A 110855-nucleotide genomic window follows, 5' to 3' on the forward strand; every position below is an offset into this window, starting at 1 on the left:
CGGCCCGGGCGCGCAACGCGGGCGGCTCGGCGAGTGACAGTGCATGGGCGACACGCTGGAAGACGGCTGCGCGAGGCCGGCGCGGACGTCACGCTCGTCGCCGCGTACCGGCGCGTCGTGCCCGAGCCGCGCGTCGGCGCGTGGGAGCGCGTGCATGCGCTGCTCGACGGCGAACCGCATGCGTGGCTCGTCACGAGCTCGGAAGGCGTGCGCAACCTGCACGAACTCGCGCGGGCGCATCTGAACGATGCCGAGATCGCCGCGCTGAAGCATGCGCCGCTCGTCACGCCGCATCCGCGCATCGAGCAGACCGCGCGCGCATTGGGTTTTGATAGGATTACGCTGACCGGCGCGGGCGATGAGCGCATCGTCCGCGCGTTTCGAACGATGGCCGACGAGGCCGTCCAACCGGCGACAGCCGCACCGGTGACTAAACGCATGACAGATACCAACGATTCCAAAAGCGTCGCTTCCCAGCCGGCCGCTGCATCCGCACCGCCGTCCCGTCCCGCCTATATGGCGTCCGAACCGCCCGCGCGCCGCGGCGGCAGCGCGGTGCTGTGGTTCGTCGTCGTCGTGCTCGGCTGCGCGGCGGGCGTCGGCGGCTACGCGCTGAACCGCAAGATCGACCGGCTCGACGGCACGTTCGTCGCGCGCCAGAAGGCGCTCGACGCACAGACGGCCGAAACGCGGATGAAGACCGAGCAGGCGCTGGCGAGCACGCACCAGGTCGACACGCAGCTCGCGCAGCTCGACGGCAAGCTCGCCGACGCGCAGAGCGCGCAGCAGGCGCTGCAGCAGCAATACCAGGACCTGTCGCGCAACCGCGATGCGTGGATGCTCGAGGAAGTCGACCAGATGCTGTCGAGCGCGAGCCAGCAGCTTCAGCTGACAGGCAACACGCAGCTCGCGCTGATCGCGCTGCAGAATGCCGACGCGCGCCTCGCCACCTCGCAGAGCGCGCAGGCCGTCACGGTGCGCAAGGCGCTCGCGCTGGACATCGAGAAGCTGAAGGCCGCGCCGGCGGCCGACCTCACGGGCCTCGCGATCAAGCTCGACGACGCGATCGCGAAGATCGACGCGCTGCCGCTGTCCGGCGAGGCGATCGTCCCGCACGAAGCGCCGAAGGCCGCGCCGGCCGATGCTGCATCGTCGGCCGTGGCCGGCGAGCCGCGCTGGAAGGTGTGGTGGCACGACTTCTCGGCCGGCCTCGGCCAGCAGCTGAAGGGGCTCGTGCAGGTGCGCCGGATCGACAACGCGGACGCGATGCTCGCGTCGCCCGACCAGGGTTACTTCGTGCGCGAGAACGTGAAGCTGCGCCTGCTGACCGCGCGCCTGTCGCTGCTCGCGCGCAACGACGGCGCGATGAAGGCCGACCTGCACGCCGCGCAGGCGTCGCTCGGGAAGTATTTCGACCAGGCATCGAAGGACACGCAGACCGTCGAGGATCTGCTCAAGCAGGTTGACGGCGCATCGCTGACGGTCGCGGTGCCGAACCTGAACACGAGCCTGAACGCCGTTCAGCAGTTCAAGAGCCGGGGGTAACGATGACGCTTCGAGGAATCGTCTGGCTCGCTGTCCTGTTCGCGATCGCCGCTGCGCTCGCCACCGTCGGCCGTTTCGACGCGGGGCAGGTGCTGCTCGTCTATCCGCCGTACCGGATCGACGTGTCGCTGAACCTGTTCGTGATCGCCATCGTCGTGCTGTTCATCGTCGTGTATGCGCTGCTGCGTATCGTGCGCAACATCTGGCGCATGCCGCAGCGGGTCGCCGCGTATCGTGCGCGTTCGCGCAACGAGAAGGCGCAGGCATCGCTGCGCGACGCGATCGCGAACCTGTACGCGGGCCGCTTCTCGCGCGCGGAGAAGGCCGCGCGTGAAGCGCTGTCGGTCGACGCGAACCAGGGCGCGGCGAGTCTCGTCGCGGCGACTGCCGCGCACCGGATGCACGAGTACACGCGTCGCGACGACTGGCTGTCGAAGGTCGACGCACCCGAATGGCAGGACGCACGGCTGCTCGCCGCGGCCGACATGCGCGCGGATGCGCGCGATGCCGACGGCGCGCTCGCCGCGCTGGCCGACCTGCAGGCGGGCGGCAAGCGTATCCATGCGCAGCAGGTTGCGCTGCGCGCGCAGCAGCAGTTGAAGAACTGGGCCGAGGTGCTGAAGCTTGCGAAGGCGCTCGAGAAGCGCGAGGCACTGCATCCGGCCGCGGCCGTGCGGCTGCGCCAGCAGGCTGCGGAAAACCTGCTGCGCGAACGCCGGCACGACCCGGACGCACTGCTCGAGGTGTGGCAGTCGCTGTCGCCGGTCGAGCGCCAGTCGCCGCGTCTCGCCGATCTCGCGGCCGATCTTCTCGTTCCGCTCGAGCGCCGCAACGAAGCGCGTCGCATCGTCGAGGACGCGCTTGCCCACAACTGGGATGCGCGCCTGCTGCGCCGTTACCCGGATACGGCCGGCGCCGATGCGCTGCCGTTGATCCAGAAGGCCGAAGGGTGGAAGAAGGATCACCCGGAGGATGCCGACCTGCTGTTCGCGCTCGGCCGCCTGTGCCAGCAGCAGCAGCTGTGGGGCAAGGCGCAGTCGTTCCTCGAATCGGCGCTGAAGCTCGCCGACAACGAGGCGCTGAAGGTGCGTGCGCATCGTGCGCTCGCGCGCCTGTTCGAGCATCTCGGCGAAACCGACAAGGCCGCGAAGCACTACCGCGAAAGCGCGCTCGCGATCACCGTGGTCTGACGCGGGCGGCGTGGCCGCCTGCCGCAGGCGGCCCGCGCAACCCGCGCAAGAAAGCCCCGAATGCCGGAAGGCCTTCGGGGCTTTTTTTCGTTCAGGGCGGGCCTGGACGACACGTCATGCGCCGAGCTTGCGCAGCAGGTCGTCCTCGCTGGCGACGAACCACACCGATTGCCCGCGATTCGATTCGCGCACGAGTGCGCGGAACGCTTCGCTGCGCGTGAGCCAGCGCTCGATGTCGCCGACCACGCCGAGCCTGACGCCGTAGTTGACGAGCTTCTGCAGGACGGCGCCCGCGAGGCCGCTTTCGAGCCGGTAGAAGTCGTCGTGCAGCGCGTCCGCGGACACCGCGATCCAGTCGGCTTCGTGCTCGTGCGCGAGGGCGACGAGGTCGAGCGCATCGCTTTCCCGCTGCACGACGGGAGCGGAGGGGGCGCGGACCAGCACGCGGCGGCCGGCTGCCTGAACGATTCGGTGGGGCATGTCGATGGTTTCCGTCGACGCGAGAAACGCGAATACGGTGTCGCGTTGCCCGCGGATGAAGTGGGGCTGCTCGGGAAGAAACAGGATCTGCGCGTGCGGCACGAGACGCGTCAGGCGCTCACGTGTGTCTTGCGAGTCGAGCATCACGTCGCGGCCGCCGACGATCGCCAGCGTGGGCACCGACAGCGTGCGCAGCACGTCGTCGGCGAACACCGGAATCGGTTCGATGCGCGGGCGAAACCCGCGGTCGACGGCGTGCATCAGCGCGAGCGTGTCACGCTCGACCGCCGTCGACGCGGGCGGCAGGCGGCCGAGTACGCGCCGTCGCACGCATGCGCGCCCGGCATCGCCGAGCAGCAACAACGGCAGCGCCCACCACAGAAACCGCTTCTGCCGGCCGATGCCGGACGGGCAGAGCAGCGCGAGCCGCGTCACGCGTGCCGGCCGCCGCAACGTGAAGTCGAGCGCCGTTCGCGCCCCGAGCGAGATGCCGACGAACGCGGCACGTGACACCTGCAGGCCGTCCAGCACGTCATCGAGCCACTGCGCATGCGCGTCGCCCGCAAGCGGCAGTCGCGACGGCGCGCTCGGTCCTGCTTCGCCGATCACGTCGATCGCATGGAGCCGGAAGTGTGTCGACCATTGCGTTGCGTAATGCTGCCAGCTCGCCGCCGTCGTCTGCGCGCCGTGGATCAGCACGACCGGCGGCGCGTGCTCGGGGCCGCAGGTGATCACGTGCGTCGCGCCATGGCGCGTCTGCACGGTGACGCGCCGATGTCCGGCCGGCCAGTGCGACAGCGCGGTGTCATAAGCCGCGCGAATGGCACGTGCATGGCGCGGCGACCTGAAGATCACGCTCATGTCCCGCTTTGCTGCAGCAAAGCCTCGAGCGACGACATCAGCACGGCCGTGTCGGCTGGCGTCGCGGCGACGATGATCTTGACCTGGCTCGCGCCGGGATCGAACGTGACGTCGATCCGCACGGGGTCGACGTACGACGTGCGGCCGGACGCCATCGCATGCAGCGATCGCGACAGGTACTGGTGCAGCGACTGCGACGCGTCCGGAATGTCGACGATGCTGGTGACGCGCACCGCACGCGGGACGGGCGCGGCCGGCTCGGTTTGCGCGAACGCGGCGAGGTCGGCGTCGAGGATGCGGTAGGCGCGGCCGACCCGCGTCGCACGCAGCTTGCCCTCGCGGATGAAGCGCAGGACGGTCTTCGGGTGGAGGCGCAGGCGGGCGGCGGACTCGTCGACGGTATGGAACATGATCGGCTCGTGATGCTCAATATGTTCCCTATTGTTCCATGAAATAAGGATAAATAGGGAGTATTGTGGGAATCATGGCATCAGAGCTGGCTGGATACCGAGCCGGCATCGTCCGGTCGGCACGCAGGTGGAAGCAGAAACGCCCCGCTGGCCGGAGTGGTTCCGGCCAGCGGGGCGTTTCCGGGGCGGATCGTCCGCCGGCAGGGGCGCCGATGCGCCCCGCGTCATTTGTCGACCAGCCGCTTCGGCACCGACAGCGCGAGCAGCCCGCCGAGCACGAGGAACCCGGCGAGCATGTACATGCCCGAATCGTTGGCGCCGGTCGCCTGCTTGAGCCAGCCCATCAGGTATGGGCTCAGGAAGCCGGCGAGGTTGCCGATCGAGTTGATCATCGCGATGCCGGCCGCGGCCGCCGTGCCGCCGAGGAACGCGGTCGGCAGGCTCCAGAACAGCGGCAGCGTGGTCAGGATCCCGATCGTCGCGAGCGTGAGGCCGAGCATCGCGAGCGCGGTCTGGTGTGCCCAGACCACCGACAGCACGAGCCCGAGCGCGCCGATCGCGGCCGGAATCGCGACGTGCCAGCGGCGTTCGCGGTGCCGGTCCGCGCTGCGCGCGATCAGGATCATCGCGACCACCGCGGCCGCATACGGAATCGCCGACAGCAGGCCGATCATGAGCGTGTCGGTCACGCCGGTGGCCTTGATGATCGTCGGCAGCCAGAAGCCGACGCCGTAGAGCCCCATCACGAACGAGAAATAGATCAGCGCCATCAGCCACACGCGCGGGCTCGACATCACGGTGCCGAGCGGCAGGTCTTCCTTGGTCGCTTCCTCCGCGTCGACGTTGCGGGTGAGCAGCGCCTTTTCCTCGTCGCTCAGCCACTTCGCCTTCGAGATCCGCTCGTCGAGCGAGAAGAACACGAGCACGCCGGCGAGCACCGACGGGATGCCTTCGAGCAGGAACAGCCATTGCCAGCCGTGCCAGCCGCTCACGCCGTCGAACGCCTTCAGGATGAAGCCCGAGATCGGCCCGCCGATCACGCCGGACAACGCGACCGCCGTCATGAAGAACGTCGTCATCCGGCCGCGACGATGCGCGGGATACCAGTAGGTGAGGTAGAGGATCACGCCGGGGAAGAAGCCGGCCTCGGCGACGCCGAGCAGGAAGCGCATCACGTAGAACATCGCGGGTGTCGTGACGAACATCGTCAGGATCGAGATCACGCCCCACGTCGCCATGATGCGGGCGATCCACACGCGCGCGCCGACCTTGTGCAGGATGATGTTGCTCGGCACTTCGAAGAGGAAATAGCCGAAGAAGAAGATCCCGGCGCCGAGCCCGTAGACGGTGTCGCTGAGATTCAGGTCGCTCGCCATCTGCAGCTTCGCGAAGCCGACGTTCACGCGGTCGAGATACGCGACCACGTAGCACAGCAGCAGGAGCGGCACGAGCCGCCACGACACCTTGCGATAGGTTGCTTCCTCGAATGCGCCGGACGAGCCCGGCAGCGATTGCGTCGATGTTGCCATGTTGTCTCCTGTCCTTGTCATTGGCCGGAGAAGGCGTAGCGTGCCTGTCCGGAGTCGTGCGAAGCCATGCGCGTGTGCCGCGGCGATTGCCGGCCGCGGCACGCTGCGGCAAGGGGGATACGGCTAGATGCAGCGCCCGCCGTCGACTTCGAGACAGACGCCCGTGATGAACTCGGCCTCGTCGGATGCCAGGTACAGCGCGGCGTTCGCGATGTCCTGCGGCGTCGAGAAGCGGCCAAGCGGGATCGTCGCGAGGAAGCGGCTGCGGTTCTCGGGGGTATCCTCGCAGCCCATGAATTCGGTCATCAGCGCGGTTTCGCCGAGCACGGGGTTGATGCAGTTCACGCGGATGCGGTCGGCGCCGAGTTCGGCCGCGAGCGACTTGCTCGCGGTGATCATCGCGCCCTTCGTGCTGTTGTACCAGACGAGGCCCGGCCGCGGCCGCACGCCGGCCGTCGACGCGACGTTCACGAACACGCCGCCGCCCCGCTCGCGGAAGTACGGAACGAAGGTCTGCACGCACCAGAACAGGCTTTTCATGTTGACCGCGTACACGCGGTCGAATTCGGCTTCCGTCACGTCGAGCACCGGCTTGTTGCGGTGCGTGGTGCCCGCGTTGTTCACGACGATCTGCACCGCGTGGAAATCGTCGAGCGTTGCCTGCAGCAGCGCGTGCCAGTCTTCCTGCCGCGACACGTCGCCGGCCACCGCGATTGCCTTGCCGCCCGCGAGCGCGATCTCGCTCGCGACACGCTCGGCTGCTGCCCCATTCAGGTCGTTGACGACGACGTTCGCGCCTTCGCGCGCATACGTCTTCGCGATGCCTTCGCCGAACCCCGAGCCGCCGCCCGTGACGATTGCCGTCTTGCCGCTCAACCGCATGGTGTGTCTCCTGTGCTGGATCTAGTGTCGTCGTGCTTCGGCATGCGGCCGCGTGCTGCCGGCCGCATGCCGCGTCCTGCTTGCCGCGCGTTCAGCCGTGCCGGATCGCGATCGTTTTCAGCGCGGTGAAGCCGTACAGTGCCTCGAAGCCTTTCTCTCGGCCATGCCCCGAATGGCCGACACCGCCGAACGGCAGCTCGACGCCGCCGCCCGCGCCATAGTTGTTGATGAACACCTGGCCCGCCCGCAGGCGCCGCGCGATACGCATCTGGCGTGCGCCGTCGCGCGTCCAGATGCCCGCGACGAGGCCGTACGGCGTGCCGTTCGCCAGCGCCACGGCTTCGTCTTCGTCGACGAAACGCATCGCGGCGAGCACGGGGCCGAACACTTCCTCCTGCGCGAGCCGGTGCGACGGCGGCACGTCGCGCAACAGCGCGGGTGCCTGGTAGAAGCCGCTTTCGGGTGCCTCGGCGACGACCTGCCCATGCGCGGCCATCGGAATGCCGTCGTGCTGCGCGTCGGACAGGAAATCCCACACGCGCTGCTGCTGCTTCGCGTTGATCAGCGGGCCGCAGTCGAGGTCGGCGCGGCTCGGGCCGACGCGCAGCCCGTTGAACGCGGTGGCGAGCCGCTCGACGAGCGGCTCGTACACCGCGCGCTCGATCAGCACGCGGCTGCCGGCCGAGCAGGTCTGCCCGCCGTTCTGCACGATCGCCGACACGAGCACGGGCAGCGCCGCGTCGAGGTCGGCATCGGCGAACACGATCTGCGGCGACTTGCCGCCGAGTTCGAGCGTGACGGGTACGTGGTTCTCGGCCGCCATCTGCGTGACCAGCTTGCCGGTGGCCGGGGAGCCCGTGAACGAGATGTGGTCGATGCCGGGATGGCGCGCGAGCGCGGCGCCGGCCTCATGGCCGTAGCCGGTGACGATGTTGAGCGCGCCGGCCGGCAGCCCGGCCTCGGCGGCCAGCTCGGCGACGCGCAGCAACGACAGGCATGCATCCTCGGCTGGCTTGACGACGCATGCGTTGCCGGCCGCGAGCGCGGCGCCGACGCTGCGCCCGAAAATCTGCATCGGGTAGTTCCACGGCACGATGTGGCCCGTGACGCCGTGCGGCTCGCGCACCGTCAGCACGGTGTAGCCGGCTTGGTAGGGAAGGGTTTCGCCGTGCAGCTTGTCGGCCGCGCCCGCGTAGAACTCGAAGTAGCGCGCGAGCGCGGCGGCATCCGCGCGTGCCTGCTTGAGCGGCTTGCCGGTGTCGCGTGCCTCGATCGTGGCGAGTTCCTCGAGGGAATCGGCCACGCGCGCCGACAGCCGCATCAGCACACGGCCGCGCTCGGCGGCGCTTTTGGCGCCCCATGGGCCCGCGAACGCGTCGCGGGCCGCGGCGACCGCGCGCTCGATGTCGGGCGCCGTGCCGCGGGCAATGGCTGCGAACGGCTGGCCGTCGGACGGATCGACGACCGCGATGGTTTCCAGTTGCGCAGGCAACGTCCATTCGCCTGCGATGAAGTGCTTCGCCTCTTCCATGCGTGCTCCTGTCTTCGCGTCGACCGCCGACGGTGCTCTGGCGCCGACGCCGGTTCCATGCAACGCGGCCGGTGGTTCGACGGCCGGACATCGGGAACGATTATCGCGCCGATCGTCATCCGGACGCCACCGGTCGATTGGCTATAATGGCGCATTCCGTTGGGGGACGCCTGCGGCGATGCATCGGCCGCGGCGCCCTGTCCCGAATTCCCATCGACCTACAGAGAGTGCTCATGAGCTTCAACCATGTTCCGGCCGGCAAGGACCTGCCGCAAGATTTCAACGTGATCATCGAGATTCCCGCGCAAAGCGACCCGGTGAAGTACGAGGCGGACAAGGAACTGGGCCTCCTCGTCGTCGACCGTTTCATCGGCACGGGCATGCGTTATCCGGTGAACTACGGCTACATCCCGCAGACGCTGTCGGGCGACGGCGATCCGGTCGACGTGCTGGTGATCACGCCGTTCCCGCTGCTGGCCGGCTCGATCGTGCGTTCGCGCGTGCTCGGCATGCTGCAGATGACCGACGAGTCGGGCGTCGACGCGAAGCTGGTCGCGGTGCCGCACGACAAGGTCTGCCCGATGACGGCCAACCTGAAGTCGATCGACGACGTGCCCGAGTACCTGAAGGATCAGATCAAGCACTTCTTCGAGCAATACAAGGCGCTCGAGAAGGGCAAGTGGGTGAAGGTCGAAGGCTGGGCCGGCATCGAAGCCGCGCACAAGGAAATCGCCGACGGCGCAGCGAACTACAAGAAGTAAGCGGGCTGGCCGGCCTCGCGGCCGGTTCGTTCGGAACGCAAACCGCGCGTGTCTCGTCAGGAGGCCGCGCGGTTTTGTTTTGTGCGCGGGCCGGCGCCCGGGGTGGTCTTCTTTCGGGCACGCGCGGGGGCCGGCGCAGGCACGGCGGTGGCGTTCGATGCGCTTCTCGCACGATTCGCGCGTGTGGCGCGGCGGGTGGCGGTGACGGGATTCGCCGGGGTTTCGACCGTGTCGGTGGTGGTCCTTGTTGCCGATGCACGGCTGCGCGCCGGCGCGGAAGCAACGTCGGTGCGTGGTTTTGCGGCGGACTTGCCGCCGGCTGCCGGCGCTTTCTGCTTCGATGTGGCTTTTGTGGCTTTCGTGGCCGACTTGCCGCGAGGCGAGCCCTTTTTCACTTCGGCCGCGTCGTCGGTCTTTGCACGCTTCTTGGCAGGCGTGGCCTTGGTTTTCTTGGGCACCTGCGCGGCTTGCCCGCGCTTCACGGTTTTTGCGGGCGTGGACGCGTCCCCGTTATTCCCGGCCTTCGCGGCTTTCTTGACGGGCTTGTCCGTTTCAGCGGCCTGCGTCGCGATGTCGGCCGACTGCGCCTTTGCCTTCTTCCGCCCGCGCTTACCGGCCTTCAGTTCGGCCTTCAACCCGGCCGCATCGACGTTCCCGTCGATCGACATCCCGGCCGGCAACACCGACTCGAGCGTCCGGATCCCGGCCGCCAGTTCGCGTTTCTGCGCGGCCGTGAGCCGCTTCACCCAGTACTCGGCACGCGATGCGATCGACCGGTCGGGCAGCGGAAACGACGCGAGCACCGCGCGCGGCTTGCGCGAGCGCGTGTAGCGCGCGCCCTTGCCGGACGCGTGCTCGTCGAAGCGCGCGGCGACATCGGTCGTGATGCCCGTGTAGACGCTGTCGTCGGCGCATTCGATCAGGTACAGAAACCAGGACATGGCAGGGCGGCGGGATGCGAAGCCGCCAGTGTCTCAGAAAAGGCGCGCGTCAACGCCATCGATCGCCGTGCCCGTCGCGAAAACGGCTCGGTGCCGCGCCGAGTTCGCGCGTGAAGAAGCGCGTGAACGCGCTCGTCGAACGGAAGCCGACGCGCACGCCGATCTCGCCGATCGGCAATTGCGTATTCAGCAGCAGGTCGCGCGCCTCGCCGAGCCGGGCCTGCGCGACGAGCGCATGAAAGCCGACCGCCTCGCGATGCAGCCGCCGGCGCAGCGTCCAGCGCGACATCGCGAAGCGCGTGCACACGTGCTGCATCAGTGTGTCGGTCGGTACATCGGCTTCGTCGGCGGTACGCAGCCAGTCGCGCACGCATTGCTCGACCGACGAGCCGAACGTCGAGCGCACGCGTACACGCTCGCGCGCGGCGTCGGCCGCATGACGCTGGATGCCGGCGAGCGGCGCGTTGTAGCGTTCGAACGGCGTGTCGAAGTGCGCGGAACGCAGCACGATGCGGTTGTGCGCGGCATCGAACGACACCGGTGCGCCGAGCATGTCGCGCAGCGCGGCGGTGGGTGCGAACGCGCGGCCGGCGAAGGCGGCTTCGTCGACGCACACGTGCGGATCGTACAGGCGGGCGAGCGCGGCGAGGATCGCGAGGTTCGCGAACGCGCTGCCCGCATGCCGGCCGTCGCCTTCGTTCACGTATTCGAGCGCGATCGCGTCGCCGTTCTCGTGCGCGAACACCCAGTCGACGTTGCCGATCAGCTCGCGATAGCGCAGGTAGTCGTGCAGCGCGTCGCGCAGCGTCGCCGCGTTGCACGTGATGCCCGCGAGCTCCGGAAACGGCACGAGCCACGGTATGACCTGCGGCGGCGGCCGATGCCACGACAGCGGCCATTCGTTCGTGAGCCGCATCGCGGCGACGTGCCGGTCGCCCGCGATGCGGCGCGTGTCGTCGGCGAGTTCGGCCGGGCCGATGCCGAGCGTGTCATACAACGGCGCGAGATCGATGCCGTTCGCGCGCGCGTCTTCGCACAGCCAGCGGTAGATCCGCACGGATACCGACTTCTGTTGCAACTCCATGTCTGTCCCCCTTCGTCATGCCGTTCGGGTTTGTCCCCGCTGCGAGAGGTCAACGCATGCTCCTGCCGGTCAAGCGTGGTGACCGGTCGATTTTTAGACTCGGACGCTGGAGTGTGGCGACAAGTACAACAGATCGATTCAGGAGGATCAATGAAAACTTCGCTGTTCCGGTGTTCGACGATTGCGTCCGCGTGCGCGCTCACGGTGCTGCTCGCGTCGTGCGGCGGCGACGACATCCACGCGCCGGCCGACCCCGACGCGGCAGCCGACCAGCGCGCGGCCGCGCTCGTCGCGCAACTGACGACCGACGAAAAGCTGCAGCTCGTGCATGGCACCGGCATGCCGGCGCTCGACCTGGGCGGCCCGTTCCCGGCCGACGCGCTCAATGGCGCGAGCTACATCCCGGGCGTGCCGCGGCTCGGCATTCCGGCCGTGAGCAGTGCCGATTCGGCGGGCGGCGTGAACGTGAAGAACGCGCGCGTGACCGCGCTGCCCGCGCCGGTCGCGCTCGCGGCGACGTGGGACCCGGCGCTCGCCGGCACCTACGGCACGCGCATCGCGCTCGAACTGCGCGCGCTCGGTTTCGCGGAAGGGCTCGGCGGCGGCGTGAACCTCGCGCGCGAGCCGCGCAACGGCCGCACGTTCGAATACATGGGCGAGGATCCGGTGCTCGCGGGCACGCTGAGCGCCGCGCGCACGCAGGCGACGCAGGCGCAGAAGGTGATCGCGACGATCAAGCATTTCGCGTTCAACGACCAGGAGACCAACCGGTTGACGATCGATTCGGTCGTCGACGAGCGAACCATGCGCGAGGCCGAACTGCTCGCGTTCGAGATCGGCGTGAAGGACGGCCAGCCGGGCAACGTGATGTGCTCGTACAACAAGCTGAACGGCGTGTACGCGTGCGAGAACCCGTATCTGCTGACCACGGTGCTGAAGAACGAATGGGGCTTCAAGGGCGTCGTGCAGTCCGACTGGGGCGCGACGCATTCGACGGTCGCGGCCGTGCAGGCGGGGCTCGACGAGGAGGAGCCGGGTGCGGCGGACGACAACAACGCGCCGCTCGGCTCGTTCTGAAGCGCGGCGCGATATTTCGGCACGGCGCCGCGCGATAAATTCGGGTCGGGCTTTCTTGCGATACGTGGAAAGAAATTGCAAGTTTGTCCGCCGATAGGCGGGAAGGCCCACACGAGTATCGACCTTCCCCATACACCGCTTGCGCGGCCGGCTGGCACTCGGGGGGCGGGCTATCGTCAGCAGGGCCTTGCGAACACCTGACCGCACGAGATCAGCACCGTGTGAGCCCCTCGATTATCCCCCAACTCATATGGCACGCTCGAATGAAATGCCGAGCGGCATTCGAACGGCGCAAAAATCAAATCAAACGGAGCCCCCACGTTGCCTCCAGCATGGCGTGGTTCCCTGCAGTCGGATCAGCCCTCAGAATGGCCAGCCCCACCTGGCTGATAAAATCGCCGAAAACCGATACCCCGCTATGAATGCGAAACGCCTGAACACCCTTACCTCATTGAGATTCTTTGCGGCCGCAATGATTGTCCTGCTGCATATGGACGGTACATTCTGGCCGACTGTGGGTCTCCAAGGCTTCACGACAGGGGTTTCCTTCTTCTTCGTTCTGTCGGGTTTCATTCTCAGACTGGTCTACGGGGAATTGCACTCGGCGGCCGAAATTCGCAGTTTCTATGTAGCCCGCATCGCCCGCATCTGGCCGATGCATTTGCTGTCTACACTTGTCTTGATGCTCGCTGCTGGCGAGGCGCTCCCATCCTGGAACATTGTTGCCGCCAATTTGCTTCTGGTGCAGAGCTGGGTCCCGCATCCGGACTGGTATTTCTCGATGAATGGTGTCGCCTGGAGCATATCGACCGAGTTCGCGTTCTATGCCGTCTTCCCGATTCTTTCATGGAAACTAGAAAAGACCTGGCGCATTAAGGTCCTCTTCACGGTCGGCGGCATCGTAGCCTGTGCGCTCATCTACCCCTTGATGCGCCCAGAAAATAGCGCAGACGCGCTCCTCGTTCTGGCCGGTCTGCTCTACATCAATCCGATTTCCCGAGTTTTCGAGTTTCTCGTCGGAATCCTTGCCGCCACGGTGTACAAAAAGGTACGGGCGACCGTTTCAGGTGGTCGTGCCGTCTGGACGGCCGCGGAACTTCTCGTATGCGTGATTGTTGCGGCTTGCGTCATGCGGGCTTGGCCGACATATCAAGCCATTGAGCCCTTTTCCCCCCAGCTCGCCGAATGGATTCTACAGAGTGGACAGTTTTGGGCGCTGTCTCTGCTCATCTTCGTATTTGCGATTGGACGTGGAGCACTAAGCTGGTGGCTAAGTTCGCGGCCGTTCGTCTTTCTCGGTGAAATCAGCTTCGCGATGTACATGCTCCATCAAGTCATCATCAAGGCTATGGAAACCCATCTCCGTGACTTCATGCTCGACCAGCCGGCGCTATCAACGGCGGTCTATCTAGTCGTCGTGTTGCTTTCGTCTTCGGCCGCCTTCGTGTTGTTCGAGAAGCCGACGCGCAACTTCATTCTCTCGAAGGCAACCGCCCGGTTTAACTCGGGTTCGTCCACGAAACAGACTGAGCAGCCGACACACTCTTCGCAGAATTGACCTGACCAGAAAGCGAAATCAACTGGCTTTGGCATTTATTAAGCCAAACGATAAAGCTCGCGAGAACCGCCTGCGCTTGCTCCTGTGTGTGCTGTTTGAATGACCACGTGCCGCTGGAAGCACACCAAAGCATCCCGCCGTCAGCACTTTGCGCGATGGTGGCTTGATTCGCCTGGTCCGTGATCGTGCTGGGATAGCTATAAGTATCCCCCAGCGCGCTAGACGAGAACCCCGAAACGATCGCGTTCGCACATGCGATGTTGAGCGCAGCACATTGCGCAGCCTGAGCTGTAGCAATCTGTTGGGCCGACGTGGGAGGAGGCACACGGATAAGCGCACCTTTCACGACCCGCCACTGTCCCTGTTGGCCCACATATGTTTCCCATTCTTGATCGGTAATACCAAGAATGTTCTGTTCTCCCGCCGGTGCGGGACTGTCATCACCGTCATAAATAGCCGTGATGTTCCCGTCCACGTCGTACGCGACTGATTTCTTACCCATGTTAGCTCCCAATGGCAATGAGCGACGCGTTCTCCGCGCCCGACGAATAGTTCTGAGCGTTGAACTGTGATCTCGAAATCGGCGAGAAATTGAACGAAGCGTTGCCGCCCGGCGCACCTCGTGATCCGACCACTGCATACGCGTTATTCGGAAACGCGATCGGGAAGTTGTAGGTCGTGGTCGCACCACCCGCGACGTTCACACTCATCCACTGAATGATCAAGCCGCTCGGAAGCTTTTGATAGCCGTTCGTGGCCAGATTCGAGCCAAACGATGCGGAAAACTGCAGCAATGCCGAACCGCCACAGATGTCCCATTGCCCGGCACGCGACACGAGCTCCAGAGAATCCCCTGGTCGAAGGACGACCGACGAAACCAACCCGCCTGTATAGGACCAGATGGAGTCACCGCCTTGTGTCGCGATGGTTTGGTTCGCGCCGGATTGGTTGACGAACACCATCTTCCCGGACTGCGGGACGCTTGATCCAGCCGGCAAGGTCGTCGTATATGACGCGCTCCCATTTAACTCAACCAACTGACCGGCGGCCGCCGCAGCTAACGTAGCTGCCGACGTGACCAGCAAAAAGCCAGAGAAGTTGCCAAGCGCGCGCTGCAATGTCCCCGAGAACGGGAGTTGCGCACTTCCGCCAGACGCGACCCATTGAGTACCGCCTGCCGACGTGATGAGCAGGCTATCGCCCGGCATCAGGATAATGCTCGTGTTGCCGCCGGCCGCAAGGATCGTGTCGCTTCCTGCGCGCGCAATGGTGACGTTGGCGCCCGTCGATGTGTTGTTGAACAGAAATGCACCGCCTAGCGGCATCGTGGCAGCCGATGGCAACGTAATTGTCGACGCTGCGCCACCCCAGAAATTGATGACCGATCCGGACTGCGAAGCCGTAAGCGTTTGGCTAGTCGTGTAGGCCGAGAACGTTTGGTAATTTCCCAGCGCACGCTGCAGGAATGCTGTCGTCGCGAGCTTATTCGAGTTGTCGAATTGCGGCGACGTCATTCCGAGAACCGTCGTGTAGCTTGCCAAATACCAAGCACCAGTATTGCTGACGAACTGAGCTTGCTCGCCAGGGTTCAGCGCAAACGTGTTTGACACGCCTCCGAACTGGCTGTTGATGTTCTCCGTCCCGCTCCCCTTAACGGTCACGCCGAGCGGAGTGGCAACGGTGATTGTTGCCCCATTGGGAACACCACCGACAGGTGGCAAAGTCAGGGTTGTACCTGCTCCGTATGCCCAAATGAATGCTCCGACGTGCCCGCCGTTCAATGATGCCGTGACGTTGATACCTTGAATGCCCGAAAACGACTCACCGGCTTGCTTCACAAACGCGGTCGTAGCAAGGCGCGTGCTGTTGTCGTACTGCGGAGCGGTTTGTGCGATCGGGCTTCGCGTGTAATGCGCAATAACGGTCCAGTTTGAAGCGTCAGAAACGAGTTCTACCGTTGCGCCGACGTCGAGTGAGAACGAGGCGGACGCCGACGCTTGGTTGTAGATGCTCGCGGTAGGAGTGGAAATCGTCACCCCCGTACCGTTTGACGTGACGTTCGTTACTGTATACGTGAGGTTGCTGGTTGCCGGGGCCGGCAACGTAATCGTAGACGGACCAATACCGCCAGCCTCAACCCACGATCCGGTATCAGACGCGGCAAGTGTCGCCGATCCGTTGATGTATTTTCGGGCCTGGAAATTACCGCTCGCTTGCTGCACAAAAGCGGTCGTCGCAATCTTCGCCGAGTTGTCGAATTGCGGAGGCGTTGTCGCGGTAGGTTGACCGGAAAAGTTCGGATTCTGCATGTTCGTGTGGAACACGCGATGCCAGAACGAACTGCCATCGGAAACTATCCATACCGAATCACCCGGTGTCAGCAACGCCTCGCCGTATTCAAGCCCATCGCCGCTCTGGACTGCCAGCGTTACCGCGCTCGATGCGAGATTTGAAAGGATGAATCCACCCTGGGTTGGTACGTTCCTGCAAGGTGGCAACGTAACCGTGAAACCACCTGCGCCCACAAGATAGATGATCGATCCGGCCTGCGACGCTGCGATCGTTTGATTCGAATTGACAGCAAAAGACCCGCCCGGCGCTATACCTCGGGCATTCACCCATGCAGCCGTCACGAGCTTCGTGCTGTTGTCGAACTGCGGCGGAGTAGTACCCTTCGGAACGCCGGTGAAAGTCGGCGAATCGATCGGAGCCTTCGAGGCGAGCGCGTTCAGAACCGTCGTTGCGAAATTCGGATCATTACCGAGCGCGTCGGCCAGCTCCTTCAAGGTATCGAGCGACTGCGGCGACTGGCCGACGAGCGCGGCGAGCTTTGCCGCAAGGTCCGTCTTCGTCGCGTACTGCGTATGCGGATCGGCCGCGCCAATGTGCTGCGCGAGGCCTGATTGCGACTGCTCGACCTGCGCTTTCAAATAGCGCGTGCGGCCGCCTAGTTGCTTCGCCTGTTTGTTCGAAACGCCGTCCGGGCCTCCTTCGACCGGGTCGGCCATTTCGATTTGGTAGAGGTCTTCCTCCCATTGGGAAGATTCAGAAAGTTTGCCCATTAACTGCTCCCGTGGTTGTACTGTCCGTCGTAGTGGGCGGCACCGTTGTAGCGCACCGGCACGCGACGGTATTCAAGACTGGCGAGTACACAACGCGCCGGCGCAAACGCGGCCAGCGTCGTGCGCAGCAACGTGGCTTGATCGTTGGTGATGGCGCGATCGAGCAAGATCACCCGGTAGGCGGCCCACAACCCGTCGCCGCCATACACCATGACGCCATCGTGGCGACGAGTCCCGTCGTAGTTGAGGCGGCCGATACCCTCGACGAGTTCGACCTCGCCGAAACCCAGGCGTCGGATCACCTCTCTGACCGCCCACGGTGTGCCCTTGTAGCGGTGCAGCTCGATTGCCCCCTTGATCAGGGCGCGCTTGGCTTCATCCGATTCGGCAAGGCTCCAACCGTCCTCGCCCATGACGGAGAACTGGTCGGCGAGGAACGGCAGCGCGGATGCGTCGACGCCGTCGATCAGATAGACCAGGAGTGGCGACAAATCGATGTTGTCGAGCCGCTCGGTCAATTGAGCGAACGCCTTGAAGCGTGTGTCTTTCGCCAGCGCCGGCGGCAAGAGCAGGTCAGCCATTTGCAACCCCGATTGGAATGACGCTGACGCTGGTACACCGCGCCCACTCGCTTCCCGTCAGCACGCGCAGCGCGAGGCCCGGCAGGTCCACGTCGTACACGCCTTGAACCTGTACGGCACGGCTGAGTTGGCGCGGGACGATGTCGCGCCCCAGGCCGGCGGCACGATCGGCGCGGTAGGTTTCCGCGGCGGATCGCGCCTGCGCAATCGCCGTGTCGGCGTCGGCATCCTTGTAAAGCGTCAGGCGGACGTCGATCGCATAGTCGACGGGAGTCGGCGGCCGGACGTCGACATAATCGGTCAGTGGGCGTCGACGCTCGTCGTTGAGGTTGTCCCGCACCAGTTGGAGAATCGCTTCGCTCGGCAGCCCCGTGTCGACGAGCGGATACACCTGGACGCTGCCCGGCGGAACGCCGTTGACCGAAACCAGCCGACCGTCGCGCATATCCATTTCCGGACCAATCACACCGACATCCACGATCGACTGGTGTGCGCTCTTGGCGTGAAACACGTACGCGAGCCGGGAGCCCGCCGTGCTGAACGCTTCCGGCGCCAACCGGATACGCTCGCGCAGCCGGTCGTTGTCTTCCTCCTCGTACCCGTCCGCGCTGATCTTGGTGTTGGCCACCGTCACGTCGACGTCGCCCAGGTCGTCGACGAGCGAGCCGAGCTGGCCCGGCTGCCAGCCGTTACCGAGTGAACCGAGGGTTTCGCAGGTTGCGGCCGCGTCGATCGCCAACTGGCCGGCGACGAGCGTTACGTCGATGTCAGTCGCGAACGAAACGGCGCCGTCGCTCGTCTCGACACGCGTGCCGGCCGCGATCAGCAGATTCGACGGCAGCGCGGCGTCGACCGAAAACCGAAGCGTCGTCTTCGCCGGCTGCGCCGGCAGCCGTGTCACGCCGACCAGCTCGCCAAGGTAGTCGATCATGGGAGCGCGGGCGAACGCGACGAGGTTCTGTTTCGCAGCCTCCTGGACACCGACCCGCACGAGGGTTTCGCGGTACGCAATGATGTCGATCATGACCCGCTCGACCTGCGCGGGATACAGCGTCTTCCCGGTGCGCGCCTCATAGTCGGCGACGATCTCGGCCGTAATGACCTCGGGGTCGCGGGCGATGAAATCCGGTTCGTCCAGCGTCATCGCGGCACCTCCGTTTCACGGATCACACCGTCAGCCAGGCGCCACTGGACCCGGATCGTCTCGCGCGACTCGGTGATCGATGGGATAACGCGCACGACCTCACAGCGCGGCTCCCAGCGGCGGACAGCGTCGACCGATTCGCGCACCACATGCGGCGTGGCGCGGTCGATTGGCATGTCGAGGTACAAATAGAGCCTGGAGCCGAACTCAGGGCGGTGCGGATCGCTGCCCTGGGGCGTTCCGAGAATCAAGCGGATCGCCTGATCGATGTCGTCCACGCCCTCAACCACGCCCTCGCGGTTAAGGGCCGGCTGCCAGTGAACGGAGGTGATGTCGGAGAGCTGGGTCATGCGGCCATGTTGCCGCGCGACCAGTCGGGGGGATATTAAAGCCGGCTAAAAGCTCAGTGGCTGTGGTGGTTCGAGTTGCCGCCGGTGTCCATGATCGTGCCCGTCGCGCTCACGTTACCGTCGACCTTCACGTTGCCCGTCAGCATAGCGCCATCGCCGCCAGAGCCAGCCATACCGCCCTCGTAGGTCAGTTTGCCCTTGACCGTGACGTTACGCGTGAACTCTGCCTCCGGCACATCGACCGTCACCTTGTCGGCCGCGCGCAGCACGATCTCCGACTTCGAGTCGACGATCACGGTCTGCATGCCCGAGCACGTCAGGGTGTGCGTTGCGCGGTCGTACTCAAGCAACGCGCCATCTTTGAAGCGGACGACGAACTTGTTCGAGTCCGTGACCGGCGGGCGATCGGCATCGGAGTAGATGGCGCCCAGAATGACCCCGTCCTCGCAGCGGCTGTCCAGGAGCACGGCAACGTGTTCGCCGTCATCGTAGGTCCAGCATGCCTGATCGGCCAAGGTCTTCGGATACGCGATCGGCAGCCACATGGTGCGCATGTTGCCGAGGTCGGTCAGCCGCACACGCGCGAAGCCGGGCTTCGACGCGCTGACCGTGCCGAACTTGATCGTCGCGCCGAACTCGTCGAGGGTATCGTTCATTTCTTCTTGCCTTTCGCTGCAACGGGCGTTGTTCCGACGACACCGACGTCGCCCTTCGCCGTGACGCCGTAGACCTGCAGCCCTTTCGTGGACTTTTTCGCGGTGCCGCCGCCTTTGCCAGCCTGGACGGCGATCGCCGAGCGCTTCAGCTCGACTTCCGTTTGGTAGCCGCCGCCTCGGTCAAGGCGATGGCGTGCCGACTCGATCAGGTATTTGCCGGACAGCTTGCCGAGTTCGAGCAGCTCGATCGACGCGCCGGCGGCCAGCTTCGTGTCGCCGGTCATCTCGACCGATCCACCTGTTTGCTTGAGGTTCGCCTGGTCAAGCGCCGCACGTGCCTTCGTCTGCAGTGTCGCCTTGGAGCCGGCCCGCGCGGACAGCCGCAGCGTGTCGCCGCTGGTCGACTGACCGGACTGTTTGCGCTTGCCCGCGGCCGCCTCGGACTGACCGACGACACCTACGGAATCGCCTGTCACGCCGTAGACGACGAGCTTCTTCGTCTTCGGGTTGTGATAGCCGACTTTGGCCTGCGCGTAGACGTCTTTGATCTTGTCGCGCAGGCGGATCGTTTTCAGCTCGGCGCGCTTGAACTGCAGGACAGCGTCTGAACCTCGCAGGTCGGCGAGTTCGCTGAAGATGAGCTTGCTGCCCGAAATCTTGAACGCATAACCGTACTCGTGCGCGAGCCGCGTCAGAAACGCAACATCTTGCTCCTGGTACTGCGTGACTCGGTCGATGCGAATATCCCGAATCCGGCCGGTGAGCGTCAGGTGGTTCCGCTTCGCGACACGCGCTGCGATCGTCGCCAGCGTCGTGTGCTCGTACGCCTTGGCCTTGCGGCTTCTAACGGACGCCTTCACGCCCGTGCCGAGCCCGTGGATCGTGACCGTCGAGGCCGGATCGTTGAAGCCGATCTCGTCGATCTCGAAGCGACCGCACGCGAGCAACGGCGCCCCCGTGTAGCCGATCTTCAGCGTCAGCGCGTCGCCTTTGCCCGGATACCACGCGTCGAGCCATCGTCCGTCCGTGTCTTCGAGCACGACCTCGATTTCGTCAGACTGGCCGGAAAGGAAGTCGGTGTACGACACCGACACGACGTAAGGCGCAATGTCGTTGGTGATGTTCTTCTGCTCGTATACGAGCGTGAAGATGGGCTCAGGGACGTCGGCGACCGACGTCGGGGTGGCGATCACCGCATCCACGGCGGAAGCTCCTCATCGACTACGTCGTCGGCGGCCACGACCGGAATTGACAGCACAATGCCGCTCGCGAGCACTGGCGTGATCGGCACGCTGGGGTTCGCGGCAATGATCCGTTCATAGGCAAACGGGTCGCCGTAGTACCGGTAGGCGATCTGATCCCACCGTTCGCCCTCAGTTGTGATGTGGGTCAGAAACATCAAATCCTCCGCGTCACGACTAGCCCGGCCAGTTTGCTCAAACTCGGCGCAGCGGAACTCAGCGCGCCGGTCGCCGTCGAGAGCTGCCCAGCGGCCCGGTCGATCGCGCCGGTAATTGTGCCGATCGTCGCGTTCGCCAGGCCGCCTTGCGCCGAACGCACCGCATCCAGCGCGGTATTGCTGGCGCGCAAGATGCCAGCCGCTTCAGGAATCTGGTCGGTCACCGACGCCAGCGCCGGCGATAGCTTCGACAGCGGCGCGGCCGTTTCCTTGATGTTCGTCAGCACACTCGACGAACGGCTCAAGGCCGAAAGCGGATCGTCTTTCAGCTTCTGGACGGTCTTGACCGCGTCGACGGCGACTCGCATGGCAGATTTCGCCTGGTTCGCCCAGGTCACGGCCTGCTGGATCGTGCCTCGTACGGTGGCTACCGTCGACGAGACGCTGGAGACTGCCTGCGCGGCCGCCGGCGGCACCTTGGGCTGGACGGCTGGCGGCTTGAGCGCGTTCTTCTTGTCGCCCACGAACTCGCGCAGGGTGATCTGCGCATCGAGGGACAACACGGTTCCCGACGTGTCTGTCTGCTTGCTGGTCGATTGAACCTCGGTCAACACGAACCAGCCCTTGTAGTCGCCATTGCCGAACACAAGCGCCATGGCCTGTTTCGCGCTTACCGCCGCGCGCAGCTTCGCCAGCTCGGCTTCCGGGTCGCAGTACCAGTAGTGAAACGACAGCGCGATCCGGATTTCGTCGAGCTTGTCGCCCATGCGTTGCAGCCGCGGTTTGCCTTGCAGCAGCGCGTGCTCGGCGTAGTCGGCGCCAAACGTCGCATCAAACCCATCGAAGTAGCCGATCAGGTCGAATTCGATATCACCAAGAATTGCAAACACGTCAGCTCCTGTATGCGCGGCGCTCGCGCTTCGCGAGCAGCTCGTCGAGCATGCGCTCCAGGTCGCGCAACGACAGGTTGAGCCCTTGCTTGACCTGATCTTTGACGCCGTCCGGCGAGCCGCCCTGGACCGTGATATTTGGCGAGAAGTGGACCACGATCCCAGAGCCGGCTACCGATCCACCGGCCGGCGACCCGCCACGAGCTGCGTTGATGCGCTGCAGGGACGCGGCGGCCGCCGCCTGCGTCGCCATGCCTGCAGCCGCGCGTGCGGCGACCGCCGACGATCGGCCGATGCCGATCGCGGCGCCCTGGGCGATGTTGTCGCCGAAGCCCATGAAGACGCGGGACGGCGACTTGATCCCCAGCGTGTTCGCGAACCACGCCTTCACGTTGCTGCCGAATTCGACCAGCGTGTTTTTCGCGGCGGTGAAGCGATTGCGAATGCCGTTGACCAGGCCGTCGATCAGGTGCGAGCCGAAATCGGTGAAGGTTTTCGGGAGTCCAACGCCGAACCACCCGAGCACGCCCGCGAACGCGCGATAGAACAGGCCCAGCGGCGACCAGTTGATGATCAGGCGCATCACGCTACCGATTCCGCCCGCGAACGCGGTGCGAATCGAGTTCCAGATACCCCCGAAGAACTGCTTGATCGGCGTCCAGTAGCGGTAGATGAGGTATGCGCCGACGGCGATCGCGGTAATGGCGATTCCGATCGGATTGAGCATCAGCGCGCGGCCCAGCCAGAGCACCGTGCGCCCAGCGAGCAGCAGACCTTGAACAAGGCCGCCGCCCAGGACACGACCGAGCATCAGCGCCCCGCGCGCCAGAAAGCCGAAGAACGACAGCGCCTGCGTACCAAGTCCCTTGGTGAGCCACCAGATGGCTTGACCGACCAGCTTCACCGGCCCGACAACCGTCATGACGAGCCCTTGCCCGAACGGGACCAGGGCACGGCCGACCGCCAGCGCGCCGCGTCCGAGCCCTATAAACAGACTCCCGGTACGTCCGACCGCGCCGGCAAGTTTGCCGGCCGCGCCAGCGCCCATGCCGAAAATCTGGAACACGGTGGACAGACGAGAGCCACCACCGGCCAAGAGCGCGCGAAACAGCGTCCACTTCGCCCCGACCGTCGTCAATGCCGTGCTGACCATGTTCAGCGGCGACTTGACGAAGAAATTCAGCCCCCAGCCGGCCGCGAGCGTCGCGACCTTCATGCCGATCACGGCCGTTGCGAAACCGACCACGCCGCGGATCAGGCCGGGGTGGGCGGCCGCGAACTGCCCGGCACGCTGGATCAGCGGCGTGGCCGTGTTCATCAGGTCTGTGAGCGACGGCAGCAGCGCGCGGCCGACCGTGATTGCGGTGTCAGCAATCTGCGTCTGAAAGCGGCCCCACGCGACGGTCGCCAGCTCCGCGCGGCGCGCGTAGTCCTGGTCGATCGTGTTCAGCGCCTGCGCGCTACCCATGTCCTTCTTGTTCTGCTGATACTTGTCCCAGCCCTGGCGCATCGCGAGCAGGTGGTTGATGGTCTGGATGTCCTGGAACACCTCATTCAGGCCGAAGCTCTCCATCAGCTTGCGCTGGGCTTCTTCGTCGCCCTTGGCGCCGGCGGCCTTCCATTGCTTCATGAACGCATCGCCGCGCGACGCGATGAACTTCTGTGCAATCTGCAGCGAACCCTCGTAGCTCGAGTAACCGCCGGCGACGAGGTTGGACATCGACTTTTGATAATCGACACCAGCTTTCTTGTAGGCGTCGATGGTCGCCTTCGCGTTCATGTGCGACAGCCAGTTGCGCAGGTTCGTTACGGCTTCGTCGCCGCTGCCGGCGCCTTCGCGGCCGACTTCGAGGCTCGCGATAATCTGCGTCAGTGCGTCTTGCCCCTTGATGCCCTTGGCCGCGAACGCTGCGGTCATTTCGGGCAGGGCTTTCGCCATATCCTTCAGCTCGAACCGGCCGAGCTTGCCGCCATACGCGGCGCGGTTGAACGCTTCCTTCAGCGCCGCGTCACCCTTGATTCCCAGCGTCTCCGAGAACGAATAGACCATGCCCGCGAGGTCTTTCATGTCGGCGTTCGTCGCCGTCGCCACGCGCCCGAGCAGGTTCGACTTTTGCCCGGCTTCCTTCGCGTCCATGCCGGCCGCGACCAGCGTGCCGACGCCTTCCAGAATGGAGTTATGGCCCTGGCTCGTGGCAACGGCCGCGCGGCGCATCGTCTCGCCGATCCGGAACTCTTCGTCGCGGGTCAGGTTGCCGGTAATTGCAATGTCGCGCAGCCCGGCTTCGAAGTTGGCCGCCTGCTTCACGGCGCCGATGACCGGCGCAGCCGTTGCGACCGCCGTCGCGTACGTGCCGAGCATGTCGGCGCCGATCGCCTGGCGTTGCTCGCGCAATGCGGTGCCGCGTGCCAGCCGGGTCGCAAGGGCCGCTTGCTTCGCCTGGACTTGATCGATGGTGCGGCCCAGGCGGTCGTACTGGCCCCGCAGCTCGGCGATATTGCGCATCGGATGCGCGACCGCCCGCGCCATCGTGTCGCCGAGACGGGTATGCTTCGCGCGCAGCTCGTCGGCGACCCGCCCGAGGCCGTTGAGCGTCGTACGCGTGCCAGATAGCGCGGCGCCGAAGCTACCGAGTAGCGTCGCGCCGATCTTTACGCCAATATAGAATTCGCTTGCCATACCCTTACCGGAAAGTGACGAGGCCGCCCATGAACATCCAGTCCATCGCCGAAGGCATTACGTACACCGCGATCGCGATTGCCGGCGTCGTGCTTGCCGTGTGGCTGTTCATCGAACTGCCCTGGTGGTCCGTGCCGATCGTGTTCGGCATCGTGGCGTTTTTCGGGTTTGCCTTTCTCGGGCCGGCCATCGTGGCCGGCTCGTACCTCATCGCGGCATTGATCAAGGCCATCGTGTGGCTTTGCGGCCGGCTCGGGCGCCGGGCCGCCTGATCTCAGGATTGCTTCGTCGCGTCGATACGCCGCTTGATTTCCCGCTCCGCGGCGTCGATCCAGTGCCAGTAGTCGTCCATGTCCAGTTCAGCGATCTCGGACGGCTGAATCTTCAGCACCAGTAGCAACACCTCATCCAGCGGTCGCAGCGCCGAGTCCAGCGTCTGCGTTTCCTCGCTCGGCGGCTGATCGCTGGGAGCCCGCATCTTCGGCGGTATCCCGTCCCTCAACCATGCGGCGAAAGGCATCCATGAGCCGCTTCGAGTCAGCAAGATCGAGTTCGCCGATATCTTCGACGGTGAGGCCCGTGAGCATGCCGAGCAGGAAATCTTCCTGTTCGCCCGGGTCTTCGCTGTACTTGGCCGCGAGGGCCATTTCCTTGCGCTTGCCGCGACGCAGATCCAGCTCCGTGAGCATCTGGCCGGTAGCGAGTTTGACGGGGAATTTGAGGGGGATTTTCACGACGTGCTCCGTGGTGGTAGAGCACACATTGTCGATTCGCGCGCGCGTTCGCACTTTCAGCGCAGATTAAAAAAGGCCCGCCGAAGCGGGCCAAGACGACAACGACTACGGAGGTGTTGGGTTAGCCGCCGATGTTGGCGCGGAAGTCGGCCAGCATGTCTTCACCGCCGACGCGGAAGATGTTCGCCAGATAATCCAGCTCCAGCACTTCCTCGCCGTCGATGACCTGCTTGATGTAGGTCGCGCCGAACGCGGAGCTGAAGTCCGCGTTCTCGTGTTGCTTGTACGTACCGAGCGGGTTCTTCTTGAACATCACGGTCAGGTACGTCACAAGGCTGACTTCCTGCACGCGGCCCTGTGCGCCGTAAGTCTCAATGCTGGAACGGCATTGCAGTGCGACAGCTTTAAACGGGTTCGCCATCGCCTTCGCCACGTCGGCGTAGAGCGAGTTCCACTTGATCTCGCCTTCGAGCTTGTCCAGGCCGCCCGGCAGCTCGACCTTGCCGATCATGCCGAGCGCCTTGTGCTCGGCCATGATCGCTTGGACGTCCGGCAGCTTGATTTCCTCGGCCTTGCCGAGCATCGAATTGTTGCTCAGATACACGTTGGCGTTCGTGATCCGGTTGATTTTGACGCCACCCGCCATGATCAGTTACCTCCCTTCAGGGTGAGCAAGTACTCATCGGTGATTTCCGTCTCGTACGTCAGGCGTTCGAGCGGCGGCGGCACCGTGTACTTGTAGCTAATGAGCAAGTGTCCGGCGGCCAGTTCCTCTTTCGGGTTGCGGGCCGGATCGAACCACGCCTTGAAACCGAGCAACGCGCCGTCGCCGATCAGCTTCCGGCCAAAGCCGTTTACCGACTCGACGAGCGAGTCGATCAATCCTTGATCGATCGGCATGTCGGTGAATTGCAGGCTGAAGTACCGGATCGACTCGTTGATGACGTCGCCCGTACGCCGTACGTTTTCGAAGTTGCGCATCTTCGTAACGGTCGGCCATGCCGCGGTGCGGTTGCCCCACAGACGAAGGCCCGAGCCGTACGAGCTGAACACAGTCGTGATGCCCTGTTCATTGAGCATGTTCACGTCCGATTGCGGATCGTCGATCATCGCCGACAGCGGCCGCTCGACGCCCGTGACGCCGACGAGCTGTTGATTGGAACTGGACCACCAGTAGCCCTTGTCCAGGTCGACACGAGCGCGAAGGCCCGCTGCACGCGATGAGAGCGGCTCCAGGCGTTCGGCGTTGGTCGCAGTGTCGTAGACCTTCACGTGCGGATAGCAGAGGCGCACGCGGTCGCTGGACGTGTTGAAGTTGATCGTGCCCGCCGGCCCGCGGCCGGCCAGCGCCTGCGCGAGCGTGGTGCCGATCGGCGCGTCGATGTACGCGATCGCGCCGAGCTGGACGGCCATCGCCTCCAGCTCGACCGCAACCGAGTTTTGCGTGCAGTACGCCGGCGCGATCAGAATCTTCGAGAAGTAGCCGTACAGGTTGTACGTATCCTTCAGTGCCTTCATGCCCGTACGCATGCCGGCCGCGTTCACCGCGCCGATGATGTCCGCGGCCGTGACCTTCGTCGGGTCCGCGTAGTCGTACGTCGCTTTGGCGGTCGCAGCACCGGCCGGAATCGTGCCGGTCTTGATCCGCGTGATTACGCCGTTGATGAGGTCGACGGCGTAATCGGTGCCTTCGGCGTACGTCGCGCTGCCCGAATCGTTCTTCAGCACGAGATTCGCCGCGGCCGGGTGCGCCAGTTTGGCGCGGCCAGTCGCTGCGTCAAACGTGATCGGCTCGCTCGCGGCATTGCTTTTGTGGACGTTCGGGTCGAGCACGTTGATCACGATCACCGTGCCGCTGCCGTAGTCGTAGACCGCATCGAGCGCTTGCGGGATCGTGAAGCCCGTGAGCTGCGGCCCGAACTGGGCGGCGTCGACGTCAGACAGCGACTGGACCGGCGTATTGACCGGCCCGATCGGCGCCGTGCCGATCAGGCCGATGACGGCCGATTTCACGACCTTGACGGGCCGCGAGCCGGTTTCCTTTTCAATCGTCTCGACGCCATGCAGATAATTTGCCGCCATCGCTCAGACTCCCTTCACGGCGACCGCGTTTGCGGCGGCCTTCTGTTGGTCTTCCGGCACGCTGGGGCGCGCGGGCTTGGTCGACGGCGCTGCGGCCGGCGTCAGGTAGCCCATCGCGAGCAGCGTCGCCGTGTACTCGTTCCCCTCGGGCAGCTCGACTTCAGCGCCCGTGTGAAGCATCACTTCCTGGACGTTTTCGCCGTCCTGCAGCGTGACGCCGCTGGTCGGTCCGCTGTACTGGTATTTCACGATTCCTCCTCGTAGGTAACTTGCGTCAACAGCGGCCTGTCGTCCGGCTCCGTATCCTCGACAATCACCGCACCCGCCGAAAACTCGATCACGTACTGCCACAAGCCGGCCGACTCCCCCAGAAACTTGTCGCTGACTGCCGCCAGCTTTTTGCAGTCCGGCGGGCGGAAGCCCACCAGGGCGGTGCGAACGTGATCGAGCACATCGATCGCACCGCCGCGGCCGTTGAGCTGGCGCAGCACGATCGCAACGGCGAACTTCACTCGCCGCGGCTGCACCACCATGTCGGTGTCGACGGTCGTGTCGTACTGGCTGCCCGGATAGCTGACCAGCAACGCGCCGATCGCATGGTTGAGCCGGTATTCGTCCGGACGCTCCGGGAAGTACTCCGCCACGAGCGCCGGCAGCTTGACGCGAAGCCTTGCTACGACGGAGTCGACCATTTCAAGCGTCGTCGCCATCAGAAGCGCTCCAACAGGTCCGCGTCGAACTGGCGACGGCGGGCGCGTACCTTCATCTCGCCGGGTTCGGGTGTCGCAGGGCCGCTCGGGTCGCCGATCGTCAGCTTGTTGTCGCGGATCTTTTCGAGCATGTGCATCGATGCCTTGAAGGTCTGCGACACGGTGTCCGGCAGTGCCGCGCCTTCCGGTCGACGGGCATACAGCCAGTGCCGAGCCAGATTGACCGTGACATCCTTGATGACTGTCGGCACCGGCGACAGCGGCAGGTTGTAGCGGCCGCGCAAGTGCGCGTCGACGATTTCCTCCGCCTGGCGCACGGCGCTTTCGACGATGTCGGTATTGATCGTCGTCGGTGCCGGTGCGCCGTAGTCGGTGGTCGTGTCGTTCGTCAGCTCAATGAGCGTCCGTTCCGGCACGGCCAGCTTCAGGTCGGCGAGCGTGCAATAACGCACGTCAAATACCCCGCAGGATGCGGATGACATCGCCGGCGGCCGTCGCCGCATCGAGCGCGTAGCCGTTCGATGCGCCGGTCGCCTTCGGAATGGCCTGACCGGCCGCGTCCGCCTCGACTTCGGCGTGCTGGTCGACCGGCGCACCGGCCATGACCAGGATGACGCCGAGTAGGTTGACCGACGCTTGTTCGCCGGCATCGGCGGTCGCTTCGGCAACGCCGAGCGCCTTCGCGCCGGCTGCGCACACGCCACCATCGAAACCGACGAACTGGAAGCGATTCAGGCCGGCGGCAGCGGTAACGGACGTGGTAAGGATCGGTTGATGCGTTTTCATGAGTCATGTTCCGTTCGGGTGTGTCTCGCCCGAGGGCGAGACGTGGTCAGTACGGGATTCGGAGGCGCGAGCGATCAGCCGTTGATGCCCGAGATCAGGTAGCCGGCGTCCGAGCCGAGCAGGTACGGCCGGAAAATGTCCGTGGCCCGCACCAGTTCGAGCTTGCCGTCTTCGATGCGCGTGTCGACGACCGGATTGCCTTTCTTGCGCAGCGTGTAGCCGTAGGACGGTTCATACGGCGTGCGCTGTTGGCCGCCGCGCTGCAGCGGAACGTAGGCGAGCACGATGTTGGCGCCCCAGATGTCCGTGAAGCGGTCCTTGTCGTCGGCATAGATGGCTTCACCGACCGCGATGTTCTCGACCTCGAAGATTTCCTTCAGCAGGTCGACGGTCACGATGCCCTTCATCGAATACTTGATCTTCTCGATGAGCTGCGGGTGTGCCTTCAGCGTCTTGTAGGCCGACGCGCCGATCACCATCGTGTTCGGCCGGCGGCCGATCTTCGTTCGGATCGCTTCCTTGCCGTCTTCGACGACGCCGACCGGATCGCTGTTGGCTGCGGTGAACTTCTCGGTTGCGCTGAGTTGCTTCTTGTTGCCCGACGCGTAGCTGCTCGGATTCTGCGCGAGGTCCGCGACCATCTTTTCGCGGCGCAACTGGATCGCGTCGGTCGCAGTCTGGACGGCGGCTTGTTCCAGCGGAAACGCCGATTCCTGGTCTTCCCGGTAGTCGATCGGATACTCGAGATCGTGCTCGTCGAGGTTCACGTCGACGCTACCCAGGTCTTCCGGATTCATGCGATTCGACTTCGCGCGCAGCGCACGTTCCGTCTGGTAGAGGCGGAACGATTCCTTGCCGAACTTCGGAATCTTGCCGCCTTCCTTTTCCACTTCGACGATCGGCATCAGGGTCTGGCCGATGAATTCGGCGTTCGTGTAGCCGATCGCGAGATTCGTCAACACGGGGTCGACGATTCGCAGTTTCGAGAGACGTCCCATCATTTCTCCTGGCTCAATGGCCTTTGCAGTGGCTTTCGCCGGTGGTTAGCGGATCACCGCGTTTGCGGCTGCCGCGTAGTCGACGTTGTGCTCGCGCATGTACGCGCGAATGCGGCCGTCCAGCTCGACGCGTTTCGGGTCGACGTTCTCGCCGTACTCGACGGTGTCGGCGCCAGTCGTCGTCACGCCAGCGCGTTCGCGCGTTGCGTGTTCGCTGAAGTCGACGACCTTCGGCAGCTCGCCGAGGAACGAGCGGAAGGCGGTCGCCAGCGGCTGCTTGGCATCACCTTCGCCAAACTCGAACGGCTCGCGCGCGGCGAAATCGAGCACCGCGACGACCGCATCCTTGTGCTTCGGCGCGAGCGTGCCGCCGGCGACGAGCTGCTCGGCATACGACACGTGCTCGCCGTGGCGGCGTTCGTCTGCCGCCTTGCGCTCACGCGCCTGCGAATCGGCAAGCTGCTGCTTGAGCTGGTTGTTTTCGGCCTCCAGGGCGGCCTTTTGCTCGGGGGTCACTGCGGCGTTCTCCTGCTGAGTGGTGGTGGGTTTGGTTGCCGCGCCGCGCTCGGCGAATGCGCTGGTCGGCGCATCGTCTTGCCGCGCGACCTCGCGTATCGACTCGATTTGCCAGTCGGGAATGACCGTGTCGGCCGTGTCCTGGCCGAACTGCGTGAGCAGCCATTCGCGCATGCGGCGCCAGAGGCCTGCGTTCAGCTCTTGGCCCCAGTCGCTGAATTCGACGACGCCTTCGTTGCCGTCGCTGAAATTGACGTCGCGCAGGCCCTTGAGGGCCGGCGGCTGCGCGCCCAGAAAGCCGACGTGGCGCAGGTAGTAGACGCCGGGCGTCGGGTTGTGCGGCGAATCGGGGTGATAGAAGCTGGCGCTGATCTTCTTGAAGCGCCCGGCGCTGACGAGTTCGGCGAATGCCGGATCGACCTGGGCGGGTTCGGCCTGCAGGTTGCCGCCAGCCGCAGAGAGTGATGCGACCCAGCCCCACGCCGGCGCGTTGTCGCGCGGATGGCCGATGACGATCGGCGCTTCGTGGACCTTCGGGTCGTATGCGGCAGCCGTCGCGGCAAGATCCGTTTCGGCGAACTCAAGCACGCGACCGCTCATGTCGGTCTGCGTGCCTGCCCGGAAAATGTGGAGTGGTTTCGCGTTCATGCTGCCCATCATCGGGCGGCGAACGGAACGGGTCTTTTAATCGGCTTTACGATTGAACCGGCGCTGTACGCGCGATGTGGGGAGCGCGGCAGGTTCGAACCAAACTCATAAAGCCTTTATAAAACTTTACGAGGCAGCTTCACGGCGCTTTGGCTATCGTTGCGCGCCTCGGGTGGTCCGGAGGCGCGCAGAGCGCGATCGGCTCGTCGACAGGTTAGCGACGATTCGCTGCGTCCATCAAGTGACGCAGGATGGTGTTGAGCACGGGCTCGACGGCTTCAGGTTGCAGCTCGCCGTCGGCCGTGACCGGCAGCCACGGGCGGGCGGGAATGGTGACCTTCAATCCGCGACCGGCCTGCCCGCCGAACTGGTGAATCGCGGCGTACTCCTTGTTGCTGCCAATGACGGCCGAATTGTCGTCGTGATCAGTCGAGACGCTCGCGGCCATTTGGCCACTGTCCTGCAAGATCAACAGCCCAGCCTTGCGACGCGACGCGGCCGCAGTCAGCTCGCCGTTTTTCTTGTACGCCTTCTTGCCGCCGACGCGCATGTGAATCGTCGCTTCCGACAGTGCCTGCCAGCGCGGCCGCCCCTGCGCGGCGAAGTTGTCCTCGGTGACCGACACCAGCGCCTGGGCGATCTTGCGCATCGCGCCGGCCTTCTGATGGCCGGCCTGTTCGAGCTGGAGCAGGCGCGTGCGCAGGGCCGAGTCGTCGATCTGGAAACTCACGAAATCGCTCACTGCAATTCCCTCCTGGCGATCGTGCCGAGATCACCCGTGTATCGAGACAGGTCAGGCTGCCACGCCGCAGCGCCGGGGTTGTAGCTCCAGCCGACGTCCGGCGACACGACGATTTCGCGGCGCGTGACCGGGTCGACGGTGCGGAACGTCGCGACCTCGCGCATCTCGCCGGTTTTCTCGTTGACCAGCTTGAGCGTCTTGCCGAGGCGGTCGCCGGCCGCCTCGACCTTGATGCCACGCACGACGATCTCATCGTGCGACAACGCAACCACGCGGCACCGGCAGCCCCAGCCATTTGGCGGATAAAACGACTGCCAGAACGGATCGTCGTAACGGAACACCTTGCCGTTCATCGCGCGGTGGCTCGGGCGCGTGCGACTGTCCAGGATCGCGACGTACATCCAATACGGGCGGTCGTCGACGTTCGCCATTTGTTCGGCGTAGCGCCCGGCCATGTAGGCGGTCTGCAGGTTCGTCCGGTAGATCGTCTGCAGGCGCCACGGGCTACCGAGCTGAACCTGGGTGATCTCGCCCGTGTCCTGGTCGACGTGTTCCTGCTTTCCCCACCAGCCCTTGGATTGCAGGACAGGCGTCAGCTCCTTCGTGAACCAGCGCAGCGTCTTACCTTCGCTGATCGCGGTTTCGACCGCATTGCGAATGTCCTGCAGGATGTCCAGGCGCGTGACCTTGGCGACCGTGAACGCCTTCGCCTGAGCGTCCTGCCAAAGCTCCTCCCAATCCCACGTGATCTCATAACCCTTGCTGCGCAAGTACTCGATCGCCTTCTTCGGCGGGAGCTTCATGCAGTAGCCGAGATCGACCGCTTCAGGCATGGAGACGCCCCCAGAGGTTCGCGACGAAGATCGCGCGTGCAAGACGTTCCTGCAACGCGTCTGCGTCGAGGTTCGGATACAGCTCGGCGAGCATGCCGAGCAGCTCGTCGGCGCTCGCGCCATTCGCAATCCGCTTTAAAAGCGGCGCGACCAGCGCCTGGGCGTCGGCATTCAGGTCATGTGCCGACAATGTGTTAAGCGCAGCGTCGAGCGCGTCCTGGTCGGGCGCCTCGAACTCTGCGAAGGATGCGGCGCCCACGGCATCAACGGCGGACACCGGCAGAGGCCGTTCGTCCAGGTCGCCATCCTGCAGGTTGTACGCCCGCTTGAAATACGCCGGCGTGAAGCGCGCGCCAGCTTGCGTCAGCTTCTGGTCGCGGCCGGCCTGAATCTCGTCGACCTGTTCCTGCTCCCACATATCGAAGACAGGCCGGGCGGCGCCGTCGAAGTTCAGGTCACAAATCCAGCGGATCAGCATGTTCATCGCTTCGGCGACGATCGCCTTGTCGCCGTCGCGAATGTCGTCCGTTACCTCAAGCCCGGCCTGCGCGGACGCACGCGTCGACGTCGCCTCGGTGGTCTGGTTCTGGCCCAGCAAGGCAATCGACACCTCGCCGCGGCAGAAGTGCAGCAGGCGCTCGTAGACGTCGGCGCTGCCGCTCTTGCCGGCGGCTTCCTTGATCTCGATGCTGGAATCGTCCGGGACGACGGCGACAGCATCCTGCACCATGTCTTCCAGGCAATCGAGCAGCAGGTTCTTTTCGCCATCGGATGCGCTGCGCGGGTGCTTGCCGACCAGCATCGGCGAACCGTATTTCTCGGTGAACTGCACCCAGAATTTGAGACCGCCTTTCTTGAACGTCGTCGGCCAGAAGCACATCGACAGGTCCGGAAAGCCGTAGGGGTTCAGATATGTCGCCTCCTGGCGCGGGACCAGGAACTTGCGTGCCGGCAGTTCCTCACCCTGAACCCAGTGTTCTTTGCTTCGAAAGCGGAGCTGGTTCTCCGGGTCGTAGACGAACCAGTCGGCCGGCTTGCCGACGACGTCGATCGGCACGATGTATTTGCCGACCTTGCCCCAAGCGATCTCCATAGGCTGGTAGCCGTACAGAACGGCGTCCAGCATTTCGGTCACGATCCGGGACAGGTCGAGGTCCGCGAAGACGTCGGCGATCGACTTCGCGACGCGACTCTTGGCCTGGCCCCGGTCGAGGCCCCATTCAAGCGCCTTCACGGCCGCCTTGCGGCGGCGCACGCAACCGCCGACGTGCGCGTCCGCGCGCAGCTCGCGGTAGACGCGGATGTCCTTGCCGAGTGCTTTGAGTACCGGGTCGGGATTCGGCAGGTACATGCCGAGCGCGAAGAAGTCGATGCTTCGCGCCCGCGTCGCGATCTGCGACGACAGCGACGTGTCCGGCTCGCCGAACGTTACAAACTCGGTGGGGCTGACCCACAAACCCTTGCTCATGCGTAACCCTCTGTCATTCGGACGCTGGAACGGCGCCGCCGCGATTTGGCGGTCACCGGCCCCTTGTTCAGTTCTCGGCTTGCGTAATACGCCAGCGCGACCGCCACGGCGGCGTCGCCGTGGCGCTTGCCGTCGTCCTGGCCGGTCGTGCGCACGTCCGGGATGCGCGGCACGCCCTTGATGACCTGGACGGCGCGCAGGTCCGCGAGCACGTCGGCATCCTTCGGAAGGCCGTCGAGCGTGCCATCTTCGAATGCCGCCTTCACGGGCGGCATGTGCTCGCGGTACCACGACTCCGACAGCATCACTTGCTGGATGCGCGATGCGCCGTAGCGCTGCATCGCGATTTCGGCGAGGTACTGGCCGTTGCCGCGTGCGTCGAAGGCGCCGCCCGTGAAGCGCGGGAGCCGGTCGAGCAGGTAAAAGGCAATCTGTTCCTGCTGCCGGAACGGTACGTTGCGCAGCTCGACGATGAACGGCACGCGACGAATCAGGTTCTGTTGTTCGATCAGCGGCACGTGGACCGTCAGGTCGCCGGTACGGCCGAAGTCCTCGCCGTTGTACGAGCGGGCGTCGGCCGGGAGCGCCGCGAGCAGCGGACCGAGCGTCGCTTCGAGCCAATCGCGGCATTCGGCTGCGCGGATGTGATCGGGAAGCACCTCGAAACCTTGTTTGCAGGCCCAGCGCAGCACCGGCGTATCAGCCGACATGCGCGACTCGATCAGCGCGCGCGACAGCCATGCGCCGCCGCTGTTCTTCGGCACGCAGTCCAGTTCTTCCTCGGCATCCGCGCCGTACGACGCACGAATGTCCTTGACCCACTTGGCTTCGCCCTCGGCCGTCCAGGCTTCGCCCTTGCGCAAACAGATGCGTTGGTAAAGCCCGTCGCGAACCGCATCCTCGAACGTGATGCGATGCAGGCTGTACGGCTTCTTGCCGGTGCGGACGTCCGTGACCAGCTCGTTGAACGCGTTGTCGACGCCGTCGTGCGTCGAAATGATGTGGACCTGCCCGCCCCACATCAGCAGTGCCATCGCCGCCTTCAGCAGCTCGCCGAGCTGCTCGTGGAACGCGGCTTCGTCGATGATCACGCGGCCTTGCTTACCGCGCAGGTTCGACGGGCGCGACGACAGCGCCGTCACGCGAAAGCCCGACGCGAAGCGGATCACGAACGCGAGGATCGACTTGTCGCCGTCCTTGTCCTGAAAGACTTCCTCGGTTTCCTCGATCTCGTCGGCCGCGAGGCTGTAGAACTTGGCCCAGTCGGCGCAGTCCCGGATGAATTCCTGCGCCATGTCCTTGTTGTAACCGACGTACCAAACGTCCATGCCGCGCTGGCTGGCAGCCAGCAACGCGGAATCGGCCGCTTCGCCCCAGGACAGACCGACGCGGCGCGATTTCTCGCAAACCTTGACGGGCGACGTGTCGGCGCACCATTTCTGCTGATACGGCAGCAGGACGGCCGGCGCACGGTCAAGGCGTGTATCTGCGCTCGTCATCCTGCAATCCCGAGAATTTGCCGGCGAATCACGTCGGCCGCGTCATCGGACAGGCCACCGCTCTTGACGACCTTGTCGACGGCAGCGGCGGCCGCTTCCGCACGCGCCTGGACCTCCAGGCGGAATTTCTTCTGGTTCACGCTTGCGCGGGCCAGCGTCGCGATGTTCTTCGCGGCCTTCGACAGCAGCGCAATGCGCTCGCCCGGATCGGCGTCTTCGTCGGTCGCTTCCTGCAGGTTGACGATCGATTCGAACATCTCGGTCTGCACGAGCGCAATGACGGCTTCGGAGCGCGCGTCCTGGTCGTCGGCCGCGCCTTCGGTCAGGATGCGTGCGGCTTCCGTGCTCGCCTTGATGGCGGCGAAGCGGCGCTCGATACGCTGGCCGTACCGGTGGATCGCCGACTTGCTGATCTGGTAGCCCTTGTCACGAAGCGTTTGCTCCAGCTCCTGGTAGCCCGTGAAGTTGCCCTCGACGAGCGCGCTTTCGAGCCATTCTCGCACGGCCTTCGGCAGGCGTTGCACGCCGCTGCTGCGCCCCATGTCACTGGCTCCAGTACTTGGCCGGCCGCGCGATGCCCGGCTCGCAATCGATCGTGTACTCGGCGATGTCGACGCCGTAGCGCGTGAGGTCGCCCCACCAGCGGCCCGACGGTTCCTTGCGCAGCTTCACCAGCACGCGATCGGCGAGGTAGTCCAGTTCCTTGCGCACTTCGAGCGCCGTGATGTCGGCGAAGATCGAGCGCATCGTCATCTGGATCACGTCCTCGACGACTTCCTCGGGCCGCGCGTTGTACAGCGCCAGAATCAGATACCAGCGCAGCGATTCGCGGCGCACCTTGGCGTGGTCGATTCCCAGCGGGTTGGTGGGCGTCATTGATTTCCCCGGAGTTGTAAGTTTTCGAATCTGAGCGCGATCGCGTCGAGCTTGGCTTCGATGACGGTCTGGTTGCGCACGTAGTCCTCGCGGCGTACGTACTGCAGCGGTAGGTCCGCCTGAAATCGCAGAAAGTCACGCTCCAGGCGGGCCGTGTTGTCCGCCTGCCGGCTGATCTGTTCGAGCATGGCTTTGAGCTGGTCTTCCTGTTTCTGATCACGCTCGGCCTGGTGCCGCTCGATCTGCACGATCAACACCTTGCCGGCCGCGATCAGCAAACCGATGAACGTCGCGAGCATCGACACGAGTTGCCAGAATTCCACCTGTAACGTCACTGCTTTTCTCCCTCGATGTAGTCGATCAGCTTGTTCAGTTGCGATTCGATGTCGCGGCTGCGGCGGCTGGCGTCGACGTGGTGGGCGAGGATGTCGTCCTGGCGTACCCCGGAATCAAGGGCGTCATCGGCGCCGGCCGGCGTAGCAGCTCCGGCGGCAGCACCGGTCGCGGGCACACCATTGGCGCCGGCGGCGGCGTTCCACACGCCGACAAAGCCGGCAGTGAACACGCAGCGAGGCAAATCCTGAAGAGGCGCATCCGGCGCCGGGCGATATTGGCTCGTGACACTGGGAATTCTCCGTTTCAGTTCGTCGACTTCGAGCGCGTGCCGGGCTTTCTCAGCGAACAGATCGCCGGCGAGCGCCGCCGCGCGCTGCGTCTCGGCGCGCTCCTTGATGCGCGCTTGTTCGACGGCGTCGCGCGCGCCGTCCGCGTATTGCCGTTCGAGCTTCGCGACCTTCGCGTCGCCGGCGAGCACACCGGCGTGGTAGCCGCCGAAGTACGCGATTGCGCCAGCGGCAATCGCGCCGACAGCCGCGGCACCGACAGCGACCGCCACGCACTGGCCACGTGATAGCAGGACAGGAAAGTTCATGAGCACGCTCCCGGCCCGAACCCGGCCTTGACGTACCGTGGCTCGAACGTGCGCAGGATCACGCGCGGGTAGCCGCGGTTCTCGCGGAATGCGGCCGCGTGTCGGCCGGCGTTGAAGCGCTCGACATGGCCGAACCAACGCTGCCGATCGGCGCCGCCTGCGGCCGCCACGCGCTGATCGCGATAGACCCAGCCCAGGCCGCCGTTATAGGCCGACAGCGCCATCGCCATGCGCTCGCATGCACCGGCCGCCGTGATGCGTTCCCAGAGGTGCCGGTCGTACCGCACGAGCGCACGAATGGACCAGGACGGGTTGAACGGCTGGGCCTCGCCCAGCTCGGCCGGATAGGCGCCCGCGATCCAGTCGACCGTTGACGGCATGAACTGCGCCATGCCACGGGCGCCGACGACGCTGACGGCGTCCGCGCGCCAGCGGCTTTCCTGGTGGATTTGCGCGGCGAACGACGAGACTGGCGCATCGATACCCCAAACGGCGCGCGCGTTGCGCGTCAGCTCGGCGCGGTACGCCAGTGCCTCGGAGGGCACTTGCGCAGCCGCTGGCGCAGCGGCGCCGAGCAGTGCGACGACAAAGGCAATCAGCACGCGCATGATCAGAGGCCCAGCGCGACGCCAACTACCACGCCGAGCACGATCACCGCGCGACGCAGCATGGCCGCGGCGAACACCAGCTCGTACCCGGACACAACGCGAAAGTCGGCGTCGAGGGGCGCTTCGAGCGAGCCGTATCGCCAGTCGTGTTCGAGGTAGCTGTCCGGACGTGCGTACGGGAAAAGCCCGCGATCGAGCCAGTACGCGACGACGGCCGCGAGGCTCACGAGGCTCAGTTTGTAGAGGGCGACGGGCAGTTGCTGCGGCGAGAAAAGCGCGATGGCTGCAACGAGGATGATCGCGGCGACGAGCCAGCTCGTCAGCCGCGGGAAGCGCTTGATGAAGGGCATATGACCTCCCGTAGTGGATATGCCGTCATCTTGGACGGCATGCACGGGTAGGTCTTTTAATCGGCTTTAGGGGCCACTCGCAGACGCGTTCTTACGCTGCAGGCCGTCGCGAAACAGCAGCCCACCAACGTTGACGAGGACGCTCACATCTTCCTCGGTCAGGTGTTCAATTGCGAGGTCAATCCAGCCGGCGAGCAGCGCGATCGCGTCATCCGCGTCTTGCCTGTCGCCAGTCATGTCGAGGATCTTCGCCTGATGCTCGAATGCCGCGATGACTGGGTGGATGCTCATGTCGAACTCCCCAACGAGGAGCATCCAGCATAGGCACGCGCACGGCCGGGAGCAAGGCTAAATCGACAGCCCCGGCAGGTGCGCCGCGTAGCCGGGAAAATTGACGACCCGAGCGATTGCACGTGTCGCGCCGAACTTAATGTTCATTGCAGCACGCTCGGCCGACTCAGGCGGAATCGTCATCTCTTACGACGTGCCGTGAGATCGCGCCAGATACCGGGCTTGCCGTCCGATGTCACAACGCACTCGATGTCGGGCGCTTCGGAATTGTCGATGATGGCGCCGACCGCGTACGTTTTCCCCGCGTACTGGCAACCGCCGAATGCCGACTGGAGCTGGCCGATCGTTTGATGGCTGGTCCAGCCGTAGTAGCCGAGAGTGGCCGCGCTCAGGAGCGCTGCGAACAACGTGACCTTCAACAACGTTCGAGTGGAGGCGAGTTGCGCCTGGACGTGCTGAAGTTGCGGAGTCAGGTCGATGTTCGGATTCTCGCAAACGTTCTCGCGAGCGGGCGTAGGTTGGTCGTTGCTCGGTGCCACAGACTTGATCGCTACGCGGTTCAGCCAGGATGTGAGGTATTGCTCGACATCGACGTAGCGGTCGCTTCGAATGAACTTGATCCGCTTCGCGCCTGCGCGTGCCAAAACGACCCGACAAACTTTCAGGGCGTCACCTTCGGTCGCATCGGCAATCTGGCCGACCAGTTCCATAATCACGCCCTTCTGGTGGTTCGTCACGAACTCAACTTCGGTCTCCTTTACGCCGAACTGGAGGTTCACGACATTGCTGTTCGAGATCGGAACACCGTGGTTGACGATGTCGCGGCCGGCGACGTTCCCGATTGAGTCGGCCCGAATATTCACTGAGCGATCAGCGATGTTCGCTTCTCTCGCCTGTACAGCTTGCCCGACCGGCCTGTTGAACTCCTGTTTCCCGTTAGATTCATTGGTCATTTTCTTTTCTTGCCTTTACCAAAAAAACTGACACCGCTCTGGTCGAGGTTTCCTTCGACCTTCACGGCCTGACCCACTTGGCCGTGGAAAACTTGCTCCTTACGTCCGGCGGGCGGCGATTCAGCGCCAGCCACCAAGGCTCCGATTGCGGCCGCCTTTAGCACAAGTGGAGCTGCGCGGTACCGCTCCAGCAACTCCGTCTCATCGTTCGTCAATCCAGCGACGGAACGAATTCCTGTGATGACGTACTGCACGTCAACGCCTTCCCGTGACACGGCGTAGAGATACGCCGCGTCCGGCGTACTTTCCCCTTTTTCATAGGTTATCTGCGCGCGCTTCGATACGTCGGCCAGCTCAGCAAACTCGGTCTGACTCCTCTTTAGCCGGCTGCGCTCCTCCTTCAGCCGTGCGCCGATCTCGATTTTCTGCACATCAACCCCTTGCATGGTGCAGAATTCTGCACCATAATTAACTCACACCGTCCCACCACGAACGGCAACTTAGTCGGCACTTTGTGCAGTGCCGACGGCCCCTTAACCGGAGCGTCTATGAAACTGCGTACCGCTGCTGAAGCCCGCGCGGAGCTTCAATCAAAAGGTGTCTCGATCACCCAGTGGGCGATCGCGAACAAATTCTCTCCCAACCTCGTCTTCGAGGTCTTGGGTGGCCGGAAAAAGTGCGTTCGCGGCCAAGCGCACGAAATCGCCGTCATGCTGGGCCTCAAGGCTGGTGAAATCTGCGCCGACCCGGCAAAAGCACTCGCTTTGCCTCGACACCGCGTTGCCGCGTGAGAAAGCTCATGCGCTGCGCTTTCGGCTTCCCATTCAATAACCCGGTCATCGGCGAGCCCTCGCTTCGTCCAGCATTTGCACCATCTGCAGGACAACTTCGCCGCCGCGCGCCTGGATCGGATCGGGCAGTTGACGCCGGCCAGCGCCGAAACGGCGCAGCGCCTGCGAAAAACGTACACCGTCGACGCGGCCTTGTTCTTCGAGGTGACTGATAAGTCGAAGCATCGTCTGCCCGACAGCATCCACCCGCGCCGCTAACTCACTGAAATCCGAGTCCGTCATGGAACATTTTTCCCGTAAGAGTAACCGTTTTTCATTCTACGAGTCGCAACGCTGTTGCATAGGCGCAAAACGGGAATTTGTTTGGAATCGGCCGGAAACCATTCTGAATGGGGACTCCAAATGAGCCGCCGGAATTGGAAACGTATTCAGCCGCATAGCCTTCGGCATGCGCTTGAACTCTGTAAAGAGCATGCGCGCGAGCGGCGCAACCTCGGTGTCGAGCGCATTGCCGAACATATGGGGCTTGCTGACCACTGGACCCTCTACAAGTGGTTCCAGTCAGCCCGCATGCCGATCTCGCTACTCCGTCCGTTCGAAGATGCCTGCGGCGCCGACTTCGTCACGCGCTGGGTGGCAGCCAGTGCCGGCCGGCTGATCATCGACATCCCGACCGGCCGCGACGCAACTGCCGAAGACATGCAGGTCCTGCAGCGCACGCTCAACGCGGCGGTCGGGCAACTGCTCGACTTCTACGCTGGCTCGGCCGATGCCGATGAAACGATCTCGACGATCCAGCAAGCGATGGAGGGCCTCGCGTGGCATCGCGGCAACGTCGAGCGCCACGTTCAGCCCGAACTCGACCTGGGGGGCGCCTGAATGACCACCAACGCAACCACGAAGTCCGCCGAGAAGGTGCTGGAGGTTCTCAACGTCCTGCTCGGTCATTTCGCGCACGGTCTGACGCCGGGTGAAGTCGCCAAGGCGACGAACCTGTCGCCGTCGAACATCACGCGCTACGTGGCGACGCTTGAGGCGATGGGTTTCGCAGAAAGGATTCCGGAAACGGGCCGCATTCGGCCGTCCGTGAAGCTGGCGCAGCACGCCGTAGGAATTTTGCGCAGCTTGGACAGTGCCCGAGCCCGCATTGATGAAACCGAAAACCGCTTGAAGAAGTACGTCTAACTGGAGAAGGCTATGGGCCGCAAAACAAGTCAAACAACCGTCGTCGCGGCGGACAACACCCTGGAAGTACTCCCCGCGCTTACCGAAGCGGCGAACGCGCTCGCCGCACGCTCCAGCGAGATTTCGAAGCAGTTCGGCGATGGCCTGCCGTATGAGCGCCATCGTGTCGTGAACGAGGCTCGTTTCTATATGGCGCAGTCAGCCGAAGCCATGCTTGAGGCCGGGAAACGTCTCATCCTTCTGAAGGAAAACGAGCCGCACGGCGAATTCACGGAGATCGTCGAAGATCAGCTCGGGCTGAATGAACGCACCGCGCGTCGAATGATGGCGGCGTCGGTCAAGTTCATGTCACCCGCACTGGAGTCAAAACGGACAGCGCTGTCCGTTTTGGGGAAAACCAAACTCTTCGAGCTAGTTGCAGAGGATGACGACGACCTCGCAGCGCTCGCAGACGGCGGCACTGTAGCAGGCATGACGCTCGACGACATCGATCGTATGACCAGCCGCGAACTCCGCGCCGCACTTCGGGAAGCGCATGAAAACGCGACGGCACAGGCTCGGCTCCTGTCCGACAAGAACGCGAAGATCGACGAGCTGGCCGCGAAAAAGACGCGCGTCAAACGGGTCACGCCCGATCAGGAAGGTGAGGAAATCCGCAAGGAAACCAGCGCGATCGCCTTCGAGGCGGAGTCGGTCATTCGCGGCAATCTGCGTGCCGCGTTCGAAACCCTCGCGCAGCACGCCGAGACGAACGGTGCGCCGCATAACGATTTCATGGCCGGCGTCCTGGGTCAAATCCAGTTGTCGCTCAACCAGCTTCGAAGCGAGTTCGGCGTCAAGGCCGCTGCGGATGGTGACGACGTCCCGCAATGGCTGCGTGATACGGCGGCCGGGACAGCGGCTGACGACTACTCGCGCGCTGCTAACTGACTCGGGGGCTCGCGACGATGAGTGCCGTCTTGAACGAACGCATTGTGGCTGTCGCCCAGGCAGCGCGCGCGGCCGGCCACGGCAAGAAAGGTGCGATCTACGATGCGGCCTGCCGCGAGCTGGGCCTGTCGTTCACCACCCTGATGCGCAAACTGAAGGAAGCCACTGTGACCACGCAACGCAAGCGTCGCGTCGACGCGGGTCAAAGCTCGCTGACGCGTGACGAAGCCATGCTGATTTCCGCGACGCTCATCGAGTCGACCCGGAAGAATGGCAAGCGCCTGTATTCGGTCGGCGACGCGGTCCAGACCCTGCGCGCGAACGGCATGATCCGTGCGGAATTCCTCGACGAGTCCACGGGCGAGCTGCGGCCGCTATCCGATAGCGCGATTCAACGCGCGCTGCGCACGTACGGCGTGCACCCCGACCAGTTGCTTGCACCGGCCCCGGTGACCGAGCTGGCGAGCCTGCATCCGAATCACGTATGGCAGATCGACGCGAGCCTGTGCGTGCTGTACTACCTGAAGCCGACTGCTGACGCCCGTGCCAACGGTCTGCGTGTGATGGATCACGCCGAGTTCTACAAGAACAAGCCGAAGAACCTCGCACGGATCGCAGCCGATCGCGTGTGGAGCTATGAAATCTCCGACCACGCGAGCGACTGGATATACACCGAGTACGTGATGGGCGCGGAGTCGGGCGAAAACCTCTGTTCGACGCTCATTAATGCAATGCAGGAACGTGGTGGTGCCGATCTGCTGCATGGGGTGCCGCGCATTCTGATGCTTGACGCGGGCTCGGCGAACACGGCCTCCATGACCCGCAACCTGTGCCGGTCGCTCGGTATCGAGCTGATCGTGCACAAGGTCGGCAACGCACGCGCCACCGGACAGGTGGAAAACGCACGGAACCTCATCGAGCGCAAGTTCGAACCGGGCCTCAAGTTCCAACCGGTGACCAGCCTCGACGAGCTGAACGCGCTTGCAAAGCGCTGGCGTATGCACTTCAACGCAACCGAAACGCATAGCCGACATGGCGCTACCCGTAGTGAGGCGTGGATGCGCATTACCGCCCAGCAACTGATCAAAGCCCCGTCGCTCGACGTTTGCCGGGAGCTGGCGGTCGCCGCCCCGGAAAGCCGAAAGGTCACGCCGAAGCTGCGCGTGTCGTTCCGTGGCGAGGAATACGACGTGTCGTCGGTGCCGGGCGTTATGGTCGGCGAGAAGCTGATGATCACGCGCAATCCGTGGCGCGACGATGCCGCGCAAGCCGTCCTGACTGGCGAAGACGGACACGAGACGTTCTTCGTTGTCCCGGTCGTGACACGTACCGAATTCGGCTACGCCGAAACCGCCGCGGTGATCGGCGAAACCTACCGCCGTCATGCCGATACGCCGGCACAGCACGCGCTTCGTGAGATCGAGCAGCTCGTCACCGGTACGTCGACGCCGGCCGAGGCGGAAGCGGCTCGTAAGGGCAAGGCGCTGCCGTTCGGCGGCCGTCTCGACCCGTACAAGCACCTCGACGAAGCCGATCTTCCGACGTACCTGCCGCGCCGTGGCACGGAACACGACCTCGTCGCGCCGCGCGTCGAACTGGCGCCGCTCACGCTGATCGAGGCGGCAAAGCAGATCAAGGCGGCTGTCGAAGCTGCCGGCGTCGACTGGAGCGCCGACCGGTTCCGCTGGCTGCAACAGCGCTATCCGGACGGTGTACCGCAAGAGCAGCTCGACGCGATCGTCGCCGAGCTTACCGGCCCGCGTGCGGGTCAACAGCAACCGCTGCAGCTCGTTCGCGCAGCGGCAGGAGGTCAATGATGTTGGTCCTGAAAAGCGTTCTGCAGCGCGCCTCGCTCAAGCAGGCCGAGCTTGCGGAACACCTGAATCTGTCGCAGGCGGCGGTCGCTCAGATCGTGAACCACGGCGTATGGCCGCGCAGCCTCGACGACCTCGATCTGCGGGAGCGAATTCTCGACTACCTGGAGAACAAAGGGGTGTCGGACGCGGGCTCAGGTGTTTTCGATGAAGTGCAAAAGGTGGGTGGCCCGACCGATGTCTTGGCGGATACGACGGGCCACCCGATCTCCCAGCCGAACAGCAATACCGATCTCAACCAGGAGGAATCCATGTTACTGCGCAAACAGGTTCTCGCACCAGCCACCCGCAAGCACTTCGGCCTGTTCCGTGACCCGTTCGCGGATGACATCCAGTCGCACGAAGATATGTTCGTCAGCCCTGACATTCGTTACGTGCGTGAGGCGATGTTCCAGACCGCGAAGCATGGCGGGCTCCTGGCCGTCGTCGCGGAATCGGGCGGCGGCAAGACGACGCTGATGCGCGACCTCGACGACCGCGTGATGCGTGAGAATCAGCCGATCATCGTCATCAAGCCGTACGTGCTGGCGATGGAGGACAACGACCAGAAAGGCAAGACACTGAAGGCGACGCACATCGCGGAAGCGATCATGGCCGCCGTGGCCCCGCTGGAGAAGGTCAAGAGCAGCCCGGAAGCGCGCTTCGCCCAACTGCACAAGGCTTTGAAGGAAAGCCACGCGGCGGGTTACCAGCATTGCCTCGTGATCGATGAGGCTCATGCGCTGCCGATCGCGACCCTCAAGCACCTGAAGCGCTTCTTCGAGCTGGAGATGGGCTTTAAAAAGCTGCTGTCCATCATCCTGATCGGCCAACCCGAGCTGAAGGTCAAACTGTCCGAGCGCAACCAGGACGTACGTGAAGTCGTGCAGCGATGCGAAATGGTCGAACTGGCGCCGCTCGACGGCCCGCGCCTGGACGAATACCTCCGGTTCAAGTTCGGTCGCCTCGACAAGCCGGTCACCGACGTGATCGATGCCAGCGGCGTCGACGCGCTGCGCGCGCGGCTCACGATGACCAGCACGCGACGCGATCGTGCCGAAACGGTGTCTCTGCTGTACCCGCTCGCGATCGGCAACCTCCTGACGGCCGCGATGAATTTGGCCGCTGGCCTGGGCGTGCCGGTCGTCAATGCAGACGTGATCAAGGGAGTCTGACATGGGCGCCATCGTGCAAATGAACCTGCCCGCATCGCGGAGTCCGCTGCCTGACGGCACGCGGGTATTCGACGCAGAGTGCGTCTCGCGTCTCACGCTGCTGAACGCTTGCGCGCGGGCGCTGCGTGGCCTGGGCTACCGGGTGCTGGCCGAGGAGATCGCGCCACGCGATGGCAGCCGGCCGACGATCCATATCGGCCCGTACCTCGCGAAGTCATCCGACGTGCTGCGGGAGCGTGCGGGCGGTGTCTCTATTCAGCGACGTGGCGACCGACAGTTCGCCCACGTCATTTTCATGAGCGTTCGAGTGACGTGGGAGATAGCAGCATGAGCCCGTTCCTTGGCCCGCGCTACGGCGATGTGCAAACGGAGTACTGCACGGCGGACGACCGCATCCGCATGGTGCGCGACTTTGATCGCGTGAAGTGCGAGGCGGCGTTGGAGGTCCCAAACCTCCAGAAAACCGTTCGTCGTGCCGTGCTCGCGCGCCTGAAGAAACTCCGCGCGTTTGACCGCGAGTTCGCGGCCGAATCGACCCGCCTCACGAAAACCGCTTGCACTCGGACGAAGCCATGACCGACGCGATCGTTATCGCCGCGGGAATTGTCTTTCTCGTCTGCCTCTGCCGCAAGGAAATACGTCGCTGGTGGACGAGCTAACCAATCTTCAACCATCTACCGATCAGGAGCACCACATGGAACAGAAACAGATTCCGAACGGTTACTGGCAGGACGCGAAAGGCTGCCTGATTCCCGAAACCATGATCAAGCCGATCGACCGCGAGCGCGATCGCCTCGTTCGCGAGCTGGCGGACGAAGCCAAAACGAGATCGAAGGGACTCGTCGACCTGAAGGCTCGAATCTTCGGCGATATCTCGGCCTTCATCGACCTTTCCGCGGAGGAATACGGCTCGAAGGTCGGTGGCAAGAAAGGCAACGTCACCCTGTACTCGTTCGACGGCCGTTATCGGATCCAGCGCGCCATCCAGGACCGAATCGCGTTCGATGAACGCCTGCAGGCGGCCAAATCCATGATCGACGAATGTCTGCGTGACTGGACCTTGGATGCCCGCCCGGAGATTCAGGCGATCGTGACGCAGGCGTTTGCGACCGACAAGGAAGGCCAGATCAACACCGGTCGCGTGCTCGCGCTGCGTCGCCTGGACATCACCGATCCGCGCTGGCTGGAAGCGATGCGAGCGATCGGCGAAGCCCTGCAGGTGATCGGCAGCAAGTCGTATGTCCGCGTCTACGAGCGTGTCGGCGACACCGATCAATACGTACAGATTCCGCTCGACATCGCGAACGCGTAACCGCGGCGCCGAGTTATTTCGCTGGCCGCGAGCGTTTCGCGGTATCCACCATACGGAGCATTCATGAACAAAGCGGACCTGATCAACCACGTAGCGGCCGAAACGGGCCTGACGAAAGCCGATTCCGGCTTTGCACTGGAGGCAGTCCTGGAGGGCATCACAAAGTCCCTGCGGAAGGGCGACAACGTGACGCTCACGGGCTTCGGCGTGTTCAGTGTTGGCGCCCGTGCGGCTCGCACGGGCCGCAACCCGGCGACCGGCGAGGAAATCAAGATCCCAGCTTCGAAGGCGCCGAAGTTCAAGGCAGGCAAAGGGTTGAAGGACGCCGTCAAGTAATCGTCGAGCTGCGACCGAGGCGCCCAATGTATCGGGCGTCTTCTTGCCGCACCGCGTGACCGCGATGCGGGACCACTACACGAAAGCAACCGAACTTTGTGAGCAAATGAGCGCAATCGAGAAACTCGGCGCCGCTATTGAGGCGGCACTTGATGAAGCCCCTGCATCTGACGTCTTGTCCGTCCTGACTGGCGCGTTCGTCGGTCTTGCTGTCGAACTGGTGCGTCGTCATGGACATGACGTCGCCAAAGAAATCACGGTCAACGGTGGACAGCAACGAGACATCACCATTCATGCTCCGAAGGAGCCGGGCGACGTCGATGTACTCAAAGCGTGAACGCGGGCCAGAGGCCCGGCAAAAGCTCATCCGCCTGATTCACGTCGCAAAGCGCAATCTTGCGATGCCCGACGACAGCTACCGTGCTGTCTTGATGCAGATTGGAAAGAAGGAATCCGCCGCGGACCTGAGCATTCCAGAACTGGAAAGGGTTCTGGAACACATGAAGCGCTGCGGCTTTAAAGTGCGTTCCAAAAAGGGCGCGCGCGGCCAGGCGGACGACGAGCAATCGAAGATGATCCGCGGCCTCTGGCTTGAGCTGGCGGATCGCGGCGTGGTGCAGAACCGGTCTGAGGAAGCGCTTGGCGCTTTCGTAAAGCGCATGACGCACGTCGACGCGCTCGAATGGCTCAGTTCCGCCCAGGCGTCCCGTGTAATCGAGCACCTCAAAAAATGGCGTGACAGGACGACGGAGGCCGTATGAAGGACGAAACGTTCAAAAGCAAGGGGCCGGAACTGCTGGTTGACTTGTCCGTACAGGTCGCCCAGGCCCTGATCGAGCTGGCCGACATCGGCGCCGACCAGGCGAACCAGCTCGGCCGCGAGATCGCCGACCGCATGGCCGGCCACTGGGGCGGCCAGAACATCTACTTTCCAATGGGCGTGTCGTACCGGCTGTCCCAGCGAGATCGACAAATTTTCGACGAATTCCGCGGCGACAACCATGCCGAGCTGGCGCGGAAGTTCGGTGTATCACTCCAGTGGATTTACAAGATCATCAAGGCGGTCCGACGCGAGGAAATCGCCGCCCGCCAACGCGACCTGTTCGCGAGCCCCACTTCTGCCGATTGAGCTTGAGGCGGCTGCCTTGACAGGTAGGTAGCCGCCCCCTCAGACTTCTTTGCAGCCGTCGACGTAGTGCCGCAGGTTCGGTCCGCAAGTGTCGTCGTAAATCCCGCGTCCGCCAGTGGACAACGGTGTTGCCCCCACCACAAGGGCGGGGACAACCGCTACGCGGTTCCACCGTTGACCACTGTCTCCTCGCGAGCTTTGCCTTCGGCCTGACGCGGCCCTCGCGGGCCTTGCCCCAGAGAGATATATTTCTGTTTCAACCTACGCAAGTGGTTTGCAAGCGCCGTTCCGTGTGATCCCGTCCCATCCCGCGTCATACCGGAAATATCGCGCGTTCTCCCTTGGAAATATCTCACCTCTCTTCATCGTTCTTCAACACGAAGCTGCGGGCGGCGCTGCAGGCCGGCAGCGTGTCGGCCGTGCGGCTGAACGACATGGTGCAGCGCAAGCTGCGCACGCTGATCCGCATCGGCGTGATGGATGCGCCGCCGAAGCCGGGCGGCGCGATCGACGAAGCGGCCGGCAACGCCGATGCGCTCGCGATCGCGCGGCAATCCGCGGTGCTGCTGAAGAACGCGGCCGCGCCCGGCGATGCGCAGCCCGTGCTGCCGCTGGCGGCCGGCGCGCTGAAGTCGGTCGTCGTGATCGGCGGGCATGCGGACGCGGGCGTGCTGTCGGGCGGCGGCTCGGGCGCGGTGCCGGCGATCGACGGCAATGCGGTGACGACCTGCCAGCAACCCGCCGACACGCTGTTCGGCGGCTGTGCGACGTGGTACAAGTCCGCGCCGCTCGCGGCGATTCGCGCGAAGGCGCCGAACGCGGCGGTCAGCTACCTCGACGGAACCGACGCGAATGCCGCGGCGAGCGCGGCCGCGCAGGCCGATGTCGCGATCGTGTTCGCGACGCAGTGGCAGACGGAAGGGCTCGACCTCGCGAGCCTGTCGCTGCCCGATGCGAAGGCCGACCCGTACAACCAGCAATACGACCAGAACGCGCTGATTGCGGCGGTCGCGGCGAAGGCGAAGCGCGTGATCGTCGTGCTCGAGAACGGCAGCCCCGTGCTGATGCCGTGGCTCGCGAACGTGCATGGTGTGCTCGAAGCGTGGTATCCCGGCGCGCAGGGCGGCCAGGCGATCGCCGATCTGCTGTTCGGCGATGCGAACCCGTCGGGCCGGCTGCCGCTGACGTTCCCGAAGCAGGAGGCCGACCTGCCGCAGCCGGCGATCGATCCGTCGCGCACGCAGACCGTTTACGCAGAAGGGCTCGCGTACGGCTATCGCTGGTTCGACGCGAAGGCGATCGAGCCGCTGTTCCCGTTCGGCTACGGGCTGTCGTACACGACGTATGCGTTGTCGGCGCTGTCCGCGCGGGCCGATGCGGCAGGCAACGTGACGGTCGGCGTGACGGTGACGAACACCGGCGCGCGGGCCGGTGCGCAGACGGTGCAGATCTACGCGGCACTGCCCGCGTCGCTCGGTGAACCGCCGAAGCGCCTCGTCGGCTGGACCAAGGTCGCGCTGCAGCCGGGCGAGGCGCGTACCGTCAGCGTTGCGGTGCCGGCGCAGCGCTTCGCGGTGTGGGATGCGAATGCGCATGCGTGGCGGATCGCCGCGGGCAGCTACGGGCTGTCGGCGGCGGCTTCGTCACGTGACCCGCAGGCGCAGTCGACGACGGTGACGCTCGCCGCGCACTGAGCCGGGCGGCCACGCGGCACGCGGCGAGGCCGGTCGTGGTCTCGTCGCGTGCCGGCACGTACTGCCACGTTCCGGCGGGTTCCGGCGCGCAGCCGTTACCCGCCACCGCGCCGGAACGGATCGTGTTCGCGCAATTCGTCGACGTACGCGTGGATATGCTCGGTCTCGCGTTCGAGAAAGCGCGCGACGGCGTCCGAGAATGCCGGGTGCGCGAGCCAGTGCGCCGAGTGCGTGACGGTCGGCAGGAAGCCGCGCGCGAGCTTGTGTTCGCCCTGCGCGCCGCCTTCGAACGTGTCGAGTCCGGCCTCGATGCAGAACTCGAGCAACTGGTAGTAGGCCGTTTCGAAATGCAGGCACGGCACGTGCTCGATCGCGCCCCAGTAGCGGCCGTACAGCGTGCCGCCGCCGTGCTCGCCGCGCCGGTACACGGCGAGCGCACTCGCGATCGGTTTCCCGTCGGCTTCCGCGATCACGAGCAGCAGGTTCTCGGGCATCGTCGCGCCGATCGTGCGGAAGAAGTCGAGGTTCAGGTACGGGCTCGAATAGTGCTCGCGGTACGTTTGCCGGTAGCAGCGCGAGAAGAAGCGCCAGTCGGCGTCGGTGATCCGGTCGCCGGTCAGCCGCCGGAACGTCACGCCCGCTTCGTGCACCTTTCGCCGCTCCGCGCGGATGTTCTTGCGCTTCTTCTGCTCGAGCGTGCCGAGGAAATCGTCGAAGTGGCGGTAGCCGTCGTTGATCCAGTGGAACTGCACGCCTTCGCGCAGCATCATGCCCATCGATTCGAGGAGCGCCGCTTCGTCGCCGGTCGGGAACAGCACGTGCAGCGACGACACGTCGCTCTGCTCGGCGAATGCGAGCAGCGTGGCCGCGAGCCGGCGGCGCGCATCGTCGTCGGCCGCAAGCAGGCGCGTGCCCTGCACGGGCGTGAACGGCACCGCGCACAGCAGCTTCGGGTAGTAGGGCAGGTCGTTGCGCTGGTACGCGTCGGCCCAGGCCCAGTCGAACACGTATTCGCCGTACGAATGCTGCTTCGCGTAGACGGGCGCGGCGGCCGCGAGGCGCCCGGTGCGCTCGTCGGTCAGCGTGACGAAATGCGGCGACCAGCCGGTGTCGTCGACCGCGCAGTGCGCGACGTGCAGCGCGTCGAGGAATTCGTGGCGCAGGAAGGGCGTCGGCTGCGCTTCGCGGGCGAGCAGCGCGTTCCATTCGTCGGCCGGCACCTCCGCGGGGGACGACAGGATGCCCGTGCGATAATCGATGCGTTCGTGTTTCAAGCGTGAATCCGTACCATTCTGTGTCGCCGGATGCGAGGGCCTGCGCGGGCTCGCACCGGGACGATTTCGTCAGCCGTTCAGGGCGCGCCGCCGGGCTGCGCCGATCCCGCCATGAAGACCCGACTCGCTCTCGCCCAGATCAACGTCACCGTTGGCGATTTCGCCGGCAACGTCGCGCGGATCGTCGCGGCCGCACGCGCCGCGCACAACGATGGTGCGCAGCTGATGATCGCACCCGAACTTGCGCTGTCCGGCTATCCGCCGGAAGACCTGCTGCTGCGGCCGGCGTTCTACGCGGCGGCAGCGGCCGCGCTCGACGCGCTCGCCGGCGCCTTGAAGGCGTTCGACGGGCTCGCGGTGCTGGTCGGCCATCCGTTGCGCGGCGCGGGCGCGCCGGGCGGCGATCCGCATGCGCCAGCCGTCGATGGTAATGCAAACCGCCCGATCGAGCGCGGCGTGCCGCCCACCGATACCTACAACGCGGTATCGCTGATCGTCGGTGGCGAGATCGTCGGCACCTACCGCAAGCAGGACCTCCCCAACACCGAGGTGTTCGACGAGAAGCGCTACTTCGCGACCGACACCGAGCCGCTCGTGTTCGAGCTGAACGGCGTGAAGTACGGCGTGATCATCTGCGAGGATGCGTGGCATGCATCGGCCGCGCAGATCGCGAAGGCGGCCGGCGCGCAGGTGCTGCTGATCCCGAACGGCTCGCCGTACCACATGAACAAGGAAGCGGTGCGCGTCGACATCCTGCGCGCGCGGATTCGCGAAACCGGGCTGCCGATGGTGTACGTGAACCTCGTCGGCGGCCAGGACGAACTCGTATTCGACGGCGGTTCGTTCGTGCTCGACGCGCAGGGCGCGCTCGTCGCGAGGATGCCGCAGTTCGACGAAGGGCACGCGATCGTCGAATTCGACGGCGCGCGGCCGCTGCCCGGCGCGATCGCGCCCGAGCTGTCGACCGACGCGCAGGTGTACCGCGCCCTCGTGACCGGCGTGCGCGACTACATCGGCAAGAACGGCTTTCCGGGCGTGCTGATCGGGCTGTCGGGCGGTGTCGATTCGGCGCTGGTGCTCGCGGTCGCATGCGATGCGCTCGGGCCCGGGCGCGTGCGCGCGGTGATGATGCCGTCGCGCTTCACGGCCGACATCTCGACCACCGACGCGGCGGACATGGCGCGGCGCGTCGGCGTGCGCTACGACGAGATCGCGATCGCGCCGATGTTCGACGCATTCCGCGCGGCGCTCGCGGGCGAGTTCGCGGGCCGCGCGGAAGACGCGACGGAAGAGAACATCCAGGCGCGTATCCGCGGCACGCTGCTGATGGCGCTGTCGAACAAGTTCGGCTCGATCGTGCTGACGACCGGCAACAAGAGCGAGATGGCGGTCGGCTACTGCACGCTGTACGGCGACATGGCCGGCGGCTTCGCGGTGATCAAGGACATCGCGAAGACGCTCGTGTACCGGCTCTGCCGTTATCGCAACGAAACGGCCGACTATGCACTGCGCGACGTGATCCCCGAGCGGATCCTCACGCGTGCGCCGTCGGCCGAACTGCGCGAGAACCAGACCGACCAGGACAGCCTGCCGCCTTACGACGTACTCGACGCGATCATGCGGATGTACATGGAAGAAGATCGGCCGCTCGCCGAGATCGTCGCGGCCGGTTATGCGCAGGCGGACGTCGAACGCGTGACGCGGCTCATCAAGATCAACGAATACAAGCGCCGCCAGGCGCCGATCGGCATTCGCGTCACGCATCGCGCATTCGGGCGCGACTGGCGCTACCCGATCACGTCACGTTTTACCGAACGCCTGGACTGAGCCGTGCTGGGCCGCATGCGGCTCGCAGGCTTACAATCGGGGTCGCGATTTTTCATCCAAACGAGCATTGGGGGACAACCACCATGAAACGCATCACTGCCATCATCAAGCCGTTCAAGCTGGACGAAGTCCGCGAAGCGCTCGCCGAAGTGGGTCTCACGGGCCTGACCGTGACGGAAGTGAAGGGCTTCGGCCGCCAGAAGGGGCATACCGAGCTGTATCGCGGCGCGGAATACGTCGTCGACTTCCTGCCGAAGATGAAGATCGAGGTCGTCGTCGCGGAAGCGCAGGTCGACCAGGTGATCGACGCGGTGATCGGCGCGGCGCGCACCGGCAAGATCGGCGACGGCAAGATCTTCGTGTCGGATGTCGAGCGCGTGATCCGCATCCGCACCGGCGAAGAGAACGAAGCGGCCGTCTGAGCGCCGTATTCGTCAGCGGGCCGTTTCAGGCCCCGCCAAGAAAAAACGGTGCGGATACCCGTTGGGGTACCGCACCGATACGCGCCTCTCGCAGCAGCGTGGAAAGTGTTGTCGAATCGTTGTTTGACGGCGCCTGATCAGAACAGGTGCTGGATGCCGGCGTAGACGCCGGTCTGGCTGCCGCCCGGATTCGGGTTGCCCGTCGACACGGCCGTACCGGCGCCGTTCGCGTTCAGGCCGAAGTTGGCGTTCTTGCTGTTGCGCACCGTCGCGACCTGCAGGTCGAACAGCGTGCGCTTCGAGATGTTGTACGAGCCGCCGACGGTGTAGATGTTCGCGTTGCCGCCGCCGTGGTTCGCGTTCACGTGATACACGGCCGCGATCAGCGCCGCTGCCGGCGTTGCCTGCCACGTCACGCCGCCCCAGACCTGCTGGGTGCCCGTCACGCCGGCGTTCACCGCCGGGCCGCCGCTGCCGTCCGCGCGCGAGGCCTGGTAAGCGGCCTGAACCTTGAACTGGCCGAGGAACACGTTCACGCCCGCGAAGTATTCGCGCGAGTAGTTGAACACGTCCGAGAAGCGGCCGTTGCTGTCGCGCGTTTCGTCGTAGATGCCGCGCAACTGGAACAGCGAATTCGTATAGGTGACCTGTGCGCCGGCTGCACGGCCCGGTTGGCCGGCCGTCGTGTTGCCGTTGAAGCTGGTCGAGTTCGAGAACGAGAACTGGCCGTAGAAGTCGAGGCCGTAGAACTGCGGCGACTGGTACGACACGTTGTTGCTGGTCTTGTTCCAGTTGCGGCCGCGCACCAGCGAGGCAGTCGACCAGGCCGACTGGCCGAACGGGTCGAAGTCCCACACGCCGTTGGCGATCGCGAGTTCACGACCCAGCAGCAGCGTACCGTAACGGTCGTTCGAGATACCGACGGTCGCGAAACGATCCCAGATCGAGCCGCTGAAGCCGCCCGTCATCGTGTTGAACGCGCCTTCGAGGTGGAACAGGATCTTGTTGCCGCCGCCGATGTCTTCGGTGCCCTTCAAGCCCCACAGGCTGGTGCCCCAGTCGCCGCTTTCCGCGCGCACCTGGTGGCCGTTTTGCAGGCCGTTCAGGTACTCGAGGCCGGCATCCAGGCGACCATACAGCGTGACGCTGCTCTGCGCGTGCGCCGTCACCACCCCAGCAGCCATCAGCGCGGCCGCGACCAAAGCTTTCTTCATCATCTCCTCCATACCCTGTCAAAAAGTCAACCCAGACTGCACGAGATGCCCGGAGCGCGAGCGCCGGGCAAAAGCGGGATAACCAGGGAGACCTCGTGCAGGGCCGGTAAGCGCAGCACGCGGGCAAGCGGACGGAAAACCGTTGAGCGGTCCCGCGCAGCCGGGTCGGCCTGCGGGGTCTCCTTGTAGTGTCGTGAAGCTAAACTACATTTCACGAACTTCGTTTTGCTACTTTGGTTACTAATTTAGCAAAAATACAATTTTGTGGCGATGGAAATCGTTGTTTGACTAACACCTGTCGCCAAATTGCCATGCAACACGGTGGGCAACAGGTGCGCCGAGGGTTTGCAATTAACGGAAAACCCTTGTCCCACAAGGGAGACACGGCTTTCGCAAACAGGGATCAAGGATTGCCACTATTGACGTTGCAGGGGGCGCGGGCGTATGCGCCCGACAGGAGAAATTAGTAAGTATTTCGTAATGAATGGGCGGCCACCGGACGTCGCCGGCCCGTGCCGTCGCGCTGGCACGGCGACGCGCGACGCGGTGCGCCGGCGCGCTCCGGTCAGGCAGGCTCCGGCCTCGCTTCGAGCAACTGCGTGCGAATCCAGCGATGCGCATCGGTGCGCGCGTGCTTCGCGTGCGAGTAGACCTTCACGGTGTAGCGCGGGATCTCGAACGGCGCCGGAAAGATGCGGATCGGCGCCGCGTGCCGGAGCGCCTGCGCGGCGCGGTTCGGCACGGTCATCAGCAGCGCGGATTCGGCAATCACGAACGGTGCGGCCAGCACGGTCGGCAACTGCACGGCGACTTGCCGCGCGAGGCCGAGCCGGTCGAGCACGTGGTCGACGACGCCGCGCGACTCGTTCCACGGCGTGACGACCACGTGGCGTGCCGCCAGGTACTGGTCGAGCGTGAGCCGCCGGCGGATGTCCGGATGCGCGGCGCTCGCGATGACGACGTAGTCGTCGGAGAACCAGTCGAAGTCCTCGATGCCCGGCGCGTCGGCCGCCGATTCCTCGTGGTAGCCGAGCGCGAAATCGATGCGGCCGGCCGCGAGTTCGTCGACGGAAATCTTCCGGTCGGAATGCACGACGCGGATCCGCAACCGCGGCGCGACATGCTGGATGCGCGCGAGAAACGCCGGCAGCACGGCGAAGGCCGTGTAGTCGGTCGCCGCGAACACGAACGTGCGGTCGCTTTGCGCGGGATCGAAGCGGCGCGCGCGGGCGAGCCCCTTCGACATCGCGTCGAGCGCGTCGCCGGCCCAGGTGGCGATGTCGTCGGCGCGCACGGTCGGCTGCATCTCGTTGCCGAGGCGCACGAACAGGGCATCGCCGATCGCGTCGCGCAGCCGCGCGAGCGCGTGGCTCAGCGCGGACGGGCTCAATGCGAGCTCGTGTGCGGCCGCGGCGACGGACCGGTGGCGGTACAGCGCGTCGAACACGAGCAGCAGGTTCAGATCGAGACGGCGCAGATCGGGATGCATCATGTTCAGGTCAGGATGAAAAACCTGCACTTCCTGCAGGCGCTGCGTGAACGTAGCATGACGATCTGATTGGCGCCAGCGCGGCTGCGCGGCGTCGCTTTCCATTTCAAGTTCGGGCCGGAGGAGGGCTCATCCCGTGCAAATCGACATTCGTTCCGCCACCGTCGCCGACGTGCCGCAGATCCTGCGTTTCATTACCGAACTGGCCGTCTACGAGAAGGCCGAGCATGAAGTGGTCGCGACGCCCGCGTCACTCGAGCGCAGCCTGTTCGGCGACGGATCGCCGGCGCGCGCGCTGATCTGCGAGGTCGACGGCGAGCCGGCCGGCTTCGCCGTGTATTTCTTCTCGTATTCGACGTGGCTCGCCCGGCAGGGCCTGTATCTCGAGGACCTGTACGTGTCGCCGCGTTTTCGCGGCGCGGGCGCCGGGCTGCGGCTGCTGAAGGCGCTTGCGCGGATCGCGGTCGAGTCGGGTTGCGGGCGTTTCGAGTGGAGCGTGCTCGACTGGAACGAGCCGGCGATCCGCTTCTACGAGAGCGTCGGCGCGGCGCCGCAGAGCGAATGGGTGCGTTACCGGCTCGCGGGCGACGAACTGCGCGCGTTCGCCGACAGCGCGCCCGTGAGCGCCGCATGAACGCCACATAGACGCCACGTAAACGCAAAACGGGCGCCGTGAGGCGCCCGTTCGAACGTCGTGCGTTTCGTGCGCGTTACTTGAGGCTGCCGGACAGGAACCCGCGCAGGCGTTCGCTCTTCGGGTTGGCAAACACCTCGGACGGCACGCCTTCTTCCTCGACGCGGCCCTGGTGCAGGAACATCACGTGGTTCGACACGTTGCGCGCGAAGCCCATCTCGTGCGTGACGACGATCATCGTGCGGCCTTCCTCGGCGAGCTTCTGCATCACCTTCAGCACTTCACCCACCAGTTCCGGGTCGAGCGCCGACGTCGGTTCGTCGAACAGCATCACGTCCGGATGCATCGCCAGCGCGCGCGCAATCGCGACACGCTGCTGCTGGCCGCCCGACAGGTGCGACGGATACTGCTTCTCGACGCGCGGCGCGAGGCCGACTTTCTCGAGATACGTGCGCGCACGCTCCTCGGCTTCCTTCTTCGGGATGCCGAGCACGTTCACGGGCGCTTCCATCACGTTCTCGATCACGTTCATGTGCGACCAGAGATTGAAGTGCTGGAACACCATCGACAGCTTGGTGCGCACGCGCTGCAGCTGCTTCGTATCGGCCGCGCGCAGCGCGCCCGACTTGTCGAGCGCGGTGCGCACTTCCTCGCCGTCGACGAAGATGCGGCCCGCATTCGGCTGCTCGAGGAAGTTGATGCAGCGGAGCATCGTGCTCTTGCCGGAGCCGGACGAGCCGATCACGCTGATCACGTCGCCCGAGTTCGCCTTCAGCGACACGCCCTTGAGCACCTCGTTGTCGCCGTACCGCTTGTGCAGATCGTCGACGAAAAGCTTCTGAGTCTGGGAATTCATCAATAGTCCTGCGAAAACTTACTTGCCTTGCGGGCGCAGATACGCGAGCCAGCGACGCTCGGCCTGGCGGAACAGCCACACGAGCGTGAACGAGATCGCGAGGTAGAGCAGGGCGGCGATGCCGAACGCATGGAACGACATGTAGGTCGCCGAGTTCACGTCGCGGGCGATCTTCAGGATGTCCGGCACGGTCGCGGTGAAGGCGACGGTGGTCGCGTGCAGCATCAGGATCACTTCGTTGCTGTACAGCGGCAGCGCGCGACGCAGTGCCGACGGCAGGATCACGCGGCGATACATCGTGAACGTGGACATCCCGTAGGCACGCGCGGCTTCGATCTCGCCGTACGACGTCGCCTTGATCGCACCCGCGAAGATCTCGGTGGTGTACGCGCAGGTGTTCAGCGTGAACGCGAGCAGCGTGCAGTGCATCCCGTCGCGGAAGAACGCGTCGAGCATCGGCGTGCCGCGCACGGCCTGCAGGCTGTAGAGGCCCGTGTAGCAGAGCAGCAGCTGCACGTAGAGCGGCGTGCCGCGGAACACGTACGTATAGAGCCACACGGCGCCCGACAGCCACTTCTTCTTCGACACGCGCGCGACCGCGAGCGGCACCGACAGGCAGAAGCCGAGGCCGATCGACACGACCAGCAGCCACAGCGTGATCGCGACGCCGGTGATGCGGTAGCCGTCGGTGTAGAGGTAGTTGCGCCAGTATTCTTGGATGAGGTCGATCATAGGTCAGCCTTGCGGACGCCGGTCGAGTAGCGCTTTTCGAGCCACATCAGCACGAAGTTCGAGATCGTCGTGATCGCGAGGTAGACGGCACCCGCGATCAGCGTGAAGAAGAAGAACCGCAGCGTGCCCTTGCCGGCGTCCTGCGACGCCTTCACGACATCGGCCAGGCCGATGATCGACACGAGCGCGGTCGACTTCACGAGCACCTGCCAGTTGTTGCCGATGCCCGGCAGCGCGAAGCGCATCATCTGCGGGAACATGATCCGCGTGAACACCTGCCAGTTGGTCATCCCGTACGCGCTGCCGGCCTCGAGCTGGCCGCGCGGCACCGACAGGAACGCCCCGCGGAAGGTCTCGGTGAAGTACGCGCCGTAGATGAAGCCGAGCACGAGCACGCCGGCGAGGAACGGGTCGATGTCGATCTGGTCCCAGCCGAGCGCGTCGGTCGCCATGTTCAGCCAGATCTGCAGGCTGTAGAACAGCAGCAGCATCAGCACGAGGTCGGGCACGCCGCGGATCAGCGTGGTGTAGACGGTGCCGACGCCGTTCGTGAAGCGGTTGCGCGACAGCTTCGCGCCCGCGCCGAGCAGACCCAGCAGAAACGACAGCGCGAGCGAAAGCACCGCCAGTTTGACGGTTTGCCAGGTGCCAGCGAGGATCAGCGGGCCGTAACCTTGTAGAAACATATGTGGTCCCTGGGGTGGTCCCTAGTGTGGTCCCGTAGGGCGCACGCGGTGCGCCGCGAAAGACGCGCCCGCCAAGCTGCGCGGAACGCCCCGTGCGTATCATGACCGTCCGCCCCGGCATCGGTGCCGGGCCAGCCCGTCGCGCGAGCGGCGGGCGACGGGGCGGGCGGCGCGTGGTCGACTGCCTGTACTGCCCGGACACGGGGCCGCCCCCGCGTCCGTTGCCTCTTCTTTTCGACGCTCAGCGGGCCGAAGCCGAATAGACGCTGAACGCGAAATACTTGTGCGACAGCCGGTCGTACGTGCCGTCCTTGTGCATGTCGGCCAGCGCCTTGTTGATCTTGAGCTTCAGGTCCGTATCTTCCTTGCGCAGGCCGATCGCGGTGCCGTCGCCGATCGTCTTCGGATCCTTCACTTCCGGCCCGGCGAACGCGAAACCCTTGCCGCGCGGCGTGCGCAGGAAGCCGTAGTCGGCTTGCAGCTCGTCCTGCAGCGTCGCGTCGAGGCGGCCCGAGCCGAGATCGGCATAGACCTGGTCCTGGTTCTGGTAAGGAATGATCGTCACGCCCTGCGGCTCCCAGTACGCCTTCGCGTAGGTTTCCTGCGTCGAGCCCTGCTCGACGCCCACGCGCTTGCCCTTCAGCGATGCGATCGTCGGCAGCAGCGGCGAACCGGCCTTCGCGATCATCCGCGCCGGCGCGTCGTATACCTTGTCGGAGAAGTCGATCTGTTCGCGGCGCTTGTCCGTGACGGTCAGCGACGACACGATGACGTCGTACTTCTTCGCCTTCAGCGCCGGGATGATCCCGTCGAGATCCTGCGCCACCCACACGCATTTCACGTTGATCCGCTTGCAGATTTCCTTGGTGAGATCGACGTCGAACCCGACGATCTCACCGCTCGGCGCGGTCGACTCGAACGGCGGGTAGCTGGCGTCGACGCCGATCCGCACGGTCTTCCACTCCTTCGCGAAGGCGCTGCCCGCCACGAGGGCGAGGGCGGCGCACAGGGCGGCCTTCTTCATTTCGATCCTTCTGTTGCTGACTTTCCGGGGGCGCTCGCGGCCGGTCGAACCGGGCGCCGCGGCGTATTCTAGACGGCCAAAATTCGCCGATCGGCGTTCTGGCGATGGCGGCCGCCGGAACGGCGAACGCCAAAAGGGCGGTATTTTACCCGAACGCGATACCCGGAAACCGGCAATCCGGGCCGACCGATCGATTCCTCGAGGCATTGATCCGGCTGTTGCGATAATCGTCGTATTCTCAGCGGGCATTGGGTCAATTGCATCCGTGGATGCAACGATGCAGTGCGCGAGCGGTGGATTGTGGCGCGATTGGCACACTCATACAGTGTCGGCATACCAGAACAACGCCTCTCACGGAGTGTCCGCCCCATGTTCCAGATCCGCCGCGCCGCCGATCGCGACCAGCGCAGCCATGGCTGGCACGAATTCCTTCACAGCTTTCCTCGCGCGTCCGGCCGGGGCGGGCCGCCGGTCTTCGGCGCGTTGCGCGAACTGAACGAGGAATGCATCGCGCCGACCCGCGGCTACGGGATGCGGCCGTACCGGGACGCGGAAATCGTCACCTACGTGCTCGACGGCGCGCTCGCGCACCGCGACAGCCTCGGCAACGGGGCAATCGTGCGTGCGGGCGGCGTGCAGCGCATGAGTGCCGGCACCGGCGTCATGCTCAGCGAAGCCAACGCGTCGTGCGACCAGCCGTTGCGCCTGCTGCGGATCTGGCTCGCGCCGGCCGGGGCGGCCGGCCGGCCCGGCTACGCGCAGACGCGCTTTGCCGACGACGACAAGCGCGGGCGGCTGCGGCTCGTCGCGGCGCCGGACGGTGGCGGCGGCGCACTGCCGTTGGATGCGGACGCACGCATCTTTGCGGGACTGATCGACGGCGACGAGGCGGCGGCGTTCGACCTGCGGGCCGGGCGCCGTGCCTATGTGCACGTGGTGCGCGGCGACGTCGCGGTGAACGGCCGCGCGCTGGCCGCGGGTGACGGCGCGCGGATCGGCGGCGTGGACGCGGTGGCGTTCGCACGCGGCCGGGCGGCCGAGGTGCTGTTGTTCGACGTTGCCTGAAACGCAAAAGGGGACGCAGGGCGGTGCCCGCGTCCCCTTCGAGGATGCCGCTCCGCGGAGCGGCCCCGCCTGCTTACTGCGTCGGTGCCGACGCGGCCTTGGCCGCGCGATGCTGCTGCCAGCGCTCCTTCATCTTCTCGTGGCGCTGTTCCATCTTCGCGAATTGCTGCTTGAGCGCCGTGCTGACCGTGGTCTTCTGCTGGTCGTTCAGGCCGTTGTAGAACGCGAGCCACGCGGCGGACGTCTGCTCGCGCAGTTGCGCGTTCTGCTGCTCGGCCTGCTGGCGCGCGGCGTGCATCGCGCTCAGGTCGAGGATCGGCTGGTTCTGCTGCGCCTTGAACTGTTCGCGCATCTGCTCGTGGCTCTTGCGCATCGCGTCGTGGTTCTGCTTCATCGTGTTGACGGCGGCCTGCCACTGCTGTTCCTGCGATGCGTTGAGCTTCAGCTGGTCGTGCAGTTTCATGATCACGCCGAACGGGCCGCCGTCGTGCCCGCCGTGCATCTGGTGGGCGCCGGGGCCGCCCGGAGGCGGCATGTCGCCGGGTTGCGCGGCGTGCGCGGTGCCGAATGCGAGAGCGAGCACGGTGGCGGCCGCGATGGCCACGCGGGAAGTCTTCTTATACATTTCAGAAACTCCTTGTATCCAAAGGGTCCGGCGATGCGGTGCCGGGAAAGCCGTGTACCGCATCCGGTAAGACGCAGGTTAGCGATGCAGGCTCCGGCCGGTGTTACGTGGGGCGGCGGCCCGGTTACCGCGCATTACAGTTCCCTTGCGCGGTAACCCGCAGTAACCCTTTCGTCCCTTTGTTTCGTTCTTCGACTCCGCCCTCGCGCGGTAAACTTCGAGCCATGACTACCCAGATCCTCATCGTCGACGACGACCAAGAACTCCGAGACCTGCTGCGCGACTATCTCGTGCGCCAGGGGATGGAAGTGTCCGTGCTGCACGACGCGGCGACGCTCGAGAAACGCCTCGAGCGCGAGCGGCCCGACCTGATCGTGCTGGACCTGATGATGCCGGGCGTCGACGGCCTGACCGCGCTGCGCCAGTTGCGCGCGGCCGGCGACGACATCCCCGTGATCATGCTGACCGCGCGGGCGGACGACGTCGACCGCATCGTCGGGCTCGAGCTCGGCGCGGACGATTACCTCGGCAAGCCGTTCAACCCGCGCGAGCTGCTCGCGCGCGTGCAGGCCGTGCTGCGCCGCCGCCGCGCGACGCCGTCGGCGGCGGCGCCCGAGCAGCGCGAGCCGTTCGGATTCGGCCGCTTCGTGCTCGACTTCCAGGCGCGTACGCTGTCGGTCGACGGCAAGCCGGCCACGCTGTCGAGCAGCGAATTCGCGCTGCTGAAGATCTTCGTGAACCATGCGCTGCGCACGCTCACGCGCGAGCGGCTGCTCGAGCTGCTGCACGGGCCCGAGTACGACGGCACCGACCGCGGCATCGACGTCCAGGTGTGGCGCCTGCGCCGCATTCTCGAAACGGATCCGTCGACGCCGCGCTTCATCCAGACGGTGCGCGGGCGCGGCTACGTGTTCGTGCCCGACGGCGAGGCCCATGCGCAAACCCATTGATTCACTGTTCGGGCGGCTGGCGCTGCTCGTCGTTGGTGTCCTGCTCCTGTCGCACTTCGCGTGGTTTTTCGCGATGCGGCTCGAGCGCAGCCAGATGCAGACGCGCTACGCGGTCGAAGAGGCCGCGTTCCTGGTCGACGCGGTACGCCAGCACGTCGAGCGCACGCCCGACCAGCCGTTGCCGTCGCGTGTGCGGCTCGTGGCGCCGGACAGCGCCGACGTGCCGAACGGCGATCCGTCGAACCTGCCGGCGGCGCTCCGGCGGTTCCGCGACGACGTGAGCGAGCGGATGCCGCCCGGCACGCGCGTCGAGGTTGGCGCACCCGGCCATCCGCCGGTGCTGTGGGTGAAGGAGCCGACCGACCGCAACTGGATCGTGGTGCCGGTGCAGCCGCTGCGGCCGCCGCGCTCGCTCGACCGGATGCTGCTGTGGCTCGGCACGATTTTCTCGGCCGGCGTGATTGCCGCGCTGTTCGCGGCCTGGCAGCTGCAGCAGCCGTTGCGTTCGCTTGCGCGCGCGGTCGCGCGCTTCGGCCGCGGCCAGCCGGTGCCGCCATTGCGCGAGCGCGGTCCGCGCGAGCTGCGCCAGCTTACGCACGGTTTCAACCAGATGGTGGAGCAGGTGTCGCAGGCCGAAAGCGACCGTGCGGTGATGCTGGCGGGCGTGGCGCACGACCTGCGCACGCCGCTAGCGCGGATGCGGCTGCGGGCGGAAATGATGGACGACGTCCGGCTGCGCGACGGCGTCGTGCGCGACGTCGATTCGATGTCGCACATCGTCGACCAGTTTCTGGTGTTTGCCCACGGCGGGTCCGATCGCAGCGAGCCGGTGCCGGTCGATCAGGCGTGCGAGCGGATCGCACGCAGCTATCGCGCGGTCGCGCCGAACGCGCCGACGGTCCAGACCCGGCTCGACGCCGATCCGGGCTTCCGCCTGCCGACGGCGACGCTCGACCGGATCCTGTCGAACCTGCTGGACAACGCGCATGCGTACGGTGCGCCGCCCGTGCTCGTCGAGACGGCACGCACGCCGGCCGGTTATGTGCTGTCGGTCAGCGACAGCGGCGGCGGGATCGCCCCGCGCGATCTCGCGGCGGCGACACGGCCGTTCGTGCGGCTCGATCCCGCACGCGGCGGGAACGGCCACAGCGGGCTCGGGCTCGCGATCGTCGAGCGGCTCGTACTCAGGCTGGGCGGGGCGTGCGACATCGGCAACCGCCCAGAAGGCGGCCTGCGTGTCGCGATGACGTTCCCGTTCGAGGCCGTGCCGAAGGACGAGCCCCACGCACAGGCCGCATGAGCGGCTGCGGCGCCGGCCCGGCCGGGCTGGCGCCGCGTGGCATCATTCGCCGAACAGCGTGCCGAGCGTCTCGGCCGCGTTGCTGTCGATGGTGTTGTAGGTCACGCTGGTGGCCTCGAAGATGTAGACGGTCGTATACCGGCCGAGGCGCTCCAGGATTTCCTCCTGCAGCGATTCAGGCACGACGTTCATGTTCAGGTACCATGCCGTCGACGACAGCCGCGTCTGGAACGACCCGTATTCCTGCATCAATTCGTAGAACGCGTCGGCATCCTGATCGCGGCAGACGATCACCAAGTTTCCTGCCATTCCCTTTCCTCCCGCTCGTCGATCGATCCCCAGGGCCTGCGGACACCGGGAACGCGCATGCGTTGCCATCGGTACGGCCGCAACCGACCCCCAGGGGCCAGCCCCGATCATACCCGCTTAGTCGTATCGGGCCGATGATGCCCGACATGGTTTGCGCGTGCGTGCGGCGGGCGGGTTCCCGGCCGGGCCGGATCACGGCATAATTCGGGCCTGCGTGCCGGCCGAAGGAGTGCGGCCGGGCTGCTTGTACCGCGCACCCGTCATTCGCCCGCGCGCCAGGCACGATCCGTGCGCCGCCTGCGCCGTTCCCGGACGGTTGTACCTGAAATACAGGTTGGTGTAGTGTCGTGCCGTCGCGGGCCGGCTCGTCCGGCGCGCGGCAGCGCGTGCACGCACGGCGCACCGCGCTCGCGCGCGATCGTCAGTCAATCGAATTACCGCACCCGTGCGCTTTGCCATGAATCAACATCGACTGCCGGCTTCGTTCGGCCTTACCGGGGAGGGCGCCTGATGGACGTCGGATTCTTCAATCCGAACCGGACCGCCAACGCGTCCGCATGGCGCGTTCTGCCGAACCGGTGGGATTTCATCGCGTTTCCGCTGATCATCTGCCTGATCGCGATGGCGGTCGTCGGTTTCCACGAAACGATGGCGCCGATCGGCACCCTGCAGACGCAGAAGATCTCGCTCGACCCGTCGAACCTGCCCGAATACGCGTTGCGCACCACGCTGCGGATGCTCGCCGCGATGGTCGCGTCGCTCGCGTTCACGCTCGTCTACGGCACGCTCGCGGCCAAGAGCCGCCGTGCCGGCATGGTGCTGATCCCGATCCTCGACATCCTGCAGTCGGTGCCGGTGCTCGGCTTCATCTCGTTCACCGTCACGTTCTTCCTCGCGCTGTTCCCGAGCCGCGTGCTCGGCGCCGAGCTCGCGGCGATCTTCGCGATCTTCACGAGCCAGGCGTGGAACATGACGTTCAGCTTCTACCAGTCGCTGCGCACGGTGCCGCGCGACCTCGACGAAGTGTCGCGAGGCTTTCACCTGACGTCCTGGCAGCGCTTCTGGAAGCTCGAAGTGCCGTTCTCGATGCCCGGCCTGATCTGGAACATGATGATGTCGATGTCGGGCGGCTGGTTCTTCGTCGTCGCGTCGGAGGCGATCACCGTCGGCAACCAGACCATCACGCTGCCGGGCATCGGCGCGTACCTCGCGCAGGCGATCTCGGACAAGAACTTCGGTGCGATCGGCTGGGTGATCCTCACGATGACCGTCGTGATCCTCGCGTACGACCAGTTCCTGTTCCGCCCGCTGATCGCGTGGGCCGACAAGTTCCGGATGGAGAACACCGCGTCGGGCGACGCGCCGCAATCCTGGCTGCTCGACCTCGTCCGCCGCACGCGCCTGATTCATCAGCTGCTCGTGCCGGCCGGCTGGTTCTTCGCGAAGGCCGCGCGGATTCCGCTGCGCCTGCCGCTGTCGGGCGCGATGCGCTTCACGCTGCCGAAAGTCGAGAAGAAGGCGTCGCGCACGGTCGACATCGCATGGGCCGCGCTCGTGCTGCTCGGCACGGCCTATATCGTGTGGCGCGTCGTCAGCTTCGTCGCGACCGGCGTGACGATGGCCGAGGTCGGCCATGTGGTCGTGCTCGGGCTCATCACGCTGCTGCGCGTGGTCGTGCTGATCGCGATCGCGTCGGTCATCTGGGTGCCGATCGGCGTGTGGATCGGGCTGCGCCCGCGGCTCGCCGAGAAGCTGCAGCCGCTCGCGCAGTTCCTTGCCGCGTTCCCGGCGAACCTTCTGTTCCCGGTGTTCGTGATCGTGATCGCGCGTTTCCACCTGAACGCCGACATCTGGCTGTCGCCGCTGATCGTGCTCGGCACGCAGTGGTATATCCTGTTCAACGTGATCGCCGGTGCGACGTCCTACCCGAACGACTATCGCGAAGCGGCGACGAACTTCCGCATCCGCGGCTGGCAGTGGTGGCGGCAGGCGATCCTGCCCGGCATCTTCCCGTACTACGTGACCGGCGCGATCACCGCATCGGGCGGCGCGTGGAACGCGAGCATCGTGTCGGAAGCCGTGCAGTGGGGCAATACCAGGATCGAGGCGCACGGCCTCGGTGCCTATATCGCGCAGACCACCGCCGCCGGCGATTTTCCGAAGATCATCCTGGGCATCGCCGTGATGTCCCTGTTCGTTACCCTGTTCAACCGCCTGCTGTGGCGTCCGCTGTATGCCTTCGCCGAGGCGAAGCTGCGGCTCGACTGAGACCGATTGAGAGCGAAACGCGATGCACAATCCGAATGCTGTAAACGCCCCCGTCCAGACGAACCAGCCGCCGCGCCTCGGTGAGGAAATCCTGCGCGTCGATCACGTCTGTCGCGGCTTCAACAAGACGCAGGGCGAGCTGCTCGTGCTCGACGATGCGAACCTGTCGCTGCGCGAAGGCGAGATTGTCGGCCTGCTCGGCCGTTCCGGCTCGGGCAAGTCGACGCTGCTGCGCATCATCGCCGGGCTGATCGAGCCGACCGGCGGCGAGGTGACCTACCTCGGCAAGCCGCTGCGCGGCCCGGCCGAAGGCGTCGCGATGGTGTTCCAGACCTTCGCGCTGTTCCCGTGGCTCACCGTGCTGCAGAACGTGGAAGCCGGGCTGGAGGCGCTCGGCGTCGGCGCACGCGAGCGGCGCGAGCGTGCGCTCGCCGCGATCGACCTGATCGGTCTCGACGGTTTCGAGAACGCGTACCCGCGCGAGCTGTCGGGCGGCATGCGCCAACGTGTGGGCTTTGCGCGCGCGCTCGTCGTCGATCCGACGATCCTGCTGATGGACGAGCCGTTCTCCGCGCTCGACGTGCTGACCGCCGAGACGCTGCGTACCGACCTGCTCGACCTGTGGACGCAGGGCCGCATGCCGATCAAGTCGGTGCTGATCGTCACGCACAACATCGAGGAAGCGGTGTTCATGTGCGACCGGATCCTCGTGCTGTCGTCGAACCCGGGCCGCGTGATCGCCGAGATCAAGGTGCCGTTCAAGCATCCGCGCAACCGGCTCGACCCGGCGTTCCGCAAGCTCGTCGACGACATCTACGCGAAGATGACGGCGCGGCAGACCGGCGAAGCGACGAAGAAGGGGCTCGAGCTCGGCAGCTGGCTGCCGCAGGTGTCGACCAACCTGATGGCCGGCCTGATCGAGACGCTCGCGATGGCGCCGTACCACGGTCGCGCCGACATGCCGGAAATCGCGCGTACGCTGCACCTCGAGGTCGACGACCTGTTCCCGATCGCCGAAGTGCTGCAATACCTCGGCTTCGCGGACGTGCGGGAAGGGGACGTGTTCCTGACGCCGCCGGGGCGCGTGTTCGCGGAATTCGGCACGCAGGAGCGCAAGTTGATGTTCGCGGATCACCTGCTGAAGCACGTGCCGCTCGCTGCGCGGATCAAGAAGGTGCTGAACGAGCGCCCCGGCCATCGCGCGCCGCGCGTGCGCTTCGAGCAGGAGCTGGAGGATTTCCTGTCGGACGGTGCCGCCGAGGAAACGCTCGACGCGGTGATCGACTGGGGGCGTTACGGCGAGATCTTCTCGTACAACGACCAGACGGAGATTTTCAGTCTCGAGGACGTCGAGTCCTGATGCTGGCGGGGCGACTCTGGCGCATCCCGCCGGAATCGCCCGGATGCCCCGAGCGGCTTGATGCTGCCGTCGCGGGCCAAGGGCCGCGGCCCGACCCCGGCGTTCGCAACGGGCGCCCGGCCATGGATACCTGATTGTCGGATCGTGCGCCTGCCGGAAGCGCTGAGAATGGTGTTCGGCGACGATGCCGCGTCCAGTTTCACTCTTCGGCGACAACGCTTCGTTCACCTCGGACACCGTTCTCCACTTCACCACGTATTGAATGCCTGCCGCGTCGGTGCGGTGTGCTTCGACGCGCGATCACGCTCGTCGATCGGCAATAGATATTACGGATTGATCTGCTGATCGATCGGGCTGCTTTCGACACTGAACATTAAATCCTGACATCCGGGATTGACGGCATCCTTCCGACGATTCTTGCTGAATTGGGTCGAATGGAAATGGTAGCCCCTGACGTCATGCGAGCTGCGTTCAATCAACGAACAGGCGCGTCGATTTGATTGTATCGAGGGAGAGCGTTGGTTGGCCGACCTCTCAAGGTTGGCCAAACTACATTTTCGGCGGTTGAATGGAATGACCGATAAAAAGCCGGATTTTTTAGCGATCCGCATAGGGCATGTCGCTATACAGAAGTGTCGGCGTTACCGTCTTCGCGCAATAGGCGCATGGTTTCCGCGGCGATATGAACTTTCGTGATTCCCTTCCAAATCGTCTCGGCGCCGGGTTCGCCGTCGCTCTTGCGAGCGAGGAAACCACCGAGGCGTGCGACCAAGCGCAATACCTCGTTGAGCGTGGGTTGGGCAGATCGAGGTGTTTTCGTGAGCAAGTACGCAGCCGATTTCATCGGGATCGAAGAACAGACGCGGGTCCAAATCAGGACAGGTTCGACCCAGCCGCATCAGGTGTGTCACGCGCCAAGCCACCACCAGAAACAGCGCCAATGCGCGCTCGAGTCGTTCAATCGAGTCCAACTGCAACTCTTCGACCTGACAGTCGTTCTTCAGAACGTTGAACAGGATCTCGATTTCCCATCTGGCCCGATACCACTCGATCAATTCGGTCGCTTCATCCAGCGTGCTCGCGACGCGGTTGGTCGGCAAGCGCTATTCGATCGGTTTGACGCCGTCAGGCGCGTCAAACTCGCGCGCGACCAGGCACGTTGCAGCGATGCTTTTTCCCTTGCTTGCTGCGGTCAACTGCATGCGCTGCAGCCACAGGCGCTGGTGAACCGTTCTGGCTTTCACACCCTGGCGGCCATCGGGAAGGCGATTTCGCCCACGGCTTCGCCGCACGTCGCGCGCTCCCACAGTCTGTCGTCCTCGGGCAAGCTGCGGTTGTGCGAGGTACGTACCAGCCAGTCGGCCGGTTTGCCCAGATCATCGGCGCGTTCCATCAGCGCGATCAGATCCGCTTCGCGGTCGGCCACATGCACCAGACGGGTCAACCCCATATCCAGCGCCATCTCGGCGATGCGCTCGTAGCCTTCGATCCAACGCAAACTTTCCTTCGGACCGCCACACTGGCCCGAATCGTCCTTCTTCTCGCGGGCCCACATCCAGGCATCTAGAATGCCCAACGGTTCGCGCTGGGGCGTTACCGCATAGGTCGGGTGAACAAACATCCCGCGCTGCGCCTCATACGTCAGCGGCCCCAAGCCGAGCGCATCCTGACCCTTAAAATCAAGCTCAGTGGTGTCTTCAAGACAGAGCACGACCTGATGCGCCTGCATTCGCTTTTGCGTCTGCTGCCAGTGCGGCTCCAGAATCGCATGCCATTGAACCTTCTCGTTATCGAAGAAGCGATATGCCGCTATCGTTTCGCCCCAACCTTGGCATGCCTGCGGCACGTTGTCCGTCGGGTCGGCCGCCATCCTTTCCATCAAAAGCCTCGCTCGCTTGTTCAGGCGCGCGTCGCCAAGGTCCAGTTGCTCGAATTCCATTTGCGTCCAGCGCGTCGATTCGGTGACCAAGGCGTGCGCTCAAAAGCGGAGAGTAAACGCGAAACACCGACAGTTTACAAGCGCTGCTCTATGTCATTGAAAGTAAACGAGCTCTTTCGCCGTCGCGGAACGACAGCGACGTTGTGTATAACGACATGGGGATAGCCCCCGCTGGCTGTCTATTTTAATAAGCTTACCGCGCAGCACTTCGTGAGTGCCGCGAACCGTGCAAGATCTCGTGAAGCATGCCAGGAAGTTTGAACGCAACATTCAAAATCAGGAAAGACAGTGACCAGTAAAGCACGCAAGTTCAATTACGTCGCATTGATGATCGGCCTGTGCGCAGTTGTCTGGACGCTGATTTCGCTCAGCGACAAGCTGACCTTCATTAAATCTTCGGTTGCAACGCAAGGCACGGTCGTCCGACTGGACTATGGCGAGCGTCACCCCGAGATTTCCTTTGTAACGCAAGCTGGCGAGCACCTATCGTTTCCCGGGAGCTTTGTCTCAGTGGAAGTCGGCGATTCTGTTCCTGTCCGCTACGATCCGACCAAGCCACTTGCAACAGCGAAAGTCGATACGTTTACCAACATGTGGCTTGAGACTCTTATATCGGCCGTGTTTGCAATTGCGTTCCTGTACGCCGGGTTGACCGGAGAGTCGTTTCGGCCAAAATATGGATAAACCATGTGGATAAAGACACTGAGAGAGTCAGTGGAAATTCAAGACCGGAGCGGGCGGTGGTGTGGGTCTTGACCTGTTTCTCGCCTCGGGCGGCGTCATTGTACTTAAACCCCCTTCGGGTCAGCTCGAGCAGTTCGCATACATCGGCACAGGTATGGGGGTGTCGGTTCCCATTTTGAAGTGGCTCAAGCTGGGTAAATTCGAATTACCGAAGCTTAATGTCCGTGGGCACGGCGTTAGTGGGGCGGGCGCAACAAAAGGCTTCGACAGCGATGGCGATGTGTATATGACGGAAGCTTTCCGTGGTCAAGAATTGCAGCTCAAGAACTTTGAAGGTGGTGTGATCTATATTGATTGGTCAATTGGTTATCTTGCGGGCTGGAGCGGCACGTTTATGCTCGCAGGAATCGATCCGCGTCTGATGAAACTCGCCACGGTCCCAGTGGCGGGAGGGATTTTCATGCGGCAGGCAATCATGTCGGCACCAATTTTCATCAAAACGCAAGGTCAAATGGAAGGGCTGGCGGATTCCCTCGGTATCGGGCTCATGTTTGGCCAAATGACATATCAAGGTACGGAGCCCATTCCGAAGCAGGGGCCGGTCAGCGAATTGCCGGGCGTGAACTGATCATCGAAACGCGGATCGGTTGACGCAGCGCGACAGGCTTCCGTCGTCGCCGATTGGCTAGAGTATGGGCCGAATCCCCGGCTGAGCGGGGCGGCGCAGCAACTCCGTCCCACGTTGCGCTGATCGGAAGATCAGTTGGACGTAGCTATTCGCCGGCGCATAGGGTGCGAAGAGTCGATCGAGCACCTGGGCGAACAGGCTCAATGTGACGTCGCGTAGTGCACCATCGTCCAGCGAGACGATGATTTCCACCCCGCGCACGAACGACGGAAATTGGCTGGCTAGCGACATCCATTTGATAGCAGGCTGATAGTCAAGTCCGGTGATTGCGTCGATGCTGCGTTGTGCGATGACGTTCGCGCGTGGCGGCCGAGCGGATGAAGACATTGGCTGCGTTGCATAACCCGGACATGATCGCGGGTGGTAAGGATGTCGTCACCATGATGGGTGATCGCGGCGTAAACTCGTCCATCGGATCGCAGTGGAAGGATCGTGTAGCTGAGTTGGACGAAGCGGCGAAGAATGTCCCGGAGGCGGAGCGAGGAGGGACTAAAATGAGCGCTAAACTCAAGCGATGCAAATAGTGAGGAAGTGAAATGGATCAGTTCATGGAGAATTTTCTCGGGTTCAAGGAATTCGGCCCGGCAATCGATCGGCGTGACGTGCCCTCTGAAAAGATCGAGAAATTCCGGGGCAAGCTGCCAAACAAACTGCTGGACTACTGGCAGGAGTACGGGTGGTGCGGCTATGCCAAGGGTTTGCTCTGGACCGTCGACCCAGACGAATGGGAAGATGAGCTAGAAGCTTGGATTGGTGAGACGGAATTCATGGAGCGCGATGCGTACTACGTGATTGCGCGTACGGCTTTTGGCGAATTGATTCTATGGGGCGAAAAGACAGGCCAGTCGCTAAAAGTCATTGCGCCATATGGCATGGTCTTCCCGTCGTTCGATGATAGTAAGTTCGAAAGAAGGGAGGCGGATTTAGCAATTCAACTCTTCTTCAGTACCTGTTCGAAAGATGCGTTTGATTTCCTGGATAACGATAAGGCCCCGTTGTTTGATCGTGCGCTCGAGAAGTTGGGCCCCCTCGATCACACCACGATGTACGGGTTCGTGCCAGCGCTCGCGTTGGGCGGGACGCCGGTGCTCGAGCGGCTTCAAAGGCTCGATGCACATGTTCATCTAGATATTTTGTCTCAGGTGACGGAACTGCACGTTATGCGCGACATTGCTCAAGATGCGCGAGATGCTGGATTGCTCTAACACGATATTGCAGGTGCCACGTACGTACGCGTCAGAAACTGATCACTCGGTTAGCGTTCGATGCTTCGCTGATAACTGTGGCAGTTTCAATGGGTAAAAGAGAAGGACTGTAGTTGGGGAAAACTGCGATGAGCCGAAGTGGACGGCCTGGACCGGCCAGAGTTTCATAGACACTCACGAGCCGTTTAGCGCGTAGCGCCGCTCAAACTCAATCGGTGAAAGATCGCCGGTGGAACCATGCCGACGAACCGGGTTATAAAACATTTCGATGTAATCGAACAGGTCCGAGGTCGCGGTCGCCCGACTCGGATAGATGCGCCGCTTGATTCGCTCCTTTTTTAGGGCGCTGAAGAAGCTCTCGGCCACGGCATTGTCGTGGCAATTACCGCGCCGACTCATGCTTGGAACCATATGGTGCGCCTTCAGGTGTGCGATTCACGGACATCGTTTCACTTCTTGATGCGCCTTTTTCGTTCCGTGGTGGAGCTCGAGGCTCCGTTAGGAGACGCGAGCTCCACCACGCGCCGGTGATGTCCTGCGAGGGGCTTGTCGACGCGCCATTCACGGTGGCGAATTCGTTCTTTCGTTTCGTCCTAGGCACTTTCCAACTCCTCCGCGAGAGGCGTAATTTCGCTTAACTCCGCTATATGATCGATGGGCGTCTTGCCACCAAGTGAGCCGTGCGGGCGCCGCCAGTTATAGTCGAACTGCCACTCATCAATTCGTTGGTCGATCGCATCCCCGGTCGGTGGATGATTCGACCAGAATTCGTTGAGGTCGGCACTATAAACAGCTGAACTCTCTGCTGGCGGGTTTTGGTAACACTATGATAATTTTTGGTTTTATTTCGTGAGCAAGTATTGAGTCTCGAGGACGTCGAGACCTGATGCTGGCGGGGCGACTCTGGCGCATCCCGCCGGAATCGCCCGGATGCCCCCAGCGGCTCGATGCTGCCGTCGCGGGCCAAGGGCCCGCGGCCCGACCCCGGCGTTCGCAACGGGCGCCCGGCCATGGATACCTGATTGTCGGATCGTGCGCCTGCCGGAAGCGCTGAGAATGGTGTTCGGCGACGATGCCGCGCCCGGTTTCACTCTTCGGCGACAACGCTTCGTTCACCTCGGACACCGTCCACCACTTCACCACATGTCAGAGAGTCTCTATTCTGTCGCTGCTGGTATGCACGACCTGGTGGTCGTGTCCGTCATCGATTCGCCGAGTCCGCACGTTTTTCGCGCAAAAATCGAGCAGATCTATTCCTGCGGGAAGGGCATCACGCCGGATCGTCTCGGAACGGAGTTCGAGTTTTACAGCGGGCCTGCGACGTGGGGGAACGTACCGCTCCAGATCGGGGAGCGGGCGTTGCTCTTCGTGCATCAGGTGTCCGGTGTGTTTAACGAATATCCATGGCGCGGCCACATGGTTCTGGAGGAAATTGACGGTGAATCGTACGCCCGATTACAGATTCCCGAGTTGTGGTTGAGGGACGATCTGCCGGAAGCCGTGAAAGCTGCGGCGGCTCCTCATCCAACCAGGCGAAACGCATCGATTGTCAGGTTCGGTGCGCTCGAGAACTACCTGAAAGGGCTCATCGAGAAAGCGGTTCGCTGAGCCGGGGCGGCTTCCGGACAGCGAAGCGGATAATGCGCGTGCGAAGTTTTTGGAGCTGAATTGAATGACCGATAAGAACCCCGATTTTTCACCGATGCGCATGCGGGCACGCGGATTCGTGTCGCAGGGGCGCATCGAGGATGCGCTCGGACTGTACGGCGACATCCTGAAGGTGGCGCCGGAAGACGCGGCGACGTATGCCGATCGCGGCACGACCTTCGCGATGATCAAGAAGACAGCGCTCGCGCTGAACGATCTGAACCGGGCCATCGAGCTGGGCTACACGGATCCGTCGGCGTATTGCACGCTCGCGACGATTTACCTCGAAGGCGGCGCCTACCAGAAGTCGCTCGATTACTTCGACAAGGCGCTGAAGCTCAATCCCGACCAGCCTTTCGTCTATTTCAATCGCGCCAGGGCATACGAGACGCTGGGTGATATCAACGCGTCGATCGCCGATCTCGAGCGGTGCCTGACTTACGACCCGGACGATGCGCTGTCCGCGAAGATCAAGGAAAGGGTGGCGCAGCTTCGCGCACGTCTGTAACGGCTGCCTCCGGATGTGAAGTGTGCGGTACCCGGCCCGGAATCCGGGCGAATGGCTTGGGGAGTCGTGATGTTGAAGCGGGACAGCTTGCCGTATTCCGTGCTGCCTTCATCGTTGGCAGCATTGATCTCAGAGACTGATTTTCTGACGGCGTTCGAGAATGCGGAGTCGCAAACCGTCATCGTTTGGTATGTCGACGCGCGAATCGGTCGTCAGCACGAAATCGAGTTTTCCCCGAGGCTAGGGCGTCTGCTGTCGCGCGGCGAGCGCGAAGCGCAATTTCCGCCGGAGCGTCAGATGGTGCTGCAAGACGGGATCCGCGTGCACGTAGGCAATAGGCTCGAGGCCGATACCGACGTTCGCTATGAAACCTATACCGCACACGATCCGGTGACGTCGTCGAAGCTTGCCGTCGGCGAACAGATGTTCTTTGTGCCGTTTCTGGACGAGCCCGAGCCGGTCGTTCGGCAGGCAATCGAACGAGCGAAGTTCCTGAATACGTATGCGGGATGGAGCGCAATCGAGCGCACTCGTTATTGGGTGGGCGTGCTGTATCGTGCGCGACGCCAGACGGGGGAGTCGGGTATCAACGAAGACGAAGCCTTTCGGCCCGCAGTGTTGAAGCACATGAGGGCGGTGGATCCTGATGTCGATGACATGCTTGCGGCGGTGCTTGCCGAGCTGAGTCGAATGGAAATGATCGCCCCGGATATCATGCGGGCTGCGTTCAATCTACGTACAGGCGCATCGATCTGATCGCCCGGACCACCAGTGTGTCCGATGAGCGACGCGCATTGATTGACCGGCGCGCGGCACACCGCTCCGCTACTGCAAATTCCCCCACCGATCGACCGCCGGCTCCGCCGACGCCCACTTCCAGTGCGTGCCTTGCTGGCACGCATTCGCGAAAAACCAGTCGGCCTTGTCGCCGTCCTTCACCGAGAACGCGAATTCCTTGCACAGCGCGAGCGCCGACGAGTACGCGCGCGTGACCCGCACTTCGCCTTCGCCGTTTTCGAGCGGCAGCGTGTTCTTCACCTTCCACGGCTTCACTTCGCCGACGGCGAGACTGCCGGCCGTCTTCGCGATCGCGTCCTGCTGATTCTGATGGAGCTGCTTCATCGTGCGGTTGACGGCTTCGTCGGTCGCGGCCTGCACGGCGATCCCGACGCCGACGCCGACCGCCGGGTTCGCGGTGACGAGGCCCGTCGCCGCACCGGCCAGCGCGCCGCTCGCCGCGCCGACCGACCCGCAGCCCGACAGCGTGGCCGCCGCCGCGCACAGCGCGCCGATGGCCGCGATACGGATCGCGACGCTCATTGCAGCGAGCCCCAGCGTTCGGTCGCCGGTTCCGCCGACGCCCATTTCCACACGGGGCCGTCGCGGCAGATCGTGGCGACGTAGAACGCCGATTGCGCGGCCTTGTCGGCTTTCGCGGGCGTGTCGACCGCGAACACGATTTCCTTGCAGTCGAGCGGGCCGATGCTGATCATCCGGCTGACCGTCACGCGGCCCTGTTCGTCGTCCTCGATCGGGAACGAGTGGTGCGTCGACCACGGCGCGACGCCGCCCACGTCGAGCGGGCCGGCCGCCTTCGCGATCTGTTCCTGTGTGTAACGGTGTGCGACGCGCTGCGAGTACTGGACGCCCGCACGCGCACCGGCGACGGCGCCGAGGCCGATGCCCGTCGCGACGGCGGCGTTGTTGGTGACCTTGGAGGCGATCGCGGCACCCGCGATACCGGCGCCGGCTGTCGCGCCCTCGCTGTACAGCGAGTTGCAGCCGGACAGCAGTGCGGCCGTGGCGATCGCGGCCAGCACGACGCGCGCCGGGATGGCCCGGCGCGGCGATTCGAAACGAGTGTTCATCCCTGAGTGCAAGTCCTGTCTGGGTGAGCGGCAACGCGTGCGCGCCCTCATGCCGCGTCATTGTTTCGCAATTGTCATAGGAAAAATGCAAAGCTTTGACAAATCGCCGGACGGCATCCCGCGCGCGTACGCGCGGCGTTATTGTCGGACAGGTGGATCGGGAGGGGTCGAAACGTTACAAATTGAAGGTAATTGTTACTTTGGCGTGCAAGGAAGCGACCTAGACTTTTCAGTTATGGAATGTTTCTACGACGGCCTCGGGCCGCGCCGCACATGAGACACCCGGCCATGCGACGTTCGAAACGGTTTTCGCCCCGGCCGCCCGACGCAGGGGCGGATCGCCCGCATCCGCAGACCGACGCGCCATCGGCACCGCCTGCCGGTGCGCCCGGCGAGACGCCGTCCGACGGCGATCACAACCAGGGCGGTGCCCGCCCGGAAGGGCTCGACTATCAGCGGGATCTCGGTCAGGAGCAGGACGCCTGATGTCGTTGCCGTCGTATTCCGCCGCAGCCTTTCACACCTGCATTTCTCACGTCTGAATCGCCGCACGGCCGCCTTCGGGCCGCCGTGCCAGCCTTGGCGCGCGCCGCGCGCCAGCCCATCGAATCGAGGAGGGAAAGCCGCATGAGCAGATTGATCGTGGTATCGAACCGTGTCGCCGCCGGCGAGGACACGCGCCCGAGCGCCGGTGGCCTGGCAGTCGGCGTGATGGACGCGCTGAAGGAAACGGGCGGCGTCTGGTTCGGCTGGAACGGCGAGATCGTCGGTGCGCCGGATGCCGAGCCCGCGATCCAGCGGGACGGCAACGTGACCTATGCGACGGTCGGGCTGACCCGGCGCGACTACGACCAGTACTACCGCGGCTTCTCGAACGCGACGCTGTGGCCGGTGTTCCATTACCGCGGCGATCTCGCGCGCTTCGACCGCCAGGAGTACGCGGGCTATCTGCGCGTGAACGCGATGCTGGCGAAGCAGCTCGCCGCGCTGCTGCGCCCCGACGACCTGATCTGGGTGCACGACTATCACCTGCTGCCGTTCGCGCATTACCTGCGCGAGCTTGGCGTGAAGAATCCGATCGGCTTCTTCCTGCACATCCCGTTTCCGTCGCCCGACATGCTGCGTCTCGTGCCGCCGCACGAGGAACTCGTGAAATTCATGTGCGCATACGACGTCGCGGGCTTCCAGACCGAGGCCGACAAGCAGGCGTTCACCGACTACATCGAGCGGCGCGGGATCGGCGCGGCGAGCGACGACGGGATGCTGCACGCGCACGGGCGTGTCGTGAAGGTCGCCGCCTATCCGATCGGCGTTTATCCCGACGCGATCGCGCAGGCGGCCGTCCAGTACGGCGCGCGCAAGCCGGTGAAGATGCTGCGCGAGGCGCTCGACGGCCGCAAGCTGGTGATGAGCGTCGACCGCCTCGATTATTCGAAGGGGCTCGTCGAGCGCTTCCAGTCGTTCGAGCGGATGCTCGCGAATGCGCCCGGCTGGCAGGGGCGCGTGTCGCTGCTGCAGATCGCGCCGCCGACGCGTTCCGACGTGCAGACCTATCAGCACATTCGCGAAACGCTCGAAGGCGAGGCCGGCCGCATCAACGGCCGCTTCTCGCAGCTCGACTGGACGCCGATCCAGTACCTGAACCGCAAGTACGAGCGCAACCTGCTGATGGCGTTCTTCCGGATGTCGCAGGTCGGCTACGTGACGCCGTTGCGCGACGGGATGAACCTCGTCGCGAAGGAGTACGTGGCATCGCAGGATCCGGCCGATCCGGGGGTGCTCGTGCTGTCGGAGTTCGCGGGCGCGGCGGCCGAGCTGACCGGTGCGCTCCTCGTCAATCCGTACGACCTGTCGCAGATGGCCGAGGCGCTCGAGCGCGCGCTGTCGATGCCGCTCGCGGAGCGGCAGGCGCGCCACGAGGAGAACCTCGCGCGGCTGCGCGGGAACGACCTGTCGGTCTGGCGCGATACGTTCGTCGCCGACTTGCGCAGTGTCGCGGCCGCCGCGTCGGTCACGCGGCGCGCGGGCCGGCGGGGCGTGCATGCGTGAGGTCGTACAGGGGCCCGGCGCCGCCGACGACACGAGCGACGACGCCACCCGCCGCTTTTTCGTCGTGACCGGTGGCCCGGGTTCGGGCAAGAGCACGCTGCTCGATGCGCTCGAGCGCGCCGGTTGCGCGCGCTCGCAGGAAGCCGGGCGGGGCGTGATCCGCGACCAGATGGCGATCGACGGTCACGCGTTGCCGTGGCGCGACCCGGCCGCGTTTGCCGAGCTGATGCTGAGCTGGGAGATGCGCTCGTACGATCTCGCGCGGCATGCGCGCGGGCCTGTGTTCTTCGATCGCGGCGTGCCGGACGTGATCGGCTATCTGCGGCTGACGGGGCTGGCCGTGCCCGCGCATGCGGAGGCCGCGGCCAACCGTTTCCGCTATCACCCGCGCGTGTTCATCGCGCCGCCGTGGCCGGACATCTATGCGCAGGACACCGAGCGCCGGCAGGATTTCGCGGAAGCCGTGCGCACCTACGACGCGATGGTCGAGTGCTATACGTCGTACGGCTATCGGCTGATCGAACTGCCGCGCGAGAGCGTGCAGGCGCGTGTGCGTTTCGTGATGGACGCGCTCGACGCCGAATGACGCGCGGAGCGGCGCGCGACGTTGTCAGGTTGCCGCGTCCGGTCGCGGCGACGCGATGCGCAGCATGCTGACGAGCGCGGCCACCGCCGCGAATGCCGCGGCGACATAGAGCGCAATCGTCGGCCCGCGATCGGGGACGAGCCCGAAAATCAATGCGACGAGCGCGGCGCCGAGCGTCTGACCGGTCAGCCGCGCGGTGCTCAGCATGCCGCCCGCGCCACCGCTGCGCTCGCGCGGCGCCGACGACAGCATCGCGCGGTTGTTCGGCGACTGGAACAACCCGAAGCCTGCACCGCACAGCGCCATCCGCCACACGATGTCGACGGTGCCCGGGTGCGCGCCGATCGTCGCGAGCGACAGCAGCCCGGCCGCGAACAGGGCGAGCCCGATTCCGCCGAGGATGCCCGCCGAATAACGATCCGACAGCACGCCCGCGAGCGGCGCGGCGAACACGATCACGAGCGGCCAAGGCGTCATGTAGAGGCCCGTCTCGACCTGCGAGAAGCCGAGCGAGTGCTGCAGCCAGAACGGCAGTGCGACGAACGCGAGCATCTGCGACGTGAACGACGCCATTGACGTATAGATCGACAGCGCGAACATCGGGATGCGCATCAGGTCGACGGGCAGCAGCGGCGCCGGCTGCGACAGCTGGCGCTTCACGAAGAAGTAGCCGACGACGAACGCGACGGCCAGCTCGGCCGCGACGTACGCATGGCCTTCGCCGTGGCCGAGCCCGTCGACCGCCGTGATCAGCAGACCGAACACGCACGCGTTCATCAGCGCGCTCGGGAAATCGTACGGCGCATCGTGCAGCGGGTTGGACGGCAGCGCGCGCAGGCTGCCGATCACCGCGGCGATGCCGATCGGCACGTTGACCGCGAAGAGCCACGGCCACGATGCGAACGACAGGATCGCGGACGCGACCGTCGGCCCGATCGCCGACGACAGCGCCACGACCATCGCGTTGATCGACAGCCCGCGCCCGAGCATCGACGACGGGTAGATCATCCGCACGAGCGCCGCGTTGACGCTCATGATGCCGGCCGCGCCGAACCCCTGGATCACGCGCATCACGGCCAGCATCGGCAGCGAGCCGGCGAGCGCGCAGCCGAGCGACGCCGCGGTGAACAGCGCGAGCCCCGCGACGTAGATGCGGCGATAGCCGATGCGCTCGCCGAGCGAGGCGAGCGGCAGCAGCGTGATCGTGACCGCGAGCTGGTATGCGTTGACGATCCAGATCGATGCGGCGTCGGACGCGTGCAGGTCGCGTGCGATCGTCGGCAGCGCGACGTTTGCGATGGCGCCGTCGAGCACGGCGAGCGTGATGCCCAGTGCGACGCAGAGGATCGCCCAGTAGCGTTGCGGAAGCGGCAGGCCGGTATCGGCGTTCATGGCGGGAGCAGATGCGTGGTTGTCCGCGCGCCCGGCTGCCGGTTGCGTGCGCAACCATGCGGGAGGGTGGAGGCGGCGATGAGCGGCCCGGCCGGCGAGACTGCACCGGGGCGGGGCCGGCCGAGTGTATCACCGGGCCGCATGGCGCGACGCCGGCACTCAGCCTTCGAAGTCGAGGCCGCCGAGCCGCACGAGCGGGTCGGCCTGCGTGCGCGACAGGAGATCGATGTCGCGCGCGCCCTCCCATGCGCCCAGTTTTTTCGGGAGGGCAGCCAGGTAGTGCTCGAAGCGCCGCGGGCCGTCCGGTTCCATCAGCCGCTCGATTTCGTCGGTGTCCCAGGTCAGTTGGAGGTTCAGCGGATGCTCGAAGCCGCTGACATGCTCGTGCGGCGCGCTGCGGATCTGCACGCGCGTCGGGTGCCCGTGGCCGCCATACGGGACGACGTCGGTCAGCACGTGATCGGCGAAGAAGGCGGCGATCGCCTGTGCGATGCGCGGGGCGAATTCTGTATCGAAACGGCGGGCGGTTTCGGGCTGCATGAAGGCGTCTCCTGTATGCCGAAAATCCTAGCATGGCGGCGCCGCATTTCGGTGTGCGTGACAGCGGTAATCGCGCGTTACCACTTGCTGCATCTATTACGGCCGCCTGCCGCCACAATGCATCGCATCCAGTACCACTTCGCGTGGGAGCCCATCATGAAAAAAATTGCCGCAGTGTGTGTCCTCGCCGGTTCGCTTGCCGTGGCGGGTCCGGCGTCCGCGCATGGCCGCGACGGCGGCGCCGTCATCGGCGCATTGATCGGCGGCGCGGTGCTGGGCGCGATCGTGACGTCCGCGATGAATCCGCCCGTCGCGTATCAGGCGCCCGTGTACCAGGCACCGGCCTATCAGCCGCCGACGTACTACCAGGCCCCCGCGTACCAGCAGCCTGCTTATCCGACCTACCAGCAGGCACAGTACCAGGACGACGGCCCGAACTATTGCTACGACCGCTACCAGCGCGCGTATGTGTGCGGCGCGCCGGTGCGGGGCGGCTACGCGCAGCCGGCCGGATGGTAAGCGGGCGGATGCGTGACGCGTGAACGGCCGGTGCCGGGCGGCCTGCGCCGCCGACGTTCGCTTCGCCGCACCGGACGACAAAAGGCCCTCGCTTCGTGCGAGGGCCTTTGTTTTTTGCGCGGGAGTCCGTTCGTCTGAGTAACACAAGACCGGCACGACCGCCCATCGGCGGGCCGTGCGCGGATACAAACGGTTGCAATTGTGCGTCAGTGGCGATGGCCGCCGCCTCCGCCGCCATCGTTCCAGTCGCCGCGGCGTCCGCCGCCGTGCCCCCAGCCGTTACCGCGGTTGCCGCGATCGCCGTCCCAGCGATGGTAGTCGCGCCGGCCGCGATCCCAGTCGCGTCCGCCGCCACCGCCCCAGATGTTGACCGTGCCGTACACGGGGGACGGCGCGTATGCGTAGCCCGGATCGGAATAGTAGGGCTGGCCGTAGCCGTATCCGGCGTCCGGGGCGACGACGCAACCGGCCAGCAAGGTCGCGACGCCGGCGGCAGCAATGAGCTTCAGCATGATGTTCTCCGTTGGTTCCCCTATAAGTACCGCGCAAGGGGATTGCCAGCTGTTTGCAATTGTGTCGTCAAATTACGGCGCCGTAAGGTCATGCGACGAAAGTGTTAGCATCCGGAGCTCATTTGTTTTTCAGGAGTACCTCGATGAAATTCGCGATCCGGGCCGCGCTGGCCGCCTTGTGCGTGACGACTGCCGCCGCCTGCGTGGCCGCGCCTGCATCGGCGCCCGCCGTGCCGGCCGAGTCGATCAAGATGTTTCCGCAGGCAGCTGCCGGCCAGCAGCGCGTCGTGATCGCGCTGCCCGCGCTCGAGAACGAAGGCGATGCGCGCGTCGAGCTGATGATCGGCAAGACGTTGCAGACCGACTGCAACCAGCAGTGGTTCGGCGGCGAGCTGACCGCCGAGGACGTGAAGGGCTGGGGTTATACGTACTACCAGCTCACCGACGTGAAGGGCCCGGCGTCGACGCTGATGGCGTGCCCGGGCCAGGCGCCGCAGCAGCGGTTCGTGCAGGTGCGCGGCGATGGCCAGCTGCTGCGCTACAACAGCCGCCTGCCGCTCGTCGTCTATGTGCCGGACGGTTTCGAGGTGCGGTATCGCGTGTGGCATGCGTCGAAGGACGTGCAGCACGCTGAAAGGCAGTAACGCGCGGGGCGGCCGTGTGCGGAGGCGTCCTGCCGCTACGCGCCGCCCATACCGACGAGCGCTGGCCACGCGGCCAGCGCAGCCATCGCGACAGCCTCGAGATCGCGACGGCTCGCACCATCGCGCGCCTGGATCGACATCCCCTGCTGGACGGTTACGTAGTACCGCGCGATCGCGTCGAGGTTCGCGTGCGCCGAGATCTCGCCGGTCGCGACACCTTGCCTGAGGCGCTCGCGCAGGCTCTCGACCGTGCCCTCGCGCATCGCGATCAGCGTTTGCCGAACCGTATCCGAGCGCTCGGCCGGATGCAGCGCCGACAGCACGACCAGGCAGCCAGCCGGCTTCGACCGCCGCGTGAACACGCGTGCGGTATCCATCAGGTAGTTCCGCACGGCGTCGTGTGCGCTGCCGGCCTCCTCGACGCCCCCCCAGATTTCTTTTCCCTCCGTTGCGCGGTAGTGCTCGAGCGCCTGCCGGAACAATGCTTCCTTGCTGCCGAACGCCGCATACAGGCTCGGCGATGCGATGCCCATCGCGGCCGTCAGGTCGGTCATTGACGCGCCCTCGTAGCCGAGGCGCCAGAACACCTCCATCGCGCGTTCCAGCGCCGCTTCCTTGTCGAAGCTCCTCGGTCGGCCCCGTTCAGCCATTGCGTCCGTTCCTTCGTCGATATCTGTATCGATCGATAAAATAAATCAATTGACTGTGCCGCGCAACTTGCCACATTCTGTGTCGGTCGTTACATAAATGAGGAAAGGAACCGACATGAATCGACTTCAGGGCAAGCGTGCAATCATCACGGGCGGCAGCCGCGGTATCGGTGCGGCGATCGCGAAACGGCTGGCGGCCGACGGCGCGGACGTCGCGATTACCTACGAGAAATCGGCCGAGCGGGCGCAGGCCGTCGTTGCCGGCATCGAGGCGCTGGGCCGGCGCGCCACCGCGATCCAGGCCGACAGCGCCGATCCGGTGGCCGTGCGCGATGCAGTGGATCGTGCCGCGGAGGCGTTCGGCGGTCTCGACATCCTCGTCAACAACGCGGGGATTTACCGGGCCGGCGGGCTGGACGATCTCACGCTCGACGATATCGACGCGACGCTGAACGTGAACGTGCGCGCGGTGATCGTCGCGTCGCAGGCTGCGGCGCGGCATCTCGGCGAGGGCGGGCGCATCGTGTCGACCGGCAGTTGCCTCGCCACGCGCGTGCCCGATGCGGGGATGAGCCTCTATGCGGCGAGCAAGGCCGCGCTGATCGGTTGGACTCAGGGGCTCGCGCGCGATCTGGGCCCGCGTGGCATCACGGTCAATATCGTGCATCCGGGGTCGACGGATACCGACATGAATCCGGCCGACGGCGAACACGCCGGCGCGCAGCGTTCTCGGATGGCGATCCCGCAGTACGGCAAGGCCGACGACGTCGCGGCGCTCGTCGCATTCGTCGTCGGGCCGGAAGGGCGGTCGATCAACGGGACCGGGTTGACGATCGACGGTGGCGCGAACGCGTGATCGCGTGATGGCGGACGCCCGGTGTGAGTGGACCGGGCGGCGTGGCGTTCGTTATCGGCAGCCGAGCCGTTGATGCTCGGCTTCGAGATCGGCGCGCTTGTCGTAAGCGCGCAGTTCGTTGCGCGGCTTGCCGTCCGGGCCCATCCCGCGCACGACCTTCTGGCCGCGGTCGGGGGTGTGCGTCACGGCGTCGATGCCGGCGGATAGTTCACGGCACCGTGAGTCGGGGGAGGGGTTATCCGGGCGCGGTGCCGCTGCGTTCGCGATGTTGGCGATGCCGGGGCTGACATAGCGCTGCTTCGCGGGCGCGGTGACGGTGTCGGCGGCGTTCGCCGTGCCGGTAATCGCGGAAAGCGCGGCGAGTGCCGCGATCGTTCGAATCATTGCGGAAGTCCGGATGCTGAAGAAGGTTCGGAATTCTACGCAATGTCTGACGTGGGGCTGCGGCGATCGGGCAGGATGCGATCGCGTGTCGCAGGTGGTGCCGGCGGCTGAATGTTCCGCAATTTGTCTGCGATGCCTGCCAGGCGGTGCACACGCAGCAGTGCATGCGGAAAGCAAAAAGCCCGCTTGCTTTCGCAAAGCGGGCTTCGGTATTGGTTGCGGGGGTAGGATTTGAACCTACGACCTTCGGGTTATGAGCCCGACGAGCTGCCAGACTGCTCCACCCCGCGGCGCGAAGTGTACTTGGGCTGATGCCGAGAGTCAAACGATCTTTGACTTGTGTCGAATGGAAGCCGTGGTTCACCTTCACCGGGTGCGGCGATCCGGCGTGTGGGTTGGCTGATGACGCATGCCCATCTGCTTCGACGTCGTGCGTTTTTCGTCGCCGTCGTTGCGGTACTTGATCGTGGGAAAGTGGATGAAGGCTTGAGGCCTGGCTGGTCCCCGACAGAATCCATGGCTATACGACAGGGAAGGAGTAGCGGGGGGCTGTCGGCGAAAAGACCCCCAAAACAACCCCCTATCAATTGAGGCCGCGAGGGAGCAGCGGTGTCCGCCTATGAGCCAATATGGACGGTAGGTTTCAGGGTGCTGTGTTCATCTACCCACCAAACAATCCACTAAAAGGGATCGGTGCGTGTGGTTGATGTGCACGAGCGTTTACGGCAGGCTACGAGCGGACAAAAATTGCCGGCGCGAAGGTCGGGTACCGGTCGGCGGAGAGAAGACCATGCGACTTTACTACCTCACCGAGCTACAGTACGCCGAACGCATCCTGAAAGACAAGCGACTCAAACTGTCAACCGTACCGGAAGCCAACGACCCCTTCGAGCTTCTGGGTGCCAATGTAGGCGAGAGACGTGCTCGACAACTATATCGGGTTCTATACGGCCATCTGTCGAAGTCCATTGGAATGCTCTGCACAAGCCGGACGTGGGATAGCCCCGTCATGTGGGCGCACTACGGACACAAGCATCAGGGCGTATGCCTCGGATTCGACGTCACTGACGCGGAAGCCCACCAAGTCAGGTACGAGCCGCGGCGCTTGAAGGGGCTGCTCGAACAGATTGGCAACGGCAAGCTGTTGAACGACTCTCACATGCGTGCCATTTTGACGACGAAGTTTCGGGATTGGGAATACGAGCGGGAGTGGCGCTGTTTTGCCGGCCTGAGTGATCGAGATCCGGAAAACGGGTTGTATTTTTTAGATTTTGAACCTCACTTCACGCTACGCGAGGTGATCTTGGGCCATCGATGCTCTGGGAGCGTGGAGCAACTCGCCAAGCTCATCGGACGCCCTCGAAAGAGCGTCGAACTGTTTCACGCACGGCCTGCGTTCCAGTCGTTTCGGATTGTCCGTAAAAAGGACGCGCCGTCGTTATCGCTAATGCCGTAACGTTGGTTGTGCTTTGCAGGGTGGCCGTTTGGGCGTGATCGGAGCCCGTTGAAGGATGTTAGCTGACCTTTAACAACATGGTTGCGCTTTAACATCGCCTCAATCGCCGGGAATCCCTTTCCCGATAAGGGGTTGAGCCGTTTGCGCTCTTGTTAACTGCTTTTAAAAAAGTGTGAAATGGGGATTTTTTCCAGCGTGCGGGAACGGGCGGCCTAGACGAAAAACGGTCTGACGGTTTGGCGGCCGCCTCCCATAGATTGAGAATGCCCCTCAGCTACATTCGAGCGGTTGGCTTCGCGCGACATCCGGAGTGGCACGCGACTTCGATGTTGATTTCCTCAACGCGGGTTCGCAAATCCGACGAGACGGATGGTCCCGAGCTGATTGCGACTTGACGATCGATGTCACGTATCCGAGTGTGCCGGCCTTGAGATCAGGTCACCCTCACGCGGACCTTATGAGGAACCGCGCCGATCAGGTAAGGGAACCCGACTTCCGCTCCGTCGAGCTAGGCGCAGTCTGATTTTGGTATGCCGTTAATTGGCAACCGTGGTCACTAATTGTAGATCGGCATGGTGTTTCTTTGTGGTTCTTCATGGATCACCATGGATGCCGTTTGTCGACCCAATGCTGCCAACAGCACAACCAGGCCTTGGTGGTCGCATCGAGAGGACGCCGGTCATTTGCACCGTACCGCGAACAGCCATAGCGGCGCCTCGCCATCAGTGGTGGGAATTGGGGGGTGACGTTCGCTTCTTCGGCCGCCGCGTCGAACGGTTACGGCGTGGTGGTCGCGTCACCTCTGAAAGATTATTTGTTGCATTGGTGCCTTGTTTTACACCCCCTAGTCCCGGCGCGCTATTTGGCAATTTTTGCGATGTGCCGTGATGCGGCGTAGAAGCAATTTTCGCTTTTGCGTTTCGCCCTTTTAGGTTCTTGTATTTCCTTCTCTTTGATGGTGGGTATGCGTTGGTGGGCTTGGTTCTTTTTCCAATGTCCAACGCCTTCGCAACGCCCGGGTTAATCATTAAAACTCCGGACGTTTTAATTTTCGGGGATAGGTTGTTGAGCGATCTTTCGCGATAAGACCAATGGAAAAAACGATCGGAATCTTCTAGGGCGCTTTCCCTATAGCCGATGAGGTTTACGTCGTAAAAAAACTGGAGTAATGCTTCTGGGTCACGCAAATATTCCCGATTTGCGATGCTTTCACCTCCTGCCCATGATGAAAAATTTTCGAATGCGGAGGAGAATCTATCAAAATCGAAACTTGAGTTCCCATTAAAATATTGGAAAAACTTCAAATAACTCGCGAAGTCTGATTGGTGCATATAGAAGGCTGCGTAATTCCTTATTTCGCCCAATAGGTAGTCTGAATATTCGCGAGTGAAGTCCGAATCCACTCCAATGTCGGAGGGGAAGAACGTTAGGCTGCCGCCCGCTCGCTTTGAAATGGTGATTCTTTTTGCGATTCGAATAAATGTCAATACGTCTCGAGGCTTTTGAAAGGAATTTTTTAAGAGTCTCCTGAAAATGGCATCCTCTTTTGAGGAGACGAAGTACTGATCTGCTGCGGACACTGAATCGACCGAAAAAGCTTGTTGGCTGGAAAAGAATTTCCCCGCAGCTTCGTAAAGTCGAGAGGATCGCAGGGCATTTTCAGTGGTGGCCCAGTCTAGAAAAACGGAGTTATCTTGGAGTCGGGAGTTTGAGTTATAGAGATTCAATGCGTGAAATACATCGGGGCGAACAAGTAGAACGATCTTGATGCGTCCCTTTGAATCTCGAATATCTCCAAAGAAATCGTTATTTAGCTGCCAGGTCGCCTCCCCAAGTCCTTTAATGCACTCGATATAATCCTTGTAGGCAACTGACTCCGGGCGATAATCGATTCCGTCAACGAAGATCACGTGATGGTTTTTGAGCGAAATGTCTGCAATGGCAGCTTTAATCCTTCCTTCCGTCTCAAGCAAATGGTGTTTGATTTTTTCTGTCGTGTCAGTCGATTTACTTTTTCGTTCCGCGGCTCCCTTGGCCGCTTTTTCTTTACCTACTTCGGCCGAGAAATTTACCTCCCGAATCATTTCAAAAGCGACCTCAACCTCAGGGTTCAAGGCTTCTTTGTTGAATTTGTTTATTTCTTGTTCGATTGCCTTGAACTTCCCGGTAATTCCAGCCAAAAAACCTTTAGACTTTTCAACTATTGCTTGGCAAACCATATTCAAAAGCATCGGGCGCCAAATATTGGCATAGTCGCTATAGGCGAGCTTTCCGTCTCTCTTTAGCTCTATGAAACGCTTGTACTGACTTTCTGTCATTGTTGTAAGCTTGCAGCGATGAGAATTTAGCTCATTCGCTTCGAGATAGGCCGCGTATGCGGTTTTTCCAGAGCCTTTCTCTCCGATCAGAAAGTATACGGATGGTTGCAGGCAGCCAGCCAGATCGTCCGTGCGAAGAAAAATCTTATTGAAAAATTCTCGTTGTTTTCTCGTCTTGTAGTTTACTGCGTCGTTGAACGGTTCCTGCAGGTCATTTAATGACTTCCATGTTGTTGCGTTCATATCGACTTCCCCGTTTATAGTTTTCGAAGTTTTGGATGCTAAAAAATTTAGTGACGCGTCGTGGGCGGCTTGCCGCAACAAGTCGGGCGAGCTTGGCTCAATATATACATTATCACGTGACAGATATCCCAGTGGCTATGTCGACAAAACGATCCGTACATCGCGTCGAACCCGCTCAATCCTGAGCCGTTGATGTGCGTCCATTTCACATATCAAGCACAGTTCTGTTGCGTCACCAGTACACCCCAACAAGGATGAGGTGCAGTTAATCGGCGCGGCGTTGGGAGGAGGCCCCGACGTCCATGGCGGCAACGGAGGGGCCTTCTCTGTGGCGGCTGCCGTGATATCGGTTTGCGGCAATACGATGTCCCGTTTTAGTACAGGCGTTGCAATCAGCCATTGGATGATGTGAAGGGAAGTACCTTTGCACCTGCCTTCAGTTCGTCGAGGTAGTCGGCCCAGCGCTGCATCATCTTTCGACGCTCTGGCAGATACTCGGCGTGGACGTAGGCTGCGGTGACTTGGTTGCGTTCCGCATGCGCCATCTGACGCTCCACTACGTCGCGACTGTATCCCTGTTCACGCAGCGCTGTCGCTGCAAGGCCGCGGAAGCCGTGCCCAGTCATGCGCGACTTGTAGCCCATACGATACAGGGCATACAGCATCGTGTTGTTCGAGATATGACTTCGGCCTTGCACACTGTAGAAGACGAAGCGCTGCTCACCATTGATCGCGCGCAACTGTGTCAGCACGTCAATTGCCTGCCGGGAAAGCGGGACGATGTGCGGATCGCGCATCTTCATGCGATCGGCGGGCACGCGCCATTCAGCGGCATCAACATTGATCTCTGGCCACTCGGCCTGGATCATTTCTTTCGTTCGCACGAACGTAAGCGCCATGAACCGCAGGGCGAGCCGCGTGACCAGATCGCCTGAGTATTGGTCAATGTCGCGCGTGAGCTGCGGGATCTCGGTCGCCTTCACTCGCGCCATATGCTGTACGCCCGCGCTCTTTTTCAATACCGTTTCCGCGTCGATGTCGGCCGCCGGGTTTCGAGTACAGCGGCCGGTCACGATGCCGTACTGAAACACGGCACGCGAACGCTGCAGCACCCGCTTGGCCGTCTCGCGAACGCCGCGAGATTCGACAGTGCGAATGATCGCCAGCAGTTCGGGAGCATCGATGCTCGCGATAGGGCGGGCGCCGAGTCGAGGAAATACGTCGACTTCCAGGCAGTTGATGACCTTGGCTGCATACACCTCCGACCATCCACCGCGCTGAGTCTCAAACCATTCGCGCGCGACGATTTCGAACGAGCTGGCGGCGGCCAGCTGCGCAGCGCGCTTGTCGGCTTTCTTGGCTTCGCCTGGGTCAACGCCTGCGGCGAGCTTCTCACGCGCGTTATCGCGGCGAGCGCGCGCCTCGGCGAGCGAATCATCCGGATACGTGCCGAGGGCCAAGCTCTTTTCTTTGCCGTCGACGCGGTACTTGAAGACCCATCGCTTGCCACCGACCGGCGTTATCAATAGCAGCAGTCCGCCACCGTCATAAAGCTTCTGTAGTTTCTCAGTGGGCTTGGCTGTGCGGACCTTGAGGTCGGTGAGCGCCATGTGCTGGTGCCTCGGGGGTTGTTTGCTGGGGGTGTTTTGCAGAACCCCCAAAACAACCCCAACTCGGGGGTTGTTTCCACTGGGGGTTGCTGGTGGAAGTTGCAACAAAAAAACCCCGCACAGCCAAGCGTGACGGGGTTCTTGTGGTGAGGCTGGTGGAACTTTGGAGGATTCTTGGTCCCCCCGACAGGAATCGAACCTGTATCTAGCGCTTAGGAGGCGCTTGTTCTATCCATTGAACTACGGGGAGCGCCATGTCCGGGTGATCACGCGAAAAAACGCGAACCGGACGGCAGTGTGGACAGCGCGCAGAGTATAGCAAACGCGCGGCGCGTCGGCGGGGCGGAATGCACGCCGACGCGCGCGATCGCGCAATCAGCCGCGATCAGAACATCGTGGAATCAGAAATCGACGACAACAAAATCTTCCTTGCCCACGTCGCACAGCGGGCAGCGCCAGTCGGCGGGAATGTCGGCGAAACGGGTGCCGGGTGCGATGCCTTCGTCGGGCAGCCCTTCCGCTTCGTTGTAGACCCACCCGCAAATCAGGCAGACCCAGCTCTGGTATTCGGTTACTTCGCTCATGTGGCGCTCGGTGAAAATGGAAATCCGGTGATGCCGTCCGCGGCCTGGCCGGCGGACGAAAGGCGCAATGGTACCGGAATTTCGCCGAACGGCTCCGCAACGTCGTTTTAAACGTACGCATCGCGAACAACGCAACCGGAACACACATGCCGTACGTGCGGTGTATGCTTCCCGGGCTGTCCAACCATCAGGAGAATGCGATGCTGAACAAAAAGTGGATCGCGAGTGCGGTATGCGTGGCGGCGATGGCCGTGTCGACGGTCGCGCGGGCCGAGGCGCGCGTGTTTTTCGAAGCGCCGCGCGACGGCGCGACGGTGTCGAATCCGGTGCTCGTGAAGTTCGGGCTCGAAGGGATGGTGCTTCGGCCCGCCGGCGACATGACGCCGGATACCGGCCATCATCACCTGCTGATCGACGGCCGGCCGATTCCAAAGGGCGACGTGATTCCGGCAGGCGAGCGTTCGCTGCACTTCGGCAAGGCGCAGACCGAAACCGAGCTCAGGCTGCCGCCTGGCCAGCACACGCTGACACTGCAGTTCGGCGACGGCGCGCACCGCTCGTACGGCCCCGAAATGAGCTCGACGATCTCCGTGAACGTCAAGTAAGCACGCCTGTCCGCGAGGGCGGCCGGGCCGTCCTCGTGACGGAGTGAGCCCGCGCCTGCGGGCGCGGGTGCGCGCCGCACGCGCGGCACTCGATCTTCCGCAACCGGCCCGCGCGACCGGTCTCGCACCCTATCCGTCCGGCCATACCGGTGCCGGCGCCCGCGACCGGTACAATGGGCGCTTCCGATTTCTCTCTTCGCCGTCTCCCCATGTCGCTCTATTCCATTACCGGCGCGCAGCTCGCGTTCGGTCACGTCGCGTTGCTCGATCACGCGGATTTCTCGCTGGAAGCCGGCGAGCGCGTCGGCCTGATCGGCCGCAACGGCGCGGGCAAGTCGTCGCTGCTGAAGATCGTCGCCGGGCTCGCGAAGCCCGACGACGGGCTGGTCACGCGCCAGCAGGAGCTCGTGACCGTCTATGTGCCGCAGGAGCCCGAGTTCGAGCCGGGCGCGACGGTGTTCGATGCGGTCGCGTCGGGGCTCGCGCATACGCGCGAAGTGCTCGAAGAATACGATTCGATCGCGCACCGCCTCGCGGATACGCCCGAAGGCGCCGAACACGATGCGTTGCTCGCGCGGATGAACGCGCTGCAGTCGTCGCTCGACGCGCACGACGCGTGGAACTGGCGCACGCGCGTGTCGATGACGCTCGCGCAGATCGGCCTGGCGGACGTCGACGCGCGCGTCGACGCGCTGTCGGGCGGGATGCAGAAGCGGGTCGCGCTGGCGCGCGCGCTGGTGCTGCAGCCCGACGTGCTGCTGCTCGACGAACCGACCAACCACCTCGACTTCGACGGCATCCGCTGGCTGGAAGAGCTGCTCGTCGCGCAGCGCGCGGGCCTGCTGTTCATCACGCACGATCGCGCGTTCCTCGACCGCGTCGCGACGCGCATCGTCGATCTCGACCGCGGCCGGCTGTTGTCGTACCCGGGCAATTTCTCGGCGTACCAGACGCGCAAGGCGCAGCAGCTCGAAGTCGAGCGCGTGGAAAACGAGAAGTTCGACAAGCTGCTCGCGCAGGAGGAAGTGTGGATCCGCAAGGGGGTCGAAGCGCGCCGCACGCGCAGCGTCGGCCGCATCGCGCGGCTCGTGCAGATGCGCAACGAGCGCGCGGAGCGCCGCAATTCGCAGGGCAACGTGAAGCTCGACGTCGCGCAGGGCGAGAAGTCCGGCAAGATCGTCGCGGAGCTGACCGACGTGATGAAGCGCTACGGCGGCCGCACGGTCGTCGATCGTTTCTCGACGACGGTGATGCGCGGCGACAAGATCGGCTTCATCGGCCCGAACGGCGCCGGCAAGACGACGCTGCTCAAGCTGATTCTCGGCGAACTGAAGCCCGACGAAGGCACGGTGCGCACCGGCACGAACCTGCAGGTCGCGTATTTCGACCAGATGCGCGCGCAGCTCGACCAGGAAAAGAGCCTCGCGGATACCATCAGCCCCGGCAGCGAATGGGTCGAGATCGGCGGCGTGCGCAAGCACGTGATGAGCTATCTCGGCGATTTCCTGTTCGCGCCGGAGCGCGCGCGTTCGCCGGTGAAGTCGCTGTCGGGCGGTGAGCGCAACCGATTGCTGCTTGCGCGCCTGTTCGCGCGTCCGGCCAACGTGCTGGTGCTCGACGAACCGACCAACGACCTCGACATCCCGACGCTCGAACTGCTCGAGGAGCTGCTGGCCGACTACGACGGCACGGTGCTGCTCGTCAGCCACGATCGCGCGTTCCTCGACAACGTCGTGACGTCGGTGATCGCGTCCGAGGGCGACGGCAAGTGGCGCGAATATGTCGGCGGCTTCACCGACTGGCAGATCCAGAGCGCGCGCGCGGATCAGCTCGCGCAGCAGGAAGCCGCGAAGCGTGCGGTGAAGGAAGCGGCGCCCGTCAAGGACGAGCCGGCAAAAAGCGCCGCGGGCCGGAATGCGCAGCGCACGGTGAAGCTGTCGTTCAACGAGCAGCGCGAGCTCGATTCGCTGCCGGAGAAGATCGCCGCGCTCGAGGAGGAGCAGAGGACGATCAATGCCCGGCTCGAAGACGGTTCGATCTTCGCGAAGGATCCGCAGGAAGGCACGCGCCTGACCGAGCGGTTCGCGGCGATCGACGACGAATTGCTCGCGGCGCTCGAACGGTGGGAAACGCTCGAGGCGAAGCGCAAGCCGGCGTAATCCGCATGACGCGTCGCGCGGCCGGCGGCCGCCGCGCGCGATTGCGCGATTGGCGTGCCACGCGGAACCAGTAAAATACCGCGCGTCCCGGGCAGCGCAGCCAACGCCGCGCGCCCGCTTTCGGAGCAGTCCAAGCACACCGTTGTTTCGATTCGCTTTTTTACGGAACTCAACGTTTTGTCCACGACGTTATCCACACGAGGTGTGGACAACGTCCCGATGAATGACGAAATTCAGCGCCTATGTCAACGAAGAAACCCAGCGCGGCCTATAGCGAAGCATCGATCAAGGTGCTCAAGGGTCTCGAGCCGGTCAAGCAGCGCCCCGGCATGTACACCCGTACCGAGAATCCGCTGCACATCATCCAGGAAGTCATCGACAACGCGTCCGACGAGGCGCTCGGCGGCTACGGCAAGCAGATCACGGTCACGCTGCACGCCGACCAGTCGGTCTCGGTCGAGGACGACGGCCGCGGCATTCCGTTCGGCATGCACCCGGAAGAGGGTGTGCCGGTCGTCGAGATCGTATTCACGCGCCTGCACGCAGGCGGCAAGTTCGACAAGGCCGCAGGCGGCGCCTATACGTTCTCGGGCGGCCTGCACGGTGTCGGCGTGTCGGTGACGAACGCGCTCGCGACGCGCCTCGACGTCACCGTCTGGCGCGACGGCAAGATCGCGGAACTCGGCTTCGCCGAAGGCGATGTGGTGAAGCCGCTCACGACGCAGGGCGCGGGCCGCGGCGAAAAGAAATCCGGCACGCGCGTGCAGGTGTGGCCGAATCCGAAGTACTTCGATTCGCCGAACCTGCCGCTCGGCGAGCTGCAGCGCCTGCTGCGCTCGAAGGCCGTGCTGCTGCCGGGCGTCGAGGTCGTGCTCGTCAACGAAAAGAGCGGCGAGCGCCAGACTTGGAAATATGAAGACGGCCTGCGCGGCTACCTGCTCGACGAAATGAACGGCAGCGAGTTGCTGATCCCGTTGTTCGAAGGCGAGCGTTTCGCCGATTCGCGTTCGGGCGACGACACCTTCGCCGAAGGCGAGGGCGCGTCGTGGGTCGTCGCCTGGAGCGAGGAAGGTTCGCTCGTGCGCGAGTCGTACGTGAACCTGATCCCGACGCCGGCCGGCGGCACGCATGAATCCGGCCTGCGCGACGGTCTCTACCAGGCGGTGAAAAGCTTCGTCGAACTGCACAACCTGCAGCCGAAGGGCGTGAAGCTGCTCGCGGAAGACGTCTTCGCGCGCGTGTCGTTCGTGCTGTCGGCGAAGGTGCTCGATCCGCAGTTCCAGGGGCAGATCAAGGAACGCCTGAACAGCCGCGACGCGGTGAAGCTCGTGTCGTCGTTCTCGCGTCCGGCGCTGGAGCTGTGGCTGAACCAGCACGTCGAGCACGGCAAGAAGCTCGCCGAACTCGTGATCAAGCAAGCCCAGGCGCGCACGCGCGCGGGCCAGAAGGTCGAGAAGCGCAAGAGCTCGGGCGTCGCGGTGCTGCCCGGCAAGCTGACCGACTGCGAGACCGAGGACATTACGCGCAATGAGCTGTTCCTCGTCGAGGGCGACTCGGCGGGCGGTTCCGCGAAGATGGGCCGCGACAAGGAATACCAGGCGATCCTGCCGCTGCGCGGCAAGGTGCTGAATACCTGGGAAACCGAGCGCGACCGCCTGTTCGCGAACAACGAGGTGCACGACATCTCGGTGGCGATCGGCGTCGATCCGCACAGCCCCGATGAAAGCGTCGACCTGTCGAACCTGCGCTACGGCAAGATCTGCATCCTGTCGGACGCGGACGTCGACGGCTCGCACATCCAGGTGCTGCTGCTCACGCTGTTCTTCAAGCATTTCCCGCAACTGATCGAGCGCGGCCACGTGTGCGTCGCGCGGCCGCCGCTGTTCCGCGTCGATGCGCCGGCGCGCGGCAAGAAGGCGGCGCAGAAGCTCTATGCGCTCGACGAGGGCGAACTGGAAGCGATTCTCGACAAGCTCCGCAAGGATGGCGTGCGCGAGACGCAATGGAGCATCAGCCGCTTCAAGGGGCTCGGCGAAATGAGCGCCGAGCAGCTGTGGGATACCACGATGAACCCCGACACGCGCCGCCTGATGCCGGTGAAGCTCGGCGAACTCGACTACGAGGCGACCGTCGCGCGCATGACGATGCTGATGGGCAAGGGCGAGGCAGCCGCGCGGCGCGGCTGGCTCGAGGAAAAGGGCAACGACGTCGAAGCGGACATTTAAGCCGGGAATCCGCGCGGCCGGGCATGACGCCCGGCCCGGCCTCACGCCACTTACGAATACGGAATTCAGATGGACGACAACACCTCCGATCTCTTTGCCGACTCCGGCGCGCCGGAGAGCGATGCGCTGACGCTCGGCAACTACGCGGAGCAGGCGTATCTCAGCTATGCGGTCAGCGTCGTGAAGAGCCGCGCGCTGCCCGACGTGTGCGACGGCCAGAAGCCGGTGCAGCGCCGGATCCTGTTCGCGATGAACGAAATGGGCCTCGGCCCGGACGCGAAGCCGGTGAAGTCGGCGCGCGTCGTGGGCGACGTGCTCGGTAAATACCACCCGCACGGCGACCAGTCGGCGTACGACGCGCTCGTGCGTCTCGCGCAGGATTTCTCGCTGCGCTACCCGCTGATCGACGGGCAGGGCAACTTCGGCTCGCGCGACGGCGACGGCGCGGCGGCGATGCGATACACCGAAGCGCGGCTCACGCCGATCTCGAAGCTGCTGCTCGACGAGATCGACCAGGGCACGGTCGACTTCATGCCGAACTACGACGGCTCGTTCGAGGAGCCGAAGACGCTGCCGAGCCGCATGCCGTTCGTGCTGCTGAACGGCGCGTCGGGTATCGCGGTCGGCCTCGCCACCGAAATCCCGTCGCACAACCTGCGCGAGGTCGCGGCGGCGGCGGTCGCGTTGATCCGCAATCCGAAGCTCTCGCACGCGGAGCTGATGAACCTGATCCCCGGCCCGGATTTCCCGGGCGGTGGCCAGATCATCTCGAGCGACACGGAAATCGCGGCGGCCTATGAAACCGGCCGTGGCAGCCTGAAGGTGCGCGCGCGCTGGAAGATCGAGGATCTCGCGCGCGGCCAGTGGCAACTGGTCGTCACCGAGCTGCCGCCGAACACGTCGGGCCAGAAGGTGCTCGAGGAAATCGAGGAGCTGACGAACCCGAAGCTCAAGCTCGGCAAGAAGACGCTCACGCCCGAGCAGCTCAACACGAAGAAAGCGATGCTCGACCTGCTCGACGCGGTGCGCGACGAGTCGGGCAAGGAAGCGGCGGTGCGGCTCGTGTTCGAGCCGAAGTCGCGCACGATCGACCAGACGGAATTCGTGAACACGCTGCTCGCGTACACGAGCCTCGAGTCGAACGCGACGCTGAACCTCGTGATGATCGGCGCCGATGGCCGGCCGGGCCAGAAGGGCCTGCTGACGATCCTCGACGAATGGGTGAAGTTCCGCCAGCTGACGATGACGCGCCGTTGCCGCCATCGTCTCGCGAAGGTCGACGACCGCATCCACATCCTCGAAGGGCGGATGATCGTCTTCCTGAACATCGACGAGGTGATCCGCATCATCCGCGAGTCGGACGAGCCGAAGGCCGCGCTGATGAGCGCGTTCGGCCTCAGCGAACGGCAGGCGGAAGACATTCTCGAAATCCGGCTGCGCCAGCTCGCGCGGCTCGAGAAGATCAAGATCGAGAAGGAACTCGAAGCGCTGCGCGACGAGAAGGCGAAGCTCGAGGAGCTGCTCGCGAACGAAAACGCGATGAAGCGGCTGATGATCAAGGAGATCGAGGCCGACGCGAAGCAGTACGGCGACGATCGCCGCACGCTGATCCAGCAGGAAAAGCGCGCGACGTTCGAGGCGAAGGTGGTCGACGAACCGGTGACGGTGGTCGTGTCGCAGAAGGGCTGGGTGCGCGCGCTGAAGGGCCACGGGCTCGACCCGGCCGGCTTCACGTTCAAGGCCGGCGACCATCTGTACGCGGCGTTCCAGTGCCGCACGCCGGACCGCCTGATCGCGTGGGGCAGCAGCGGCCGCGTGTACTCGGTCGACGTGTCGGTGCTGCCGGGCGGGCGCGGTGACGGCGTGCCGGTCACGTCGCTGATCGAGCTCGAATCGGGCTCGCACCTGATGCACTACTACGCGGCGCCGGCCGACCAGCAACTGCTGCTCGCGTCGAGCAACGGTTTCGGCTTCCTCGCGAAGGTCGGCGACATGGTGAGCCGCGTGAAGGCCGGCAAGTCGTTCATGACCATCGATGCGGGCGCGGTGCCGCTCGCGCCGATGCCGGTGCTGCCGAACGCGACGCAGGTCGCGTGCCTGTCGAGCGGCGGCCGCCTGCTGGTGTTCGGGATGGACGAGATGAAGACGCTGTCCGGCGGCGGTCGCGGCGTGATCCTGATGGCGCTCGACGACAAGGAAACGCTCGTTCAGGCGCTCGCGATCGATCCGGCCGGCGTCGTGCTGATCGGTACCGGCCGCGGCGGCAAGGCGCAGGACGAGACGCTGTCGTATGCGGGGCTGGCGCCGCACGTCGGCAAGCGCGCACGCAAGGGCCGCGCACCGGAGACGAAGCTCAAGGTCGTCAACGAGTTGCGTCCGCTGCTCGGCTGACGCGACGCGCGATCGATCGGCCGGTTCGGCCGCGATCGAAGGCCGCACCTCCGCTTCGGCGGGCGTGCGGCCTGTTCTTTTTGAGCGGGGGATTCGGGTAAGCAAGCGTGGCGCTGTCACGCGGAACTTGCAAAATAGTGTGAAATCGCGCCTGGGGTCTGAACCGGGCGGCGACAATCCGGTCGAACGTCGCTCGATGCCGCGTGCGACGCGGCCGTTCGCCGTACCCCACTCCTCACAGGATTGCCGTCATGTCCCATGCTGTCTCCGTCGCGCTGTTTCTTCATCTGCTGGCCGTCGCCGTGTGGGTGGGCGGGATGGTCTTCGCCAACTTCTGCCTGCGTCCGGCGCTGTCCGACCTGTCGCCGCAGCTTCGGTTGCCGCTGATCGAAGGCGTGTTCGGCCGCTTCTTCAACTGGGTGTCGGGTGCCGTGATCGTGATCCTGCTGTCCGGCGGCTTCCTGCTCGTGGAATTCGGCGGCGCGCACGCAACGTGGTCGCTGCATGCAATGGCCGGGCTCGGCGTCGTGATGATGCTGATCTTCGGGCATATCCGGTTCGCACTGTTCCCGCGCATCCGTCGTGCGGTGCAGGCGCAGAAGTGGCCGGACGGCGCGCGCGCGGTGAATACGGTGCGCCTGCTCGTCCTCGTGAACCTCGTGCTCGGCGTCGTGACGATCGGCGCGGCGGTGTTGTCGCGCGGCTTCTGACCTGCCGGTGCCGGCCGGCGCGCGGCCGCCGGCGCATCGGCCTGCGTCGCTACGCGGCCAGCATCGCATCGAGCAACCATGAGCCGACCGGGCCGAGCGGCCGGTTGCGCGACCAGACCGCATCGACCCGCACGCGGCGCGGCCAGCCGCGCGCACGCAGTTCGCACAGGCGATCGCGCGCGAAGTGGTCGACCATCCAGCGCGGCAGTTCGGCCCAGCCGAACCCCTGCACGGCCATCTCCAGCAGCATCAGGTAGCTCGGTGCCAGCCAGTGGTGCGTGCCGACGACGATCCGGTCGCCGGTGCCGCGGCCTTCCGTTTTCACATAGGTATTGAGGCGCAGTTCGCGCACGTCGCGCAGGGCGGCGTGCGGCACGTCGGCGTCGCCGTATTCGGCGAGCGCGTGCATGCGGCCGACGAACAGCCCGATCTCCGATTCCTCCGCGATCGTCGCCGCGCCGATGTCGGCCGGGTAGGCCGCGCGCGCGGCCATCAGCCCGAGCTGCGCGCGTCCCTGCTGGATCAGGTCGAGCACGTCGTCGTGCTCGGCGATCTGGCATTCGAACTCGAGCGCCGGAAAGCGCCGCTCGAGCGCCGTCAACGTTTCCTCGTAGCGCTTCGACTGGTACGTATCGGACACGACGAGCGTCAGCCGCGCTTCCTCGCCGCGCGCGAGCCGCGCGGCCGTGCGGTCGATTGCCGCGCCGGCCTCGAGTGCGCGCTGCACCTGCGGCAGCAGTGCGCGCCCGGCGTCGGTCAGCGTCGGCGCGCGCGTCGAGCGGTCGAACAACTGCACGCCGAGATCGATCTCGAGGTTCGCGATCGCCTCCGACACGGTCGACTGGCGCTTGCCGAGCTTGCGCGCGGCGGCCGTGAACGAGCCGAGCAGCGCGGCTTCGGCGAATGCGAGCAGGGCTTCGGGGGCGTGGCGCATGCGGCGCTCCTGATGGCGTTATATCGGTAAAACCGATGATATCAAACTGGATTCATACGGTTGTGCCGATCAAAATGGCGGCCATCAACGAAGCGGACGAATCGGAGGGAATCATGAAACAGGTCAACAAAACGGTGACGGAACGGTTGCTGCATGCACTGACGTTCGAGCTGGTCGCGATCGCGCTGTGCGCGCCGCTCGGCGCGTGGCTGCTCGACATGCCGGTGTCGCACGTCGGTGTGCTGACGGTGATGGTGTCGCTGATCGCGATGGCGTGGAACATGGCGTTCAATACGCTGTTCGACCGCGTCGAGCGACGCGCGGGGCTGTCGCGCACGCTCGGCATGCGGATCGCGCATGCTGCCTTGTTCGAGCTCGGCCTCGTCGTGCTGGTGGTGCCGGTTGCCGCGTGGTGGCTGAACGTGAGCCTCGTCGAGGCGCTGCTGCTCGACCTCGGTATCGTGCTGTTCTTCCTGCCCTACACGTTCGGCTTCAACCTTGCGTACGACGCGCTGCGCGCCCGCTGGATGGCACGCCGGGTCGCGGTGCAGGCGGGTTGAGGACGGGCGAATGCCGGTCAAGGCCGACGGGGCGGCCGCTGCCGCACGTCAGCGCGCGGCGGCCCACAGCCACACGCCGCACGCAACCGCGACCGTGCCGTACACGGCATAGACGGGCACCTTGAAGCGCGCGAAGCAAAGTATCGCGAAGGCGCCTGTCAGCCAGTAAACGGGGTCGGCCGGTTCGCGGTGCAGGATCCTCACGACCGCGACGACGAGAAAACCGGTGGTCGCCGCGCGCAGCAGGCGCATCCCGTGCTCGAAACGCGAATGGCGCTTGAGCCGGGACAGATGGTTCTGCGCAAACACGACGAGGCAGCCCGACGGAATGAACAGCGCGGCCGTCGCGAGCAGCGCGCCCACCCAGCCGTCGGTCAGGTAGCCGAGAAACGGCACGACGTTCAGCAGCGGCCCGGGCGCGACGGGCGACAGCGCGAACGCAAGCGTGAAGTCGTGATCGGAGATGCCCGTTGCCGGCGTGACGAACAGCGTCTTGAGCACGGGCAGCGCGGAAAAGCCGCCGCCGAACAGCGTCATGCCGGCGCCGGCGAGGCGCGGCCACAGCAGCGTCGCCTGGTAATCGCCGGGCAGCGGCACCGCGAACAGCGTGACGAGCACGCCGAGCAGCACGAGCAGGTTGCGGTCGCGGGCCGACAGCGTGAAATCGACCGCGTCGCGCTGCGGCGGCCCGGTCAGCCAGCCCGCCGCGAACGCGGCGAAAAGAATCCCGACGAAAGCGGCTGGATTATGCGCGAAAGCAAGCAGAATCGTCGACAGCGCGGCGATCAGCTGTTCGCGCCGTGTGCGCGCGAGCGAGCGCAGCTGCTTGACCCAGGTGACGCCGATCAGCGCGGCGAGCACCATCCCGAAGTGATTGATCAGCATCGGCGCCACCAGCGAGCGCACGAACGGCGTGCGATAGAAGATCGCGAACAGCGTCATCAGGATGGAGAAGGGCAGCACGCTCGCGATGCCGGCAACCCATGCGCCGACGCGGCCGTGCAGTATCTGGCCGACCTGTATCGCCACGTTGCAGCCGACGGGGCCCGGCACGAGCCAGGCCAGCGCGACGAGATCGCCGAATACGTGAGGCTCGATGCGCCGCAGCCGCTCCACGTAGTGGCGTTCGAGCTGCGCCATCATGGAAAGCCCGCCCCACGAGACCGCCGAAATGCTGGCAACGACCTTGAACAGGTCCCACAGGGAAGCCTGTGCCTGTTCGACATCAGCGGTCGCTTCGATTTCGACGGTTGTCATCTTGGTGGTATGGGCTCGGGGCCCGATCTCTCGCGTATGGCCATGCCGGCGGCCCGCCGACACGTTGCCCCTCCCGATTGTCCGCCGCGTATCGTGACACGGCCATGAGCGAAAACGCTAGTTCATGAACTAAACAATTGGATCGGAAAACGAAACGATGACGGTGCACGCAACGCCCGCCACGGCTACGGTGCGCTTACGCGCCCGTGCTGCCCGTCGCGCGGTGTGCGATCACGTTCGGTGAATCGCTGCGCACGCCGAAGCGTGCGATCAGCGCGGGAATCGCGTCGGCCGGCACCGGCCGCGAGAACAGGAAACCCTGCGCCTCGATTTCGCCGAGTGCGGACAGCCACGTGATCTGCTCCTCGGTTTCCGTGCCCTCGACGACGACGGTCAGCCCGAGCGAGCGCGCGAGATGCACGATCGACGACACCATCACGCACACGCTGCGATCGTTCGGGATCGCCTGCACGAACGAGCGGTCGACCTTCAGCGTGTCGACGGAGAAGCGGTGCAGGTACGACAGCGACGAATAGCCGGTGCCGAAATCGTCGAGTGCGATCCGGATGCCGAGTTTCTTCAGTGCGACGATCTTCTCGGACACGAGCTCCGGATATTCCATCATCGCGGTTTCGGTGATCTCGATTTCGAGCCGGTTCGCGTCGATGCCGGTTTCCTGCAGCGTGCTCGAGATCGTCTCGATCAGGTCGCCGCGCCAGAACTGCACCGGCGAGATGTTGACCGCGAGCGTCAGCGTATCGTGGCCCTCGTCGCGCCAGCGCGCGATCTGCTCGCACGCGGTGCGGATCACGAAGTCGCCGATCGGCACGATCAGGCCGGTCGATTCGGCAATCGAAATGAATTCGTTCGCGGAGATGATCCCGTGCTCGGGGTGATCCCAGCGCGCGAGCGCCTCGAAGCCGGTGATGTGGCGGTGCGTGAGGTCGATCTTCGGCTGGTACGCGAGGAACAGCTGCCCCTCGGCGAGCGCGACGCGGAGTTGCTGTTCCCAGCGCATCAGGTGGTCGGCGCGGTGCGACAGGTGCGGCGCGTAGAACTGGTAGCAGTTCTTGCCGGCGTCCTTCGCGCTGTACATCGCGAGATCGGCCTTCTTCAGCAGGTCGATCTCGCTTTCGTTCGCGACCGTGTGCAGCGCGATGCCGATGCTCGCGTGCAGCACGAACGAGCTGCCGCGCACGTCGAACGGTTCGCTGAACATCCGGATGATCGCTTCCGCGAGCCGCACCGCGCGCCGCTCGACGTCGTCGCCCTTCATCACGACGACGAACTCGTCGCCGCCGATCCGCGCGAGCGAGCCTTCGTCGCCGACCGCATCGGCCAGGCGCGACGCGGTCATCTGCAGCACGATGTCGCCGGCGTTGTGGCCGAGCGTGTCGTTGACGGTCTTGAAGTTGTCGAGATCGATGAACAGCAGCCCGAGCCGCGACAGGCTCGTCGGCATCGACACGTCGTTGCGCAGCCCGCGCAGCGTCGCATAGCGGTTCGCGAGGCCGGTGAGCAGGTCGTATTCGGCGAGCTGCGTCATTTCCCGCTCGCGGCCGAGCAGCTTGCCGATCAGCCCCGTCGCGACGCCGAAGAACGCGAGCATCGCGAGCGTGATGAAGCTCGTCATCAGCAGGTAGACGTTGCGCGTGTGGTAGTAGTCCGCGTACTCCTCGGTCTGCGACAGCCCGACCATCACCGCGAGCGGGTAGCCGTCGAGGTGGCGGTACGACACGATGCGCGTCACGCCGTCGATCGGGTCGATGATCGTGCCCGTCACGCGCTCGGCGATCGGGTAGACGCCCGACGCCGAAAACGCGCCCGGCGCATTGCTGACCGAGCCCGTGCGCCGCGCGAGCACGCCGCCCGTATCGGACACGACCGCGATCACGCCTTCCTTGCCGATCGCCGCGTTGTTGTAGAAGTCGTTCGTGAAGTAGCTCGGGTCTTCCGACACGACGACGATGCCCGCGAAGCTGCCGTCCGGGTTGTTCAGGCGGCGTGTCATCTGCAGCGTCCAGTGGCTCGACACGCGGCCGAGCACGGGCTTGCTGATGAAGAGACGGTCGTCGTTGTGCGCGAGGTGGACCTTGAAGTGCTCGCGGTCGGACAGGTTGATCGGCTGCGGATGCAGCTCGGCCGTGTTCGCGAACAGGATGCCCTTCGCGTTGACGAGCGATACCTGGATCAGCGTGTCGCTCGGCACGACGCCTTTCTCGACGGCGCTCGCGAGGTTGAAGCGCGCGGGGGACTTCTCGAATTCGAACTTGACGAAGCGGGTGATCTGGTCGACCTGGTGGATCGCCTTGACCGTATGCTGCTCGAGCGCGGAGGACAGGATCGCCGCGGAAGCCGCCGCTTCCTTGTATGCGCTGTCCTTTTCCACCGAGAGACGCGCGATGATCACGGCCCACAGCAGCGCAAGCGCCAGCATCCCGAGCAGCGGGATCGCAAACAGCGCACGCCGGCGCGATTTGCGCGGCGCGCGAAGCGGCCGGGTCGGCGGCGTGTGGTTGGGCCGGGCGGAGCTCATCGAAGAGGGTGGCGTCCTGCGCGCGTGCGCCATCCGTCAGGATGGCTGGCTATGGTTCGGGTTGTCCCGACGTCTGTTCGTTCGCGGGACACGCAACCATGGACAGACCTCCGAAACAACGGATTAGGCCCGATATTACTGGCTGGAACGTTTTTGCGATAGTTGGGCGAAGCGTAGGGGGCGCCGGACGGGCCGGCGCCATCGCACATCGCGAAATGTCACACGGGTGACAGGAAGGTGCCGTCGACGACCGTGACGACATCGCCGCCGATCCAGGTGGTGCCGTCTTCGGCATAGCTGACGAAGATGCGGCCGTCGCGGCCGATCGCCGTACCCTGGCGGGCCGTATACGACGGGCCGGGGCGGCGCTCCTGCCGTGTCAGCAGCCCGGCCAGCGCGGCGTTTGCGCTGCCGGTGACGGGGTCCTCGCCGAAGCCGAAGTTGCCGCCCGTCATCAGGCAGCGGATTTCGAACGTCGCGGGGCCGCCTTCGGCGTGCGGGGCGTAGACGGCGAGGCCGTCCATGCCGTAACGGTGCGTGAGCGCCTCCAGCGCGGCCGGATCGGGCGACAGGCCGATGCACGCATCGGCCGACTTCAGCCGCACGACCAGCCACGGCGCGCCGTTGTCGACCGCGCACGGCTCGGCTTCCAGGTCGATCGCGTCGCTGCGCAGCGCGGCCGCCAGCGCCGCGTAGTCCGAACGGTCGAGCGGCGTGACGCGGGCCGGCGGCGCGGCGAACGCCCAGCCGTCGGCCTGCTCGCGCAGCGCAACCAGGCCGACCCCGCATTGCTGGATCAGCCGGCCCGGCGTACGCGGCCGCGCGCCGCTTTCGAGGAACGCATGCGCGGTGCCGAGCGTCGGGTGGCCGGCGAACGGCAGTTCACCGGCCGTCGTGAAGATCCGGACGCGGTAGTCGGCTTCCGGATCGGTCGGCGTGCAGACGAACGTGGTTTCCGACAGGTTCGTCCAGCGAGCGATCTCGAGCATGGCGTCGTCGCCGAGCGAATCGGCGTCGAACACCACGGCGAGCGCGTTGCCCTTGAACGGCACCGACGTGAACACGTCGACCTGCTTGAAGCGGACGAGACGGCCGGGCACTGTGTTGCGCCCGTTACGCAACTTCGGCGATCAGCTCGATCTCGACGCACGCGCCGAGCGGGATCTGCGCGACGCCGAAGGCCGAGCGTGCGTGCTTGCCCGCGTCGCCGAACACTTCGGCGATCAGTTCCGACGCGCCGTTCGTCACGACGTGCTGTTCGGTGAAGTCGAGCGTCGAGTTGACGAGGCTCATCAGCTTGACGATGCGCGTGACCTTGTTCAGGTCGCCGGTGTGCGCGTGCAGCGTCGCGAGCAGGTCGATCGCGATCGAGCGCGCGGCCGCCTTGCCGTCTTCCGTCTGAAGATCCGCGCCGAGCTTGCCGGCCCAGACCTTGCCGTCCTTCTTCGCGATGTGGCCCGACAGGTAGACCGTATTGCCGCTTTGCGCGCTCATCACGTAGGCGGCGGCCGGTGCGCCGGCGGTCGGGAGCTCGATGCCGAGCGACTTCAGCTTGTCGTAGACGTTAGCCATGGATTCGATTCCTCGTAGAGAGTCGTGACAGGAAAAAGGGGATCAGAGGCGCTCGCGCAGCAGCTTGCCGAGGCGAGCGACGCCTTCCTCGATCTTCTCGGGCGGCACCGTCACGAACGACAGGCGCAGCGTGTTCTGCTGCGCGTTGTCCGCGAAGAACGGCGCGCCCGGCACGAACGCGACGTGGTTGTCGACGGCCGCGGCGAGCAGCTTCATGCTGTCGATCTGCGCGGGCAGGTTCACCCAGATGAACATCCCGCCTTCCGGGCGGTTCCACGTGACGCCTTCCGGCATGTGGCGCTCGAGCGAGCCGAGCATCGCGTCGCACTGCGCGCTGTACAGTTCGCGGATCGTCGGGATGTGCTCGTCGAGGAAACCGTCCTTGATCACTTCGTGCGCGATGCGCTGCGTGAGCGTCGGCGTGTGCAGGTCGGTGGCCTGCTTGGCCTGCACGAGCTTGAAATGGAGTTCCTCGGGCGCAATGATGTAGCCGATCCGCAGGCCCGGCGCGAGCACCTTCGAGAACGTGCCGAGGTGCACGATATGGTCGGGCGCCATCGACAGCATCGTCGGCAGCGGCTCGCCGCGGTAGTTCAGCGCGCCGTACGGATCGTCTTCCAGCACCGGGAACGGGCTCGACTGCGCGAACGCGGCGAGCGCGCGGCGGCGCTCGACGGGCAGGCGGCGGCCGGTCGGGTTCTGGAAGTTCGGCTGCGCGTACAGCAGGCGCGCGCCTTGCGTGAGTTCCGGCGTCAGGCCTTCCGGCAGCAGGCCCTGCTCGTCGGTCGGCACCTGCACGTAGCGCGGCTCGTACAGCGAGAACGACTGCAGTGCGCCGAGGTAGGTCGGGGTTTCGACGAGGATCGGGCTGCCCGGATCGACGAGCGCCTTGCCGAGCAGGTCGAGCGCCTGCTGCGAGCCGGTCGTGATCAGCACCTGCGACACGCGCACGCTGTAGCGCTCGGCGATCCATTCGCGCAGCGGCAGGTAGCCTTCGGTCGCGCTGTACTGGAGCGCGGCGGCCGGCGCGTCGCGCAGCACGCGATCGGCGGCGGCGCGCATGCGTTCGGCCGGGAACGTCGCGGGGGCGGGCAGGCCGCCGGCGAACGAGATGACCTCGGGGCGTTCCGTGACCTTCAGGATTTCGCGGATCGCAGAGCTCGTCAGCTTGCGGGCGCGTTCGGAAAGCTGCCAGTGCGGCGGATGCAGGTCGCTCGGATTCATAGTCTCCTCGTTCGGATATCGTGGTCAGTCAAGAAAGGTCGTTCGGGCAAATCGCTTCGACGCTGCCGGGTGGGCATGCGCGAGCGCGATCGAGCCTTCGCGGCCGGGTGGGCAAAACCGATCAGGCAAAACGTCCATTATGGCGCACCTGTTCAGCCGGCGCGAGCCGGTTGCGCGGCGGTGGCGACCGCCGAGCGGCGCCCGAGCACCACGGTGGCGATCACCGCGGCCGCGAACAGCCACGTGGACGACGTGACCGTTTCGCCGAACAGCAGCGCGGAAAAGGCGATCGTGAAGAAAATCTGCAGCAGTTGCACCTGGCCCACGCGCGCGATGCCGCCCATCGCGAGCCCCGCGTACCACGCGAAAAAGCCGATGAACTGCGAAAAGAGGGTCACGTAGCCGAAGGCGAGCCACGTGCGCAGGGCGAGCGGGCCCGGATGCGCGGCATGCTGCATCCATGCGAGCCAGCCGACCGGCAGCACGAGGAACGGCGCGGACACGACGAGCGCCCAGCAGATCACCTGCCAGCCGCCGATCTGGCGCGCGAGGCGCGCGCCTTCCGCATAGCCGAGCGCGCCGATGCCGACCGCGACGAGCATCAGCGCGTCGCCGGCCTGCACGGTGCCGCCGCCGTCGCGCAGCGCGAACGCGATCACGAGTGCGCTGCCGGCCACCGCGCTGGCCCAGAACGCCTTCGACGGCCGCTCGTGCGACAGCCATGCCGCGTACAGCGCGACGAACAGCGGCTGGAGGCCGTTGACCACCGCGCCGTGCGACGCCGGTACCGATTTCATCGCCCACGCGGAAAACACCGGATACGCGATGATCACGCCCGCCGACGTGATCGCGAGGCTTTTCAGTTGCGCACGGGTCGGCAGCGGCTCGCGGCGCCACCACAACAGCAGGCCGGCCGGTACCGCGGCGGCGAGCGCGCGGCCGAGCCCGTTGAGCAGCGGATGGAGTTCGGAGACGACGATCCGCGTCATCGGCAGCGTCAGGCTGAAGATCATGACGCCGATGAGGCCGAGCAGCATGCCTCGGGTTTCGCGCGAATTCATGGGATGGGTGTCTCCGTGTTGCCGGTATTGGGTAGGGGCGGGGCGGCGGGCGGCTCAGCGCAGCGTGCGCGGGCCCTGCGGCGTGTCGAATTCGGCGACGAGCGCGGGCGGGCCGTCGGCGGCTTCGAGGTCGAGCAGGTGGGCGGCGCCGAGCCAGTCGAGCTGCTCGCGGATCGCGTCCGCGCGCGGGTGGACGCCCTTGAGCGCCTTCAGCGCGACGCCGTCGCCCGGCAGCGATTCGGACGGGTGGCGCGTGCTGTCCCACTGGATCAGCGACGGCACGAGGCCGTCGCCCGCGCCTTGCCACGCGGGGAACGCGCCGTCGTCGGGCACGGTGAGGCCCCAGCTCAGGTCGCCGCGCCGCATCGCGACGACCGGCGCGATGCGTGCCGGGTACTGGCTCTGCCACAGCGCGAGGTGGCGCGGCCGGTCGACGCGCGCGACCCAGTGCGCGAGAAACGGGCCTTGCGCGAGCCGCGCGTGCATGGCCGGCTCGTCGAGCGCGAACAGCCGGGCGCGCGGCGGCTCGGCGCCGTCCGGCGCCGGCGCGTCGGGGTCGATCGCGATCACCTCGAGGTACAGCCCGCCCCACGCGCCGAACAGCGCATTGTGGGTTCGCATCAGCGGGTGGCGGCCGCCGCCGGCCGGTTCGATGCCGAGCGCGTCGGCGACATGGCGTACGCCTTCGTCGAGCGTGCGCGCGGCGATCACGAGATGGTCGAGTGTCAGGGAGCGGGCTGGCATGAACGTCGGTCGGGAAGCGAAAGTGTCATGGTGGGCAGGCGAGGCGCCGGGCGGTGGCCGGCCCGGCCGGCGTACCGGCCGCGATGCGGGCCGGTGGGCGCGGTGCCGGGTGCGGCGGTGCCGGAACGGCGGCCGCATGGTCGCCGATTCGGTCAACTGTAATCGTCGCTACCGGCACAGTAACGGTACAATCGGCGCGATACCCTTCGGTACAGTTGGAGCTGCCGCCCATGTCCACCGTTCCACTCGCCCAGATTCCCGTGCCGCACGATACGGCCACGCTCACGCTCGTCGACCAGCTGGTCCAGTGGGCGCGGCGGCGTATCGACGAACGCGTGTTCCGGCCCGGCATGCGGATGCCGTCGATCCGCAAGCTCGCGCTCGACAAGAGCGTATCGCGCTTCACCGTCGTCGAGGCCTATGAGCGGCTCGTCGCGCAGGGTTATCTCGACTCGCGGCGCGGCTCGGGTTTCTACGTGCGCGAGCGCACGGCCGCCGGCCCGCAGCCGGCCGACAGCGTCGCGCGCGTGGCCGAGGCCGCGCCGGTGCACAACACGATCGACGTCGTCTGGCTGCTGCGCAACATGCTGCACACCGTCAGCCCGGAAAAGGGGCCGGGTCTCGGCTATCTGCCGGGCCGCTGGCTCGACGGCGAACTGATTACCGGCGCGCTGCGCGCGCTCGGGCGCCAGTCCGGCGCGCAGATGCTCGGCTTCGGCACCGCGCAGGGCTTCCTGCCGCTGCGCCAGCAACTGCAGACGCGCCTCGCCGAAGTCGAGATCGGCGCGAAACCCGAGCAGATCGTGCTCGTGTCGGGGATCACGCAGGCGATCGATCTGATTTCGCGGATCTACATGCGGCCCGGCGACGCGGTGATCGTCGGCGATCCGGCCTGGTTCCAGATGTTCGGGCGTTTCGCGGCGCAGGGCGCGCAACTCGTCGGGATGCCTTACACGCCGGACGGCCCCGATCTCGACGCGCTCGAGACGCTGGTGCAGATGTGGCGGCCGAAGATGCTCGTGATCAACTCGGTGCTGCAGAACCCGACCGGCACGTCGCTGTCGGCCGCGCAGGCGTTCCGGATCCTGAAGCTCGCGGAGGCGTACGACTTCCTCGTCGTCGAGGACGACGTGTACGGCGACCTGTGCCCGCCGAGCTATCCGGCCACGCGCCTCGCGAGCCTCGACCAGCTGAAGCGCGTGATCTACCTCGGCAGCTATTCGAAGACGCTCGCGGCGAACCTGCGGGTCGGCTATGTCGCGTGCGCGCCGGAGATCGCGAAGGCGGTCACCGACCAGAAGATGCTGGTCGGGATGACGACGCCCGAGCTCAACGAGCGCGTGCTCTACAAGATCCTGACCGAAGGGCATTACCGGCGCCACGTCGAGCGGCTGCGCGCGCGGCTCGACGGCGTGCGCGACAAGACCGCGCGGATGCTCGAGCGCACCGGGCTCGGCCTCTTCACGATGCCGGCGGCCGGGATGTTCCTGTGGGCCGACACGGGTGTCGACTCCGACGCGCTCGCGGCGGTCGCGCACGAGGCCGGCTTTCTGCTGACGCCGGGCAGCCTGTTCTCGCCGCAGCAATCGCCGTCGACGTGGATGCGCTTCAACGTCGCGAACTGCGGCGATCCGGCGCTGCCGGGGCTGCTGTCTCGCTATATCGATTCGGCCGTACGCCGCGCGTCGTAACCGGGCGCCGCACGCCGGCCCTTGAAATCGGGCGTGCGATCCCCAGATACGCGCGCAAACCGCTTGCGCCAGGCGGTGGCCCTTCCAGGGCCGTCCGGCATCGCGCGCCGGGCTGCGCCACACCATTCAAGTTCAAGTAAGAGGAAACTGCATCCATGGCACATGAAACGATGAGCTTTCAGGCAGAGGTCAAGCAACTTCTCCACCTGATGATCCATTCGCTCTACA

At 64.7% G+C, this 110855-nt stretch carries 116 protein-coding genes, 2 tRNA genes and 5 pseudogenes (1 of these 123 running past the window's edge); 50 read left to right on the top strand and 73 right to left on the bottom strand.

The features are described from left to right. A partial coding sequence (gene hemDX / locus L810_RS10945; protein WP_373453095.1) for a fused uroporphyrinogen-III synthase HemD/membrane protein HemX occupies positions 1 to 1545 on the top strand: 1545 nt, incomplete at its 5' end. Positions 1546 to 1547: 2 nt separating this feature from the next. Continuing rightward, positions 1548 to 2735 carry a heme biosynthesis protein HemY gene (locus tag L810_RS10950; protein ID WP_011352869.1) on the top strand — a complete coding sequence of 396 codons (1188 nt, stop codon included), beginning with the start codon at positions 1548 to 1550 and terminating at the stop codon, positions 2733 to 2735. A gap of 114 nt (positions 2736 to 2849) precedes the next feature. On the opposite strand, the gene L810_RS10955 is transcribed toward L810_RS10950, so the two are convergent. The 5 genes from L810_RS10955 to L810_RS10975 all read right to left on the bottom strand — a co-directional run bounded on the left by L810_RS10955 (position 2850) and on the right by L810_RS10975 (position 8428). Next, positions 2850 to 4076 carry an alpha/beta fold hydrolase gene (locus tag L810_RS10955; RefSeq protein ID WP_021158428.1) on the bottom strand — a complete coding sequence of 409 codons (1227 nt, stop codon included), beginning with the start codon at positions 4074 to 4076 and terminating at the stop codon, positions 2850 to 2852. Beyond that, positions 4073 to 4486 carry a helix-turn-helix domain-containing protein gene (locus L810_RS10960; protein ID WP_021158429.1) on the bottom strand — a complete coding sequence of 138 codons (414 nt, stop codon included), beginning with the start codon at positions 4484 to 4486 and terminating at the stop codon, positions 4073 to 4075. The genes L810_RS10955 and L810_RS10960 overlap by 4 nt, the downstream gene beginning before the upstream one ends. A 224-nt stretch (positions 4487 to 4710) precedes the next feature. After that, positions 4711 to 6015 (bottom strand): MFS transporter, encoded by a 1305-nt coding sequence (locus L810_RS10965; RefSeq protein WP_021158431.1) that lies wholly within the window; start codon positions 6013 to 6015, stop codon positions 4711 to 4713. A 123-nt stretch (positions 6016 to 6138) separates the two neighbouring features. Beyond that, positions 6139 to 6897: an SDR family oxidoreductase gene (locus L810_RS10970; protein ID WP_021158432.1), complete on the bottom strand. Its 759-nt coding sequence runs from the start codon at positions 6895 to 6897 to the stop codon at positions 6139 to 6141. 91 nt (positions 6898 to 6988) lie between these two features. Then, entirely contained in the window at positions 6989 to 8428 is a 1440-nt protein-coding gene (locus tag L810_RS10975) for an aldehyde dehydrogenase family protein (RefSeq protein ID WP_021158433.1), read from the bottom strand. A 233-nt stretch (positions 8429 to 8661) separates the two neighbouring features. Between L810_RS10975 and ppa the strand changes: the two genes are divergently transcribed. After that, the gene (ppa, locus tag L810_RS10980; protein WP_027786751.1) at positions 8662 to 9189 is read left to right on the top strand and encodes an inorganic diphosphatase; all 528 of its coding nucleotides are present in this window, start codon (positions 8662 to 8664) and stop codon (positions 9187 to 9189) included. Between the two features lie 56 nt (positions 9190 to 9245). On the opposite strand, the gene L810_RS10985 is transcribed toward ppa, so the two are convergent. Next, positions 9246 to 10130 carry a GIY-YIG nuclease family protein gene (locus L810_RS10985; RefSeq protein ID WP_021158435.1) on the bottom strand — a complete coding sequence of 295 codons (885 nt, stop codon included), beginning with the start codon at positions 10128 to 10130 and terminating at the stop codon, positions 9246 to 9248. A 49-nt stretch (positions 10131 to 10179) separates the two neighbouring features. Then, positions 10180 to 11214 (bottom strand): helix-turn-helix transcriptional regulator, encoded by a 1035-nt coding sequence (locus L810_RS10990; RefSeq protein WP_021158436.1) that lies wholly within the window; start codon positions 11212 to 11214, stop codon positions 10180 to 10182. Between the two features lie 150 nt (positions 11215 to 11364). On the opposite strand from L810_RS10990, the pseudogene L810_RS10995 reads away from it, so the two are divergent. After that, positions 11365 to 12288: pseudogene (locus L810_RS10995) on the top strand (glycoside hydrolase family 3 protein); the annotation flags it as partial. Positions 12289 to 12709: 421 nt separating this feature from the next. After that, a complete protein-coding gene (locus L810_RS11000) occupies positions 12710 to 13849 on the top strand; it encodes an acyltransferase family protein (protein WP_042974060.1) in 1140 nt (379 codons plus the stop codon). Here the strand turns inward: L810_RS11000 and L810_RS45015 are convergent. The 10 genes from L810_RS45015 to L810_RS11045 are packed head-to-tail and all read right to left on the bottom strand — an operon-like array spanning position 13791 to position 24611. Continuing rightward, entirely contained in the window at positions 13791 to 14351 is a 561-nt protein-coding gene (locus L810_RS45015) for a hypothetical protein (protein ID WP_081712832.1), read from the bottom strand. The genes L810_RS11000 and L810_RS45015 overlap by 59 nt on opposite strands. Before the next feature lies 1 nt (position 14352). After that, complete coding sequence (locus L810_RS43930; RefSeq protein ID WP_021158439.1) at positions 14353 to 16911, bottom strand: gp53-like domain-containing protein; 2559 nt, start codon at positions 16909 to 16911, stop codon at positions 14353 to 14355. Continuing rightward, positions 16911 to 17492, bottom strand: a complete 582-nt coding sequence (locus L810_RS11010) for a phage tail protein I (protein WP_042974061.1) — start codon at positions 17490 to 17492, stop codon at positions 16911 to 16913. Before L810_RS11010 ends, L810_RS43930 begins: the two co-directional genes overlap by 1 nt. Then, positions 17485 to 18636, bottom strand: a complete 1152-nt coding sequence (locus L810_RS11015) for a baseplate assembly protein (protein ID WP_021158441.1) — start codon at positions 18634 to 18636, stop codon at positions 17485 to 17487. The genes L810_RS11010 and L810_RS11015 overlap by 8 nt, the downstream gene beginning before the upstream one ends. Further along, the gene (locus L810_RS11020) at positions 18633 to 18986 is read right to left on the bottom strand and encodes a GPW/gp25 family protein (protein ID WP_042974062.1); all 354 of its coding nucleotides are present in this window, start codon (positions 18984 to 18986) and stop codon (positions 18633 to 18635) included. Before L810_RS11020 ends, L810_RS11015 begins: the two co-directional genes overlap by 4 nt. Before the next feature lie 53 nt (positions 18987 to 19039). Further along, the gene (locus L810_RS11025; RefSeq protein ID WP_021158443.1) at positions 19040 to 19642 is read right to left on the bottom strand and encodes a phage baseplate assembly protein V; all 603 of its coding nucleotides are present in this window, start codon (positions 19640 to 19642) and stop codon (positions 19040 to 19042) included. Continuing rightward, positions 19639 to 20844 (bottom strand): contractile injection system protein, VgrG/Pvc8 family, encoded by a 1206-nt coding sequence (locus L810_RS11030; protein ID WP_021158444.1) that lies wholly within the window; start codon positions 20842 to 20844, stop codon positions 19639 to 19641. The genes L810_RS11025 and L810_RS11030 overlap by 4 nt, the downstream gene beginning before the upstream one ends. Next, positions 20832 to 21041, bottom strand: coding sequence for a tail protein X (locus L810_RS11035; RefSeq protein ID WP_021158445.1), 210 nt, complete (start codon positions 21039 to 21041; stop codon positions 20832 to 20834). The genes L810_RS11030 and L810_RS11035 overlap by 13 nt, the downstream gene beginning before the upstream one ends. Then, positions 21041 to 21931, bottom strand: a complete 891-nt coding sequence (locus tag L810_RS11040) for a phage tail protein (RefSeq protein ID WP_021158446.1) — start codon at positions 21929 to 21931, stop codon at positions 21041 to 21043. The genes L810_RS11035 and L810_RS11040 overlap by 1 nt, the downstream gene beginning before the upstream one ends. A gap of 1 nt (position 21932) precedes the next feature. Next, positions 21933 to 24611, bottom strand: coding sequence for a phage tail tape measure protein (locus L810_RS11045; protein ID WP_021158447.1), 2679 nt, complete (start codon positions 24609 to 24611; stop codon positions 21933 to 21935). Between the two features lie 29 nt (positions 24612 to 24640). Here L810_RS11045 and L810_RS11050 point away from each other — a divergent pair, with 29 nt between their 5' ends. Then, complete coding sequence (locus tag L810_RS11050) at positions 24641 to 24883, top strand: hypothetical protein (protein ID WP_021158448.1); 243 nt, start codon at positions 24641 to 24643, stop codon at positions 24881 to 24883. Positions 24884 to 25015: 132 nt separating this feature from the next. Here the strand turns inward: L810_RS11050 and L810_RS11055 are convergent, their stop codons facing one another. The 22 genes from L810_RS11055 to L810_RS11160 all read right to left on the bottom strand — a co-directional run bounded on the left by L810_RS11055 (position 25016) and on the right by L810_RS11160 (position 40082). After that, positions 25016 to 25345 (bottom strand): phage tail assembly protein, encoded by a 330-nt coding sequence (locus tag L810_RS11055; protein WP_021158450.1) that lies wholly within the window; start codon positions 25343 to 25345, stop codon positions 25016 to 25018. Positions 25346 to 25466: 121 nt separating this feature from the next. After that, positions 25467 to 25991 (bottom strand): phage major tail tube protein, encoded by a 525-nt coding sequence (locus L810_RS11060; protein WP_021158451.1) that lies wholly within the window; start codon positions 25989 to 25991, stop codon positions 25467 to 25469. Between the two features lie 2 nt (positions 25992 to 25993). Beyond that, entirely contained in the window at positions 25994 to 27427 is a 1434-nt protein-coding gene (locus tag L810_RS11065) for a phage tail sheath subtilisin-like domain-containing protein (protein ID WP_021158452.1), read from the bottom strand. A 3-nt stretch (positions 27428 to 27430) separates the two neighbouring features. After that, positions 27431 to 27676, bottom strand: a complete 246-nt coding sequence (locus L810_RS11070; RefSeq protein ID WP_021158453.1) for a hypothetical protein — start codon at positions 27674 to 27676, stop codon at positions 27431 to 27433. Beyond that, entirely contained in the window at positions 27673 to 28137 is a 465-nt protein-coding gene (locus L810_RS11075) for a Gp37 family protein (RefSeq protein WP_021158454.1), read from the bottom strand. Before L810_RS11075 ends, L810_RS11070 begins: the two co-directional genes overlap by 4 nt. Next, positions 28137 to 28619 carry a gp436 family protein gene (locus L810_RS11080; RefSeq protein WP_021158455.1) on the bottom strand — a complete coding sequence of 161 codons (483 nt, stop codon included), beginning with the start codon at positions 28617 to 28619 and terminating at the stop codon, positions 28137 to 28139. The genes L810_RS11075 and L810_RS11080 overlap by 1 nt, the downstream gene beginning before the upstream one ends. Continuing rightward, a complete protein-coding gene (locus tag L810_RS11085; protein ID WP_021158456.1) occupies positions 28591 to 28923 on the bottom strand; it encodes a DUF2190 family protein in 333 nt (110 codons plus the stop codon). The genes L810_RS11080 and L810_RS11085 overlap by 29 nt, the downstream gene beginning before the upstream one ends. Positions 28924 to 28997: 74 nt before the next feature. Then, the gene (locus tag L810_RS11090) at positions 28998 to 29921 is read right to left on the bottom strand and encodes a major capsid protein (protein WP_021158457.1); all 924 of its coding nucleotides are present in this window, start codon (positions 29919 to 29921) and stop codon (positions 28998 to 29000) included. A gap of 45 nt (positions 29922 to 29966) precedes the next feature. Then, on the bottom strand, positions 29967 to 31085 hold the full coding sequence (locus tag L810_RS11095; protein WP_042974066.1) for a peptidase: 1119 nt from the start codon (positions 31083 to 31085) through the stop codon (positions 29967 to 29969). Positions 31086 to 31299: 214 nt separating this feature from the next. Then, the gene (locus tag L810_RS11100) at positions 31300 to 31827 is read right to left on the bottom strand and encodes a phage virion morphogenesis protein (RefSeq protein ID WP_021158459.1); all 528 of its coding nucleotides are present in this window, start codon (positions 31825 to 31827) and stop codon (positions 31300 to 31302) included. After that, positions 31824 to 32660 (bottom strand): phage head morphogenesis protein, encoded by an 837-nt coding sequence (locus L810_RS11105; RefSeq protein ID WP_021158460.1) that lies wholly within the window; start codon positions 32658 to 32660, stop codon positions 31824 to 31826. Before L810_RS11105 ends, L810_RS11100 begins: the two co-directional genes overlap by 4 nt. Beyond that, the gene (locus L810_RS11110; RefSeq protein WP_021158461.1) at positions 32653 to 34128 is read right to left on the bottom strand and encodes a DUF935 domain-containing protein; all 1476 of its coding nucleotides are present in this window, start codon (positions 34126 to 34128) and stop codon (positions 32653 to 32655) included. The genes L810_RS11105 and L810_RS11110 overlap by 8 nt, the downstream gene beginning before the upstream one ends. Beyond that, positions 34125 to 35627, bottom strand: coding sequence for a terminase large subunit domain-containing protein (locus tag L810_RS11115; protein ID WP_021158462.1), 1503 nt, complete (start codon positions 35625 to 35627; stop codon positions 34125 to 34127). Before L810_RS11115 ends, L810_RS11110 begins: the two co-directional genes overlap by 4 nt. Beyond that, a complete protein-coding gene (locus L810_RS11120; protein WP_021158463.1) occupies positions 35624 to 36169 on the bottom strand; it encodes a DUF3486 family protein in 546 nt (181 codons plus the stop codon). Before L810_RS11120 ends, L810_RS11115 begins: the two co-directional genes overlap by 4 nt. A gap of 1 nt (position 36170) precedes the next feature. Beyond that, on the bottom strand, positions 36171 to 36503 hold the full coding sequence (locus tag L810_RS11125; RefSeq protein ID WP_006485389.1) for a hypothetical protein: 333 nt from the start codon (positions 36501 to 36503) through the stop codon (positions 36171 to 36173). Beyond that, positions 36500 to 36838, bottom strand: coding sequence for a hypothetical protein (locus L810_RS11130; RefSeq protein ID WP_015985069.1), 339 nt, complete (start codon positions 36836 to 36838; stop codon positions 36500 to 36502). The genes L810_RS11125 and L810_RS11130 overlap by 4 nt, the downstream gene beginning before the upstream one ends. Next, on the bottom strand, positions 36835 to 37434 hold the full coding sequence (locus L810_RS11135; protein WP_021158465.1) for a hypothetical protein: 600 nt from the start codon (positions 37432 to 37434) through the stop codon (positions 36835 to 36837). The genes L810_RS11130 and L810_RS11135 overlap by 4 nt, the downstream gene beginning before the upstream one ends. Next, positions 37431 to 38042 (bottom strand): transglycosylase SLT domain-containing protein, encoded by a 612-nt coding sequence (locus L810_RS11140; RefSeq protein WP_021158466.1) that lies wholly within the window; start codon positions 38040 to 38042, stop codon positions 37431 to 37433. The genes L810_RS11135 and L810_RS11140 overlap by 4 nt, the downstream gene beginning before the upstream one ends. Positions 38043 to 38044: 2 nt before the next feature. Beyond that, complete coding sequence (locus tag L810_RS11145) at positions 38045 to 38392, bottom strand: putative holin (RefSeq protein ID WP_021158467.1); 348 nt, start codon at positions 38390 to 38392, stop codon at positions 38045 to 38047. 66 nt (positions 38393 to 38458) lie between these two features. Then, entirely contained in the window at positions 38459 to 38683 is a 225-nt protein-coding gene (locus L810_RS11150; protein WP_021158468.1) for a hypothetical protein, read from the bottom strand. 179 nt (positions 38684 to 38862) lie between these two features. After that, entirely contained in the window at positions 38863 to 39636 is a 774-nt protein-coding gene (locus L810_RS11155) for a hypothetical protein (RefSeq protein WP_042974069.1), read from the bottom strand. Further along, complete coding sequence (locus L810_RS11160; protein WP_021158471.1) at positions 39633 to 40082, bottom strand: helix-turn-helix domain-containing protein; 450 nt, start codon at positions 40080 to 40082, stop codon at positions 39633 to 39635. The genes L810_RS11155 and L810_RS11160 overlap by 4 nt, the downstream gene beginning before the upstream one ends. A 102-nt stretch (positions 40083 to 40184) precedes the next feature. Between L810_RS11160 and L810_RS11165 the strand changes: the two genes are divergently transcribed. Then, positions 40185 to 40427, top strand: coding sequence for a DNA-binding protein (locus L810_RS11165; protein WP_042974071.1), 243 nt, complete (start codon positions 40185 to 40187; stop codon positions 40425 to 40427). A gap of 45 nt (positions 40428 to 40472) precedes the next feature. Here L810_RS11165 and L810_RS45020 read toward each other — a convergent pair whose 3' ends face one another. Next, on the bottom strand, positions 40473 to 40709 hold the full coding sequence (locus tag L810_RS45020; RefSeq protein WP_081712833.1) for a hypothetical protein: 237 nt from the start codon (positions 40707 to 40709) through the stop codon (positions 40473 to 40475). Positions 40710 to 40829: 120 nt separating this feature from the next. Here L810_RS45020 and L810_RS11175 point away from each other — a divergent pair, with 120 nt between their 5' ends. The 13 genes and pseudogenes from L810_RS11175 to L810_RS11235 all read left to right on the top strand — a co-directional run. Next, complete coding sequence (locus tag L810_RS11175) at positions 40830 to 41306, top strand: hypothetical protein (RefSeq protein WP_021158473.1); 477 nt, start codon at positions 40830 to 40832, stop codon at positions 41304 to 41306. Next, positions 41307 to 41612: a helix-turn-helix domain-containing protein gene (locus L810_RS11180; RefSeq protein WP_021158474.1), complete on the top strand. Its 306-nt coding sequence runs from the start codon at positions 41307 to 41309 to the stop codon at positions 41610 to 41612. Between the two features lie 12 nt (positions 41613 to 41624). Then, a complete protein-coding gene (locus tag L810_RS11185; RefSeq protein ID WP_021158475.1) occupies positions 41625 to 42542 on the top strand; it encodes a DUF3102 domain-containing protein in 918 nt (305 codons plus the stop codon). 17 nt (positions 42543 to 42559) lie between these two features. Beyond that, positions 42560 to 44359 carry a DDE-type integrase/transposase/recombinase gene (locus L810_RS11190; protein WP_042974073.1) on the top strand — a complete coding sequence of 600 codons (1800 nt, stop codon included), beginning with the start codon at positions 42560 to 42562 and terminating at the stop codon, positions 44357 to 44359. Continuing rightward, positions 44356 to 45570, top strand: a complete 1215-nt coding sequence (locus L810_RS11195; RefSeq protein ID WP_021158477.1) for an AAA family ATPase — start codon at positions 44356 to 44358, stop codon at positions 45568 to 45570. Before L810_RS11190 ends, L810_RS11195 begins: the two co-directional genes overlap by 4 nt. A 1-nt stretch (position 45571) precedes the next feature. Continuing rightward, positions 45572 to 45901, top strand: coding sequence for a hypothetical protein (locus L810_RS11200; RefSeq protein WP_021158478.1), 330 nt, complete (start codon positions 45572 to 45574; stop codon positions 45899 to 45901). Next, the gene (locus L810_RS11205; protein ID WP_021158479.1) at positions 45898 to 46146 is read left to right on the top strand and encodes a hypothetical protein; all 249 of its coding nucleotides are present in this window, start codon (positions 45898 to 45900) and stop codon (positions 46144 to 46146) included. The genes L810_RS11200 and L810_RS11205 overlap by 4 nt, the downstream gene beginning before the upstream one ends. 118 nt (positions 46147 to 46264) lie before the next feature. Continuing rightward, positions 46265 to 46882, top strand: a complete 618-nt coding sequence (locus L810_RS11210) for a DUF3164 family protein (RefSeq protein ID WP_021158480.1) — start codon at positions 46265 to 46267, stop codon at positions 46880 to 46882. 63 nt (positions 46883 to 46945) lie between these two features. Further along, a complete protein-coding gene (locus L810_RS11215; protein WP_021158481.1) occupies positions 46946 to 47218 on the top strand; it encodes an HU family DNA-binding protein in 273 nt (90 codons plus the stop codon). A 106-nt stretch (positions 47219 to 47324) separates the two neighbouring features. Further along, the gene (locus L810_RS45025) at positions 47325 to 47555 is read left to right on the top strand and encodes a hypothetical protein (RefSeq protein WP_021158482.1); all 231 of its coding nucleotides are present in this window, start codon (positions 47325 to 47327) and stop codon (positions 47553 to 47555) included. Next, the gene (locus L810_RS11225; protein ID WP_042974075.1) at positions 47539 to 47979 is read left to right on the top strand and encodes a gp16 family protein; all 441 of its coding nucleotides are present in this window, start codon (positions 47539 to 47541) and stop codon (positions 47977 to 47979) included. The genes L810_RS45025 and L810_RS11225 overlap by 17 nt, the downstream gene beginning before the upstream one ends. After that, entirely contained in the window at positions 47976 to 48347 is a 372-nt protein-coding gene (locus tag L810_RS11230) for a Mor transcription activator family protein (protein ID WP_021158484.1), read from the top strand. Before L810_RS11225 ends, L810_RS11230 begins: the two co-directional genes overlap by 4 nt. A 365-nt stretch (positions 48348 to 48712) precedes the next feature. After that, positions 48713 to 50041: pseudogene (locus L810_RS11235) on the top strand (glycoside hydrolase family 3 C-terminal domain-containing protein); the annotation flags it as partial. 95 nt (positions 50042 to 50136) lie between these two features. On the opposite strand, the gene L810_RS11240 reads toward L810_RS11235, so the two are convergent. Beyond that, entirely contained in the window at positions 50137 to 51315 is a 1179-nt protein-coding gene (locus tag L810_RS11240) for a GNAT family N-acetyltransferase (RefSeq protein ID WP_021158486.1), read from the bottom strand. A 111-nt stretch (positions 51316 to 51426) separates the two neighbouring features. Between L810_RS11240 and L810_RS11245 the strand changes: the two genes are divergently transcribed. Together L810_RS11245 and L810_RS11250 are read left to right on the top strand one after the other, a co-directional pair. Further along, on the top strand, positions 51427 to 53142 hold the full coding sequence (locus L810_RS11245) for an NAD+ synthase (RefSeq protein ID WP_021158487.1): 1716 nt from the start codon (positions 51427 to 51429) through the stop codon (positions 53140 to 53142). An 83-nt stretch (positions 53143 to 53225) separates the two neighbouring features. Further along, complete coding sequence (locus L810_RS11250) at positions 53226 to 53564, top strand: P-II family nitrogen regulator (RefSeq protein WP_006398637.1); 339 nt, start codon at positions 53226 to 53228, stop codon at positions 53562 to 53564. Between the two features lie 137 nt (positions 53565 to 53701). On the opposite strand, the gene L810_RS11255 is transcribed toward L810_RS11250, so the two are convergent. Both L810_RS11255 and L810_RS11260 read right to left on the bottom strand, forming a co-directional pair. Then, positions 53702 to 54781 carry a porin gene (locus L810_RS11255; RefSeq protein WP_021158488.1) on the bottom strand — a complete coding sequence of 360 codons (1080 nt, stop codon included), beginning with the start codon at positions 54779 to 54781 and terminating at the stop codon, positions 53702 to 53704. A 562-nt stretch (positions 54782 to 55343) separates the two neighbouring features. Continuing rightward, a complete protein-coding gene (locus tag L810_RS11260; protein ID WP_042974110.1) occupies positions 55344 to 56270 on the bottom strand; it encodes a LysR family transcriptional regulator in 927 nt (308 codons plus the stop codon). A gap of 133 nt (positions 56271 to 56403) precedes the next feature. Between L810_RS11260 and L810_RS11265 the strand changes: the two genes are divergently transcribed. Beyond that, entirely contained in the window at positions 56404 to 56901 is a 498-nt protein-coding gene (locus L810_RS11265) for a GNAT family N-acetyltransferase (RefSeq protein ID WP_021158490.1), read from the top strand. Positions 56902 to 56977: 76 nt separating this feature from the next. Here the strand turns inward: L810_RS11265 and L810_RS11270 are convergent, their stop codons facing one another. From L810_RS11270 to L810_RS11285, 4 genes are all read right to left on the bottom strand, one after another. Further along, on the bottom strand, positions 56978 to 57757 hold the full coding sequence (locus L810_RS11270; RefSeq protein ID WP_042974078.1) for an ABC transporter ATP-binding protein: 780 nt from the start codon (positions 57755 to 57757) through the stop codon (positions 56978 to 56980). A gap of 18 nt (positions 57758 to 57775) precedes the next feature. Next, complete coding sequence (locus L810_RS11275; RefSeq protein WP_042974080.1) at positions 57776 to 58489, bottom strand: ABC transporter permease; 714 nt, start codon at positions 58487 to 58489, stop codon at positions 57776 to 57778. Further along, positions 58486 to 59175 carry an ABC transporter permease gene (locus L810_RS11280; RefSeq protein WP_021158491.1) on the bottom strand — a complete coding sequence of 230 codons (690 nt, stop codon included), beginning with the start codon at positions 59173 to 59175 and terminating at the stop codon, positions 58486 to 58488. The genes L810_RS11275 and L810_RS11280 overlap by 4 nt, the downstream gene beginning before the upstream one ends. Before the next feature lie 241 nt (positions 59176 to 59416). After that, entirely contained in the window at positions 59417 to 60199 is a 783-nt protein-coding gene (locus L810_RS11285) for an ABC transporter substrate-binding protein (protein ID WP_021158492.1), read from the bottom strand. A 369-nt stretch (positions 60200 to 60568) separates the two neighbouring features. On the opposite strand from L810_RS11285, the gene L810_RS11290 reads away from it, so the two are divergent. Continuing rightward, positions 60569 to 61264, top strand: a complete 696-nt coding sequence (locus L810_RS11290) for a pirin family protein (protein WP_021158493.1) — start codon at positions 60569 to 60571, stop codon at positions 61262 to 61264. Between the two features lie 73 nt (positions 61265 to 61337). Here L810_RS11290 and L810_RS11295 read toward each other — a convergent pair whose 3' ends face one another. Beyond that, positions 61338 to 61889 carry a periplasmic heavy metal sensor gene (locus L810_RS11295; protein WP_021158494.1) on the bottom strand — a complete coding sequence of 184 codons (552 nt, stop codon included), beginning with the start codon at positions 61887 to 61889 and terminating at the stop codon, positions 61338 to 61340. A gap of 224 nt (positions 61890 to 62113) precedes the next feature. Here L810_RS11295 and L810_RS11300 point away from each other — a divergent pair, with 224 nt between their 5' ends. Both L810_RS11300 and L810_RS11305 read left to right on the top strand, forming a co-directional pair. Further along, positions 62114 to 62839, top strand: coding sequence for a response regulator (locus L810_RS11300; RefSeq protein ID WP_021158495.1), 726 nt, complete (start codon positions 62114 to 62116; stop codon positions 62837 to 62839). Beyond that, a complete protein-coding gene (locus L810_RS11305) occupies positions 62823 to 64139 on the top strand; it encodes an ATP-binding protein (RefSeq protein ID WP_021158496.1) in 1317 nt (438 codons plus the stop codon). The genes L810_RS11300 and L810_RS11305 overlap by 17 nt, the downstream gene beginning before the upstream one ends. Before the next feature lie 42 nt (positions 64140 to 64181). On the opposite strand, the gene L810_RS11310 is transcribed toward L810_RS11305, so the two are convergent. Then, positions 64182 to 64448, bottom strand: a complete 267-nt coding sequence (locus tag L810_RS11310) for a double-stranded DNA-specific endonuclease (protein ID WP_027786765.1) — start codon at positions 64446 to 64448, stop codon at positions 64182 to 64184. Between the two features lie 510 nt (positions 64449 to 64958). Between L810_RS11310 and L810_RS11315 the strand changes: the two genes are divergently transcribed. Continuing rightward, positions 64959 to 66716 (top strand): ABC transporter permease, encoded by a 1758-nt coding sequence (locus tag L810_RS11315; RefSeq protein ID WP_021158500.1) that lies wholly within the window; start codon positions 64959 to 64961, stop codon positions 66714 to 66716. Positions 66717 to 66738: 22 nt separating this feature from the next. Next, positions 66739 to 68076, top strand: a complete 1338-nt coding sequence (locus tag L810_RS11320) for an ABC transporter ATP-binding protein (protein WP_021158501.1) — start codon at positions 66739 to 66741, stop codon at positions 68074 to 68076. Between the two features lie 622 nt (positions 68077 to 68698). Here L810_RS11320 and L810_RS11325 read toward each other — a convergent pair. Further along, positions 68699 to 70015: pseudogene (locus L810_RS11325) on the bottom strand (IS4 family transposase). A gap of 288 nt (positions 70016 to 70303) precedes the next feature. On the opposite strand from L810_RS11325, the gene L810_RS43945 reads away from it, so the two are divergent. Both L810_RS43945 and L810_RS43950 read left to right on the top strand, forming a co-directional pair. After that, on the top strand, positions 70304 to 70699 hold the full coding sequence (locus L810_RS43945) for a DUF3592 domain-containing protein (RefSeq protein WP_021158507.1): 396 nt from the start codon (positions 70304 to 70306) through the stop codon (positions 70697 to 70699). A 61-nt stretch (positions 70700 to 70760) separates the two neighbouring features. After that, positions 70761 to 71327, top strand: coding sequence for a hypothetical protein (locus L810_RS43950; RefSeq protein WP_051392223.1), 567 nt, complete (start codon positions 70761 to 70763; stop codon positions 71325 to 71327). A gap of 57 nt (positions 71328 to 71384) precedes the next feature. Here L810_RS43950 and L810_RS11340 read toward each other — a convergent pair whose 3' ends face one another. Beyond that, a complete protein-coding gene (locus L810_RS11340; RefSeq protein ID WP_021158509.1) occupies positions 71385 to 71714 on the bottom strand; it encodes a type VI secretion system baseplate subunit TssF in 330 nt (109 codons plus the stop codon). A gap of 23 nt (positions 71715 to 71737) precedes the next feature. Between L810_RS11340 and L810_RS49750 the strand changes: the two genes are divergently transcribed. Further along, positions 71738 to 71911: a polymorphic toxin type 15 domain-containing protein gene (locus L810_RS49750; RefSeq protein WP_373453096.1), complete on the top strand. Its 174-nt coding sequence runs from the start codon at positions 71738 to 71740 to the stop codon at positions 71909 to 71911. 12 nt (positions 71912 to 71923) lie between these two features. After that, positions 71924 to 72592 carry a GAD-like domain-containing protein gene (locus tag L810_RS11350; RefSeq protein WP_042974085.1) on the top strand — a complete coding sequence of 223 codons (669 nt, stop codon included), beginning with the start codon at positions 71924 to 71926 and terminating at the stop codon, positions 72590 to 72592. A gap of 174 nt (positions 72593 to 72766) precedes the next feature. Here L810_RS11350 and L810_RS11355 read toward each other — a convergent pair. Together L810_RS11355 and L810_RS45030 are read right to left on the bottom strand one after the other, a co-directional pair. Beyond that, positions 72767 to 73018: pseudogene (locus L810_RS11355) on the bottom strand (IS3 family transposase); the annotation flags it as partial. Between the two features lie 23 nt (positions 73019 to 73041). Then, positions 73042 to 73398: pseudogene (locus tag L810_RS45030) on the bottom strand (integrase core domain-containing protein); the annotation flags it as partial. A gap of 226 nt (positions 73399 to 73624) precedes the next feature. On the opposite strand from L810_RS45030, the gene L810_RS11360 reads away from it, so the two are divergent. The 3 genes from L810_RS11360 to L810_RS11370 all read left to right on the top strand — a co-directional run bounded on the left by L810_RS11360 (position 73625) and on the right by L810_RS11370 (position 75503). Then, positions 73625 to 74200: a hypothetical protein gene (locus L810_RS11360; RefSeq protein ID WP_155631582.1), complete on the top strand. Its 576-nt coding sequence runs from the start codon at positions 73625 to 73627 to the stop codon at positions 74198 to 74200. 64 nt (positions 74201 to 74264) lie between these two features. Continuing rightward, complete coding sequence (locus L810_RS11365; RefSeq protein ID WP_048028495.1) at positions 74265 to 74747, top strand: tetratricopeptide repeat protein; 483 nt, start codon at positions 74265 to 74267, stop codon at positions 74745 to 74747. 69 nt (positions 74748 to 74816) lie between these two features. Beyond that, positions 74817 to 75503: a hypothetical protein gene (locus L810_RS11370; RefSeq protein ID WP_042974092.1), complete on the top strand. Its 687-nt coding sequence runs from the start codon at positions 74817 to 74819 to the stop codon at positions 75501 to 75503. A 69-nt stretch (positions 75504 to 75572) separates the two neighbouring features. On the opposite strand, the gene L810_RS11375 is transcribed toward L810_RS11370, so the two are convergent. Together L810_RS11375 and L810_RS11380 are read right to left on the bottom strand one after the other, a co-directional pair. After that, positions 75573 to 76067, bottom strand: a complete 495-nt coding sequence (locus L810_RS11375; protein WP_021158515.1) for a hypothetical protein — start codon at positions 76065 to 76067, stop codon at positions 75573 to 75575. Beyond that, entirely contained in the window at positions 76064 to 76615 is a 552-nt protein-coding gene (locus L810_RS11380) for a hypothetical protein (protein WP_021158516.1), read from the bottom strand. Before L810_RS11380 ends, L810_RS11375 begins: the two co-directional genes overlap by 4 nt. A gap of 288 nt (positions 76616 to 76903) precedes the next feature. Here L810_RS11380 and L810_RS45035 point away from each other — a divergent pair, with 288 nt between their 5' ends. The 3 genes from L810_RS45035 (at position 76904) to L810_RS11390 (ending at position 79250) form a co-directional block, all read left to right on the top strand. Continuing rightward, a complete protein-coding gene (locus tag L810_RS45035) occupies positions 76904 to 77101 on the top strand; it encodes a hypothetical protein (RefSeq protein WP_021158517.1) in 198 nt (65 codons plus the stop codon). Positions 77102 to 77242: 141 nt separating this feature from the next. Next, complete coding sequence (gene otsA / locus L810_RS11385) at positions 77243 to 78664, top strand: alpha,alpha-trehalose-phosphate synthase (UDP-forming) (protein ID WP_021158518.1); 1422 nt, start codon at positions 77243 to 77245, stop codon at positions 78662 to 78664. Then, the gene (locus L810_RS11390) at positions 78657 to 79250 is read left to right on the top strand and encodes an AAA family ATPase (protein ID WP_021158519.1); all 594 of its coding nucleotides are present in this window, start codon (positions 78657 to 78659) and stop codon (positions 79248 to 79250) included. The genes otsA and L810_RS11390 overlap by 8 nt, the downstream gene beginning before the upstream one ends. A 24-nt stretch (positions 79251 to 79274) precedes the next feature. On the opposite strand, the gene L810_RS11395 is transcribed toward L810_RS11390, so the two are convergent. Then, positions 79275 to 80642 carry an MFS transporter gene (locus L810_RS11395; RefSeq protein ID WP_034195743.1) on the bottom strand — a complete coding sequence of 456 codons (1368 nt, stop codon included), beginning with the start codon at positions 80640 to 80642 and terminating at the stop codon, positions 79275 to 79277. A 159-nt stretch (positions 80643 to 80801) separates the two neighbouring features. After that, positions 80802 to 81182, bottom strand: a complete 381-nt coding sequence (locus L810_RS11400; protein WP_021158521.1) for a DUF5594 family protein — start codon at positions 81180 to 81182, stop codon at positions 80802 to 80804. A gap of 117 nt (positions 81183 to 81299) precedes the next feature. Here L810_RS11400 and L810_RS11405 point away from each other — a divergent pair, with 117 nt between their 5' ends. Then, entirely contained in the window at positions 81300 to 81701 is a 402-nt protein-coding gene (locus L810_RS11405) for a hypothetical protein (RefSeq protein WP_021158522.1), read from the top strand. A 206-nt stretch (positions 81702 to 81907) separates the two neighbouring features. On the opposite strand, the gene L810_RS11410 is transcribed toward L810_RS11405, so the two are convergent. After that, on the bottom strand, positions 81908 to 82213 hold the full coding sequence (locus L810_RS11410; RefSeq protein ID WP_021158523.1) for a hypothetical protein: 306 nt from the start codon (positions 82211 to 82213) through the stop codon (positions 81908 to 81910). A gap of 143 nt (positions 82214 to 82356) precedes the next feature. On the opposite strand from L810_RS11410, the gene eco reads away from it, so the two are divergent. Next, complete coding sequence (gene eco, locus L810_RS11415) at positions 82357 to 82857, top strand: serine protease inhibitor ecotin (protein ID WP_021158524.1); 501 nt, start codon at positions 82357 to 82359, stop codon at positions 82855 to 82857. A gap of 35 nt (positions 82858 to 82892) precedes the next feature. On the opposite strand, the gene L810_RS11420 is transcribed toward eco, so the two are convergent. Then, positions 82893 to 83507, bottom strand: a complete 615-nt coding sequence (locus L810_RS11420) for a TetR/AcrR family transcriptional regulator (protein ID WP_021158525.1) — start codon at positions 83505 to 83507, stop codon at positions 82893 to 82895. Positions 83508 to 83622: 115 nt separating this feature from the next. Between L810_RS11420 and L810_RS11425 the strand changes: the two genes are divergently transcribed. Beyond that, the gene (locus L810_RS11425) at positions 83623 to 84363 is read left to right on the top strand and encodes an SDR family NAD(P)-dependent oxidoreductase (protein WP_021158526.1); all 741 of its coding nucleotides are present in this window, start codon (positions 83623 to 83625) and stop codon (positions 84361 to 84363) included. A gap of 51 nt (positions 84364 to 84414) precedes the next feature. Here L810_RS11425 and L810_RS11430 read toward each other — a convergent pair whose 3' ends face one another. Beyond that, complete coding sequence (locus L810_RS11430; RefSeq protein WP_021158527.1) at positions 84415 to 84747, bottom strand: hypothetical protein; 333 nt, start codon at positions 84745 to 84747, stop codon at positions 84415 to 84417. A 213-nt stretch (positions 84748 to 84960) separates the two neighbouring features. After that, positions 84961 to 85037 (bottom strand) — tRNA-Met (locus L810_RS11435). 500 nt (positions 85038 to 85537) lie between these two features. On the opposite strand from L810_RS11435, the gene L810_RS11440 reads away from it, so the two are divergent. Next, a complete protein-coding gene (locus tag L810_RS11440) occupies positions 85538 to 86203 on the top strand; it encodes a DUF2971 domain-containing protein (RefSeq protein WP_042974117.1) in 666 nt (221 codons plus the stop codon). A 722-nt stretch (positions 86204 to 86925) separates the two neighbouring features. Here L810_RS11440 and L810_RS48385 read toward each other — a convergent pair. From L810_RS48385 to L810_RS11455, 4 genes are all read right to left on the bottom strand, one after another. After that, entirely contained in the window at positions 86926 to 88764 is a 1839-nt protein-coding gene (locus tag L810_RS48385) for a P-loop ATPase, Sll1717 family (RefSeq protein WP_021158528.1), read from the bottom strand. Between the two features lie 392 nt (positions 88765 to 89156). Beyond that, positions 89157 to 90374, bottom strand: coding sequence for a tyrosine-type recombinase/integrase (locus L810_RS11445; protein WP_021158529.1), 1218 nt, complete (start codon positions 90372 to 90374; stop codon positions 89157 to 89159). Between the two features lie 175 nt (positions 90375 to 90549). Further along, positions 90550 to 90624: transfer RNA gene (locus L810_RS11450), tRNA-Arg, on the bottom strand. A gap of 151 nt (positions 90625 to 90775) precedes the next feature. Next, positions 90776 to 90958 carry a rubredoxin gene (locus L810_RS11455; RefSeq protein ID WP_006398668.1) on the bottom strand — a complete coding sequence of 61 codons (183 nt, stop codon included), beginning with the start codon at positions 90956 to 90958 and terminating at the stop codon, positions 90776 to 90778. A 200-nt stretch (positions 90959 to 91158) separates the two neighbouring features. On the opposite strand from L810_RS11455, the gene L810_RS11460 reads away from it, so the two are divergent. The 5 genes from L810_RS11460 to L810_RS11480 all read left to right on the top strand — a co-directional run bounded on the left by L810_RS11460 (position 91159) and on the right by L810_RS11480 (position 99048). Then, positions 91159 to 91563, top strand: a complete 405-nt coding sequence (locus L810_RS11460; RefSeq protein WP_021158530.1) for a DUF4399 domain-containing protein — start codon at positions 91159 to 91161, stop codon at positions 91561 to 91563. 209 nt (positions 91564 to 91772) lie between these two features. Beyond that, positions 91773 to 93722: an ATP-binding cassette domain-containing protein gene (locus L810_RS11465; protein ID WP_021158531.1), complete on the top strand. Its 1950-nt coding sequence runs from the start codon at positions 91773 to 91775 to the stop codon at positions 93720 to 93722. Positions 93723 to 93964: 242 nt separating this feature from the next. Next, positions 93965 to 95947, top strand: a complete 1983-nt coding sequence (parE, locus tag L810_RS11470) for a DNA topoisomerase IV subunit B (RefSeq protein WP_021158532.1) — start codon at positions 93965 to 93967, stop codon at positions 95945 to 95947. Positions 95948 to 96016: 69 nt separating this feature from the next. Next, entirely contained in the window at positions 96017 to 98338 is a 2322-nt protein-coding gene (gene parC / locus L810_RS11475; RefSeq protein WP_021158533.1) for a DNA topoisomerase IV subunit A, read from the top strand. 251 nt (positions 98339 to 98589) lie between these two features. Next, on the top strand, positions 98590 to 99048 hold the full coding sequence (locus L810_RS11480; protein WP_021158534.1) for a CopD family protein: 459 nt from the start codon (positions 98590 to 98592) through the stop codon (positions 99046 to 99048). A 49-nt stretch (positions 99049 to 99097) separates the two neighbouring features. Here L810_RS11480 and L810_RS11485 read toward each other — a convergent pair whose 3' ends face one another. Continuing rightward, positions 99098 to 99982, bottom strand: coding sequence for a LysR family transcriptional regulator (locus tag L810_RS11485; RefSeq protein ID WP_021158535.1), 885 nt, complete (start codon positions 99980 to 99982; stop codon positions 99098 to 99100). A 113-nt stretch (positions 99983 to 100095) separates the two neighbouring features. Here L810_RS11485 and L810_RS11490 point away from each other — a divergent pair, with 113 nt between their 5' ends. Further along, positions 100096 to 100542 carry a multidrug/biocide efflux PACE transporter gene (locus L810_RS11490; RefSeq protein ID WP_042974119.1) on the top strand — a complete coding sequence of 149 codons (447 nt, stop codon included), beginning with the start codon at positions 100096 to 100098 and terminating at the stop codon, positions 100540 to 100542. A 48-nt stretch (positions 100543 to 100590) separates the two neighbouring features. Here the strand turns inward: L810_RS11490 and L810_RS11495 are convergent, their stop codons facing one another. The 7 genes from L810_RS11495 to L810_RS11525 form a co-directional block, all read right to left on the bottom strand. After that, positions 100591 to 101799: a chromate transporter gene (locus tag L810_RS11495; protein ID WP_021158537.1), complete on the bottom strand. Its 1209-nt coding sequence runs from the start codon at positions 101797 to 101799 to the stop codon at positions 100591 to 100593. Positions 101800 to 101995: 196 nt separating this feature from the next. Next, positions 101996 to 104335 (bottom strand): bifunctional diguanylate cyclase/phosphodiesterase, encoded by a 2340-nt coding sequence (locus tag L810_RS11500; RefSeq protein ID WP_021158538.1) that lies wholly within the window; start codon positions 104333 to 104335, stop codon positions 101996 to 101998. 218 nt (positions 104336 to 104553) lie between these two features. Beyond that, entirely contained in the window at positions 104554 to 105435 is an 882-nt protein-coding gene (locus L810_RS11505) for a PhzF family phenazine biosynthesis protein (RefSeq protein WP_021158540.1), read from the bottom strand. A 13-nt stretch (positions 105436 to 105448) separates the two neighbouring features. After that, entirely contained in the window at positions 105449 to 105907 is a 459-nt protein-coding gene (locus L810_RS11510; RefSeq protein ID WP_006478174.1) for a RidA family protein, read from the bottom strand. A 42-nt stretch (positions 105908 to 105949) separates the two neighbouring features. Then, entirely contained in the window at positions 105950 to 107131 is a 1182-nt protein-coding gene (locus tag L810_RS11515; RefSeq protein ID WP_021158541.1) for an aminotransferase-like domain-containing protein, read from the bottom strand. A gap of 152 nt (positions 107132 to 107283) precedes the next feature. Next, positions 107284 to 108192 carry a DMT family transporter gene (locus tag L810_RS11520; protein WP_021158543.1) on the bottom strand — a complete coding sequence of 303 codons (909 nt, stop codon included), beginning with the start codon at positions 108190 to 108192 and terminating at the stop codon, positions 107284 to 107286. 54 nt (positions 108193 to 108246) lie between these two features. Next, positions 108247 to 108936: a VOC family protein gene (locus tag L810_RS11525; protein ID WP_042974096.1), complete on the bottom strand. Its 690-nt coding sequence runs from the start codon at positions 108934 to 108936 to the stop codon at positions 108247 to 108249. Between the two features lie 230 nt (positions 108937 to 109166). Between L810_RS11525 and L810_RS11530 the strand changes: the two genes are divergently transcribed. Together L810_RS11530 and htpG are read left to right on the top strand one after the other, a co-directional pair. Beyond that, on the top strand, positions 109167 to 110627 hold the full coding sequence (locus tag L810_RS11530; RefSeq protein ID WP_021158544.1) for an aminotransferase-like domain-containing protein: 1461 nt from the start codon (positions 109167 to 109169) through the stop codon (positions 110625 to 110627). A 155-nt stretch (positions 110628 to 110782) separates the two neighbouring features. Then, positions 110783 to 110855, top strand: partial view of a molecular chaperone HtpG gene (gene htpG / locus L810_RS11535; RefSeq protein WP_021158546.1) — the start only. The gene runs 1826 nt beyond the window's last position; 73 of the gene's 1899 nt are visible here — the first part of the coding sequence; its start codon is at positions 110783 to 110785; its stop codon lies beyond the right edge, outside the window.

Origin of the sequence: Burkholderia sp. AU4i (genome assembly GCF_000466765.1) — a bacterium.
Lineage (GTDB): Bacteria > Pseudomonadota > Gammaproteobacteria > Burkholderiales > Burkholderiaceae > Burkholderia > Burkholderia cepacia.

Coding starts and splice junctions, on each gene's coding strand:
- L810_RS10950 (WP_011352869.1), top strand. CDS start 1,548: ATGACGCTTCGAGGAATCGTCTGGCTCGCTGTCCTGTTCGCGATCGCC.
- L810_RS10955 (WP_021158428.1), bottom strand. CDS start 4,076: ATGAGCGTGATCTTCAGGTCGCCGCGCCATGCACGTGCCATTCGCGCG.
- L810_RS10960 (WP_021158429.1), bottom strand. CDS start 4,486: ATGTTCCATACCGTCGACGAGTCCGCCGCCCGCCTGCGCCTCCACCCG.
- L810_RS10965 (WP_021158431.1), bottom strand. CDS start 6,015: ATGGCAACATCGACGCAATCGCTGCCGGGCTCGTCCGGCGCATTCGAG.
- L810_RS10970 (WP_021158432.1), bottom strand. CDS start 6,897: ATGCGGTTGAGCGGCAAGACGGCAATCGTCACGGGCGGCGGCTCGGGG.
- L810_RS10975 (WP_021158433.1), bottom strand. CDS start 8,428: ATGGAAGAGGCGAAGCACTTCATCGCAGGCGAATGGACGTTGCCTGCG.
- ppa (WP_027786751.1), top strand. CDS start 8,662: ATGAGCTTCAACCATGTTCCGGCCGGCAAGGACCTGCCGCAAGATTTC.
- L810_RS10985 (WP_021158435.1), bottom strand. CDS start 10,130: ATGTCCTGGTTTCTGTACCTGATCGAATGCGCCGACGACAGCGTCTAC.
- L810_RS10990 (WP_021158436.1), bottom strand. CDS start 11,214: ATGGAGTTGCAACAGAAGTCGGTATCCGTGCGGATCTACCGCTGGCTG.
- L810_RS11000 (WP_042974060.1), top strand. CDS start 12,710: ATGAATGCGAAACGCCTGAACACCCTTACCTCATTGAGATTCTTTGCG.
- L810_RS45015 (WP_081712832.1), bottom strand. CDS start 14,351: ATGGGTAAGAAATCAGTCGCGTACGACGTGGACGGGAACATCACGGCT.
- L810_RS43930 (WP_021158439.1), bottom strand. CDS start 16,911: ATGGGCAAACTTTCTGAATCTTCCCAATGGGAGGAAGACCTCTACCAA.
- L810_RS11010 (WP_042974061.1), bottom strand. CDS start 17,492: ATGGCTGACCTGCTCTTGCCGCCGGCGCTGGCGAAAGACACACGCTTC.
- L810_RS11015 (WP_021158441.1), bottom strand. CDS start 18,636: ATGACGCTGGACGAACCGGATTTCATCGCCCGCGACCCCGAGGTCATT.
- L810_RS11020 (WP_042974062.1), bottom strand. CDS start 18,986: ATGACCCAGCTCTCCGACATCACCTCCGTTCACTGGCAGCCGGCCCTT.
- L810_RS11025 (WP_021158443.1), bottom strand. CDS start 19,642: ATGAACGATACCCTCGACGAGTTCGGCGCGACGATCAAGTTCGGCACG.
- L810_RS11035 (WP_021158445.1), bottom strand. CDS start 21,041: ATGTTTCTGACCCACATCACAACTGAGGGCGAACGGTGGGATCAGATC.
- L810_RS11045 (WP_021158447.1), bottom strand. CDS start 24,611: ATGGCAAGCGAATTCTATATTGGCGTAAAGATCGGCGCGACGCTACTC.
- L810_RS11050 (WP_021158448.1), top strand. CDS start 24,641: ATGAACATCCAGTCCATCGCCGAAGGCATTACGTACACCGCGATCGCG.
- L810_RS11060 (WP_021158451.1), bottom strand. CDS start 25,991: ATGGCGGGTGGCGTCAAAATCAACCGGATCACGAACGCCAACGTGTAT.
- L810_RS11065 (WP_021158452.1), bottom strand. CDS start 27,427: ATGGCGGCAAATTATCTGCATGGCGTCGAGACGATTGAAAAGGAAACC.
- L810_RS11075 (WP_021158454.1), bottom strand. CDS start 28,137: ATGGCGACGACGCTTGAAATGGTCGACTCCGTCGTAGCAAGGCTTCGC.
- L810_RS11080 (WP_021158455.1), bottom strand. CDS start 28,619: ATGTCATCCGCATCCTGCGGGGTATTTGACGTGCGTTATTGCACGCTC.
- L810_RS11085 (WP_021158456.1), bottom strand. CDS start 28,923: ATGAAAACGCATCAACCGATCCTTACCACGTCCGTTACCGCTGCCGCC.
- L810_RS11090 (WP_021158457.1), bottom strand. CDS start 29,921: ATGGGACGTCTCTCGAAACTGCGAATCGTCGACCCCGTGTTGACGAAT.
- L810_RS11095 (WP_042974066.1), bottom strand. CDS start 31,085: ATGAACGCGAAACCACTCCACATTTTCCGGGCAGGCACGCAGACCGAC.
- L810_RS11105 (WP_021158460.1), bottom strand. CDS start 32,660: ATGCCTGAAGCGGTCGATCTCGGCTACTGCATGAAGCTCCCGCCGAAG.
- L810_RS11110 (WP_021158461.1), bottom strand. CDS start 34,128: ATGAGCAAGGGTTTGTGGGTCAGCCCCACCGAGTTTGTAACGTTCGGC.
- L810_RS11115 (WP_021158462.1), bottom strand. CDS start 35,627: ATGACGAGCGCAGATACACGCCTTGACCGTGCGCCGGCCGTCCTGCTG.
- L810_RS11120 (WP_021158463.1), bottom strand. CDS start 36,169: ATGGGGCGCAGCAGCGGCGTGCAACGCCTGCCGAAGGCCGTGCGAGAA.
- L810_RS11125 (WP_006485389.1), bottom strand. CDS start 36,503: ATGACGCCCACCAACCCGCTGGGAATCGACCACGCCAAGGTGCGCCGC.
- L810_RS11135 (WP_021158465.1), bottom strand. CDS start 37,434: ATGAACTTTCCTGTCCTGCTATCACGTGGCCAGTGCGTGGCGGTCGCT.
- L810_RS11140 (WP_021158466.1), bottom strand. CDS start 38,042: ATGCGCGTGCTGATTGCCTTTGTCGTCGCACTGCTCGGCGCCGCTGCG.
- L810_RS11145 (WP_021158467.1), bottom strand. CDS start 38,392: ATGCCCTTCATCAAGCGCTTCCCGCGGCTGACGAGCTGGCTCGTCGCC.
- L810_RS11150 (WP_021158468.1), bottom strand. CDS start 38,683: ATGAGCATCCACCCAGTCATCGCGGCATTCGAGCATCAGGCGAAGATC.
- L810_RS11155 (WP_042974069.1), bottom strand. CDS start 39,636: ATGACCAATGAATCTAACGGGAAACAGGAGTTCAACAGGCCGGTCGGG.
- L810_RS11160 (WP_021158471.1), bottom strand. CDS start 40,082: ATGCAAGGGGTTGATGTGCAGAAAATCGAGATCGGCGCACGGCTGAAG.
- L810_RS11165 (WP_042974071.1), top strand. CDS start 40,185: ATGAAACTGCGTACCGCTGCTGAAGCCCGCGCGGAGCTTCAATCAAAA.
- L810_RS45020 (WP_081712833.1), bottom strand. CDS start 40,709: ATGACGGACTCGGATTTCAGTGAGTTAGCGGCGCGGGTGGATGCTGTC.
- L810_RS11175 (WP_021158473.1), top strand. CDS start 40,830: ATGAGCCGCCGGAATTGGAAACGTATTCAGCCGCATAGCCTTCGGCAT.
- L810_RS11180 (WP_021158474.1), top strand. CDS start 41,307: ATGACCACCAACGCAACCACGAAGTCCGCCGAGAAGGTGCTGGAGGTT.
- L810_RS11185 (WP_021158475.1), top strand. CDS start 41,625: ATGGGCCGCAAAACAAGTCAAACAACCGTCGTCGCGGCGGACAACACC.
- L810_RS11190 (WP_042974073.1), top strand. CDS start 42,560: ATGAGTGCCGTCTTGAACGAACGCATTGTGGCTGTCGCCCAGGCAGCG.
- L810_RS11195 (WP_021158477.1), top strand. CDS start 44,356: ATGATGTTGGTCCTGAAAAGCGTTCTGCAGCGCGCCTCGCTCAAGCAG.
- L810_RS11200 (WP_021158478.1), top strand. CDS start 45,572: ATGGGCGCCATCGTGCAAATGAACCTGCCCGCATCGCGGAGTCCGCTG.
- L810_RS11205 (WP_021158479.1), top strand. CDS start 45,898: ATGAGCCCGTTCCTTGGCCCGCGCTACGGCGATGTGCAAACGGAGTAC.
- L810_RS11210 (WP_021158480.1), top strand. CDS start 46,265: ATGGAACAGAAACAGATTCCGAACGGTTACTGGCAGGACGCGAAAGGC.
- L810_RS11215 (WP_021158481.1), top strand. CDS start 46,946: ATGAACAAAGCGGACCTGATCAACCACGTAGCGGCCGAAACGGGCCTG.
- L810_RS45025 (WP_021158482.1), top strand. CDS start 47,325: ATGAGCGCAATCGAGAAACTCGGCGCCGCTATTGAGGCGGCACTTGAT.
- L810_RS11225 (WP_042974075.1), top strand. CDS start 47,539: ATGTACTCAAAGCGTGAACGCGGGCCAGAGGCCCGGCAAAAGCTCATC.
- L810_RS11230 (WP_021158484.1), top strand. CDS start 47,976: ATGAAGGACGAAACGTTCAAAAGCAAGGGGCCGGAACTGCTGGTTGAC.
- L810_RS11245 (WP_021158487.1), top strand. CDS start 51,427: ATGAAGACCCGACTCGCTCTCGCCCAGATCAACGTCACCGTTGGCGAT.
- L810_RS11250 (WP_006398637.1), top strand. CDS start 53,226: ATGAAACGCATCACTGCCATCATCAAGCCGTTCAAGCTGGACGAAGTC.
- L810_RS11255 (WP_021158488.1), bottom strand. CDS start 54,781: ATGATGAAGAAAGCTTTGGTCGCGGCCGCGCTGATGGCTGCTGGGGTG.
- L810_RS11260 (WP_042974110.1), bottom strand. CDS start 56,270: ATGATGCATCCCGATCTGCGCCGTCTCGATCTGAACCTGCTGCTCGTG.
- L810_RS11270 (WP_042974078.1), bottom strand. CDS start 57,757: ATGAATTCCCAGACTCAGAAGCTTTTCGTCGACGATCTGCACAAGCGG.
- L810_RS11275 (WP_042974080.1), bottom strand. CDS start 58,489: ATGATCGACCTCATCCAAGAATACTGGCGCAACTACCTCTACACCGAC.
- L810_RS11280 (WP_021158491.1), bottom strand. CDS start 59,175: ATGTTTCTACAAGGTTACGGCCCGCTGATCCTCGCTGGCACCTGGCAA.
- L810_RS11285 (WP_021158492.1), bottom strand. CDS start 60,199: ATGAAGAAGGCCGCCCTGTGCGCCGCCCTCGCCCTCGTGGCGGGCAGC.
- L810_RS11290 (WP_021158493.1), top strand. CDS start 60,569: ATGTTCCAGATCCGCCGCGCCGCCGATCGCGACCAGCGCAGCCATGGC.
- L810_RS11295 (WP_021158494.1), bottom strand. CDS start 61,889: ATGTATAAGAAGACTTCCCGCGTGGCCATCGCGGCCGCCACCGTGCTC.
- L810_RS11300 (WP_021158495.1), top strand. CDS start 62,114: ATGACTACCCAGATCCTCATCGTCGACGACGACCAAGAACTCCGAGAC.
- L810_RS11305 (WP_021158496.1), top strand. CDS start 62,823: ATGCGCAAACCCATTGATTCACTGTTCGGGCGGCTGGCGCTGCTCGTC.
- L810_RS11310 (WP_027786765.1), bottom strand. CDS start 64,448: ATGGCAGGAAACTTGGTGATCGTCTGCCGCGATCAGGATGCCGACGCG.
- L810_RS11315 (WP_021158500.1), top strand. CDS start 64,959: ATGGACGTCGGATTCTTCAATCCGAACCGGACCGCCAACGCGTCCGCA.
- L810_RS11320 (WP_021158501.1), top strand. CDS start 66,739: ATGCACAATCCGAATGCTGTAAACGCCCCCGTCCAGACGAACCAGCCG.
- L810_RS11340 (WP_021158509.1), bottom strand. CDS start 71,714: ATGTCTTCATCCGCTCGGCCGCCACGCGCGAACGTCATCGCACAACGC.
- L810_RS49750 (WP_373453096.1), top strand. CDS start 71,738: ATGATCGCGGGTGGTAAGGATGTCGTCACCATGATGGGTGATCGCGGC.
- L810_RS11350 (WP_042974085.1), top strand. CDS start 71,924: ATGGATCAGTTCATGGAGAATTTTCTCGGGTTCAAGGAATTCGGCCCG.
- L810_RS11365 (WP_048028495.1), top strand. CDS start 74,265: ATGACCGATAAGAACCCCGATTTTTCACCGATGCGCATGCGGGCACGC.
- L810_RS11370 (WP_042974092.1), top strand. CDS start 74,817: ATGTTGAAGCGGGACAGCTTGCCGTATTCCGTGCTGCCTTCATCGTTG.
- L810_RS11375 (WP_021158515.1), bottom strand. CDS start 76,067: ATGAGCGTCGCGATCCGTATCGCGGCCATCGGCGCGCTGTGCGCGGCG.
- L810_RS11380 (WP_021158516.1), bottom strand. CDS start 76,615: ATGAACACTCGTTTCGAATCGCCGCGCCGGGCCATCCCGGCGCGCGTC.
- L810_RS45035 (WP_021158517.1), top strand. CDS start 76,904: ATGCGACGTTCGAAACGGTTTTCGCCCCGGCCGCCCGACGCAGGGGCG.
- otsA (WP_021158518.1), top strand. CDS start 77,243: ATGAGCAGATTGATCGTGGTATCGAACCGTGTCGCCGCCGGCGAGGAC.
- L810_RS11390 (WP_021158519.1), top strand. CDS start 78,657: ATGCGTGAGGTCGTACAGGGGCCCGGCGCCGCCGACGACACGAGCGAC.
- L810_RS11395 (WP_034195743.1), bottom strand. CDS start 80,642: ATGAACGCCGATACCGGCCTGCCGCTTCCGCAACGCTACTGGGCGATC.
- L810_RS11400 (WP_021158521.1), bottom strand. CDS start 81,182: ATGCAGCCCGAAACCGCCCGCCGTTTCGATACAGAATTCGCCCCGCGC.
- L810_RS11405 (WP_021158522.1), top strand. CDS start 81,300: ATGCATCGCATCCAGTACCACTTCGCGTGGGAGCCCATCATGAAAAAA.
- L810_RS11410 (WP_021158523.1), bottom strand. CDS start 82,213: ATGCTGAAGCTCATTGCTGCCGCCGGCGTCGCGACCTTGCTGGCCGGT.
- eco (WP_021158524.1), top strand. CDS start 82,357: ATGAAATTCGCGATCCGGGCCGCGCTGGCCGCCTTGTGCGTGACGACT.
- L810_RS11420 (WP_021158525.1), bottom strand. CDS start 83,507: ATGGCTGAACGGGGCCGACCGAGGAGCTTCGACAAGGAAGCGGCGCTG.
- L810_RS11425 (WP_021158526.1), top strand. CDS start 83,623: ATGAATCGACTTCAGGGCAAGCGTGCAATCATCACGGGCGGCAGCCGC.
- L810_RS11430 (WP_021158527.1), bottom strand. CDS start 84,747: ATGATTCGAACGATCGCGGCACTCGCCGCGCTTTCCGCGATTACCGGC.
- L810_RS11440 (WP_042974117.1), top strand. CDS start 85,538: ATGCGACTTTACTACCTCACCGAGCTACAGTACGCCGAACGCATCCTG.
- L810_RS48385 (WP_021158528.1), bottom strand. CDS start 88,764: ATGAACGCAACAACATGGAAGTCATTAAATGACCTGCAGGAACCGTTC.
- L810_RS11445 (WP_021158529.1), bottom strand. CDS start 90,374: ATGGCGCTCACCGACCTCAAGGTCCGCACAGCCAAGCCCACTGAGAAA.
- L810_RS11455 (WP_006398668.1), bottom strand. CDS start 90,958: ATGAGCGAAGTAACCGAATACCAGAGCTGGGTCTGCCTGATTTGCGGG.
- L810_RS11460 (WP_021158530.1), top strand. CDS start 91,159: ATGCTGAACAAAAAGTGGATCGCGAGTGCGGTATGCGTGGCGGCGATG.
- L810_RS11465 (WP_021158531.1), top strand. CDS start 91,773: ATGTCGCTCTATTCCATTACCGGCGCGCAGCTCGCGTTCGGTCACGTC.
- parE (WP_021158532.1), top strand. CDS start 93,965: ATGTCAACGAAGAAACCCAGCGCGGCCTATAGCGAAGCATCGATCAAG.
- parC (WP_021158533.1), top strand. CDS start 96,017: ATGGACGACAACACCTCCGATCTCTTTGCCGACTCCGGCGCGCCGGAG.
- L810_RS11480 (WP_021158534.1), top strand. CDS start 98,590: ATGTCCCATGCTGTCTCCGTCGCGCTGTTTCTTCATCTGCTGGCCGTC.
- L810_RS11485 (WP_021158535.1), bottom strand. CDS start 99,982: ATGCGCCACGCCCCCGAAGCCCTGCTCGCATTCGCCGAAGCCGCGCTG.
- L810_RS11490 (WP_042974119.1), top strand. CDS start 100,096: ATGAAACAGGTCAACAAAACGGTGACGGAACGGTTGCTGCATGCACTG.
- L810_RS11495 (WP_021158537.1), bottom strand. CDS start 101,799: ATGACAACCGTCGAAATCGAAGCGACCGCTGATGTCGAACAGGCACAG.
- L810_RS11500 (WP_021158538.1), bottom strand. CDS start 104,335: ATGAGCTCCGCCCGGCCCAACCACACGCCGCCGACCCGGCCGCTTCGC.
- L810_RS11510 (WP_006478174.1), bottom strand. CDS start 105,907: ATGGCTAACGTCTACGACAAGCTGAAGTCGCTCGGCATCGAGCTCCCG.
- L810_RS11515 (WP_021158541.1), bottom strand. CDS start 107,131: ATGAATCCGAGCGACCTGCATCCGCCGCACTGGCAGCTTTCCGAACGC.
- L810_RS11520 (WP_021158543.1), bottom strand. CDS start 108,192: ATGAATTCGCGCGAAACCCGAGGCATGCTGCTCGGCCTCATCGGCGTC.
- L810_RS11525 (WP_042974096.1), bottom strand. CDS start 108,936: ATGCCAGCCCGCTCCCTGACACTCGACCATCTCGTGATCGCCGCGCGC.
- L810_RS11530 (WP_021158544.1), top strand. CDS start 109,167: ATGTCCACCGTTCCACTCGCCCAGATTCCCGTGCCGCACGATACGGCC.